This window comes from Kastovskya adunca (assembly GCF_059505785.1).
Map to the genome: position 1 here is coordinate 115,343 of NZ_JCACLG010000041.1, position 115,343 is coordinate 230,685.

87 protein-coding genes and 2 pseudogenes (2 of these 89 running past the window's edge) are annotated in these 115,343 nt (G+C 48.2%); 45 read left to right on the forward strand and 44 right to left on the reverse strand.

The features are described 5' to 3' along the window. Together AC5JR3_RS15865 and AC5JR3_RS15870 are read right to left on the reverse strand one after the other, a co-directional pair. Window positions 1-15 carry the start of an FGGY-family carbohydrate kinase gene (locus AC5JR3_RS15865; protein WP_495847510.1) on the reverse strand. It extends 1,275 nt beyond the left edge of the window, so 15 of the gene's 1,290 nt are visible here — the first part of the coding sequence; it begins with the start codon at window positions 13-15; its stop codon lies beyond the left edge, outside the window. A 248-nt stretch (window positions 16-263) separates the two neighbouring features. After that, window positions 264-1,220 carry a hypothetical protein gene (locus AC5JR3_RS15870; protein WP_495847511.1) on the reverse strand — a complete coding sequence of 319 codons (957 nt, stop codon included), beginning with the start codon at window positions 1,218-1,220 and terminating at the stop codon, window positions 264-266. Between the two features lie 251 nt (window positions 1,221-1,471). On the opposite strand from AC5JR3_RS15870, the gene AC5JR3_RS15875 reads away from it, so the two are divergent. The 4 genes from AC5JR3_RS15875 (at window position 1,472) to AC5JR3_RS15890 (ending at window position 5,575) form a co-directional block, all read left to right on the forward strand. After that, a complete protein-coding gene (locus tag AC5JR3_RS15875; protein ID WP_495847512.1) occupies window positions 1,472-2,365 on the forward strand; it encodes a glycosyltransferase family 2 protein in 894 nt (297 codons plus the stop codon). A 73-nt stretch (window positions 2,366-2,438) separates the two neighbouring features. Beyond that, window positions 2,439-3,590, forward strand: a complete 1,152-nt coding sequence (locus AC5JR3_RS15880) for a glycosyltransferase family 4 protein (RefSeq protein ID WP_495847513.1) — start codon at window positions 2,439-2,441, stop codon at window positions 3,588-3,590. 45 nt (window positions 3,591-3,635) lie between these two features. Then, the gene (locus tag AC5JR3_RS15885; RefSeq protein ID WP_495847514.1) at window positions 3,636-4,715 is read left to right on the forward strand and encodes an NAD-dependent epimerase/dehydratase family protein; all 1,080 of its coding nucleotides are present in this window, start codon (window positions 3,636-3,638) and stop codon (window positions 4,713-4,715) included. Further along, window positions 4,712-5,575, forward strand: coding sequence for a WecB/TagA/CpsF family glycosyltransferase (locus AC5JR3_RS15890; RefSeq protein ID WP_495847515.1), 864 nt, complete (start codon window positions 4,712-4,714; stop codon window positions 5,573-5,575). The genes AC5JR3_RS15885 and AC5JR3_RS15890 overlap by 4 nt, the downstream gene beginning before the upstream one ends. Before the next feature lie 119 nt (window positions 5,576-5,694). Here the strand turns inward: AC5JR3_RS15890 and wecB are convergent, their stop codons facing one another. After that, window positions 5,695-6,825: a non-hydrolyzing UDP-N-acetylglucosamine 2-epimerase gene (gene wecB / locus AC5JR3_RS15895; protein WP_495847516.1), complete on the reverse strand. Its 1,131-nt coding sequence runs from the start codon at window positions 6,823-6,825 to the stop codon at window positions 5,695-5,697. Between the two features lie 183 nt (window positions 6,826-7,008). After that, window positions 7,009-7,383: a hypothetical protein gene (locus AC5JR3_RS15900; protein ID WP_495847517.1), complete on the reverse strand. Its 375-nt coding sequence runs from the start codon at window positions 7,381-7,383 to the stop codon at window positions 7,009-7,011. A gap of 554 nt (window positions 7,384-7,937) precedes the next feature. Between AC5JR3_RS15900 and AC5JR3_RS15905 the strand changes: the two genes are divergently transcribed. Beyond that, window positions 7,938-9,263, forward strand: a complete 1,326-nt coding sequence (locus AC5JR3_RS15905) for a type IV pilus twitching motility protein PilT (RefSeq protein ID WP_495847518.1) — start codon at window positions 7,938-7,940, stop codon at window positions 9,261-9,263. A gap of 217 nt (window positions 9,264-9,480) precedes the next feature. Beyond that, on the forward strand, window positions 9,481-10,353 hold the full coding sequence (locus AC5JR3_RS15910) for a circadian clock KaiB family protein (RefSeq protein ID WP_495847519.1): 873 nt from the start codon (window positions 9,481-9,483) through the stop codon (window positions 10,351-10,353). A gap of 61 nt (window positions 10,354-10,414) precedes the next feature. Here the strand turns inward: AC5JR3_RS15910 and AC5JR3_RS15915 are convergent, their stop codons facing one another. Both AC5JR3_RS15915 and AC5JR3_RS15920 read right to left on the reverse strand, forming a co-directional pair. Further along, complete coding sequence (locus AC5JR3_RS15915) at window positions 10,415-11,944, reverse strand: thioredoxin-like domain-containing protein (RefSeq protein ID WP_495847520.1); 1,530 nt, start codon at window positions 11,942-11,944, stop codon at window positions 10,415-10,417. A 301-nt stretch (window positions 11,945-12,245) separates the two neighbouring features. Continuing rightward, on the reverse strand, window positions 12,246-14,189 hold the full coding sequence (locus AC5JR3_RS15920; protein ID WP_495847521.1) for a hypothetical protein: 1,944 nt from the start codon (window positions 14,187-14,189) through the stop codon (window positions 12,246-12,248). A 441-nt stretch (window positions 14,190-14,630) separates the two neighbouring features. Between AC5JR3_RS15920 and psaA the strand changes: the two genes are divergently transcribed. Then, window positions 14,631-16,886, forward strand: coding sequence for a photosystem I core protein PsaA (gene psaA, locus AC5JR3_RS15925; RefSeq protein ID WP_495847522.1), 2,256 nt, complete (start codon window positions 14,631-14,633; stop codon window positions 16,884-16,886). A gap of 175 nt (window positions 16,887-17,061) precedes the next feature. After that, window positions 17,062-19,275, forward strand: a complete 2,214-nt coding sequence (gene psaB / locus AC5JR3_RS15930) for a photosystem I core protein PsaB (RefSeq protein WP_495847523.1) — start codon at window positions 17,062-17,064, stop codon at window positions 19,273-19,275. Between the two features lie 272 nt (window positions 19,276-19,547). Here the strand turns inward: psaB and AC5JR3_RS15935 are convergent, their stop codons facing one another. Further along, complete coding sequence (locus tag AC5JR3_RS15935; RefSeq protein WP_495847524.1) at window positions 19,548-20,108, reverse strand: hypothetical protein; 561 nt, start codon at window positions 20,106-20,108, stop codon at window positions 19,548-19,550. Window positions 20,109-20,331: 223 nt separating this feature from the next. Here AC5JR3_RS15935 and AC5JR3_RS15940 point away from each other — a divergent pair, with 223 nt between their 5' ends. Beyond that, window positions 20,332-20,733 carry a fasciclin domain-containing protein gene (locus AC5JR3_RS15940; RefSeq protein WP_495847525.1) on the forward strand — a complete coding sequence of 134 codons (402 nt, stop codon included), beginning with the start codon at window positions 20,332-20,334 and terminating at the stop codon, window positions 20,731-20,733. Window positions 20,734-20,811: 78 nt separating this feature from the next. Here AC5JR3_RS15940 and AC5JR3_RS15945 read toward each other — a convergent pair whose 3' ends face one another. Both AC5JR3_RS15945 and AC5JR3_RS15950 read right to left on the reverse strand, forming a co-directional pair. Then, complete coding sequence (locus AC5JR3_RS15945; protein WP_495847526.1) at window positions 20,812-23,013, reverse strand: pentapeptide repeat-containing protein; 2,202 nt, start codon at window positions 23,011-23,013, stop codon at window positions 20,812-20,814. Window positions 23,014-23,153: 140 nt separating this feature from the next. Next, on the reverse strand, window positions 23,154-23,501 hold the full coding sequence (locus tag AC5JR3_RS15950; protein ID WP_495847527.1) for a hypothetical protein: 348 nt from the start codon (window positions 23,499-23,501) through the stop codon (window positions 23,154-23,156). A 218-nt stretch (window positions 23,502-23,719) separates the two neighbouring features. Between AC5JR3_RS15950 and AC5JR3_RS15955 the strand changes: the two genes are divergently transcribed. Both AC5JR3_RS15955 and AC5JR3_RS15960 read left to right on the forward strand, forming a co-directional pair. Continuing rightward, window positions 23,720-24,907 carry an RNA-guided endonuclease InsQ/TnpB family protein gene (locus AC5JR3_RS15955; RefSeq protein WP_495847528.1) on the forward strand — a complete coding sequence of 396 codons (1,188 nt, stop codon included), beginning with the start codon at window positions 23,720-23,722 and terminating at the stop codon, window positions 24,905-24,907. 147 nt (window positions 24,908-25,054) lie between these two features. Then, window positions 25,055-25,486 (forward strand): hypothetical protein, encoded by a 432-nt coding sequence (locus tag AC5JR3_RS15960; protein WP_495847529.1) that lies wholly within the window; start codon window positions 25,055-25,057, stop codon window positions 25,484-25,486. A 169-nt stretch (window positions 25,487-25,655) separates the two neighbouring features. Here AC5JR3_RS15960 and AC5JR3_RS15965 read toward each other — a convergent pair whose 3' ends face one another. From AC5JR3_RS15965 to AC5JR3_RS15980, 4 genes are all read right to left on the reverse strand, one after another. Continuing rightward, complete coding sequence (locus AC5JR3_RS15965; RefSeq protein WP_495847530.1) at window positions 25,656-26,525, reverse strand: adenylate/guanylate cyclase domain-containing protein; 870 nt, start codon at window positions 26,523-26,525, stop codon at window positions 25,656-25,658. Between the two features lie 7 nt (window positions 26,526-26,532). After that, window positions 26,533-26,874 (reverse strand): slr1659 superfamily regulator, encoded by a 342-nt coding sequence (locus AC5JR3_RS15970; RefSeq protein ID WP_495847531.1) that lies wholly within the window; start codon window positions 26,872-26,874, stop codon window positions 26,533-26,535. A 111-nt stretch (window positions 26,875-26,985) separates the two neighbouring features. Beyond that, a complete protein-coding gene (locus AC5JR3_RS15975) occupies window positions 26,986-27,591 on the reverse strand; it encodes a slr1658 family protein (RefSeq protein WP_495847532.1) in 606 nt (201 codons plus the stop codon). 120 nt (window positions 27,592-27,711) lie between these two features. Further along, window positions 27,712-28,572 carry a diguanylate cyclase gene (locus AC5JR3_RS15980; RefSeq protein WP_495847533.1) on the reverse strand — a complete coding sequence of 287 codons (861 nt, stop codon included), beginning with the start codon at window positions 28,570-28,572 and terminating at the stop codon, window positions 27,712-27,714. A gap of 359 nt (window positions 28,573-28,931) precedes the next feature. Between AC5JR3_RS15980 and AC5JR3_RS15985 the strand changes: the two genes are divergently transcribed. The 5 genes from AC5JR3_RS15985 to AC5JR3_RS16005 all read left to right on the forward strand — a co-directional run bounded on the left by AC5JR3_RS15985 (window position 28,932) and on the right by AC5JR3_RS16005 (window position 34,706). After that, a complete protein-coding gene (locus tag AC5JR3_RS15985) occupies window positions 28,932-30,410 on the forward strand; it encodes an FAD-dependent oxidoreductase (protein ID WP_495847534.1) in 1,479 nt (492 codons plus the stop codon). 95 nt (window positions 30,411-30,505) lie between these two features. Then, complete coding sequence (locus AC5JR3_RS15990; RefSeq protein ID WP_495847535.1) at window positions 30,506-31,093, forward strand: OsmC family protein; 588 nt, start codon at window positions 30,506-30,508, stop codon at window positions 31,091-31,093. Window positions 31,094-31,458: 365 nt separating this feature from the next. After that, window positions 31,459-32,673, forward strand: a complete 1,215-nt coding sequence (locus tag AC5JR3_RS15995) for an FIST signal transduction protein (RefSeq protein WP_495847536.1) — start codon at window positions 31,459-31,461, stop codon at window positions 32,671-32,673. A 6-nt stretch (window positions 32,674-32,679) separates the two neighbouring features. Further along, on the forward strand, window positions 32,680-34,224 hold the full coding sequence (locus AC5JR3_RS16000) for a PP2C family protein-serine/threonine phosphatase (protein WP_495847537.1): 1,545 nt from the start codon (window positions 32,680-32,682) through the stop codon (window positions 34,222-34,224). Window positions 34,225-34,580: 356 nt separating this feature from the next. Beyond that, window positions 34,581-34,706, forward strand: coding sequence for a hypothetical protein (locus tag AC5JR3_RS16005; protein ID WP_495847538.1), 126 nt, complete (start codon window positions 34,581-34,583; stop codon window positions 34,704-34,706). A gap of 33 nt (window positions 34,707-34,739) precedes the next feature. On the opposite strand, the gene AC5JR3_RS16010 is transcribed toward AC5JR3_RS16005, so the two are convergent. Continuing rightward, window positions 34,740-35,609 (reverse strand): WD40 repeat domain-containing protein, encoded by an 870-nt coding sequence (locus AC5JR3_RS16010; protein ID WP_495847539.1) that lies wholly within the window; start codon window positions 35,607-35,609, stop codon window positions 34,740-34,742. A gap of 90 nt (window positions 35,610-35,699) precedes the next feature. Here AC5JR3_RS16010 and folK point away from each other — a divergent pair, with 90 nt between their 5' ends. The 4 genes and pseudogenes from folK to AC5JR3_RS16030 all read left to right on the forward strand — a co-directional run bounded on the left by folK (window position 35,700) and on the right by AC5JR3_RS16030 (window position 38,969). After that, window positions 35,700-36,212 carry a 2-amino-4-hydroxy-6-hydroxymethyldihydropteridine diphosphokinase gene (gene folK / locus AC5JR3_RS16015; protein ID WP_495847540.1) on the forward strand — a complete coding sequence of 171 codons (513 nt, stop codon included), beginning with the start codon at window positions 35,700-35,702 and terminating at the stop codon, window positions 36,210-36,212. Between the two features lie 6 nt (window positions 36,213-36,218). Then, on the forward strand, window positions 36,219-36,776 hold the full coding sequence (locus AC5JR3_RS16020; RefSeq protein WP_495847541.1) for an NUDIX hydrolase: 558 nt from the start codon (window positions 36,219-36,221) through the stop codon (window positions 36,774-36,776). Window positions 36,777-37,169: 393 nt separating this feature from the next. Then, a pseudogene (locus AC5JR3_RS16025) lies at window positions 37,170-37,439 on the forward strand (response regulator transcription factor); the annotation flags it as partial. Window positions 37,440-37,535: 96 nt separating this feature from the next. Then, window positions 37,536-38,969 (forward strand): FAD-binding domain-containing protein, encoded by a 1,434-nt coding sequence (locus AC5JR3_RS16030; RefSeq protein WP_495847542.1) that lies wholly within the window; start codon window positions 37,536-37,538, stop codon window positions 38,967-38,969. A gap of 60 nt (window positions 38,970-39,029) precedes the next feature. Here the strand turns inward: AC5JR3_RS16030 and AC5JR3_RS16035 are convergent, their stop codons facing one another. Continuing rightward, a complete protein-coding gene (locus tag AC5JR3_RS16035) occupies window positions 39,030-39,983 on the reverse strand; it encodes an NAD-dependent epimerase/dehydratase family protein (protein ID WP_495847543.1) in 954 nt (317 codons plus the stop codon). Window positions 39,984-40,439: 456 nt separating this feature from the next. Here AC5JR3_RS16035 and purD point away from each other — a divergent pair, with 456 nt between their 5' ends. Next, entirely contained in the window at window positions 40,440-41,720 is a 1,281-nt protein-coding gene (purD, locus tag AC5JR3_RS16040) for a phosphoribosylamine--glycine ligase (protein ID WP_495847606.1), read from the forward strand. Between the two features lie 233 nt (window positions 41,721-41,953). On the opposite strand, the gene AC5JR3_RS16045 is transcribed toward purD, so the two are convergent. After that, on the reverse strand, window positions 41,954-43,438 hold the full coding sequence (locus AC5JR3_RS16045) for a TldD/PmbA family protein (protein WP_495847607.1): 1,485 nt from the start codon (window positions 43,436-43,438) through the stop codon (window positions 41,954-41,956). 195 nt (window positions 43,439-43,633) lie between these two features. On the opposite strand from AC5JR3_RS16045, the gene AC5JR3_RS16050 reads away from it, so the two are divergent. The 3 genes from AC5JR3_RS16050 (at window position 43,634) to AC5JR3_RS16060 (ending at window position 47,577) form a co-directional block, all read left to right on the forward strand. Then, entirely contained in the window at window positions 43,634-44,899 is a 1,266-nt protein-coding gene (locus AC5JR3_RS16050) for a GTP cyclohydrolase II (protein ID WP_495847544.1), read from the forward strand. A gap of 9 nt (window positions 44,900-44,908) precedes the next feature. Further along, window positions 44,909-46,189 carry a URC4/urg3 family protein gene (locus AC5JR3_RS16055; RefSeq protein ID WP_495847545.1) on the forward strand — a complete coding sequence of 427 codons (1,281 nt, stop codon included), beginning with the start codon at window positions 44,909-44,911 and terminating at the stop codon, window positions 46,187-46,189. Between the two features lie 137 nt (window positions 46,190-46,326). After that, window positions 46,327-47,577: a hypothetical protein gene (locus tag AC5JR3_RS16060; RefSeq protein WP_495847546.1), complete on the forward strand. Its 1,251-nt coding sequence runs from the start codon at window positions 46,327-46,329 to the stop codon at window positions 47,575-47,577. A gap of 103 nt (window positions 47,578-47,680) precedes the next feature. On the opposite strand, the gene AC5JR3_RS16065 is transcribed toward AC5JR3_RS16060, so the two are convergent. The 7 genes from AC5JR3_RS16065 to AC5JR3_RS16095 all read right to left on the reverse strand — a co-directional run bounded on the left by AC5JR3_RS16065 (window position 47,681) and on the right by AC5JR3_RS16095 (window position 68,981). Further along, window positions 47,681-50,104: a right-handed parallel beta-helix repeat-containing protein gene (locus AC5JR3_RS16065; RefSeq protein ID WP_495847547.1), complete on the reverse strand. Its 2,424-nt coding sequence runs from the start codon at window positions 50,102-50,104 to the stop codon at window positions 47,681-47,683. A gap of 118 nt (window positions 50,105-50,222) precedes the next feature. Next, window positions 50,223-58,115, reverse strand: a complete 7,893-nt coding sequence (locus AC5JR3_RS16070) for a Calx-beta domain-containing protein (RefSeq protein ID WP_495847548.1) — start codon at window positions 58,113-58,115, stop codon at window positions 50,223-50,225. A 531-nt stretch (window positions 58,116-58,646) separates the two neighbouring features. Further along, on the reverse strand, window positions 58,647-64,031 hold the full coding sequence (locus AC5JR3_RS16075) for a DUF4347 domain-containing protein (protein WP_495847549.1): 5,385 nt from the start codon (window positions 64,029-64,031) through the stop codon (window positions 58,647-58,649). Window positions 64,032-64,611: 580 nt separating this feature from the next. Further along, window positions 64,612-65,619 carry a sodium:calcium antiporter gene (locus tag AC5JR3_RS16080; protein ID WP_495847550.1) on the reverse strand — a complete coding sequence of 336 codons (1,008 nt, stop codon included), beginning with the start codon at window positions 65,617-65,619 and terminating at the stop codon, window positions 64,612-64,614. Between the two features lie 98 nt (window positions 65,620-65,717). Next, entirely contained in the window at window positions 65,718-66,500 is a 783-nt protein-coding gene (locus tag AC5JR3_RS16085) for an energy-coupling factor transporter transmembrane component T family protein (RefSeq protein WP_495847551.1), read from the reverse strand. 9 nt (window positions 66,501-66,509) lie between these two features. Beyond that, complete coding sequence (locus tag AC5JR3_RS16090; RefSeq protein ID WP_495847552.1) at window positions 66,510-68,312, reverse strand: ABC transporter ATP-binding protein; 1,803 nt, start codon at window positions 68,310-68,312, stop codon at window positions 66,510-66,512. A gap of 75 nt (window positions 68,313-68,387) precedes the next feature. Further along, the gene (locus AC5JR3_RS16095; protein WP_495847553.1) at window positions 68,388-68,981 is read right to left on the reverse strand and encodes a DUF8171 family membrane protein; all 594 of its coding nucleotides are present in this window, start codon (window positions 68,979-68,981) and stop codon (window positions 68,388-68,390) included. Window positions 68,982-69,506: 525 nt separating this feature from the next. Between AC5JR3_RS16095 and AC5JR3_RS16100 the strand changes: the two genes are divergently transcribed. Together AC5JR3_RS16100 and AC5JR3_RS16105 are read left to right on the forward strand one after the other, a co-directional pair. After that, window positions 69,507-69,683, forward strand: a complete 177-nt coding sequence (locus AC5JR3_RS16100) for a hypothetical protein (RefSeq protein WP_495847554.1) — start codon at window positions 69,507-69,509, stop codon at window positions 69,681-69,683. 356 nt (window positions 69,684-70,039) lie between these two features. Continuing rightward, window positions 70,040-70,543, forward strand: a complete 504-nt coding sequence (locus tag AC5JR3_RS16105) for a hypothetical protein (protein WP_495847555.1) — start codon at window positions 70,040-70,042, stop codon at window positions 70,541-70,543. Window positions 70,544-70,829: 286 nt separating this feature from the next. Here the strand turns inward: AC5JR3_RS16105 and petL are convergent, their stop codons facing one another. Next, window positions 70,830-70,925, reverse strand: coding sequence for a cytochrome b6-f complex subunit PetL (gene petL, locus AC5JR3_RS16110; protein ID WP_495847556.1), 96 nt, complete (start codon window positions 70,923-70,925; stop codon window positions 70,830-70,832). Between the two features lie 90 nt (window positions 70,926-71,015). Here petL and aroB point away from each other — a divergent pair, with 90 nt between their 5' ends. Continuing rightward, complete coding sequence (gene aroB / locus AC5JR3_RS16115) at window positions 71,016-72,116, forward strand: 3-dehydroquinate synthase (RefSeq protein ID WP_495847557.1); 1,101 nt, start codon at window positions 71,016-71,018, stop codon at window positions 72,114-72,116. A 609-nt stretch (window positions 72,117-72,725) separates the two neighbouring features. Continuing rightward, window positions 72,726-75,518 carry a preprotein translocase subunit SecA gene (gene secA, locus AC5JR3_RS16120; RefSeq protein WP_495847558.1) on the forward strand — a complete coding sequence of 931 codons (2,793 nt, stop codon included), beginning with the start codon at window positions 72,726-72,728 and terminating at the stop codon, window positions 75,516-75,518. A gap of 198 nt (window positions 75,519-75,716) precedes the next feature. Here secA and AC5JR3_RS16125 read toward each other — a convergent pair whose 3' ends face one another. Both AC5JR3_RS16125 and AC5JR3_RS16130 read right to left on the reverse strand, forming a co-directional pair. Then, the gene (locus AC5JR3_RS16125; RefSeq protein WP_495847559.1) at window positions 75,717-76,517 is read right to left on the reverse strand and encodes a glutathione S-transferase; all 801 of its coding nucleotides are present in this window, start codon (window positions 76,515-76,517) and stop codon (window positions 75,717-75,719) included. Between the two features lie 362 nt (window positions 76,518-76,879). Beyond that, on the reverse strand, window positions 76,880-77,149 hold the full coding sequence (locus AC5JR3_RS16130; RefSeq protein ID WP_495847560.1) for a GlsB/YeaQ/YmgE family stress response membrane protein: 270 nt from the start codon (window positions 77,147-77,149) through the stop codon (window positions 76,880-76,882). A 299-nt stretch (window positions 77,150-77,448) separates the two neighbouring features. Between AC5JR3_RS16130 and AC5JR3_RS16135 the strand changes: the two genes are divergently transcribed. Next, window positions 77,449-78,621: a glycosyltransferase family 2 protein gene (locus AC5JR3_RS16135; RefSeq protein ID WP_495847561.1), complete on the forward strand. Its 1,173-nt coding sequence runs from the start codon at window positions 77,449-77,451 to the stop codon at window positions 78,619-78,621. Between the two features lie 194 nt (window positions 78,622-78,815). Here AC5JR3_RS16135 and rpaB read toward each other — a convergent pair whose 3' ends face one another. Then, complete coding sequence (rpaB, locus tag AC5JR3_RS16140) at window positions 78,816-79,553, reverse strand: response regulator transcription factor RpaB (RefSeq protein WP_495847562.1); 738 nt, start codon at window positions 79,551-79,553, stop codon at window positions 78,816-78,818. A gap of 486 nt (window positions 79,554-80,039) precedes the next feature. On the opposite strand from rpaB, the gene AC5JR3_RS16145 reads away from it, so the two are divergent. Continuing rightward, entirely contained in the window at window positions 80,040-80,300 is a 261-nt protein-coding gene (locus tag AC5JR3_RS16145; protein WP_495847563.1) for a hypothetical protein, read from the forward strand. A 261-nt stretch (window positions 80,301-80,561) separates the two neighbouring features. On the opposite strand, the gene AC5JR3_RS16150 is transcribed toward AC5JR3_RS16145, so the two are convergent. Further along, window positions 80,562-80,786, reverse strand: a complete 225-nt coding sequence (locus AC5JR3_RS16150; RefSeq protein ID WP_495847564.1) for a DUF3134 domain-containing protein — start codon at window positions 80,784-80,786, stop codon at window positions 80,562-80,564. A 233-nt stretch (window positions 80,787-81,019) separates the two neighbouring features. Between AC5JR3_RS16150 and AC5JR3_RS16155 the strand changes: the two genes are divergently transcribed. From AC5JR3_RS16155 to AC5JR3_RS16165, 3 genes are all read left to right on the forward strand, one after another. Continuing rightward, on the forward strand, window positions 81,020-81,604 hold the full coding sequence (locus tag AC5JR3_RS16155; RefSeq protein ID WP_495847608.1) for a PAP/fibrillin family protein: 585 nt from the start codon (window positions 81,020-81,022) through the stop codon (window positions 81,602-81,604). Window positions 81,605-81,620: 16 nt separating this feature from the next. After that, window positions 81,621-82,421, forward strand: coding sequence for a PD-(D/E)XK nuclease family protein (locus tag AC5JR3_RS16160; RefSeq protein WP_495847565.1), 801 nt, complete (start codon window positions 81,621-81,623; stop codon window positions 82,419-82,421). Window positions 82,422-82,668: 247 nt separating this feature from the next. Further along, window positions 82,669-83,340 carry an HAD family hydrolase gene (locus tag AC5JR3_RS16165; protein WP_495847566.1) on the forward strand — a complete coding sequence of 224 codons (672 nt, stop codon included), beginning with the start codon at window positions 82,669-82,671 and terminating at the stop codon, window positions 83,338-83,340. Here AC5JR3_RS16165 and AC5JR3_RS16170 read toward each other — a convergent pair. After that, window positions 83,320-84,951: a hypothetical protein gene (locus AC5JR3_RS16170; RefSeq protein ID WP_495847567.1), complete on the reverse strand. Its 1,632-nt coding sequence runs from the start codon at window positions 84,949-84,951 to the stop codon at window positions 83,320-83,322. The genes AC5JR3_RS16165 and AC5JR3_RS16170 overlap by 21 nt on opposite strands. A gap of 82 nt (window positions 84,952-85,033) precedes the next feature. Further along, window positions 85,034-85,462, reverse strand: a complete 429-nt coding sequence (locus tag AC5JR3_RS16175; RefSeq protein ID WP_495847568.1) for a hypothetical protein — start codon at window positions 85,460-85,462, stop codon at window positions 85,034-85,036. A gap of 307 nt (window positions 85,463-85,769) precedes the next feature. On the opposite strand from AC5JR3_RS16175, the gene AC5JR3_RS16180 reads away from it, so the two are divergent. Further along, window positions 85,770-86,441 carry a HEAT repeat domain-containing protein gene (locus tag AC5JR3_RS16180; RefSeq protein ID WP_495847569.1) on the forward strand — a complete coding sequence of 224 codons (672 nt, stop codon included), beginning with the start codon at window positions 85,770-85,772 and terminating at the stop codon, window positions 86,439-86,441. 603 nt (window positions 86,442-87,044) lie between these two features. Then, the gene (locus AC5JR3_RS16185; RefSeq protein WP_495847570.1) at window positions 87,045-87,605 is read left to right on the forward strand and encodes a phycobiliprotein lyase; all 561 of its coding nucleotides are present in this window, start codon (window positions 87,045-87,047) and stop codon (window positions 87,603-87,605) included. A 199-nt stretch (window positions 87,606-87,804) separates the two neighbouring features. On the opposite strand, the gene AC5JR3_RS16190 is transcribed toward AC5JR3_RS16185, so the two are convergent. Next, window positions 87,805-88,500: a hypothetical protein gene (locus AC5JR3_RS16190; RefSeq protein WP_495847571.1), complete on the reverse strand. Its 696-nt coding sequence runs from the start codon at window positions 88,498-88,500 to the stop codon at window positions 87,805-87,807. A 7-nt stretch (window positions 88,501-88,507) separates the two neighbouring features. Then, on the reverse strand, window positions 88,508-90,586 hold the full coding sequence (locus AC5JR3_RS16195; protein ID WP_495847572.1) for an S-layer homology domain-containing protein: 2,079 nt from the start codon (window positions 90,584-90,586) through the stop codon (window positions 88,508-88,510). 308 nt (window positions 90,587-90,894) lie between these two features. Between AC5JR3_RS16195 and AC5JR3_RS16200 the strand changes: the two genes are divergently transcribed. The 5 genes from AC5JR3_RS16200 (at window position 90,895) to AC5JR3_RS16220 (ending at window position 96,338) form a co-directional block, all read left to right on the forward strand. Then, window positions 90,895-91,923 carry an ABC transporter ATP-binding protein gene (locus tag AC5JR3_RS16200; RefSeq protein WP_495847573.1) on the forward strand — a complete coding sequence of 343 codons (1,029 nt, stop codon included), beginning with the start codon at window positions 90,895-90,897 and terminating at the stop codon, window positions 91,921-91,923. Beyond that, on the forward strand, window positions 91,923-92,723 hold the full coding sequence (locus AC5JR3_RS16205; protein WP_495847574.1) for an ABC transporter permease: 801 nt from the start codon (window positions 91,923-91,925) through the stop codon (window positions 92,721-92,723). Before AC5JR3_RS16200 ends, AC5JR3_RS16205 begins: the two co-directional genes overlap by 1 nt. Window positions 92,724-92,815: 92 nt before the next feature. Beyond that, window positions 92,816-94,426 carry a GldG family protein gene (locus tag AC5JR3_RS16210; protein ID WP_495847575.1) on the forward strand — a complete coding sequence of 537 codons (1,611 nt, stop codon included), beginning with the start codon at window positions 92,816-92,818 and terminating at the stop codon, window positions 94,424-94,426. A gap of 37 nt (window positions 94,427-94,463) precedes the next feature. Further along, complete coding sequence (locus AC5JR3_RS16215; RefSeq protein WP_495847576.1) at window positions 94,464-95,369, forward strand: DUF4340 domain-containing protein; 906 nt, start codon at window positions 94,464-94,466, stop codon at window positions 95,367-95,369. Window positions 95,370-95,519: 150 nt separating this feature from the next. Then, window positions 95,520-96,338, forward strand: coding sequence for an SPFH domain-containing protein (locus tag AC5JR3_RS16220; RefSeq protein WP_495847577.1), 819 nt, complete (start codon window positions 95,520-95,522; stop codon window positions 96,336-96,338). Window positions 96,339-96,398: 60 nt separating this feature from the next. On the opposite strand, the gene folP is transcribed toward AC5JR3_RS16220, so the two are convergent. After that, window positions 96,399-97,229: a dihydropteroate synthase gene (gene folP, locus AC5JR3_RS16225; protein WP_495847578.1), complete on the reverse strand. Its 831-nt coding sequence runs from the start codon at window positions 97,227-97,229 to the stop codon at window positions 96,399-96,401. A gap of 177 nt (window positions 97,230-97,406) precedes the next feature. Further along, window positions 97,407-98,132, reverse strand: a complete 726-nt coding sequence (tpiA, locus tag AC5JR3_RS16230) for a triose-phosphate isomerase (RefSeq protein WP_495847579.1) — start codon at window positions 98,130-98,132, stop codon at window positions 97,407-97,409. Between the two features lie 216 nt (window positions 98,133-98,348). Between tpiA and AC5JR3_RS16235 the strand changes: the two genes are divergently transcribed. Next, window positions 98,349-101,123, forward strand: a complete 2,775-nt coding sequence (locus tag AC5JR3_RS16235) for a WD40 repeat domain-containing protein (protein WP_495847580.1) — start codon at window positions 98,349-98,351, stop codon at window positions 101,121-101,123. Window positions 101,124-101,168: 45 nt separating this feature from the next. Here the strand turns inward: AC5JR3_RS16235 and AC5JR3_RS16240 are convergent, their stop codons facing one another. From AC5JR3_RS16240 to AC5JR3_RS16250, 3 genes are all read right to left on the reverse strand, one after another. Continuing rightward, entirely contained in the window at window positions 101,169-102,377 is a 1,209-nt protein-coding gene (locus tag AC5JR3_RS16240; RefSeq protein WP_495847581.1) for an LL-diaminopimelate aminotransferase, read from the reverse strand. A 114-nt stretch (window positions 102,378-102,491) separates the two neighbouring features. After that, entirely contained in the window at window positions 102,492-102,818 is a 327-nt protein-coding gene (locus AC5JR3_RS16245) for a thioredoxin family protein (protein WP_495847582.1), read from the reverse strand. Window positions 102,819-102,887: 69 nt separating this feature from the next. Continuing rightward, complete coding sequence (locus tag AC5JR3_RS16250) at window positions 102,888-103,046, reverse strand: ribbon-helix-helix protein, CopG family (RefSeq protein WP_495847583.1); 159 nt, start codon at window positions 103,044-103,046, stop codon at window positions 102,888-102,890. A gap of 41 nt (window positions 103,047-103,087) precedes the next feature. Here AC5JR3_RS16250 and AC5JR3_RS16255 point away from each other — a divergent pair. Then, window positions 103,088-103,765, forward strand: a pseudogene (locus AC5JR3_RS16255) (RNA-guided endonuclease InsQ/TnpB family protein); the annotation flags it as partial. Window positions 103,766-103,857: 92 nt separating this feature from the next. Here the strand turns inward: AC5JR3_RS16255 and AC5JR3_RS16260 are convergent. Then, entirely contained in the window at window positions 103,858-104,628 is a 771-nt protein-coding gene (locus AC5JR3_RS16260; protein WP_495847584.1) for a PspA/IM30 family protein, read from the reverse strand. Between the two features lie 36 nt (window positions 104,629-104,664). Between AC5JR3_RS16260 and AC5JR3_RS16265 the strand changes: the two genes are divergently transcribed. Then, window positions 104,665-104,787, forward strand: coding sequence for a hypothetical protein (locus tag AC5JR3_RS16265; RefSeq protein ID WP_495847585.1), 123 nt, complete (start codon window positions 104,665-104,667; stop codon window positions 104,785-104,787). A gap of 75 nt (window positions 104,788-104,862) precedes the next feature. On the opposite strand, the gene AC5JR3_RS16270 is transcribed toward AC5JR3_RS16265, so the two are convergent. After that, on the reverse strand, window positions 104,863-105,624 hold the full coding sequence (locus tag AC5JR3_RS16270) for a PspA/IM30 family protein (protein ID WP_495847586.1): 762 nt from the start codon (window positions 105,622-105,624) through the stop codon (window positions 104,863-104,865). 340 nt (window positions 105,625-105,964) lie between these two features. Here AC5JR3_RS16270 and AC5JR3_RS16275 point away from each other — a divergent pair, with 340 nt between their 5' ends. Then, window positions 105,965-108,448 carry a CHAT domain-containing protein gene (locus tag AC5JR3_RS16275; RefSeq protein WP_495847587.1) on the forward strand — a complete coding sequence of 828 codons (2,484 nt, stop codon included), beginning with the start codon at window positions 105,965-105,967 and terminating at the stop codon, window positions 108,446-108,448. A gap of 92 nt (window positions 108,449-108,540) precedes the next feature. Here AC5JR3_RS16275 and AC5JR3_RS16280 read toward each other — a convergent pair whose 3' ends face one another. Continuing rightward, a complete protein-coding gene (locus tag AC5JR3_RS16280) occupies window positions 108,541-109,335 on the reverse strand; it encodes a hypothetical protein (RefSeq protein ID WP_495847588.1) in 795 nt (264 codons plus the stop codon). Between the two features lie 89 nt (window positions 109,336-109,424). Here AC5JR3_RS16280 and speA point away from each other — a divergent pair, with 89 nt between their 5' ends. Further along, window positions 109,425-111,422, forward strand: coding sequence for a biosynthetic arginine decarboxylase (speA, locus tag AC5JR3_RS16285; RefSeq protein WP_495847589.1), 1,998 nt, complete (start codon window positions 109,425-109,427; stop codon window positions 111,420-111,422). Between the two features lie 247 nt (window positions 111,423-111,669). Here the strand turns inward: speA and AC5JR3_RS16290 are convergent, their stop codons facing one another. The 4 genes from AC5JR3_RS16290 to AC5JR3_RS16305 form a co-directional block, all read right to left on the reverse strand. Then, window positions 111,670-112,833, reverse strand: a complete 1,164-nt coding sequence (locus AC5JR3_RS16290) for a nucleotidyltransferase family protein (RefSeq protein WP_495847590.1) — start codon at window positions 112,831-112,833, stop codon at window positions 111,670-111,672. 233 nt (window positions 112,834-113,066) lie between these two features. Continuing rightward, complete coding sequence (locus AC5JR3_RS16295) at window positions 113,067-113,885, reverse strand: segregation/condensation protein A (RefSeq protein ID WP_495847591.1); 819 nt, start codon at window positions 113,883-113,885, stop codon at window positions 113,067-113,069. Then, window positions 113,882-114,259 (reverse strand): LapA family protein, encoded by a 378-nt coding sequence (locus AC5JR3_RS16300; protein ID WP_495847592.1) that lies wholly within the window; start codon window positions 114,257-114,259, stop codon window positions 113,882-113,884. The genes AC5JR3_RS16295 and AC5JR3_RS16300 overlap by 4 nt, the downstream gene beginning before the upstream one ends. 258 nt (window positions 114,260-114,517) lie before the next feature. Beyond that, window positions 114,518-115,343, reverse strand: partial view of an AI-2E family transporter gene (locus AC5JR3_RS16305; protein WP_495847593.1) — the 3' portion only. 290 nt of this gene lie beyond the right edge of the window; the window shows 826 of its 1,116 coding nt (coding positions 291-1,116); its start codon lies off the right edge, out of view; its stop codon occupies window positions 114,518-114,520.

The following is a 115,343-nucleotide window of genomic DNA, read 5'->3' on the forward strand; positions in this document are numbered from 1 at the left end:
GAGGTAAAGGGACATAGGAATGCTTTAACTGTTTTTATAGTGAAATAGTAGCCACTCCCTTGGGAAATTTAACAATGGAACAGCCGCCAAACAGCTAGCCGTCAAGCGGTGGGAGTCGAATATTGACCCAAACGAGCTGGCTTAAGGTGTGTCAGTGAGCAATGAGCCTAATGCGCTCTTCTGCGTAAATGCGATCGCGTCGGTTATTCTTAGCACTAATCCGCTATTTATGAGCTACAAAAGGACGAAAATCACCTGACGTTTTAGCTTTTAACCGACTTCTTCATCTTTCCTAGCAGCTTACGGCGAATCTTATTCTTATAAACATTCAGCAAACTATAGGAATCCTCTAACGCCAACACCGTATCTGCCGTTATACCTGTATAGCCGCGATCGCTCTGCAAAAACTGCCGCCGACAAAAATTCATTGGTTTAGCGTAGGCTTTGGTCGTTAATAGCCTTGGTTTTGGCCCGCACCAGTGAATAACTGTGGCTTCTTCTCCCTGAACAATAGGGCCAGATTCCTTGACTGGGAAACGCTTTTCTAAATCGTTCCACTCAAAATCTGGAACAATTAGTTGCATATCTTCATGACCCAAACGAATTTTGCCTGCGTCTAAAGCACGAAAGAGCATAAAGTTCAAAAATCCCATTTCTCCATATTTAAAGATGCCTGGATTTTTTTCTGTGAAATCCAGAATCTCTATATATTCCTCTAAACTAAAAATTCCTCGCGTTGCAAAAAATGTCCCCGTGCAGAAATACTTATCCCGATGCGATCGCCAATTAAAATCAGGAAAGTGTTTTTCAATTCCAGCAATATCAAAGAAAAATTCTGTTACAGCTTCATCTGAGTAGCTATAACAAGGTTGATCGATAACTACATTAAAGTCCTTGAAATTGGCAAACCTCAGGATATTACCCCAGACATTGGTATCGGCATCAAGCACTAAAAAGTGTTTCCATGGGCTTTCCCAAAAGGCAATCATTTTGGTTTTGCCCCAGCCAAAACTACGTTCTCTGAGAATTTTACTCTCGACATTGTTATGGTTGATGACGCGAACTCCGTAGGCTTTTTTTAATCCCTCAGTAGAAAAAGTCCCATCGACAATCAAGCAAATGGGCACGTCTCCGAGAAAATACCGAATACTGGCACAGCAGCCTTTCGCAAATAAGTAATCCTGATAACAACACGCAACAATGATGCCAAAATCTTCCATAATTACTTGCCACTTGGGCCCAAAGAGGTAAAAGTTGGGAATTTTTAGTCTATGCAGACTAGAGTAACTTAAGCTAATATACCTAGAGATAGATATAAGAACTGTAGTTTATTGTTTCCAAGGGTCGTAGCTATTGTTCAATTTCTTTGAGGAGAATGAGACAGACTACTTCTAATAAGGTGGTTTAAGCTTGTTATAACTGATAATTAATTCACTGTTGGTGTGGTAGTAAAAGGTGGACCTTTGGACGCATGAACCGCGATCGCATAGCAGCATTATTAACCTGTCATAACCGCAGGCAAAATACACTAGATAGTTTAACCGCACTTTTCAATCAGGAACTGAATGACGAGGCGACGCTGGATGTTTACCTAGTAGATGATGGCAGCACTGATGGGACAGCCGAAGCGGTGCATCAGGCTTATCCCCAAGTCAAGATTCTTCCAGGAGATGGCAGCCTTTTTTGGAATGGAGGGATGAGGCAAGCATTTGCGGCGGCGATGCAGCAGGACTACGGTTACTACCTCTGGCTCAATGACGACACAATCCTTTATCCCAAAGCCGTTAGCAATCTTTTCACAGCTCTCCATAAGGTAGCAGAACAAGGAGAAGAACGAGCAATTATCGCTGGGTCTACCCGTGACGCTAGCACAGGTCAATTAACCTATGGCGGCGTAGTCCAGCGCAGTTGGTGGCGACCAACCAAGTTTGACTTGGTAGAACCGGGCGAACAACCCAAACGCTGCGACACCATTAACGGCAACTTTGTCTTAATTCCCCGTAACGTTGTACAAGTTGTTGGCAATCTCGATCCTGTTTTCACCCACTACGCAGGGGATTGGGACTATGGTCTACGTGCCAAGAAACAAGGTTGTAGCGTCTGGATTGCGCCGGGATATGTCGGCACCTGCTCCCAGAATTATCAACCGGGTAAAGAAACATCAGCACACATAAATCCTAGTGAAGGGTTTAAAAAAATTACTCAACCCAAAGGTTTCGCCATCAAAGACCAAACGCTTCACCCTTTGGGAGAATGGAAAGTTTTTGCCCAAAGACATGGTGGTTTTTTATGGCCAATTTATTGGTTAATTCCCTATCGGAGATTGCTGCGAATTTCCCTCTTTGGGCAACTACAAAGAGAATAAAGTAATCAGAAAATTACTATTATTGATCGGCTGCAAATGATTTGTGATGTAGAGGGGACTGAAGGTAAACACAATGGATGAAGAGCTTCGTGTAGCTTGGTTGGTTCCCTCTGTAGAATTAGGAGCATACTGGCAACCTGTTCTAGCAGAATTTACTAAAGTCTTTAAAAATACAATCTTTTATACGGGTTTAGTTTGGCCAGGGTTTGATCTCCAAGTCCCCGGTGCAGATGTAATCAAACTCGTTGGGGAAATGAAATCCCTAGAAATCACAAAGACGGAAGGATATAGTCGTCGAGTGATGCTGGTATCTCCTGGCATCATCAATAAGTTGTTGCAGTTTAAGCCGCAGATTGTTTTGGCTCAGGCTTACTCACTCTGGACGTTGCTGGCAGTATTGTTGAAACCGTGGGGCAAGTGGCGGTTGATTATCATTTATGACGGTAGTTCCCCAAATTCTGATTTCCGCGATTCATCCTTGCGTTCAGCGTTTCGACGCTTTATGTCGAGCCATGCAGAGGCGTTTGTTGCTAACAGTTACGCGGCAAAAGATTATCTGATTGGAGCGGTAGGAGCAAAGCCAGAAACGGTCTTTACGAGAACGTACTTAGTGCCGGATGCTAAAGCTTTGCAACAAAGCTATGAAGAAAGCGCGATCGCCAGTTTAGAATTACAACGCCCGATATTTCTATATGTAGGGCGAATAACTCCTCGAAAAGGCCTGCAACCGCTGCTAGAAGCTTGTTCGCTTCTACAAGCTCAAGGATATCGCAACTACACCCTCCTCGTGATCGGAACAGGAGAACAACGCCAGGAGCTTGAAGCTTTCATCAGGGATCGCGAGCTAGAAAACCAAGTTCAGTGGTTAGGCTGGGTCGAGTACGGACGTTTGGGTGCTTATTTTCAACAGGCAGACGTTTTCGTCTTTCCCACATTTGAGGATATTTGGGGCATGGTAGCGCTAGAAGCGATGGTTTTTGGCAAGCCTGTGCTGTGTTCTCAATGGGCAGGAGCGGCGGAAATGATTGTTGAAGGCGAAAATGGTTATATTTTTGACCCCTATGATGCTGATAAGTTAGCAACTGTTATGCGTCGTTTTCTAGACAATCCTGATTTAATCACCTCAATGGGTGATAAGTCACAGCAGCTAGTTTCCCAAACAAATCCCGCCTCTGCAGCTCAAGCTTTTGTCGAAGTAATTTCGTTTACTTTGAACAAAAAATAAGTTCTCTTGGATTTTTTTTCAACCCATCACTTTTTCGGAGGAAATGTGAGCACTGTCATCATCACTGGTTCAGCAGGTCTAATTGGTTCTGAAGCCACAACTTTTTTTGCTCAACAAGGCTTTGATGTCGTTGGCATTGACAATGACATGCGTCGGGTGTTTTTTGGCGAAGAGGCTTCTACAGCCTGGAACCGACAACGCCTTGAGCAGACGGTCGGCTCGAATTACGTGCATGTGGAGGCAGATATTCGAGATGTTGATGCCATCACTAAAGTTTTTGATCGGTATCGTACAGATATTGCCTTAATTATTCATACAGCCGCTCAACCCTCTCACGATTGGGCAGCCCGAGATCCGGTGATGGATTTTACGGTGAATGCTAACGGGACATTGAATTTATTAGAAGCCACACGTCGTTATGCTCCCGAAGCGGCGTTTATTTTTACCTCTACAAACAAAGTGTATGGCGATACACCTAATCGCTTACCCCTGGTGGAATTAGAATCTCGCTGGGAAATTGAGCCAACTCATACCTACAACCCTGGTATTCGTGAAGATTTGAGCATTGACCAAACACTGCACAGTTTGTTTGGTGCTTCTAAGGTAGCCGCTGATGTCCTGGTGCAAGAATATGGGCGTTATTTTGGGTTGCGTACTGCCTGCTTTCGAGGTGGCTGTCTGACCGGGCCCAACCACTCTGGAACCAAATTACATGGATTTCTGGCTTATCTAATTAAGTGTGCGGTCATAGGCACGCCTTACACGGTGTATGGCTATAAAGGAAAGCAAGTTCGGGATAATATCCATAGCCAAGACTTAATTCATGCTTTTTATGAATTTTTTAAAGCTCCAAGAGTTGGAGAAGTCTATAACATGGGCGGTGGTCGCTACAGCAACTGCTCAATGCTAGAAGCGATCGCTATCTGCCAAGAGATAATTGGCAAAGAAATGCATTGGACTTATTCTGAACAAAATCGCATTGGAGACCATATCTGGTGGGTTAGTGATAATGGCAAATTTGCCAACCACTATCCCAATTGGAAGTTGGAATATAACGTGGCAGAGATTTTACAAGAAATCTACAACTTCAACCATGAGCGCTGGCAAAAAGAGGCACTTTCATGATTAATTCAGGTAAGCAATGTATGGCTGGCGTTCGGTCTCGGCAATCAGAAATACTAATCGATGCTGGAAAGCATAACGTGATCGGGATTCAGGTTGATGCCCTTGATTATCAATCAGCCGTCAACAAAATCATTACTGCGGCTCATCAGCACCAAGCGATGTCTGTTTCTGCGTTAGCCGTTCATGGAGTGATGACAGGCGTTCTTGATAAAACTCATCGCTATCGTCTCAATCACTTCGATTTAGTTTGCCCAGACGGACAACCTGTACGCTGGGCACTAAATTTACTGTATAAGACGCGGCTGAGGGATCGTGTCTGTGGCCCTGCCTTGATGCTGCAAGTGTGCGAGCGAGCCGCTCAAGAGGGATTGCCCATTTACTTGTACGGTAGTCGGACGGAGGTATTAGAGGCGCTGTGTAAAAATTTGCGATCTCTCTTTCCGCAATTAATTATTGCTGGCTCTCAACCATCACGCTTTCGACAAGTTACGGAATCAGAAAAAGAGGAAATTGCCTCAGTTATTCGTAACAGTGGGGCAGCGATTACCTTTGTTGGTTTAGGTTGTCCCCGGCAAGAAGTGTGGGCTTACGAATATCGTGACACACTATCCATGCCCGCGATCGCGGTTGGTGCGGCGTTTGATTTCCATGCAGGTAACGTACCCCGTGCTCCTGAATTTATGGCGCGAAGTGGTACCGAATGGATTTACCGCCTGCTACATGAGCCTAAACGCCTATGGAGACGATATATTCTCCTCAATCCGCTCTACATTTTGCTATTCATCTTGCAATGGTTACGATTGACCAACTTTGATCCAACCAAAGCCACTCCTCCTAACCAGGACATGCGTTATGGCTAAGATCCCAGGTTGTGGACACAAATCCTCCTTAAAAACTAAAATCCTTTGACTAAACTCGCCTCTAGGGCGAATCTCTAACAGTCAATTGTTTTTAGTGCTAAAGAGAAAACTATTAGCCCTTAGCTAGTTTGTGTGTCAAGCCCAAAATGATTCTGCACAATTTCTAAGATTCGCTCGGCAGACCGACCATCTCCAAAGGGATTAATCGCGTTTGCCATCGCTTTATAAGCGCCTGTGTCGCTCAGTAACTGACTAGCGGCGGCTGTAATTTCCGTGGGACTCGTTCCTACTAATTTTGCCGTTCCCGCGTCAACGGCTTCGGGTCGTTCGGTCGTTTCCCGCAGGACTAATACGGGCTTTCCTAAACTCGGTGCTTCTTCCTGCAATCCCCCGGAATCGCTCAGCAATAGGTAACAACGCTGAATTGCTCCTACTAGTTCGGCATAATCTAACGGCTCAGTCAAAAAGACTCTGGGATGGTCGCCTAAAGCCGCTTGTAGAGGTTCGCGGACTGTGGGATTGCGATGTAAGGGGAGGAGTAAAGCTGTATCGGGAAATTTATCTAAGATTTGTAGAAAGCCTTGAGCGATACCTTGCAGAGGTTCACCCCAGTTCTCGCGTCGATGCACGGTGGCGAGGATGACGCGATACTGCTCCCAATCCAATCCGGGGATATTACACGGAGGCTGACGTTCTGCCACAGTTAACAAAGCGTCAATCACAGTATTGCCAGTCAGGTGAATTTTGCCAACGACTCCTGAGCGCTTGAGATTTTCGACAGCTAAGGTGGTCGGTGCAAAGTGTAGCTGTGCGAGTTGGGAAATCAGACGGCGATTTGCTTCTTCTGGATAGGGATTGTATAACTCGTCGGTGCGTAAACCTGCTTCTACATGACCAACTGGAATTTGCTGGTAAAACGCGGCTAGGGTAGCGGCAAAGGCTGTGGTTGTGTCTCCCTGAACGATCACTAAGCGAGGCTGAATTTGCTTAAATACTGTTTCTAATCCTTGCAAACTACGACAGGTGATGTCGGTCAAGGTTTGCTTTTGCTGCATGATTTCTAAATCCCGATCGGCAGTCAAGGCAAAGATCTGCATGACTTGCTCAACCATCTCCCGATGCTGACCCGTTAGTATGACTTGGGTGTCGAAAAGGGGCGATCGCTGAAATTTTTGAATAACGGGTGCCAACTTAATCGCTTCGGGACGGGTTCCCAAGATAATGCACGCTGATAGCGGCGATCGCGTCATAAAGATTTATTCGGAGTGTAGTTAATTAAATACTCCATCAACTTTACCAATCCTCTGCTCATTGTTGTGAAAAGTTGGGCATAAAAAAACCCGGTTTTTACCGGGTGACAGAACTGTTGTATTCAAAACTTAATAATGGAATTCAAGCATAAGCAACAGTTGTTCGTAAGCCCCAAGCAATTTTTACTTGAGGAGATTGCAGGTGAGGGGGCAAGCTGCATAAACGGAAGTATACAGAGCATTTTGCTCACCATGCAGCCAATTTAACCAGCGCACTTCTTCAGGATTTACACCTTTGAGAGCTAGCACTGCTGCACCCATTAAAACGGCGAAAACATTAGCGCCAATCAAGCTACCAGCCACCAGCAAAACGGCACTCACTGGTAATACAGATTGCAAGGCGATCGCCAGCAGTGAGCCAACGGTAACCATTAATACAATCAGAGGAAAACCTACAACTAGTAAGCAAACCGCTAGAGTAAAAGCCCAAATTAAAAAGCTTTTAACCATTGCTAAAGAGTAGGTTTTTGTAAAGTTTTCTTGTGAAGTAAATTGCATGATTTTTTCTCCTAGGGTCAAAATTTGATTTGATAAAGTACGAAAAAGACCGCTTGTTGATCCTTATGAATCAAGCTTAGTGAAAATCAGTATAGGTAAAGTCTTGATGAAGATGAGCTTAAATACAAGAAAATTTACAGTCACTTCCGGATATTTATGGTTGCTTAATTCTTACAAAAAGCTCAGTTTCCGTAAAAACCAATACAAACAATCTTTCAAAAGGTATAAGTATTGCCTCATGTCCTTTCTCTGCCTTTGAGAAGCATCAACTGGAGCAAGACTTCAATGGACACAGGAACTATATGAAGCAATTATACGAGCCGACTTAACACTTCTTAAGAATTTGCATAGATATTCTCATAATTGTATTGATACATTAATATCCGACAAATTCAGGGCATAAGTTGATTTTTAGCGACTTTTACCCGTTTAACTATAATTGGCAGGCAGTTTAGTATTGTTGTGAATGAATGATAGTGAGGTCTATTTCTAGGGAACACTGTAAAGAAGAGTATCCAAAATCTCCTCCACTAGTACTAAGTTGCACTTGAAATATGACAGATTTAACACGTCCGCCCATTGCACCACCACCACCTCAAGCTCAGATTCCGCCTCCCCCTCCCCCTCCTAAAGGTACTGCGGCTCGAGATGTGGCGACTTCAGCGACACAACGAGCTCCTTCACAAACGCTACAACAAGCGCCAGCAGGCATTAACCGTAATAGTGCGGCTCCCCCTCCCCCTCCTCCCCCAAAAGCGGGAGCTGCCGCCGCAACCATGGTGAGTCGGGTACCCAATCGTGGCCCGGTTCCCTCCCCTGGACAACCAACTTTGGCGAGCTTAGTCACCGAAGCACATAAAAAAGGATTCTCAGATATTCACGTTGGTGTGGGTGAAATCCCGCGTTTCCGCAACCGAGGTGAAATGGAACTCACGGATTATCCTCTGACGGATGAGGCGACCTTCATGAGTTGGTTGCGGGAAGTCTTAACTGATGAAGAAATTCGTCGCTTTCAGGATAATTTAGAGTTTGATGGTGCCACTCAGTACGACTTTGCGCGGGTCAGGATTAATGTTTTCGATTCTCTGACGGGTTCAGCCATGGTGATGCGACTGATCCCGCTGAAAATCTTGACGCTTGAAGACCTGAGATTACCTGCCGTATTAAGAGATATTTGCCATTACCATAAGGGTCTGATTTTGGTGACAGGGCCAACGGGTTCTGGTAAGTCCACCACGATGGCGGCAATGGTTGACTACATCAATAAGGAGATGCCAAAGCACATTATTACCATCGAAGACCCGATTGAATTTGTTCACAAAAGCCGCAAGTCTCTCATTAAACAGCGGGAAGTAGGAATTCATACCCTGCAATTTGATAAAGCTTTAAAGGCGTCATTGCGGGAAGACCCTGATTTGATTCTGGTCGGGGAAATGCGGGATAAGGAAACAGTTAATACAGCGCTCAAAGCAGCTCAGACAGGTCACTTGGTGATGGGAACCTTGCACACCAACAGCGCGGTGAAGACGATTGAGCGGATTCTCAATCTATATAATGCTGACGAACAGCACGCGATGCGGATTGCGATCGCTGAATCTTTAGTTGCCGTCATCGCCCAAGGATTGTGTCGCACCACTGACGGCAAACGAGCGGCTTTCCACGACATCTTAGTTAATACAGAGACAGTCAAGGATTATATCCGGCAGGGTAAAAACGATGAGATCGTAGAACTCATGTCTGAGGGTGACTTTGATGGCATGATTACGATGAATAAAGCCCTACTGCAGTTGTATCAGGAAGGACGCATTACGGAAGAAACAGCTCTGGAAATGTCGCCCACCCCTAACGAGATGGCTCAATTCCTCCGGGGTCGCCTGTAGTAAGACGTAAATATTACGTAAATATTAAAAATAAAAGGTAAAAGAAAGAACTGTAATGCTTTCTTTTACCTTTTGTTTAATCTCATTTAATTTTTCAACGCCGAAGGATGCTAGCTAGGCGATCGCCTCCGTTGATACCAAGCTCCCTGGCTGCACTAGGCTACTATGATTGAACGCAAATCACGATGATTAACGGCTGTTCACTGCCAGTTTGCTCTTGAACTCCCACCCATCTCACTTTCCCCATCTGTTTAAAGGTATCGCCCTATTTACACCAGGGGGAGATCTAATTTACTGCATCGATCCCAGTAAAAAAAAGCGTTGGCACCTACAGCTATGCGCTACTTTACAAGAATTACTAGGACTACCAGAACCCCCTCATTTTTTAGTACCGGGATACACCGCCACCTTTGATCAGTGGCTCGACCCCCAAACTCAGCAGTTACATTGGTCAGCGGAAATTTCTCTACTGGTAAAGCGGCATCAGGAATTGCTAAATGCCGTGTTCGGAATTAGTCATCTCACCTGGCAGGTTACTCCTTGGCAGGAAAAGTTTTGCAATCCTATTGTGTTAGAAACCTACCGGAGTCAGTTTCCCCAACTCTGGGAAAACCATGATCTGATTGTGCGTCATGAGTACAACGGGCGCTTTTCTCGCTCAGAGACAAGACGCTCGTCACTTCCCTGGCAGAATCTTTCTGGAGAAAATCAAGTGGCGATCGCTGACGATGCTGCCTCAACGACCTCATACAATCAGCTAGAAAGCATTACCCCCCTTTCTCCAGCACCAGTAACCAGAGCTTATGTATTACGTTTATTTGTTTCTGGTCATAATGCCGCAACAGAAGATAGCCTCAAAAAATTACATCAGCTTCTAGAACAATCTTTAACTCATCCCTACACCTTGAAAGTAATCGATATCTTTAAGCATCCAGAGCAGGCAGAGGCAAATCAAATCTCAGCGACCCCCACATTGCTGAGAGTTTCGCCCCTACCAGTCCGGCGGCTTGTTGGTGAGTTCAATGATGCCGAGAAAGTCATCCGCATCCTGAATACACTAGAATCATCAGTTAATTTGCCAGAGCTTTAGCTAGAGAGAAGTCAATCTATCTCCTCCTCTGCCAAAACAGATCAATTAAATGGCTAGTAAATCAAGCAGGCGTCGCGGTAGGTAAGCAAACATCCGGAGCGCATAACCCCGGAAATTCTAAGGTTGTAACATTTAGAGTGCCTAACTCAATGCGACGGATGGCGTGATTATTGGTATCTGCGACAAAAACCTGGGCAGCGATCGCACTCATCCCTGAAGGTTCAAAAAAGCGTGTTGCTGTACCTTGACCATTTTGAAGTCCTGCTGTCCCGTCACCCAGCACCGTCTGGCAATTACCTGTATGGGGGTCAACTCGTTTGATTTTATGGTTATAAGTATCTGCAACCCAAAGATAGTTTTGCGTATATTCAACCCCCAGACAGTGCTGCAAGCGGACATCCGAGCCATCGCCATCCACATCGCCAAAGCCGAATAGTCCGCCACTGCCGCACACTGTACGTACAGGAAGATCATTCACTAGACCGACAGCCCGAATTGAGCTGACTTCACTATCAGCAATATACAACTCTCTTCCGTCCGTCGCGATGCCACTCGGTTGAGCAAAAACAGCTTCTTCGAGTGATCCGTCTACGCAGGCTTCGCTACCTGTACCCGCATAGGTTTGGATAATGCCTGTTTCGAGCTGCATTTCCCAAATTTGGTGCGCTCCTGCCATGGCAATCAGCAAGCGGTCTCCAAGTTTTTCTAAATCCCAAGGAGAATTCAAACGGATCTCCAAAGCTGCACCCCCATGGGGACGGATAGAATGACTCTGTTCCCCAGTGCCAGCGATCGTTTTAACACATTGGTTTTTCAGATCAATTTGGCGTAGAGCGTGGTTTTCTGTATCCGCAACATAAAGCAGATCATTTTCTACATCCAACGTCATACCTTGAGGCGAGGAAAACCGAGCATCTGTATACGCACCATCCGTTAATCCTGCTTTTCCTGTACCAATAATGTGTAATACCTCACCCGTCAGCGTGCTAACAACAATTCGGTGATGACCGCTATCAGCAACAAAGAGGCGATTTTTTGATTCATCTGCCAGGACTTTACCCGGAAATGCCAGTGGAGTGGCTAAAGGTTGCCGCTGTTTTTCTAAAGTAAGGCTGAGTTTGCCAAAATTCGTCGTACCTTTTGCTTGATGTTCGCTGAGCATTTCCCCAACGAGCTGGTCAAGAGTCTCCTGGTTCCCTTCACCGGAGAGGTGACCAATTACATAACCTTCCGGATCAATCACCATTAAGGTCGGCCAAGCCCGTACAGCATACTGCTGCCAAACCTGAAAATTGCTGTCAACCAGGACAGGATGCTCAATGTCATAGCGTAGAATCGCCTGACGGATGTTTTCTGTTTCTTTTTCGTTATCAAATTTGGCGGAGTGGATGCCAATAACCGTTAGGCTATCTTGATATTTTTGTTCCAGGTATTTCAATTCTGGAAGGACATGCAAGCAGTTGATACAGCAGTACGTCCAGAAGTCGAGGATAACCACTCGTCCTTTGAGATTTTTTAACAATATTGGGTGGTCTGTATTGAGCCAGGGTTTATCTTGAGGTAGTTCTGGCGCTCGAACACGAGAGGGCATTGAGTCTCCTTAGTAGTTTGCGTGAGGCGAAGCTTACCTTTGGCATCGCCAATCAAGTTACACTTCTTTACCTTAGCGAAACTCAACACACCGCCTTGGTGCTACAGCAAAGTTCTGAGTCCTGAGTCAAACAGCACACTTGGTTTGGGGAATCAGGAGTGTCCTAATCTATATGGCAAGTGCTATAGAACAATTTTTTTTATGAGGTAAGCAATAGAAAACGCCCTAAAAAATTAGTGGGATGGGCATCTCGCCTATCCCACCAATAAACCTAATTAGAAAACGCTAAACATCATCTGTGTTACGGGGCTACTTCTTCCTCTGTCGATTCCGTTGCCTCTGACTCTATTGGCGTGGAATTTTTGCGGTAACGTGCCGGGATATTAGGCTGCTCAGGTGCTTGAATAATTGGCAGCTTCTGAACAGGAGCTGAGGAAGGAAGCAACAGTTCTTTTATATCCAGTTTCGGTGCAGGTGACAGATCAGGACTGATTGATTCTGTGGCATCCGTTGGCGTTGTCACTGTCTCATTTTCCTGAGGTGCTGTTTCAATCTCAGGTTCTGAAATCACTGGAGTGTCTGTTTCTGCTGGCTCTACCTGTTCCGGTAAAGGAGTTTCCATAATCTCCGGTAGAGTTGGCTGTTGCTCTAGGCTAGGGGCAGCAGGCGGACGGCGGAAGCGATTGAAGAAGCCATCAGATTGGGGGGTTTTGGGTGATATCGGTTCACTCGGTATCGCTTCCTCGGTGGGATTTGGTTCTACTGGAGCGATTGATGGCTCTATCTGCTCCGGTAGAGGAGTTTCCATAATCTCCGGTAGAGTTGGCTGTTGCTCTAGGCTAGGGGCAACAGATGGACGGCGGAAGCGATTGAAGAAGCCATCAGATTGGGGTTTTTCCGGCGAGGCGGGAGTAGGTTCTATCTCCGGTGTTATTTGTTCTTCTGGAGACGTCGGTAGCTCGCTGGGGATGACTGAATTTTCCGGTTCTGGTGTCTCTTCGAGTTGAGGTGTAGGCTCAGGTACAACTGTGAACTCTGGTGAAGGCGCTTCCAGTACTTCGGGCAGTTCCGGTTCTGGGCTGGGTTCAACAGCCGGACGACGGAAGCGATTAAATAAACCACCCGATGGTTTTTTATCGACTTTTTGAGGTTCAGTCTGTGGGGTTTCTTCTAACGGTGTTGTGGGTTCAGTAAGGGGCGGTATTTCTTCTTCCGTAGGGATAGGTATCGGCGTCGGGGATGGCTCAACGGTCGGTACAGTTGGTATTACCTTACCCTGATAGTTCGGCTCTACAATCCCACGAGCGTCTGCTGTGGAGAGTTCGCCGCGTAATAGCCGTGCCAAGGGATCTTTTCCTTTCGGCTTGTAGTCAACCAACCGCACAGTATTGTTGAAGGTGTTATTGACGGGATTTCCCTGGTCGTCAAGAAACTCGATCTGCACCCAGTTTTCTCCTGACTTGAAGCCTTTGAGATAAACGGGTTGCCAGCTATCGAGGACAAAGCTTTCTCCATTGACGGTGACACGGATTCGCCAATCTGCCAGCTCATCCTCTGAGCTTGTCTGAGCAACTAGGTGGAGGGGTGCATTGGTGAGGTAAAAGTCCAGCAGAATTGGCTCTGCTCCATAGCTACCTGTAGGACTGTTGTAGGTGAGCAGAGGCAAGTTTAGATCTGGGCTGTTATTGGCAGTTTTTGTGAAGATGTGAAAAGTTGTTTGGGCGAAGGCTCCATCGTTTTTAAAGCTTTCGTACCAGGGACGAACCGCAAAAACCTGTAGGGTATGAGTGCCTGGTGCTAAGTCTTTAAGGACTAGAGGCTGTTCTAAGTCATACACGGCGGTGTAAGGTTGGTTGTCCAAAAGGACTTCTAAATGAGGGCCCAGTTCTAAGTTTGGATCTTGAAAAATGGGTAAGTCCTGCACTTGAAGCTGTACAGGTACGGTTGTGTCTTGGAGAACAGCATCAGGACTGGGGCTGATAATCGTGACTTGAGGCTGGTATGCATCCAGGCTCTGGCTTAACTCTTGAATCGCCAAAGGTGGCGAGACTTCTGAGAGTTGCCCCGCTCCCTTGAGCAGTGACGTTCTATCGCTGTCAGATCCTGGGAGTGTTTCGATGCGATCGCCACATCCTGAAATCCCCCAAACTAAGACAGTTACCATTAGGAACGAAATTAGTGCCTTCACAGGCTTCCACTGGCGATTCCTGCTCAACACGCGCCTTCCTCCCGCTTTCGGCTGCATTCCATCTCAATTGAAGTCGTCCATAGGCACTATAGCGGAATACGGTTCCTCCGCACCTCTCAAGACAGTTGAATTTGTTTTGCTAGGAAGTGAGTGAAGTTCTTTAGCATATTTTTTCTGAATTAGGACTATCAGTTTGCAATTATTGAGGAGTGTAAAGTTTTTTATTATTCCTTGACTTTCTTCCTTTGTTCATGAACGAAAGACTCAAAAATATAATTGATTTATCCAAATTTGAATTATTGTTAACTCCCCCCAAAGACTGGCTGGAGCAAGTCCTATTATCAACAGAGAGCAGGTAAAACCCTTTGACAGATTCAAAGCAGTTATCCTTCCCTCTTCCGACGAGGAAATACGTCATTCCCATAGTCGATTTCCTCCTTCATAACATCAAGCTCCATTGGGGTATTTTTCGTTCCTTGTCTAGAGAGGAGAATCCTCATGACAATTAGCCCTCCAGAGCGAGAGGCAAAAGTCAAGGTTGTAGTCGATAAAGACCCGGTGCCAACTTCTTTTGAGAAGTGGGCTAAACCCGGTCATTTTGACCGCACCCTTGCTAGAGGTCCCAAAACCACAACCTGGATTTGGAACCTTCACGCCCTCAGCAATGATTTCGATAGTCACACCAGTGACCTAGAAGACGTATCACGTAAGATTTTCAGTGCTCACTTTGGGCACCTAGCGGTCATCTTCGTTTGGTTAAGCGGCATGTACTTCCATGGCGCGCGCTTTTCCAACTATGAAGCCTGGTTAAGCGATCCCATCAATATCAAACCCAGTGCCCAAGTGGTTTGGCCAATTGTTGGTCAAGGCATCTTGAATGGTGATGTAGGTGGCGGTTTCCACGGCATTCAAATTACGTCTGGTTTCTTCCAGATCTGGCGCGCTGCTGGTATTACCAACTCGTTCCAGCTTTACTGCACAGCGATCGGTGGTCTGGTTATGGCTGCTCTGATGCTGTTTGCCGGCTGGTTCCACTACCACAAGCGGGCTCCCAAACTGGAATGGTTCCAGAACGTCGAGTCGATGCTAAACCATCACTTGGCTGGATTATTGGGTCTTGGCTGTCTGTCTTGGGCGGCTCATCAGATCCACGTTGCTCTACCGATCAACAAGTTGTTGGACGCCGGAGTAGCACCACAAGATATTCCCCTGCCCCAAGAATTCATTCTGAACCGTGGCTTGATGGCGGAGCTGTATCCCAGTTTTGCCCAAGGACTAAAACCCTTCTATACCCTCAACTGGGGTATTTATGCTGACTTCTTGACCTTCAAGGGCGGCTTAAATCCGGTCACCGGCGGCTTATGGTTGTCAGACACAGCGCACCACCACTTGGCACTCGCTGTGCTGTTCATCATCGCTGGACATATGTACCGGACGAACTGGGGTATTGGTCACAGCATGAAGGAAATTCTAGAGAATCACAAAGGACCTTTCACGGGTAAAGGTCATGCGGGTCTCTACGAAACCTTGACCACTTCTTGGCATGCTCAGTTGGCAATTAACCTTGCCATGCTTGGGTCTCTCACCATCATAGTGGCCCAGCACATGTACTCGATGCCTCCTTATCCGTACCTGGCTACCGATTATCCAACGCAGTTGTCGATCTTTACCCACCACATGTGGATTGGAGCGTTCCTCATCGTTGGTGCCGGGGCTCATGGCGCAATCTATATGGTGCGTGATTACGATCCCGCCATGCACCAAGACAACCTCTTGGATCGGGTAATTCGTCATCGCGACGCGATTATTTCCCACCTCAACTACGTCTGCATTTTCCTGGGCTTCCACAGCTTCGGTTTGTATATCCATAACGACACAATGCGAGCATTGGGTCGTCCCCAGGATATGTTCTCCGATACGGCAATTCAGCTGCAGCCAGTATTTGCTCAGTGGGTACAAAACTTGCACACCCTTGCTCCGGGTGCTACTGCTCCCAATGCTTTAGAGCCGGCTAGCTACGTCTTCGGTGGCGGTGTCGTCGCTGTCGGTGGCAAAGTAGCAATGATGCCGATGGTACTGGGAACGGCAGACTTTATGGTTCACCATATCCATGCCTTTACCATCCATGTAACAGTACTTATTCTCCTAAAGGGTGTACTGTACGCTCGTAGCTCTCGTCTGATTCCAGACAAAGCTAACTTAGGATTCCGCTTCCCCTGCGACGGTCCTGGTCGAGGTGGCACCTGCCAAGTATCTGGTTGGGATCACGTCTTCCTAGGTCTGTTCTGGATGTTCAACTGTATTGCAGTTGCGGTTTACCACTTCAGCTGGAAGATGCAGTCAGATATTTGGGGAACTGTTTCACCAGATGGAACAGTGACTCATCTCACCGGTGGTAACTTCGCCACCAGTGCGCTAACGATCAACGGTTGGTTGCGCGATTTCCAATGGGCACAAGCTTCTCAAGTCATCACTTCCTACGGTTCAGCCCTCTCAGCCTACGGCTTGCTGTTCCTAGGTGCTCACTTTGTTTGGGCATTTAGCTTGATGTTCCTGTTTAGCGGTCGCGGCTACTGGCAAGAACTCATTGAGTCAATTGTTTGGGCTCACAATAAGCTAAGAGTTGCCCCCTCGATTCAGCCTCGTGCTTTGAGCATTATTCAAGGTCGGGCTGTTGGGGTTGCTCACTTCCTCTTGGGAGGAATCGTCACGATATGGGCGTTCTTCCTAGCGCGAATTATCTCTGTTGGGTAACTAGCAAAGATTCAGCGCTCAGTTCAATCAAATGAAGCACGATCAATCTGATGTGTTTCACCTGTCGAGACCTAGAAAACCTGGAACTTCGGTTCCAGGGGTCTCCAAAAGGCAGAAAATGAGCAGCACTATTGCATAAGTCTCATGTGTCAGCGAGGAGGATTTCCTAAGACATATGGCAACAAAATTTCCCAAATTTAGCCAAGACCTCGCTCAGGACCCGACAACACGTCGGCTCTGGTACGGGATTGCTACGGCTCATGACTTTGAAAGCCACGATGGCATGACAGAAGAAAATCTTTATCAAAAGATTTTTGCCTCTCACTTCGGCCACGTCGCGATCATTTTCCTCTGGACTTCTAGCCTCCTGTTCCACGTCGCCTGGCAAGGTAACTTTGAACCGTGGATTAAAGATCCCTTAAATGTCCGTCCCATCGCTCACGCGATTTGGGACCCCCACTTTGGTCAACCGGCAGTTGATGCCTTTACCCAAGGTGGCGCAAGCTATCCCGTGAATATCGCTTACTCTGGTGTTTACCACTGGTGGTACACCATCGGGATGCGGACTAACAATGACCTGTACAGCGGCGCAGTTTTCCTGATCCTGCTGGCTGGTGTCTTCCTGTTCGCAGGTTGGTTGCACCTGCAGCCTAAGTTCCGTCCCAGCTTGTCTTGGTTCAAGAGTGCTGAACCTCGCCTAAACCACCACCTGGCCGGTTTATTTGGTGTCAGCTCTTTAGCTTGGGCAGGTCACCTGATTCACGTAGCTATCCCTGAATCTCGCGGACAACATGTGGGTTGGGATAACTTCTTGACCACATTGCCTCACCCGGCTGGATTGGGTGCGTTCTTCACAGGTAACTGGGGAGTTTACGCCGAAAATCCTGATACGGCAAGTCATGTGTTTGGCACGGCTGAAGGTTCAGGAACAGCGATTTTGACGTTCTTGGGTGGTTTCCATCCCCAGACTCAGTCGCTGTGGCTAACCGATATGGCGCACCACCACTTGGCGATCGCGGTGATCTTCATCATTGCGGGTCACCAGTATCGAACCAACTTCGGCATTGGTCACAGCATCAAAGAAATGCTGAACGCCAAGAACTTCTTTGGCACCAAGACTGAAGGTCAGTTCAACTTGCCTCACCAGGGGCTGTACGACACCTATAACAACTCTCTGCACTTCCAGTTGTCTATACACCTGGCAGCGCTCGGTGTTGCTACTTCCCTTGTGGCACAGCACATGTACGCCATGCCGCCTTACGCCTTCATGGCGAAGAACTTTACGACCCAAGCGGCACTGTACACCCACCACCAGTACATTGCGGGTTTCCTGATGCTCGGTGCGTTTGCTCACGCCGGGATGTTCTGGGTTCGGGATTACGATCCTGAGCAAAACAAAGGTAACGTTCTCGACCGTGTGCTCCAGCACAAAGAGGCGATTATCTCTCACCTATCTTGGGTGTCTCTCTTCCTAGGCTTCCATACCCTAGGTCTATACGTCCACAACGACGTAATGCAAGCTTTTGCAACCCCTGAGAAGCAAATCTTGATTGAGCCGGTCTTCGCTCAGTTCATTCAGGCTTCTCACGGTAAAGTTCTCTATGGCTTCGACACCTTGCTGTCTAATGCTGACAGCGTTGCGACCAATGCTGGTGCCGCTTGGCTACCCGGCTGGTTGGATGCGATTAACAATGGTACGAACTCTCTGTTCCTAACGATCGGTCCTGGTGATTTCTTGGTTCACCACGCGATCGCCCTCGGTCTGCATACCACCACCTTGATTCTTGTTAAAGGTGCGTTGGATGCCCGTGGTTCTAAGCTGATGCCTGATAAGAAGGACTTCGGCTATTCCTTCCCCTGCGACGGCCCTGGTCGTGGCGGCACCTGCGAAATTTCGGCCTGGGATGCTTTCTATCTCGCCGCCTTCTGGATGCTGAACACCATTGGTTGGACAACCTTCTACTGGCATTGGAAGCATCTGGGCGTTTGGCAAGGTAACGTGGCTCAGTTCAATGAGTCTTCTACCTACCTCATGGGCTGGCTGCGTGATTACCTCTGGCTCTATTCCTCCCAGTTGATCAACGGTTACAACCCCTACGGCATGAACAACCTGTCCGTCTGGGCTTGGATGTTCCTCTTCGGACACCTAGTCTGGGCAACTGGCTTCATGTTCCTGATTAGCTGGCGTGGTTACTGGCAAGAGTTGATCGAAACTCTTGTTTGGGCACACGAGCGCACTCCCCTGGCGAACCTAGTTCGCTGGAAGGACAAGCCCGTTGCGATGTCCATTGTCCAAGGTCGTGTGGTTGGTCTAGCTCACTTCACGGTTGGCTATATCCTTACCTATGCGGCGTTCCTGATTGCCTCGACTGCAGGTAAGTTCGGTTGAAGTAACTAAAACTAGAACTATCAGGTAAATAATAAAAATTCCCCTGCCTTCGGGTGGGGGATTTTTTTAGTAAAAAAATCAGCAGCTCCACAGTCAACTGAGCTAGAAAGCAACAGGCGATCGCTGATTGTCAACGATGCCAAATTTGTATGGAGTTTCCAGCTGCAACAAAAAAAAACCGCCAGACCTGCGGTGTTAAAAGGGCAGGGACATTGCCATACCCTTACGAAAGATCATCGCTGTAGTAGCAGCTTGATTGCTAAATTGGGTTTCTAAAATCTCAAACCAACACCGCCTTGTACAGAAACCGCTGTCCCTCCGCCATTACGGTAGGCATCAAAGGCAATAATTGCATTGCCAAAAATTACCGTCTGACTATTAGGAATGATGTAATCCACACCAGGTTGTATAGCAAGGCTAGTCTTATCCCCAACCGGAGATGGCTCATCGCCATTAGCAAAAACGACTCCGGCTCCTAGGTAGGCATCAGTTTGCCAGTTAAGGGGAAAATCATAAGAAACCGTCGGGACAACAGCAATCCCATCTGTACCGACAAGAGCTTGAGCGCGAATGGAAATAGGAGACTCTAGCAATTTGTAGCGAACGGCGATCACTCCACCGATTTGACGACCTTCTCCGGTGGCATCCTCCGCCACTCCCAGAGTTCCTCCAACCCCCACATAACTCCCGTAGGCAGCCTGAGCCGATGCGGGCTGAGCCGGTAGGGTAAACGGTAAAAGGCACGCTGTAAGGAACAGTAATTTTTCGGTTCTGCCTGTTTCTTGCCAGACAATAGCGCCCACTCTTAACACCAATTCCTTAAGACGCTGCATTTCCCAACTCCTCATTATTTAAGAAGCAAAAGGCTTCGTTTTCGCTGATTTTAGCCTAAGTATTCCCCACTACCGATAAATCTATTCGGTAGCACCATCTCTGGAGCGCGATCGCCCCTATCCCAACAAAAGTTATCTCAGTTATTAGTGAAACAAATTTGGAAAAAATGAAAATTCGTTTACGCTTTTTAAAGCATCTTTTTCTACCGATGAGGTGAAACTAATGGCAGATATTGTCGATATTGCCGCAAGTGCAGATTCTTTTAAAACCCTGGTAACGGCTGTACAAGCGGCTGGGCTGGTAGATACGCTGAAAAGTCCTGGGCCCTTTACAGTTTTTGCCCCCAATGACGACGCCTTTGCCAAGCTACCACCGGGAACAATTCAAACCCTGTTACAAAATATCCCTCAACTAACAAGGATTCTCACCTATCATGTCGTCTCTGGCAAGCTCATGAAGGCAGATTTAGAAAATGTTGACTCTGTTATATCAGTGGAAGGTTCGCCCATCAAGATTGATTGCTCCGACGGCTTTGAGGTGAAGAATGCGACGGTTTTAGCCGCAGATATTGAGGCGGATAACGGTGTGATTCATGTGATCGACACCGTAATTCTGATGGGATAAAGGTTTAAATTTTTCCTCTCAATCTGCACGCTGGGTGATTTTCAAGCAGACGCGATCGCCAAAAACTCTCCTCACCGCCTAATTACACTGAGGGTGCTGCCCGCCCTGATCGCAAATATAGTCAATTTGCTTGCTGCTCAAATTTGTGGCTTTGCCAAAATCAACGCCTTGAACTTGAGCTCCTGAGGTGGTTTTGAGTTCCGCTTGGATAAATTGGTCAGACTTAATCGGTCTTGAGAGGGCAAAGGTAGCGTCCTGAAAATCTGCTCCCGCTAAATTTGCCCCCCGCAAATCGGCGGTACTCAAATCGGCTTGGCGAAAGGTGACATCTTGCAAATTTGCATTCTTCAGGTCTGCTCGTACTAACTTAGTGAAACTCAGGTCAGCCTCTTGCAAATTGGCATTGGCAAAATTTGCGCCCGTTAAATCGGCTCCTTGCCAATTAGATTGCCTCAAGTTGGCAAAGGGAAATTGCGTACCCACAGCATTCACCTGCCCCAGTCTGGCTCTTTGCAAATTTGACTGGGGTAACTTTGCCTCTCCCAAGTTTGCCCCGGTGAGGCTGGCATTTTCTAAAACCGTTCTTGATAAATCAGCACTAATCAGTTGGGCGCTGCTCAAATTAGCCCCAACCATACGGGTATCGGACAAATTTGCCCGGTTGAGCGTTGCTCGCATCAAGTTAGTTTGATTTAAAGCCACATTTTGGAGATTAGCGCCACTCAGGTCAGCTTGTTTCAAATCAGCCCCGCTGAGGTCACTCACCCAATCATCAAAAGTCCCAATGCGTCCATCATCACCAGCACCGTAGAACTTGCTCTCGCGCAAACTAGCGTTGCTTAAGATGGCGCTGCGGAAGTTGATTCCCGATAAATCCATCCGGTCTAAAACTAAGGCAAATTGAGCCGGGGCTGTGGTTACCTGAGCGAGGTTAGTACGGCTGAGGTCAGCGTTGTGGAGTTGACCGCTATAGACCGTGAGAATTTTGGCGATCGCTCGCTGGGATGCCTGCTGTCGCACATTGGCTAACCGCTGTTCCGTCGTCATTCCGCTTTGCCGCAGACTTTCTTTCTCGCTTTGCAGTGACTGGTTCAGGCGTTGCAAGTAAGGTAAGGCTTGAGATCCGGTACTGACCAAAGCTTGCTGAATAGCATCAATCAGGCTCTCGTTCTTTTCCTGGGCTAGCAAATCCACCAGCAACGGCACCGCGCGCGGGTCATCCTGTCTTGCCAAGGCGAGAATCGCTCCCCGGCGGTCTTCTGTAGCATTGCTCGTCGAGGAGCTAAGTTGCTTCACCAGCGTCAGAAAGACTTCGTTATTTTGCTGCTTAAACTCCCGCCGATTTGCCTGACTTTGAATGTAAATCTGCGTACCCACAAACGTTCCCAATACCGATGCCATTCCCGCTACTGCCATAATCAGCAGGGTCATTCCCGGATTGTGCCGCATCCAGAGCCAGAGACTCAGGGATTTGCGTTCCGGCTGAGTCGTGAGAATAATGGTGGTAACTCTGTCTTGACCATGACCGTTGGATTCTTCCCAATTGCTTTGCACTTCTAAGCGAACAGGTTCGTCATAGTGCAGAAATTGACCATTGTGAAAGCCTTCGGGATAGGGTGGGGCAATCTGCGAAATTCCCAAAACATAAGTACCTGCCAAACGGTCGTGCAGGGTACGGAGTCGGGGCAAAAGGATGGCGCTGATACTTTCGGCTAACAGCGTTAATCCCACCAGTCCTAGCAAAATGCCCAGATCGGGAAATGCTCCCGTGTAGCGCCAAATTAAGTAAGCCGTGGAGAGGGGAATCCCCCAACGACCGATGCCTTCCCGAACCAATGTTCTGGCAATTCCTGGTGCTTCACCTGTGCCAGTAACGACTTGCACACCAAACCAGACTTTCGGTGAGGTTTGCCCCCTTTTTGCTAAAAGATACAGTTGCCAGGTAGCGACAGCAACTGGGGAAAGTAAAGCAATGCTCCAGCAAAGATTAGTCAGAGGCGGAACTTGCCGGGTTAGTTGTCCCCGTGGGTAAGCGAGAGTTTTGGCGATCGCCTCTTCTGTGGACGCCAGCAAGGGATTTAAGGGGACTAGTTCTGCCGTTGAGTAATCTTTGGCATACAACCCAATGCTATAGGGAACAAGGGCGCTAGCGGTAACTAGTGAGACTTCCACCAAAACAGCAGCGCAACGTCGAGTAACCAGAGGAAGAGCGAGGTGTAGCCTTAGGGGCAACACAGTCGCCGTTCGGTTTTTGCCTGTTTTCACAGAAGGGCTAGCCATGCTCAAATCTCTCTTGAAAGATAGTCCGGAGTCCGAAGGCGGAAGTGGCTCGTCGATGATGCTAAGTCAGGCGAGACATTAATGATGGCGGCTTAGGGCGCAAAACCCACGGCGTCTTATACACCACAAGCGGCTAGTGCTTATCTAGGCGGCTGGGGAGCAATGACAAACTTGTATACCAAGTACAGTATGACTCCCAACACGCCCAGACTGAGCAGGGCAGCAACAAGCTGTAAAACGCTCCTTAACAAGGAAAAAGCGAGCGTTACCGCAATGATTGCCACCGCTACTTTAGCAAGGGTCGGTAGACTATTGAACCAGTTGACGACTTGATTTACCAACAATCGCAACGATGATTCATCATTCCTATGACGTTCGAGGGGTTGCCCCGGTTCAGTTTCTACCGATGACAGCCGCTTGTCGTTGTTTAGTTCCGCTTCGATTTCTTGGAGTCGGCGCTCCGTGTTTTGATTATCTTGAGGATTCATGGCTTGAATTTTATGTATATAGATCGGGCGCGATCGCTCTTTTTAAACAATAGAGCCGCTACATAATAGGTTGGTGTGATTGTAGCGAACAAGATTCCTGAGAATGAACATATTACTGGAAAAAATTGCTCAACTGCCCACTGCTTTATCGAAAATTTTGGGTTTAAGACCCCGTGCTTCCAGCACGGCTTTACAGAGAACGCAGTACAATGTAAGTCATGACGCCAAAAGCCTACCGATATCGTTTTTACCCAACCGAGGAACAAGAACAACTCTTGCGCCGCACGTTGGGCTGCGTGAGGTTGGTCTATAACAAAGCACTGCACACTCGCACAGAAGCTTGGTACGAACATCAAACGCGAATTGACTACAAGCAGACTTCTGGAAGGTTGACCGAATGGAAGAAACAAGAAGATCTGCAATTTCTTAATGAAGTAAGTAGCGTGCCGTTGCAGCAAGGCTTGAGAAACCTGCAAAAAGCGTTTGCCAACTTTTGGGCAGGTCGCAGCAAATATCCCAATTTCAAAAAGAAGCGAAGTGGCGGCAGCGCTGAATTCACCCGTGCAGCGTTCAAGTGGAAAGACGGACAACTGTGGTTGGCAAAGTGCAATGAATCTCTGCCAATTCGCTGGAGTAGAACTCTCAGAGCCGGTTGCGAACCGTCTACGGTGACGGTGCGACTGGATGCATCGGGACGCTGGTTCGTCTCGTTGTTGGTTGACGAAGCAATTGAATTCTTGCCTCAAATTGATAAGGCGATAGGAATTGACGCGGGAATCACCTCACTGATTTGCACCAGCGACGGCGAGAAGATTGCTAACCCCAAGCACTTTAAACGTCTTCGATACAAGTTGAGAAGAGCTACAAAAGCTTTGTCTGGTAAAGTCAAAGGCTCTAATAATCGAGAGAAGGCGAGGCGCGAAGTAGCTCGGATTCACGCCAAAATTGCCGACGCTCGAACAGATTTCCTTCACAAGCTGACCACTCGATTGGTACGCGAAAACCAAACGATTGCTGTCGAGGATTTAGCTGTGAAGACTATGCTGAAGAACCGTAAATTGGCTCAAGCGATTGCTGACGCTTCTTGGGCTGAGTTAGTTCGACAGTTGGAATACAAGTGCCAGTGGTACGGTCGGACACTGGTGAAGATTGACCGTTGGTTTCCCAGTTCTAAGCGCTGTGGGCATTGCGGTCACGTTGTCGATAAATTGCCGCTTGATGTTCGGGAGTGGGACTGCCCAGAATGTGGGACACACCACGACCGAGATATCAACGCCGCACAAAATATTCTCGCCGCAGGACTTGCGGTGAACGTCTGTGGATCGAGTGTAAGACCTGATAGGCATGAGCCTAAAGGGCGACTGAGCAAAACCCGTAAGGGAAAGAAGCAGAAACCTAAGTCGTGAGCCTTAGGAATCACCGTGCGTTCACGCCGGTGAGGAGGTCAAAAGTGACAGTTGGGAAATAGGTACATTGACTGACACAATCCGTCTGTAGTTTAGGACACTAGTAGTGTAAGAGGACTTAACGACACAAAGGTCAGGGGATGACAAATGAAAACCTTTAAATCTTGGATGGTTATTCCCACCGCCTTAGCAATGCTCTTGACTAGTGCAGGTGTAACCCGCAGTGAAACCCTACAAATTACACCTGGGTTTGAACCCGATCCCCTAGTGGTTAATGGCACCTCAGGTGGAACGCGAACCACTAAAAGTTGCGGTCAAGTTGGGACAACCCCCAACCATGTTCTGCAATTGAACTCGGATGTTAATTACTTACGCCTCAGATTGCAAAGCAGCGGGCAACCCACGCTTTTGATTGAAGAGTCAAACGGTAAAAGCTCCTGTGTACCAGCAGACAGCTTCTCCGCAGGTGTGATTGAATCACCTGGATATTGGCAAAAAGGCAGTTACTCCATCTATATTGGCGATCTCGCTGGAGGTCAGCACGACTATACCCTCTCAATCAGCAGAAGCCGTAACTGATAGTAGGGGCACGGGCTTCCCATGCCCTTACAGTCGAATATTAGGTTTACTCAAGAATAAACGTAGGGTGTGAAATGCCCGCGATAAAGCTTGAAATTTAGATGCAAAGCTGTTTCTGGGTAACGCCCGCCTTACAACTAGGTTGGGTTTATTTAAGCACACCTTCTGATTAGACAACATTCAGCCTGCTTTCTAGCCAGTAGGTGGTCATCAGACCTTTACCTTTAATATCAATCGTCCCTCGCTTTTTGAACTGATATTGCAGCTTCAAGCGATTGTAGACTGTCTCTGTGACCTGAATGGCTCCAGCTTCTCCTTGGGACTCCATGCGATTAGCGATGTTAACCGTATCGCCCCAGAGATCGTAGCTAAACTTGCGAGTGCCAATCACCCCCGCCACAACAGAGCCAGTGTGAATGCCAATGCGGAGTTCGATCGGTTGGCGATCGGGGGTGTGGAAGCGTTTGATTTCTTGCAATATATCTAGCCCCATGTTGGCGATCGCTTCGACACCATCAGGCTTGGGTTGGGGTAAGCCGCCCACTACCATGTAAGCATCCCCAATAGTTTTAATCTTCTCCAACCCATACCAATCTGCCAGTTCATCAAAGGCAGAAAAGATATTGTTGAGAAGCTCAACCAGTTCAGTCGGTGAAGTATGGGTAGAGAGGGCGGTGAAGTTGACAATGTCAGCAAATAGCACGGTCACTTCCGTAAAACTATCAGCAATGGTATTTTGTCGCCGCTTCAGTCGCTCGGCAATCGGTTGGGGCAGGATGTTGAGGAGTAATCGCTCAGCCATCAGCCGCTGCCGTCGCAACTCTTCCTCCGTAGCCTTCCGTTCAGCAATTTCTGCGTGCAGTCGCTGGTTCAACTCGTGCAATTGCCCTTGGATCAAATCCCCATGCTCAGTTGTGGTTTGCAGGGCAATTTCCAGATCGCTATTGGCTTGTTGCAACTGTTGAATCTCTTGACGGAGACATTCCATCTCGACCAGGAGTTTAGCTTCTCGACTTTCGGTTGACACTGTCTCTGTCATGTCTCAATTATGAGAACTCTAATTTCAGGCTTGGCATCAAGCGTTGCAAGTTCTTCAAGGACTTTGTTTGCCAAAGAATTTTGTCTGAGCCTTGCAGCACCATTTGCACATTGCCCCGCTGGCGCACCTTAACCACGAACATCGACAGCATACTGATACCGGAACTGTTCAGAAATTCTAGTTCGCAAAAATCCAGGCGGCAACTGGAAGACTGCTCAACGGTACTCAGCAGCAACTCCATAATCGGTTGGTATCCATCCATTCCATTCAAACGCAAAAAGCCCTGAAAGAAAATGGTTGAAGAGTCTGGTTCGCGCCAAACACGGTAATCGTCAGTCTTAATCTCCACCGCTCAAACACCTCGTGTCATCAATTCCTTATAAGTATTTCCGCCCTAATGGGGCAAGGGGGCAAACATTACCAAGCCGTAAAGTCAGCGTGCGGTAGTTGACTCCATTACCTAGAGATCTAAATGCACCATTACAGTCACCCGAATCAACTCTGGGTTGTGCGGGATGAGCTGGAATTTCCAACCAAATCGAGCTGAGTAGTCATTCATCATCGTCAAAAGACCCATGTTGGAACTGCCTGTCCCCAAGGTTGTCCCCAAAGCTGTTAGTTCTAGCTGGCGGGTATACAACTCCTCCAAGTCGGAATTGAGCAGTTCCTGAATGAAGTCTTGATATTTCTCGATAGCGAGCTGATTGGCGTAGTTAGTCACCTGAAAAATGATTTCTCGCTCATAAAGGTGCAAGGTGATACTAATGGGCCGGTTAGCGGAGGGATCGCTGTATTTAACGGCATTCTCTAATAGTTCATTGGCAATGTAGCTTACTGTTGCTTTGACAGTATCCTTCCGGCTAATCTTACTATCCGGGAGCTCATCACCAGGAAAGAAGGCGGCGAAGTAGTCTCCTAAAAAGTCGGCAGATAGCCCATAGTTGCCCCACCGACGCTTGCGAGCAGCAGCCGAATTGGGAGAAAAATTGAGCGCCAGATATTCTTCACTAGCTGGGACTTCATCAAGAAATGCGCCAAACGTCTGAACGGTGGTGGCTTGGGTCATAGGTGCCTTGAGTCCGACAAAGTTGAACTATAAAGTTAAAGTGCCCAGTATTTGGCGCAATTTAACAGTGCTGCCTGTTAGTAGTATTCACTACTAGTATTATTTACTACTGGCTGCGGCTCATTCAGTAATGATTTGATGAACAATGCGATTTCTACCCTGTTGCTTGGCGAGATAAAGGCAGCGATCGGCTTCTGCAATTAGACTATTTGGCGATCGCTCCTCCCTAGGAATCGCCCAAGCCACCCCCATACTCACGCTTACGCAGGGATTTATCCTAGAGCCGAGGTGAGGAATCTGAAGTTTGGCGATCGCTGATTGTATTTGCTCTGCTAATTCTAGGGCTTCTGCCTCTTCTGTCTGGGGTAAAATAACCGCAAACTCTTCCCCACCGTAGCGTGCCACCAGCGCTTGGGGACGATTGACGGCGGCACGAAGCACCCTAGCAACCTGTTGCAGGCAATTATCCCCTGCCGGATGCCCGTAAGTATCATTGTATTGCTTGAAGTAGTCAATATCACACAAAATGACAGCCAACGCGGCTTGCTCCCGTACCATTTGTTGCCACTGATAATTCAGATGTTCGTCAAATCCGCGCCGATTGGCAATCTGGGTTAAGCTATCGGAGCTAGCCAGCAAAGTGCTTTCATTAAATTTCTGGTGCCATTGCGTATCTACCGCGTCACCATGCTCCCGGATCGTCTGAAGGATAATGGCGAGGTCATCTCGTTCTCTAGATATGATATCCAGCAGGGCTTTTAGCATGGCTTCGGCTCGCTGGCGTTCCACGACTTCTGCTTGCAGCTTGACGTTCGTTTCGTAGAGTTGAGCTTCAATCAAGTCACCATGTTCGGCTGTGGTGGATAGTGCCACCTGCAAGTCATGCCCATCCCGCTTCAGGCGTTCAATTTCTGCGTGGAGTTGAGCAATCTCTGCTAAAAGCTGGCTTTCTTGATTCTCTAGCCCAATACCCTCTGTCATAGATTTAGCGAGATCTAAAACTGTTATGCTCCCCAAGGAATAACACCCACGCCCTCGACAGGATGAGTATAGAGTGCCTTTTTTTACTTTAGCCGAATGGGTGGGGAAAACTTGTAAGCTGTCACACATCTAATTTTCTGATGGGGTGATGTTAGCGATTCGGGGCTTAGCCCGGAGATAGCGATGGGGAGATAGTTTGAGAGGTTTTTAAAGAATATTGTGAAGGTAATTTGTGGAACAAGCTTAGAAAGAGACTGCCTCTGAATTTGCGTCAACCTTGATGGTGATTTTTCTGCCAGCGAGTACCACTAAGAAACAAACCCGATTAATTATTGCCAAATTAATATTTGTCCCTATGTGTGTCAACTTCTCGCTCAATTGGGCATACTAAACCGGAACAATCCACTCGTTATCCTCAAGGTTCTCAAGCGCACCGCAGAAGCCCTCTGGAAAACGATGCCGTCTCGTCCGTTATACCGATGAAAGTTGCAATTATTGGTTCTGGAGTTTCTGGACTCCTGGTTGCCTATCACCTGAGTCAGGCGGGGAAAGATGTAACCATCTTTGAAAAAAGCGATCGCATTGGTGGCTGCGCCCAAACTGTACAGGTGCGGATTAACCAAGACACCGTCCGCTGGGTTGACTTGGGGGTAAACGACTTCAACGCCGCTGCTTACAAACACATTGTCAAGATGCTTGACGCCCTCGGCGTGCCTTATAAGGATCTGGAAGATTCCACCGCCTTCAGCACATTAGATGGTTCCTACGCCTACACGATTGACCCTTTAAGTAATACGATGTCAAAATCGCTCAACGAAGAATATGAGCGATTTAAGCGAGAAGCCCCTCAAGATGTCTTGAACCCGCTGTACCAAAACTACTCAGTCGCTCGCTATTTGGAAGGCAAGGGGTATAGCCAAGATTTTGGTCGTTATAACCTATATCCCCGCATCAATGGCATGTATTTTGTGCATGACACCACTCCTGAAACCATGTCGTTTCGGGGAATTATGCACTACTACTCAATGCAAGAAGGATTCGGGGGCACGCCGGAACGCAAGTATTTTGTTGGCGGTAGCAGCCGATGGATTGAGGCATTAGCTCAAAAGGTGCAGTTCCTGGGCACAAAAATTTACACGAATGTCTCAGCAAAGGTTTTTGCGGATTCTCATGGCGTTACGATTCATACCCCCGATGGCGACGAACACTACGATGCCGTGGTGATGGCGTGTCATGCAACAACGGCTCTGCGTGTCATCCAACAGGGGATTACTCAGGATATGGTCAAAGTTTTGGGGGCATTTCACTATTGCAATAGTGTAGCGATCGCCCATACCTACACCCCCCTATTGCCTCCGGATGTGAACTCATGGCGCACGTATAATATCCTGATTCACGATCGCTTTGCCCAATTGCGTCCTTACACCATTTCCTACGTCTGTAATCGCCACCAAAATGATGCTGCCGAACCAGCTTACAACTACTTTGAAACGCCTAAGTTTTTCGTCACGCTGAATCCATCAATCGCGATTCCCGATCGATATGTTTTGCACACAACAGATGGGAAGCCAGCGATCGCCCATTTCCCCCACAACGTCGTCAGTTTGGCTACGATTGCTGCCCAGGCAAAGTTGCCCGAAGTGCAGGGGCAAAACAGCATTTACTTCACTGGTGGCTGGACAAAAGGAGCAGGTTTGCACGAAGAGTGTTGGCACTCCGCTCAGAATATAGCTAACCTGATTCTGGGAATCAATGTCGAGGATGAACATTCCTACAACACAGCAGCCGATGCATCTCAATATGCGCCTAAATACCTGCGTGATGTTGTGTGCCAGTAAAAATTTGGGAGTCTACCTGAAGCAGAGGTAAGTTGCAAGTTGACTCAATTTACCCACCGACAATCTACACACCGACAATAACAAGGAAAACAACAATGGCAACAATTCGCAATGGCGTAAACCTCGACAATATTCAGCAATTAGTTGAAGCCGTTAAAGAAGATGCTGAAGTGGCGAAGGTCAAATTCGTCGCCAATTCTACCTGGAAGCAGGGGACGAAAACGGAAGTGACGATCGCCGATTGGTATTCCGGTGGACAAAATGCAGCGCGTGAAGGTCGTGAATTTAAAATTGCGATCGATGAACCCGCCCAATTAGGCGGCGCAGACGAAGCACCTAATCCGGCTGAAGTGCTGGCTGCGGGTCTTTGTGGTTGCATTACAGCCGGAATTGCCACGAATGCCGCGCTGTTTGGCACGGATGTCGAACAAATTGAAGTGACGGTGGAAGTAGATTTTGATATTCGGGGTCTTCTTGGTTTAGAGAGAGACGTTCCTAGCCAAGCACTTAATATCAATTATTCGGTCAATCTCAAAGGCCCGGGAGATAGCGAAAAACTGATTAAGTCTAAGGAAGTCATTGACGGCAAATCTCCGGTTAAAAACACGCTGGCAAATCCTGTTTCGGTCACAACCAGCGTCAACATTCTTGAAGATCAATTAGACGCTGTTGTTGCGGGTTAATTAATTTAAACCATTCCGTGTCACAAGAGCGAAAGTGCGCTTCAGCAAAGCTTTAACCCTCACTTCTAGGGCTTGTTTTCACTTCTTCCTCGTCAGATTCACATCCCCCTTTTTAAGGGAACTCCGGTTCCCCCCTTCTTTAAGGGGGGCTAGGGGGGATCTCCGAGGTGAGAAAACACACCTAGCCCCTTTCTCTACTTGGGAGAAGGGGTTAAGAAATGAGGGCGATCGCCAGAAGCTTTATAAAAGCATTTTTACCTTAAGTTGAAGCCAATAGCCTTGTACTTGCCTAATAGGGTTTGGGGCAGCCATAAGCGTTGCCCCTACAACACCTGCAGTTAGAGTTGTCGCGCTAGTAAGATTTAATGGCAACCAAAGTCGGGATTGGACATAGCGAAAAAACAGACTCCTATGAAGCGGGATTAGAAGCAACCCGCATGGCACTGACTGAAGCGGGCAGTCAGGATGTTCAGTTAGCCATGATTTTCTCGACCTCTCGCTATGACCCGAAGCTGATTCAAGCAGCAGTGCGATCGCTTCTCGGTGTCACTCCTCGCATCGTTGGCGGCTATGCTGTCGGCATCATTACCCGCGATTTGCTTGCCTATGATGGCTACCAGCTGGGAATTGCTGTTTTTGCATCCGACTCCGTAGCGATTGATTTATTCATTGAATCCGGCTTAACAGAGGATGAATATAAGGTTGGAGTTGCCTTGGGGAATCAAATCAAAGGCAAAAGCTACTCTAGCGATCCCAATGTTTTGTTGCTCTATGACTCTGTGAATCGGCTGGGAAAAGGATTGCGGCTTAACATGGCGACTCCTCTGCTAGAAGGGATGCAAGCGGCACTCAATCCTCTACCAAACCTGGCTGGTGCTGGATTGGTTGGGGATATGCAGTGCCGAGAATCGTTTCAATGGTTTGACGATCGCATCGCTCAACATTCAGCGATCGCTTTAGTATTGTCGGGCAAAATCCAGATGGACACGGCGATCATGCATGGTTGTCGTCCTGCCAGTAGTTACTACACGATTACCAAGACTGATGGGCCTGTTGTGCTGGAAATTGAGGGTAGACCCGCCCTTGATGTGATTGCCGACCTGCTGGGGCCAGAATCGGGGAAAACCTGGAGAGATTACAGTTTCTTCGTGACGCTAGGCGTGAACAAAGGGGAAAAGTGGGGCTATTTTAACGAAGATGAATATGCCAACCGCCTCTGTATGCGGGTGGATAAAGACCGGAAGGGGTTGGTGATGTTTGAACCTGACCTGAAGCCCGGATCGGAAATCCAGTTAATGTACCGCAGTATGGATTTTAAGTATATTGCTCGCAAAGCTGAAGCTTTGTTAGAACGGATCGAAGCCCAAGGAAGACGACCTATTTTTGCTTTTTATATTGATTGTGCAGGTCGGGCTGCGGCTTATTCCGGGTTGGATGAGGAAGAGGCTACCGAAGTGCAAAAAGCGATCGCTTCGAGAATGCCACTTCTAGGAATCTATGCAGGCGTGGAAATTGGCAAAGTTAGGCAGGATGTTCAGGCGCTGGACTGGACTGGCGTGTTGTGTGTGTTTAGCGAGTAAAGTTCTATGGTTGACGTCAGCAGAGCAACGGAAATCCAGACATCCAGCAAATTACCGCCAGCAGAACTTGAGCTGGCAATGAACTATTACAAGCGGCAAGTTGATGAGTTAGCGGGATTAAATGTCAAGGCAGACTCGATCCTCTCTGTAATGAAACATCAACTGCGCCAACAGAAGCAGGGATTCTCTCTACTATCGGTATTGCAGCAGTCCATCGGCACTCAGATGGAGCAATCGGAGATCTTTACTCGCACCATCAAGGCAATCAATACTACGCTCAACATGGATGGCACCATTGTCTTTACAGCAGGGACAGATGGTCTATTTCAACCCAGTTATTGGCTGGGAGTTGATGGGACTTCAAGCCAAGGGTTTGAATCACTCAAAATTGATTTTCAACCGCATTTAACGGCGGCAAGCGATTATTTATTGGTGAATCGCCAGACGGAAAAAACCGAGTTTATTGCCTCTGTCAAAGAAACGCTTAATATTCCTTATTTTGTTTGTCTACCGATTATTGTGAATGATGTGGCGATCGCCGTTCTGCTATCAGGCAGGCTGAAGGAAGTTCGACCGTTTTATCCGCCTTTGGATGAGGGAGATATTAATACATTTCAGGCGATCGCTGGATTTATTTCCGCATCCTTAACTAATTCTGAGCTTTACACCCAACGCAGACAGGCGGAGGAAGCCCTAAGACAACTGAATGAGGAGCTAGAAAACAGAGTACAGGAGCGCACGACTCAGTTAGCCCAGGCAAATCAGGAGATTACTGCCCTCAACGACCGCCTCAAAGCCGAAAACCTGCGGATGAGTGCTGAACTAGAAATCACTCGCCAACTCCAGCAAATGATTCTACCCAAGGAGCAAGAACTCGATCAAATTCCTAAACTTGACATTGCTGGGTTTATGGAACCTGCCGATGAAGTGGGTGGAGACTACTACGATGTGCTGCAATACGATGGGCGGGTCAAAATTGGGATTGGCGATGTCACGGGGCACGGGCTAGAGAGTGGTGTAGTCATGCTGATGGCGCAGACGGCAGTGAGAACCTTGACCATTCATGGTGAAACAGATCCGCAGCGTTTTTTAAATACGATCAACCGTGTCATTCACGATAACGCCAGACGGATGAACTCTTACAAAAATATGACTCTCGCCCTGTTAGACTACCAACCCGGTTGCATCAGCCTAAGCGGACAGCATGAGGAAATGCTGGTGGTGCGGTCTGGTGGCGAGGTGGAATGTATTAGTACTGATGAGCTAGGCTTTCCCATTGGAATTGTAGACAACATTGCTGATTTTGTAGCACAAACCCAGATTCAGTTAAATCCTGGTGATGGTGTAGTGCTATACACCGATGGCATCACCGAGGCAGAGGGACTCAACAAAAATCTCTACGGCTTAGAACGGTTAATTGAGATTGTTGGACAGAACTGGCAATACTCGGCTAGCGAAATTACTCAAGCGGTGGTGGGGGATGTGCGATCGCATGTGGGTGAGGGTACGATTTACGATGACATAACCTTAGTTGTGTTCAAAGAGAACTAGGGTTGTGTCATCCCCTCAGCTTATTTTCCGCAGCCGCGCCAAAATTCTTCTCCGTACAATTTGCCGACTGACATGTGTTGTAAAGTCCCTCCTCAGCTTTCCCCTAAAGTGATGTCGGGATGGTGCAGTTACCCCTGTAGGCGATTGTAAAGTCCCTCCCTAGTTTCCCCTTAAAGTGACCGCACTTTTGGACATCAGCATCCTCAGAAGCTAGTCTAGACAGAGGAAACTACGTAAGTTCCCTAAAAAAGTAGCTTTTTATACTAAAGGAGAGAACATTGGTTCTTAGAAATTCCAGTAATTCACCAGAAAATAGAACGTCCGCCGAGGAATCCGCTGCGAGTGAAGCTCGTGTTATGTTTTCCGACTTAAAGGAGACAAACGCCGACCCAGGATATGACGAACCTGAATGTAACTGGACGCCAACAGGTGAGTCAGATCAAGACTGCGGTGAAGGCTTAAATTGTCCCCCTTGTGGTTAAAGGTGGTTAAAGAGCGATCGTCCCAAATCGCTCCTATACCTGCCACACTTTGAGTACATCATTACGGCTACCACTGACCACCACTTGTCCGTCAGGGGCAAAGGCTACCGCTAAAACCGCTTCGACATGACCCGTGAAGGTGTGAATGGCTTCACCCGTATGCAAGTCCCACACCCTCACAGTTTTGTCATTACTGCCACTGACAATCAACGTCCCATCTCGGCTAATGTCAACAGAGGTGACGCTGTCGCTATGACCTGTAAGGGTGTACTTTTCTTGACCCGTTGTTAAGTCCCAGACCTTCACAGTCTTGTCGATACTGCTGCTCGCCAGGGTTTGCCCGTCGGGACTAATCGCCACAGCCGTGACACTGCTACCATGTCCAGTCAAAGTGGTTTGGTTGCCTACGTGGATTGTGCCATCGGCACAGCCACTCACTAAAGTCTGACCATCGGGGCTAAGCGCCAGCCCGTAAACCCAGTCTGAGTACTTGACTAGTGTGGTTTCTTGCCCCGCGTGCCAATCCCACATTTTAACTGTGTTATCTTTGCTACCACTAAAAAGCCTCTGACCATCCGCGCTAAAGGTAAGCGCATAGACAGCATCCCCATGACCTGTAAGGGTGCGGATTTCTTGTCCTTTGTGCAAATCCCAAATCTTTATCGTCTTATCTAGACTGCCACTGGCTATCGTCTGTCCATCAGGACTGATGGCAATACAATGCACCCAATCGTCATGTCCTGTCAAAATGAGTTGTTCCGTGGCGGTGGCAAAATTCCACACCAGAACCGTCCTGTCAGCACCACCACTGACGATAAATTGACCGTCCGAGCTAATTTTTACAGAGTAGACAGAAGCACGGGGGAAAGATAGCCAAAGACCGATAATTTTTTTTTCTTCCATAAAACCTATTCGCTGATTTGCTGATGCGTTGGTCTTGAATATTTCTGTTAATCTATCTAAGCGGCAAAATCCAAAGGAAGGGAATGCATAGTGGTTTCGCAGCCTGGAGAAGGTGGAACACTTGGATGGAAACAAAGCGCGATCGCTCTTGGCAGTAACCTCGGCGATTCACAAACAATTTTGGAATCTGCCCTGAGAATTCTCGATCAAACCTCTGATATCACTTTACAAAAACAATCGAGTTGGTATCAAACTGCCCCAATTGGGCCACCACAACCCGATTACATCAATGGCTGTGCCCGATTGCACACCCGGCTGAGTCCTCAAGAATTGCTAGAAACGTTGCTGGCAACAGAAGCCCACTTTGGTCGTGTCCGTTCTCAACGTTGGGGCGCGAGAACAATTGACCTCGATTTGTTGCTATTTAATGACATTATCCTTGATACAGCAAAATTACAGATTCCTCACCCTCGGATGAGAGAACGCGCCTTTGTGCTAGTTCCTTTAGCCGAAATCGCCCCCGATTGGATCGATCCTGTTTCCGGAAAGGCGATCGCGCAACTATTACAAACGGTAGACTGTTCTGGAGTTCGCCGATTGTAGTTTGACATGCCACAAGGTAAAGAACCCCCACAATTTCTGAAACAACGCCTGGTCTACCAGGGTCGCAAATTTAGCTTTGAAGTCAACTCGCTGCGTCTACCCAACAATTCCGTTGGAGACTGGGAGTGCATCCGGCACCCCGGTGGCGCACTCGCCGTACCCGTGACACCCGAAGGCAAACTCGTCCTACTGCGGCAATATCGCTTTGCTGTACAGGGACGGCTGCTGGAATTCCCCGCTGGCACAGTAGAACCTCACGAAGCACCAGAAGAGACAATCCAACGAGAAATTGAAGAAGAAACAGGCTACCGTGCCCACAAATGGAAGAAATTAGGTGAATTTGCCCTCGCTCCCGGCTATTCCGATGAATTCATCTATGCCTTTCTCGCTCAAGATTTGGAAAAACTAGAGACACCCCCTAGCCTAGATGCGGACGAAGATTTAGAGACAGTTTTGATGACACCGCAGGAGTTAGAGGAAGCAATCTTAGCCGGTGAACCCGTGGATGCCAAAACCATTACCAGCTTCTTTTTGGCGCGTCCCTTTTTAGGAGCAGAAAACTGAGGGAGCGATCGCGACTGCTCAGTAATCTCTACAGCAAAGTCATCAGTAATACGGACAGCTTGTGCGGGAAAACCTGCTATTACAGCCGTGTAAAAACTGCTTTCTAGACCGTTGTTAATGCTGTTTTTGTAGGGTTAGCCTTGATTAACGAAAAAAAAATCCTACACCTTATACTTATCGAGATTCCAATAAAATAATATTCTTTCTGTCAATCGTAAAAATCCTTAATTTGTTACTAAAACTACCTCTGTCTCTTTACCAAGGATTTACCGAAATAATTCGTGAAGCGGAGATCTGAACGTCCCCTAATATCTCATCTTATTGTGTCTTAATAGCAACAGTCTCTGTCTTCTTATGAAGACAAACGGAGTTATCAATCGGATATGGGAATAGAACGGAGAAGAGGCAATAGAAACAATCAAGCGAGAAAAACCTAACCTTGTATTTTTGGATATGATGATGCCACGGATGAATGGCTTTGAAGTTTGCCATGCCGTCAAAAATAAATTAGGAATGCCGAATATTTACATCATCATCTTGACGGCTAAAGGTCAAGAATTTGACAAACAAAAAGGTAATGAAGCAGGTGCTGATTTGTATATGACTAAGCCTTTTGATCCTGATGAGATTGTGGAAAAAGCTATAAAATTTCTCAGTTTGTAATCCTAATAAAGAAAAATATTCTCAACTCATGCCCCTCATCTAGTATTTGTAGCGTCTAAGCTGGCAGAAGAAGCTCATTATTCCAAGCATGATTGCATGTCTGATCTGATTCTGTTCTGGCACCGCCGCGATTTGCGTATTTCAGATAACATGGGGCTGGCTGCTGCTAGGCAACAAAGCCAGAAAGTGGTGGGAGTCTTTTGTCTCGACCCCAATCTTCTAGAAGGGGACGACATTGCACCCGCTAGAGTGACTTATATGATCGGCTCTTTAGACGCGTTACAGCAGCGTTATGCAGCAGCGGGTAGCCAGCTATTGATTCTCCACGATCGCCCCAGCCAAGCGATTCCTGCTCTTGCTTCGGCACTGAATGCCCAAGCCGTCTTCTGGAACTGGGATGTCGAACCTTACGCCAAAGAACGCGACGAACAAGTAAAACTTACCTTGGAAGCTAAGGGTATTGCCGTCCAAAATAGCTGGGATCAGCTTTTGCACGCTCCTGGTGAGATTCTCACCAAATCCGCTGACGAACCCTACACCGTCTTTACCCCTTTCTGGAAACGTTGGAAAGACCTGCCCAAAGCTGAACCTGTCGAAACATTGAAAGATGCCGAAGGACTGACAAGGCTGGAAAAACAAACGGCTCAGGAAGCAGGGGCAATTGACCTACCCAGTGCGAAGGATTTGGGGTACGCCTGGGACAATGAACTGTTGATCCTACCCGGAGAAAAAGCAGCAGAGGAGGTTTTAGAAGAATTTTGCGATCGCGCGATTAACGATTACCAGGAACAGCGCAATTTTCCTGGTGTTGATGGCACCTCCAAACTCAGTGCTGCCAACAAATTCGGAACCATTGGTATCCGTACCGTTTGGGAGGCGTCAGTAAGAGCCTACAATCTCAGTCGCAGCGATGAAACTTGCAAAAACATTCAAGTTTGGCAGCAGGAACTGGCATGGCGAGAGTTTTACCAGCAGGCGATGTATTTCTTCCCCGACCTAGCAAATGGCCCCTATCGAGAGCCTTTCCAAGACTTTCCTTGGGAGAACGATCAAGAACTATTCCTCGCTTGGTGTGAAGGCAGAACGGGCTACCCAATCGTCGATGCTGCCATGCGTCAACTCAACACGATTGGCTGGATGCACAACCGTTGCCGGATGATTGTCGCGAGTTTCCTCACCAAAGACTTGCTAATTAACTGGCAACAGGGAGAAAAATACTTTATGCAGAAGCTCTACGACGGTGACCTTTCTGCTAATAATGGGGGCTGGCAGTGGAGTGCTTCTAGCGGTATGGACCCCAAGCCATTGCGAATTTTTAACCCTGCTAGCCAGGCGCAGAAATTCGATCCGGAGGGGGAATATATCCGGCAATGGCTACCAGAACTGAGTTCTGTGGAGACGGAATATTTGGTGACGGGAAAGATTCCTGAAGATGAACGCGACTACTGCGGCTATCCTGCGCCGATTGTCGATCACAAGCAGCAGCAGCGAGAGTTTAAGCGGCGTTATCAGCAAGTCAGGGGCGGTTGATTTTTTTAACGCCAAGGGACGCTAAGGAATTCTCGGCGTTCTGGGCTTTTAAAAAAAATCTTACGCGCTATACAACGACTGTATCCATTCCCACTCCTGGATCAACCCTTCTTTTAAGGACACTTGGGGTTGATAGCCAATCAATTTGTTGGCTTTGGAGACATCAGCCGCTGTGTGACGAGCGTCTCCCATTGATTGCTCAATGTAATTGCGCTGAATCGGATGCCCGACAATTTCTTCCATTGTGTTGAGAACATCCGCTAGCACGGCGCGGCTACCTCCGCCGATGTTGAAGATTTCGCCCACGGCGTCGGGTGCAGTTGCTGCGGCTAAGTTAGCGGCAACTGCATCACTGATAAAGGTAAAGTCTCGCGTTTGCTGTCCGTCACCATAAATGGGAATGGTTACACCCGCGATCGCGGCTTTAAAAAACTTGTGAAACGCCATATCCGGGCGTTGTCGGGGGCCATAAACGGTGAAGTAGCGCAACGCCGTAAAGGGAACACCAAAGTTTTGATGATAAAGCGTGCACAACCGTTCTGCGGCTAGCTTGGTAATTCCATAGGGAGAGACAGGTTGGGGGGGAATGCTTTCAGAGGTGGGAAGAGTTTCGGCATTCCCATACACCGAAGAGGTGGAAGCATACACTAACCGAGCCAGTTGTTTGGCATCCTTTGCCGCCTCCAGTAAGACCTGTGTGGCATTGATATTGCGCTCGGTATAAGCGCGGAAACCTCCTCCCCAACTGGCACGTACCCCCGCTTGTGCAGCTTGGTGATAGACGACTTCTACACCGTCTAAAAGTGCTTTCCAGTCGAGAGACTGAATATCCCCTTCAATCAACTCAAAGTTGGGATGAGCTTCAAAAATAGCAACATTCTTACGCTTCAAGGCAGGATCGTAGTAGTCGTTAAACTGATCGATACCAATTACCTTATGCCCTTGCTTCAACAGGGTTTCTGCCAAGTGAGAACCGATAAACCCCGCAGCACCAGTAACAATATTAATCGCCATAAGCTCAATTTTTTACAAGAAACTCAACAGGTCAGGTTTCCCGACAAAACAGGTGATGCACCTCTCTAGCGAGTGTCCCTGAGAATGTTTGGACAAGCTCGCGATCGCATTCAGGCGGCGAAGTCATACCATTTTTTCTTGAGGTGCTACCTATTCAATTAAGAAAACCAAGGGGATTCAACCCATGCCTCACTAAACTACATAGCCTCAAGAAAAAGACACAACTCAATTGCTCAACATCATGGCACATTCCCCGATCGGCTTTGCCCAACCGTTTTAGTCAATTGGCAATCCCGTGGCATAATGAAGGGCATTTGCTTAGCATTTTGAGGTGACGACTTGAGGGCAATGCATTCTACCTGAACCAGCAAAGGTAGAAATGGGTATTGAAAGGCTCATTACCAAAGAGCCGTGCGATCGCAACAATTCAGTCTTTATAAATGGCGTGAGGGTAACGTGAAGGTTTTGGTTATTGGTGGTGGGGGACGCGAACACGCCCTGGCTTGGAAACTATTGCAATCTCAAAATGTTCGGCAAGTAATTTGTATTCCTGGCAACGGTGGGACAGCCAAACTAGAGGGTTGCCAGAATCTTTCCTTACGAGTGGATGACTTTGAAGGTATTGGTCGTTTTGCCCTTGTCCACGGAATTTCTATGGCAGTTGTCGGGCCAGAACTGCCGCTAGCTTTGGGAATTACCGACTATCTGCGTCGCCAAAACGTGATGGTATTCGGCCCCACTCAAGTTGGTGCCCAGATCGAGTCGAGCAAGCATTGGGCAAAGATGTTGATGCAAGACGCGGGCATCCCCACCCCAGCTTGTGAGGTATTTACAGACGTTGACACAGCCCTTGACTACCTCCAGACTCAGGTCGCTCCAGTTGTGGTCAAAGCCGACGGTTTAGCAGCGGGAAAAGGTGTAACCGTTGCTAGCACAATTAGGGAGGCGCAAGCTGCTGTTGAGTCCCTGTTTAGAAATGGGATGCAGCCTGTGATCATTGAAGAGTGTGTTACGGGTCAAGAAGTGTCGGTTTTAGCCCTGACGGATGGCTTGACGGTGCGAGCCTTACTCCCCGCTCAAGACCATAAGCGAATTGGAGAAGGAGACACGGGGGAAAACACTGGGGGAATGGGAGTTTATGCCCCAGCCCCGATCGCCACCCCAGAATTGATGGCACGAATTGAGCAAGAGATTCTTCAGCCGACGGTGAATGCGCTGCGCCAACTAGGCATCGATTACCGGGGTGTCTTATATGCGGGATTGATGATCACACCGGAAGGAAATCCAACGGTTTTGGAATTTAACTGTCGCTTTGGCGATCCGGAAACTCAGGCAATTCTGCCGTTACTAGAGACGCCCTTAGAAGAGTTGTTGTTGGCTTGCGTGAAGCAGCGCTTGGCAAATCTTTCTCCGATCCGATGGAAACCGGGCGCATCGGTGTGCGTTGTCGTAGCGGCTGGCGGCTATCCAGGAACCTTCCGCCGAGGAGATGCGATTGAGGGCATTGAGCAAGCCGAAGAGCAAGGGGCGCACGTCTTTCATGCTGGCACTCAAATTAAGCAGCAAAAACTCGTCACCGATGGAGGTCGCGTACTCGGCGTGACGGCATTGGGAGAAAACTTTGATCAGGCGATCGCCAAAGCCTATCAAGCCACCCCATACATTCAGTTTGAGAATATGTACTATCGCCGAGATATCGGTCATCAAGTCGCCTCGGCGGGTACTTTACCTCAGTGAGTCCTAAGTCCTGAGTCCTGAGTCCTGAGTCCTGAGTCCTGAGTAGGGGAGAAAGTATGAAGGGTGAAGTATGAAGGGTGAAGGGTGAAGGGTGAAGGGTGAAGGGTGAAGGGTGAAGGGTGAAGGGTGAAGTATGAAATAGGCGATTGGAGTAATGGCTAATCGTTGTCAATTTTTCTCTCCCCTGCTCCCCTGCTCCCCTGCTCCCCCGCTCCCCTGCTCCCCTGCTCTCCTCACTCCGCTCCCCCAATCTGGATATCACGTACCCTTACTGGCACGCAGGCGTGGGTCATTTGGGCAATCTGGAGGGGTTCGCCTTTGCCGCAGATATTTGTGCCGCATTGTTCGCGTTCTGAGGCGGGCCCGATGGCGTCAACGCTGTTCCAGAAATCTGTGCTCATGGAGTGATAGGTTACGTCCTTGAGCATTCCCACGATTTTGCCGTTTTCGACTTTCCAGAAGGCATCGCCGCCAAACTGGAAGTTACGACGCTGTTGATCGATGGAGAAGCTGCCCACTCCGTCAATTAAAATGCCGTCTTCGGTATCGGCGATCATCTCTTCTAGGGTTGCCGTATGGCTTCCCCCGTCTGCTCCCGGTTCTAGTCCTAGGTTGGGGATGCGTACCATTGGCACGCTCGACCAGCTATCTGCAAAGGCGCAACCATTACTGCTGCTGCGACCGAGGCGATAGGCGGTTTCGCGATCGCACAAATAATCTACTAAAACTCCATCCTTGACAATATACCAGTCTTGTGCAGACACGCCTTCATCATCGTAGGCAAAGGTGCTGCGTCCTCCAGCTTGGGTGCGATCGCCTTTAAAATTTACCCACGGGGCAGCATATTGCAGCTTGCCCAATTTATCGGTCGTGGCAAAGCTGGTGCCTGCAAAGTTAGCCTCGTAGCCGTACACTCGATCCAGTTCGGTGGGATGTCCGACGGATTCGTGGATGGTGAGATAGAGATTAGTGGGTTTGAGAATTAGAGTGCTGCGGATGCCTTGAGGCCCTTTCGGGGCATGAACTTTGGCGATCGCCTCTTGAGCCACCCGTTCAACTTGAGCGAGCAAGTCAGTAGCATTAATATGCTCATAACCGATATTCAGCGGCGGACGTTCGTAGCTGCGGCTTTGGGCATCACCATTAGCGATCGCTGTACATCCAAAACCCGGATAACTGCGATAAATCGTCTGCTCAATCAAGGAACCTTCCGTAGAGGCGAAGGTTTTATCTTCTTGGGTAAACCGCAGGAACGAGAAGGCTTTTTTAATCCCGCGATCGCTGTAGCCTAAGAGTTGTTCGTTTAGCTGCAACAGCAATTGAGCCTTCTCGGTAATCGGTACAGTAAAAGGATCAATCTCAATCGGTGTAATGTATCGGTCTTGATACGCCGCAACGGGGGCTAACTGCACTTTCGTCTGTTGAGATAGGCGGCTACCCTGGGCAATCTCTACCGCTAAAGCAACGACTCGTTCAATCTCCGCCGACGTTTTCTGATAACTGGCGGCAAATCCCCAAGCTCCGTTGAGGAGTACCCTGACTCCAAACCCAGAACTGACATTATCTGACAATTGACTCAAAGAGCGATCGCGTGCCGTGAGATTTTGCGAACGGTAGGTACATAAACGGATATCTCCATACTCACAACCCGCACGTTTGATTAAGGCGATCGCCTGTTGAGCTAGATCAGTAGCAGTTAGCGCAGTAGCTTGTACCATCATGCTTTGGAGAAGGTCAGTAATCAACCCATTGTAGCGAGGGTTCCTGTAATACTTTCCCCTAACAGTTCAGTTGTTACAATCAATGCTTCTCTCTAAAACCGGAGCGAAAAATCCCCGCCCGGCGTGACTTTCCTACTCCACATCTCTACGGTCAAAAATCTCCTCAAAGCCACTCCCTATCTGTCCGCCCCTATGCAAAAGCCTAGACATACATCTGAGCATCGCCATCCTGTTTTAACCTCTCATCTCGGTCGTTCTGGTTCTCAAGCAATTCCGATTCATTGGGGAGAAGCTGACCCGATCAAACGTGGTGCAGTCGTTGGCACCTTGAGAAATCCTGCCCATCGCAACGTCATTGGCGCGCACTCTGGTGGCTATGCAGTTTATCGGGCGCTGGCGGTGGCGAGTGGAGCCTTACAGCCCAATCACCGCGCGGATTTGACTAATACAGCCCCGGTTGTCAATTTTGGCCCGCATCCGAGCTGGGCAGACCCCCATAAGATCGTTTCCTTCGATCCCTTTGGTGCCATCGTGGGAGACGCTTACTCGTCTTTGTATACCAAGGGATACGACATTCTCCCCACAATCGCGATTACAAAAGCCCATGTCAATATGCCAGAATTGCAAGACGCGGTGGCAAAAGGGCGCTTATCCGTAGATGGTCAAATCATCAAAAGCGGCGGCAGTTTAGTCGTCACTAAAGTGGCAATTGACCCCGTTTGGTATTTACCAGGTATTGCCCAACGTCTCAAGGTTGAAGAAAGCCATCTGCGCCGGATTCTCTGCCAACAAACCGGGGGAATGTTTCCGGAACTGATGACACGTTTTGATTTAAAAGTTTTCCTCCCTCCCATTGGCGGTATTAGCGTTTATCTAATTGGTGATATTTCCACAATTAGCGATCGCAACTACCCCCTAGCCGTGCGGGTACATGATGAGTGCAACGGTTCTGATGTCTTTGGTTCCGATATTTGCACTTGCCGTCCTTATTTAGCCCATGGCTTGGAAGTCTGCGCGCAAACGGCCCTTGCAGGCGGTGCAGGGGCGCTGATTTACTTTCGTAAAGAAGGTCGGGGATTAGGAGAAGTCACGAAGTTCCTGGTTTACAATGCCCGAAAACGTCAAGAAGGAGGCGATCGCGCGGCAGCCTATTTTACCCGCACGGAATGCGTTGCTGGCGTTCAAGATATGCGCGCCTACGAACTGATGCCGGATGTGTTGCATTGGCTAGGAATTACCCGTATCGATCGCTTTGTCTCCATGAGTGATATGAAGTACAACGCGATTATCAACTCTGGCATTGAGGTGATTGAGCGCGTACCGATTCCAGAAGAGTTGATTCCCCCGGATGCCCAAGTAGAAATTGCCGCCAAGCAAGCGGCGGGGTACTATACCAAAGGTGAAGTGCCGGATGAAGTTGCCCTCAAAGAGATTATAGGGCGGGGTTTGACAGAGTAGATATCAGTAATGAGCAGTTTTGAACAAGAAGCGATCGCTTATCTGCGTTCTCCAAAAGCTATACGCGATCGCTCTCAACAACTTTTTCATCTCGCTTGCGAAGACAAACTCCGCCACTTTCGTATCGATTTAACCCAACTCGACAAGTGTGCTGATTATGTCGTTCAGGTAACCCGCGACAACTACCCCGATTTAAACATCCCCTTTCACAGCCGCTGGCGTCACTTTGAAGTTGGCGTATCGCGTCTTGCAGAACTCAATCGCGACTTAGCCGCATTTCCCCCCCTAGAAAAAGCCCGAATTAAGTTTGATTTGGTAATTGTCAGTGTTTTACTCGATGCGGGTGCGGGTGCTGACTGGTACTACTACGAAGCAGAAACGGGACAAACCTTTCAGCGTTCCGAAGGATTAGCCGTTGCCAGTTTCCGCATGTTTAAGCAAGGGCTGTTCTCCAGCAACAAGTCTCAACCCTTACAAGCGGATGCAAAGAAATTGCAAAACTTGACTGCAACAACCCTAGCAGAAGCATTTCAGATAAATGAGGAAAATATGCTGCTAGGGCTAGAAGGGCGGTTGGAACTACTACAACGCTTAGGGAAAGTCCTGACTCAGCACCCGGAATTTTTTGGCACCAAAAATCCTCGCCCCGGTAACTTAGTTAACTACTTGCTAAATAACCCACACTCAGACTCTTCTACTCAAAACTTTCTACTCAGCACTCAAGACTCAGGACTCAGCACTCTCAAAGCAACTGATATACTACGTGCCACTTTAGAAGGATTTGGAGAAATTTGGCCAGGGCGAGAGGTGATTGCGACTACCAACTTAGGCGATGTCTGGCGACATCCAGCTTTACCCGGCGAGAATCCAGTCGATCAATATGTCCCCTTCCACAAACTTTCCCAGTGGCTAACCTACTCGCTCTTAGAACCTCTCCAGGAATTAGGAATAGAAATTACCGAGTTGGATGAGATGACAGGATTGCCAGAGTATCGTAACGGCGGCTTGTGTCTTGATATCGGGCTGTTACAGGCAAAACATTTGGCAATCTATCACCAGCGTCACTTACCTGGTTCAGAAGTCATTGTAGAGTGGCGATCGCTAACCGTTACTCTCCTAGACAAAATTGCTGACACCATTCGACAAAAATTAGGGATGAACCAAGCGGAATTACCCCTAGTGAAGATATTGCAAGGGGGAACCTGGAGTGCAGGACGACGCATCGCTGCTGAGTTAAGAACCGGAGGCGTACCTCCCATTGAGATCGAAAGTGATGGCACAGTATTTTGAGTAAAGTTCCTCTCATATTTCTCGCTCTAGTCGAAAGCTGAAAAGGTCGTTAGTTCAGGCTTTAGCTCAAATTACTATTTCAAATACAGCCTTTTTCCAGTAAATGGACTCGCTAGATTAGATAGGGGTAAGCTACTGTGCCAATCCCTTACAAAAATTTTGTTGAACTACGAAATGAAATGAAAAAATATTTACTAATATTAGTAATCTTTTTGCCGCTCCTAATTATCAGCATAAGGATTACTAATGCCCGCACCTTCGCACCTCTATCTGCATACCGTACCCTAGAATCAATTGCGGGAGCAGGCTTGTACAAAACCAAACTTCCTGAAGGTAATGAAGCCTATCTGCAAGTCATTGATTTACGGAAAATGCAAATCGATCAAATCATTGGCGAAATGGATGAATTAGGATTTTCTGAGGGTAAATATTATGGTGGATTTGATAGCTACTACAGCCCTCATTTTCAAATGAGCCTATTTTCTAATGTATGGGATGAATACAATCTGCTCTATGGCAAACAAGTATTCTCCATGATAAATTGCGCTTTTTTTGAAGAATATAAATCCAGTACGCAATTAGCATTTCCAGTCAAACTGAATGGTCAGGTTATTACAGCAGGAAGCAGCCCTTATGGCCCTGTTAATCAGCCAGCAGATAATTACTACAAAAATATACAACTAAAAGCTTTGGTTTGGGATGATAGCAGTGCCTATATTACTGATTACGATCCTGAATTGGGTTCTCCACTGAACCAGGCAAATGTCCGCAATGCGATCGTGAGCTATCGCTATAGCGACCACCCTGCTAAAGTAATTGGTAAAAATCAGGAAAATAAATATCATGTCATAGGAACATTAAACAAAGACGACGTTCCTGGCGATGAATTGCTCTTAATAATAACTGTCAATAAAGCTACTTTAGATAAAGCGGCTCAATTACTCCGAAAGCTGGGGGTAAGAGGGGATATTCTCACCGTAGACGGCGGTAGTTCTACATTCGTTACTAATCCCAGTACTGGTAGCTTACTCGTGCCGCAACCTGTCAATATAAAAGATAATCCTAACGCCAGTCATTTGCCCCATTACTTGGGATTTCGTCAAAAAGGAGACTCCCAAAAAACTCCCAAAATTGTTATCAACCAACCTCAGAATACTATCCCCATAAAACCAAAGTTTCCTTACCTCATTCTGTGGAGAGATAACCTAGCTGGTGATGTAAAAATTGAATTGTATCAAGGGTCAAAACGGGTTAAAGCGATCGCGTCTCGAACAGCCAGTGATGGTGTTTTTGAATGGACGCCAGACATGTCGATAGTACAGAACTCTGTTATCCGAGTGACGAGTTTAGAGCATAAAAAGGTTTCTGGGAGTCTGCGGTTAAATTAGTTCTCCCTATAGTCAAAGCCGATTCAAAATTCGGCGATCGCCTTTATAGAACGCGGTAGGATTAAATCAACCGCAAAAACACCAAAAGAAAACCAGGAATCTCTCAAAAACCACAAGTTCCAGGCGGGACGGTGGTTCCTGACCAAAAAGTGGTATCGCTAGTAGTAATAGTATTGGTCGGTAAAGTATTCTCTTCTACTTGTATCACGCCTCCGAAACTATCATCTAAGTAAAGACTGCCGATTGTGTTACTCAGGGGTTGCAGGCAAATATTACCAAAATCACTCGTTAGAGCTTCTGCATCATTGAAGCTACTACCTGTTATGGCATTTAATTGAACTTTAGCAAAGGTTCTAGCTGAATCAAAGGTGTTAACAGAGATTCCTGAAAAAGTATTATCAGCAATAGAATTTGACTCAATTACAACTCGCAGTTCAGCACTACCATTTGTATTTATATTAATACCGTTGAATCCATTTCTGGAAATTTCCGAATTATTGGAAATATTGACCGTTCCTTTGGATTCATCGGAAAGTACAAGATTTATGCCATTGTCCAAATTATCGGCAATTGTATTGTCACTGATATCAAAGGTTCCTTCAGCGCTGTTGGAAATTAAAACGTCAACGCCACTAAGTTGATTGTTACTAATTACATTACGAGTAATGTTAAAAGTTCCTTTACTGTCATCCGATAAAGTAAATTCAATTCCTGTAAGTTGATTGTCAGTAATCTGATTGTCAGCGATAGTAAATGTTCCTTGGGCATTAGCTTCTGATGCAACACTAATTCCCCTGGCTTGGTTGCTAGTAATTTGATTACTGGAAAAATTAAACGTTCCAGAAGCACTGTCAAACGCTTGAATTTCTACGCCGTCTGCGATACCAACTGTCCCTTGATTATCGGCGATGATGTTATTGGAAAGGGTAAAGTTGCCAGAGGCAGTGTTACGCAGTTCCAAATTAACGCCATCTCCATCATTTGCTGACCCACCATTGCCAGCGATTTGAGTATTGGTAAGTGTTAGCTCAACTTGACCGGAATTGTTGTTGAGGGTGAAGCCTTCTAAGGCGGAATTAGTAATAGAGTTATTAGCGATCGCCACTTCACCTGTAACTTCAGTTAAGGAGATTCCCTCAGCCGTAGAGTTAGCGATCGCATTATCCCGAATTTCAATATTGCTGATATTGCTTCCCGCGATACCAGCACCTGTAGTGGAAGCGATCGCAAATCCAGAAAGCGTTGTATCATTCCCCATTGTCACCGTTCCCGTTACCGCAGGTCGGGCAGTTGTATTAGACAATGGCAGTTCAATATTACCGAGTTCCACCGTATCGATCTTCTGCACAGCACCCGTTGATAATACCTGCACACCATCGGGAATTGTGAAGGCGGGAATTCCAGGATTTGTGCCTAATTGCACGTAAACAATCTCGCTGGCTTGTGCAACAGTCAATGCCTCAGCAACCGTTCCCGTAGGACTTTCAAACGTACCGTTTCCGGTTCCTATCCCCAAATTAACGTGCCGAAACGTCCAAGGTTGTCCCGTTGTCGGGTTCGTGACAAAAACTGTATCTTGCCTGTTGAAAGATTCTGACTCAATTTGCTCATCCACAACAATAGTCGCTTGCCGAGTAACAGATTCTCCCAAACGTGCCAAGACGGAATCTTCTCGGCGTATCCCTCGCGGACGCGTACCAGGGAAATTCGCCCCCACACTCAACACCAAATTAGTCCCAAACGTGTCATCGCTAGAAAGCGCAAGCCCCAGACGTAAAGTATCTGTAGGACGTGCTTCCAAACGCGTCCGCCAGCCCAAAATATCAGAACTCCCCGCCGCATCGTAGTAATAAAGTCCTGCATAGCCACGCAAATTACCTGTTTCACCAAGGGAGGCGATTTTTACCCCCGCTTCCAGATCAACTCCCGTCATCGCGGCTTCAAAGCGGCGGTTTATTTGCCCTTGTTGCGTTCTAGTCTGTGCTAAAAAATTTCCTTGGAAGAAAGGGTCGGATAATGCAAGGGTAGAAGAGACTGTCTCTGCGGCTAATTGGCGAGTATCCCCAACAGGGATGTAAGCATTCCCACGAAACTCCCAAACGTCCCCCAAGGTTTCTAATCCCAAACCCAGTTGATCAAAACTGCTGCTTCCCGTCTCGCGGGTGTCGTAGGAGATATAGCCGCCATAGATGCGGTTAGCGTTTGCACTGTAAAAGCGATGTCCCAGAATAATATTGCTGCTGAGGCGAGAGTTCTCCGTTGACAGCAACAGTCGCCCTTCCAAAAATGTGAGGTTACTACCGGGAGTTTGGAATAGGGGGAAAAAGCCTTCAATACTGCCAAAAGAACTTTCATAACCCACCCCTGCACCCGTGGTGAATTCTGCACCAATACGGGGGGAAATTCTCAAAGACGATGCATCGGGTATCTGGGTGGTGTTGGGAGGTTGAGCATTGGCGATCGCGCTAAAGGTTCCCAACAGCAGTAAGGTTGTGTAGAGGCATTGTATTGACTGTCTTACAGGCATTTTTTTGACACCAAAATTAAGGATTATTTGAGAATGGGGAATCCACTTTTATAGCCCCTTTTTCCTGTCCTGTTGTAGAGACGTTGCATGCAACGTCTCTACAGGGTTACTAACCCTCCTAAACACTCGTGAAAGTACCCGCCGCATTCGCAATCAAAGTAGAGGCATTCACCCCAGTCAAAATGGCAAGGGTTTGACCGTTGGTCGTATCCGTAATCCAGGTGTGGCTGCTTCTTTGAGTAATCGACAACTGCCCCAAGCTCAACCCTGCCGTTAAACCGATATAATCCTCACCCACCTTGAAGTCTCGGATCGTATCCGTCCCTTCACCGCGTGCGAAGACAAAGGTGTCGCGACCTTCACCGCCTGTGAGGATGTCATTTCCCAAACCGCCCCCAAGCCTGTCATTACCCGCGTCGCCCCAGATTTGGTCATCTCCTACTTCGCCGTAGAGATTATCGTTGCCAGCACCGCCGTAGATGCGGTCATTACCTGTACCGCCATAAATCAGGTCATCGCCGCCAGTAAGAGAATTTTGACTATCGCCGAAGAGGATGTCGTTACCGTCGCCGCCGTAGAGTTGGTCATTGCCGAGTCCTCCGGAAATCGTGTCATGACCGCCAAAACCGTAGAGGCGATCGCCTCCAGCCGTTCCTACCAAAGTGTCGGTAAGATTAGTGCCGTTGATGATATTCAAGCTGTCGTTGTCAATGTTGGTAACAGCAACATCATCGGCATTAAGTCCGTTGTAGTTAAGGTCAGCACTAACAGCAGCAGCGGTGATGATTTTGTAAGCAATATTGCCATCCACCTCGGCATCATCTACCCCGGTTACAGTTACCGTCTGCGCTTGGTTCCAGTTAGCCGCAGTAAAGGTGAGTGAGGGAGTCGAAACCTTGCCTTCTGTGGTGTCAGAACTGCTTAACCCAACAGTGACGTTAGCAGTGGGTTGACTCGCGAGGACAACACTAAAGCTAGCTGTGCCACCAGCTTCTGTCGTGTTACCGCTGATGGCTGAAACCCTAATTCCTACAGTGTCATCATTGCTAATGATGCCCGTGGCAGTGCGGGTGCCGAGGTTGGCATTGGTTGCACTGTTTAGAGTAACGGTGAAGGTTTCGTTACTCTCAAACCTATTGTCTCCGTTGACGAGAACGGTAATTGTTTTGCTAGTTTCTCCAGCCGCGAACGTAAGAGTAGCATCGTTGTCAATATAGTCTTTGTCTGCTGTCGTTGCTGTGCTGTCGTTAGTACTGTAGTTGATAGTGATGGGAAGGATACTGGCTTGTGAAAGGCTGACAGTGTAGGTATAGGCAGTAGTGCCGCTGTTGGCTTCTTTTTGAGCGATCGTGGCTGGACTGAGGGAAACAGTAGGAAGTGGGTCATCATTGAGGATCGTACCGATAGCCTGGCTTTTAGCGATCGCGGCATTACTGGCATCACTCAGATAAACGAAGAATTTTTCATCACTTTCATTAACAGCATCGCCAACTATAGGTACTGAAATCGTCTTGGTCGTTTCACCAGGGACAAACGTAAGAGTGCCAGTAACTGCCGTGTAATCAGTTGGGTTGATGGCGGTATCGTTGGCGGTGGCGTAGTTTACCGTGACGGGTAAACCAGAAGCAGCGGATAAAGTAACCGTAAAGGTTGCAGTCTTACTATCACCAGTCCCTTCAGTGACAGTGACATCTCCACCAATAGAAAGACTGGGTAAAGTCTCGTTATCAGCAATGGTGACAGTCGCAAAATTGTTACTGCCAATGGTGTAGTTGCCAGGGGTGAGATTAAGCTTGAGGGTTTCTGCCCCTTCGTAAATCACGTCATCCGTCGGCGTTAGCGTCATATCTACAGACTCACTGCCATCAGGAATCGTAATTTTGAGGTTTGTACCGCTGCTAGTGAGGGTGTTGTTGCCAGTAAGGGTATAGTCGCTGGCACTGGCAGTACTAGCACCATCAATGGTCATGTAGACAATTAACTCGCCCAGCGTCCCATTGCGGCTGATGCGGAACGTGCCAGAATTTGCAATGGTTTCTGAGGCATCCGTATCTAGGGCGGTGATATTAACTGTTAGGGTATCGTTGTCAATGATGGTGCCGCTACCCTGACTATCAGCAATGGTGGCATTGCTGGGATTGGAGAGGTTGACAAAAAAGCCTTCATTGGCTTCATTGATCAAATCATCCGCGATCGCCACATTGATAGTTTGACTAGTAACGCCAGGAGCAAAGGTTAAGGTGCCGCTAGTGTTGGTATAGTCACTGCCAGCTTTAGCTGTGCCATCAGCCGTGGCGTAGCTAACGGTGATTGTTTGGCTGCTAGGGTTGGAAAGGGAAGCGGTGAAGACAGCATTAGTCGTGCCAGCGTCGCTTTCATTGAAGGAGACATCGCTAATACTAATGGTTGGTTGATTGTCATCATTGGCGATCGCTACCGTTGCTGTACCTGTAGTAATCGTAGAGTTGGCGGGAGGTGTCGTCAGATTAGGATTTGAGAGAGTGACGGTAATACTCTCATCCGGTTCATAGACTTTGTCACCTAAAACATCGACAGTAACTGTCTTGGTTGTCTCACCAGCAGCAAAGTTTAGGGTGCCGGAAGGGATAGTACCGCCACCAGTCACTTGAATATTGTTGTAGTCGATGCCGTTTGTCGCCGTTCCGCCGATGGCATAGTCTACGGTACTGGCTACACCAGTGCCGCCGCTACGGGTGACAGTGAAGGTAACGCTTTGAGTACCGCTATTGCCTTCAGTTAAAGTTGGGGTGGTGGTGTTAACGGCGTATTGAATTGGGTCATTGGCGACAATTGATACCGTAGCGTTGTTATTAGCCGTATTGATCGTGTAATCCTTACCTGCCGCCAAATTAAGGCGCAAGGTTTCGTCCCCCTCTGGCAGGGTATCGTCAACTGGGGTGAGGGTGACATCGACATAACTTTGCCCGTCGGGAATGACTACCGATAGACCACCGCTACTGAGGGTATAGTCACTGCTACTGGCGGTGCTGCGACCATCAATAGCAAGATTGACTGTGAGATTGCCTACTGTGCTACTGCGACTAATGCGGTAGGTGCCTGTATCCGTGATGGGTATTGTTTCTGCGGCAGTTGCATCTATTGCCGTAATACTGACAAGAGTCGTGACGGCTACCGCCTTGGAGAACTCTGAGGTATTGTTACTAGAATCGGTCGCCGTAGTACTAATAAAGTGACCCACAGGAACTGCCGTAGCGAAGTTAACCGAGAAGTTAGTATTGCCATTAGCATCAGTGGTTACACTAGTGAATCCGAGGAAAGTTTGACCTTCCCCATAGCCGGAGGAATCTAAGGTCGTGTTGGAGAAGAATTCCAGCCTGAAGGTGGTATTGGGAGTGCTATTGAAGGTGCCTGCAACAACTGTGTTGGTACCAATGGCAGTGACGGAGGTCAGTACCGGGAAGTTTTGGAGGTTGTTTGTCCCTGTATCACTGTCCCCAAAATCATTGGCGGTTACTTCATAAGTGTCTAGATCAATTCCTAAGCCAGTATTGGAGAAGATGGAATTACCTAAGATTGCATTACCAGTGCCCCTGGAGTAAGCAGCTATACCCCTGCTACTATAGGCAATCGTATTGCCAGCACCAGCGGCAGTCCCGCCAATAGTGTTATTACTTGCATCAGAGGAAATGGATAGACCATGTGTGGAATTTCCTAATGAACTGATGCCATCAACTTGCGTACCAATGTAGTTGCCGAGGATCTGGTTTCCTGTAGCCGTATTGCCACCAATGCTGATACCGTGGTTGTTGCCGGAAATAACGTTACGCGCCTCTGGTGCTGTCCCGCCAATTATGTTGTTGGGTGAAAAGCCGATATACACACCATTATGGGTGTTGCCTAGGTCAGCGGTTCCTGTAACATCAGTACCGATGTAGTTGCCTAGTATCCGATTCCCTGTGGTATTGCTGAAGACGATATCAACGCCGATATTGTTACCTGAAATAACATTACGCGAGCCTAGTGCTGTACCTCCAATTATGTTGTAAGACGCACCATAGACGATGCTCACCCCGGTGGCAGCGTTGCCCAGAATGGCGTTGCCAGCAGCATTGGTGCCGATGAAGTTGCCAAGGATCTGGTTTCCAGTGGCACCAGTGCCATTGATGCGGACACCATCGTAGTCGCCCCCTGAAATCACGTTACGCGACCCTGGTGCTGTCCCCCCGATAGTATTGTTGGAGGAATTGTCGATGTACACACCCATGAAGTAGTTGCCCCAGTCCAGAGTACCCGTGACATCGGTGCCGATGTAGTTGCCCTCAATGCGGTTGTTGCCCTTGGTTTGCAGTATAATACCGTTGTGGCTGAAACGATTGATTACCAGTCCCTTCACGATGCTGTTCCCAGCAGTGATGGTTAGACCGCTTACGCTTGACCCGGCACTGCTGCCATTAAGCTCAATAATGGGGGTGCCGGAGAATCCCGGCTGAGTGGTGCCGTCGATGACTACCGCGTCGGTGATGGTAGGTAGGGCGGAAAGAGGTGTGATAGTCTGGACACCACTGCCAATCTTGAAGCTGATGGTGTCGGTTCCAGTGAAAGCGTTGGCATTGATGATGGCTTGCCGCAGGGAACCTTCGCCGCTGTTGTTGGTATTGATAACTACGGTGTCATTTTGTTGGATAGTGACACTGGCGCTGTTTTGGGAAGAGGCGATCGCATATGCCCCATCCGCTACTAAATTAAGCTTTAAGGTTTCATCCGCCTCAGCGTGGATGTCGTTAATTGGGATGAGATTAATATCGACAAAACTTTGCCCAGCTTGAAGCGTGATGCTAGCTACTCCATTCAAGAAAGTAATGGGGTTGCCGTTGCTATCTTTCAAGATATAGTCAGCACTGCTGGCACTGCTGCTACCATCAATGGCAAGTTTTACGGTTAAAGTTCCCGTAGCATCCATGCGAGTAAGGCGATAAGTGCCGAGATTACCAACAACTTCCGTGGCGGTGTTATCTGTGGCAGTAATGCTGACTGTGGCAGAGGAGGATTCAAAGGCACCGATGTCTATTCTGCCGCCGGAAATGCGGTCAAACCCCGTGCCGCGTTGATCGGTAGTTAAATCGCCGCTGTAAGTGGGAGTGCCTGCATTGAGGGCGGGGCTGCCAGCGAGTAGGGCGTGAGTAAAGGTAGTACCGCCATTATTTTGTAAAGTTCCTAGTCCGGGGTTGGAGTTGACAATATCTGTACCCGTGCCAATCGTACTTGTATTACCTGTGGTGTCTCCGATTAGGTTGTTGGCATTGCCTGTAACATTACCGGAAACATCAGCGTGTTTGGTTCCGGCTGACTTGTCAATGTTCCCTGCAATGATGGTGTTTTTGACATTAATAGTGCCATAGCCATTGGTGAAAACACCACCGCCGTTACCAGTATTATCAGCATCAGCATCAGCCGTATTGTTAGTAATGGTGCTATTCAGGATTTCAGAGAAACCGCTGTTGTGAAGGATGCCGCCGCCGTTATTATTCGACAGATTGCCGCTGATCGTGCTGTTGACGATCGTACTGCCGCCACCATTGTGCCAAAAGCCACCACCGCCACCGTAGCTGTTGTTATTTGCTCGATTGCCGCTGATCGTGCTATTGCTGACGGTAGCGCTGCCACTGTTAGCGATACCGCCACCGAACTCATCAGCTCGATTGCTAATAATGGTGCTATTGGTGACGGTAAGAATGCTAGTGGCACTGCCACCAATGCCGCCACCAGTAACAATCGCATAATTGCCAGCGATAATGCTATTGGTGACGGTAATATTTCCTTCGTTGCGAATGCCTCCACCGACGTGAGCCGTATTGCTGGCGATTGTACTATTGGTGACAGTACTGGTGCCTGTATTCCAAATACCGCCCCCCGTAGCACCATTAGTCGTCGTGTTGCCACTAATGGTGCTATTTTGCACGGTAAGGGTGCCGTAGTTACCAATACCGCCGCCGCCAGTGATAGCACTCGATGCTGTGTTACCGCTGATGATGCTATTCTGCACGGTGAGAGTGCCCTTGTTCAGGATGCCACCGCCTTCAATCGTGGCACCATTAGCAATAGTCAACCCATCAATCTTGACCGTCTTCCCGCTATCAATAGTGAAGATGCCGTAGTTGCCTCCTATATTCCGGCGGACTGTTAAGTTGTTGGCACCCGTGCTGTTGATAATATTGACGCTATCGCTTAGGTTTGGCAGCACAGACGCTAAGTTAATGACTGCCCCATTTGCCAAATTGCTGAAGGTGATATCCTGAGTGCCAGCAAAGGCGTTGGAGTTGAGAATCGCTTGCCGCAAACTACCTTCGCCACTGTCGTTGGAGTTGATGACAGCAGTATCGTTGGCGAGGATAGTGACGGCGGCGGTGTTTTGAGTAGCAGAGAATAAGTACGCCGTATCCGCTGCTAAATTGAGCGTTAAGCTTTCATCCGCCTCAGCGTGGATGTCGTCAACTGGGGTGAGATTAATATCGACAAAACTTTGCCCAGCTTGCAGCGTGACGGTGGCAACCCCATTAGAAAAAGTAATGGTGTTGCCGTTGCTATCTTTCAAGATATAGTCGGCACTGCTGGCACTGCTGCTAGCATCAAGGGCAAGTTTTACGGTTAAAGTTCCCGTAGCATCCGTGCGAGAAATACGGTAAATCCCTAAATCGGTGGCAGGATTTGTTTCTTTGGCAGTGGCATCGAAGGCGGTGATACTGACAGTCGCTGCGGTGTTTATCCCAGTAACATTCAAGGTGACGGTAGCAGGGGCAGAGTTGGCTGTACCATCGCTAGCTTGGTAGGTGAATGTGTCGATGCCAACAAAATCGGATTTGGGCGTATATATGAAGGAGCCGTTGGAGTTGAACGTCAAGATGCCATTGCTAGGTGCTGTCACCAGCGAGGCATTCAGCGCTGCATTTTCTGGATCGGTGTCGTTAGTGAGAACGCCAGGAAGTTCACCATTGGGAGTGGCACGGTATCGAATTCTGCCACGAAGACTTTCGCTATAAGGGTCGCCGTCACCGTTTTCCCGGAATATGGAATCAAAACTGATAATCTCGGAGCCAGTGCCGTAGACGATTTGGTTAACACTAAACTCCCCAGTGAGTTGGTTATAACCCCGATGCTGACCTGATACATTTAGACCCGGCACAGTGGGCGCTTGGAATGGCCACCGGGTAGCACCTGTGTATGTACCTGGAGTCAGCAGTGCATCGCCCGGAGCAGCAAATTCAAGGTTCCACCCACCGGAAAAGTTGGGACTGTTAAACCTGATGTTGACACCGTTGTCGAAGTTGCGCGAAGCGGTGAAGGTGCCGTTAGCTAGGGTATAGCTGTAGTACTTCCCTTGTCCAATGTAGTTGCCTATGTCACTGTCAAGTACCAGCGACGTGACTGCCACAGCGGTTATGAGCGAGCTATTTGCAGCCACAGTGTAGGTGTCGCTGGCTGCTATGGGTGTGCCCAAAACTGAGGAATAGGCTTTTGTTGCCTTTGCCTGAAAAGCTAATTTTGCCTCAATTTCCCCTGTATTTACCTCTAAATCCCAGTCGCCGCCGAAAATCACGCTGCCTGTCAAGTTATTAGAAGCCGCGACATCAGCTGCTGTCAGTTGGCTCAACTTTTGTACAAAGGCTGCACCGTGCTCGCTAGATGCCACGTTACAACCATAGAGGAGAATATCGGCATCGGGAGTTAAAGCACTTGCCCACTGCTGCAATTGGTTGCTGTAAGCTGGCAGGTTGCCTGCATTCAGTTGAGTTGAACCCAATTGCAAACTGCCGGATGTACCGTGGGAGACAACGTGAACGCTGCTGATACCAGTGCGTCCTGCCAATGCTTCGGTAATTTGCGCTACTCCATCCCGCATTGAGTCGAGGATAACTACTTCTGTTCCCGGTTTGACCCCTGCTACAAGACTTTGGTAATCCTCAACCCTAGAGTCGATGAAAACGATCTCTTTATTTAATGCTTCCTTAGTGCGAGAAGTTGTTCTGGTCAAAGAGTCTCCACTGTTGGTGTTGTGAAAAAAACTGCTTGCATTTTGGTTAAGGGAGGAATTATTCCAAAGGTCTTTCACGATTAAATTTCCTTCAAACACTGAAGTTGGACATGAAAACCGAGGTGCGATGCCAGAACATCACCACACCACTTGCTATAGGATTGATAAGAATTACTGAATGTGAATTAATGGCTGCCAGCTTGGAGATATCAGGTTGCCAATCGCTGGTTTACTGACTTCAGCGGCTGCTTTTATAGAATTCCCCAAAATCTCTAATAACGAACATTTTTCGCTTTTCAGCTTTGATGCTTAGGCAGTTGAAAAACAGACTGCTTGGCTGCGATCGCAGTACCGAGTGCAGCCCTATTTCCCCTGTAGCCCTCAATCCCTCTCAACTTTAAATAATTTATTATCTACTACTTTTGAGGGGTGACAAAGAATTGTCTAGCTATTAATGCAATATTTACAGCAGCTTCACATTCGCTTTAAAGACATCAACGTCAAGAGAGTGCATCTAGTCACGGCTCTAGCCTAGATTGCCACGAAAGTAGAAGCCGCATTATTGATGAGAATGGCAGCATTAACCCCATTCAAGATTGCCAAAGTTTGGTTGTTGGTCGTATCCGTAATCCAGGTGTGGCTGCTTCTTTGAGTAATCGACAACTGCCCCAAGCTCAACCCTGCCGTTAAACCGATATAATCCTCACCCACCTTGAAGTCTCGGATCGTATCCGTCCCTTCACCGCGTGCGAAGACAAAGGTGTCGCGACCTTCACCGCCTGTGAGGATGTCATTTCCCAAACCGCCCCCAAGCCTGTCATTACCCGCGTCGCCCCAGATTTGGTCATCTCCTACTTCGCCGTAGAGATTATCGTTGCCAGCACCGCCGTAGATGCGGTCATTACCTGTACCGCCATAAATCAGGTCATCGCCGCCAGTAAGAGAATTTTGACTATCGCCGAAGAGGATGTCGTTACCGTCGCCGCCATAAATTTGGTCATTGCCGAGTCCTCCAGAAATCGTGTCATGACCGCCGAATCCATTAATGCGATCGCGTTGAGCCGTACCGATTAGAGTTTCAGAAAGATTAGTGCCGTTGATGATATTAAAAACTTCTGTATCGTTATTAAGGTTGGTAACAGCAACATCATCGGCATTAAGTCCGTTGTAGTTAAGGTCAGCACTGACAGCAGCAGCGGTGATGATTTTGTAAGCAATATTGCCATCCACCTCGGCATCATCTACCCCGGTTACAGTTACCGTCTGCGCTTGGTTCCAGTTAGCCGCAGTAAAGGTGAGTGAGGGAGTCGAAACCTTGCCTTCTGTGGTGTCAGAACTGCTTAAGCCAAGAGTGACATTGGCGGTGGGTTGGCTATTGAGTTTGACACTAAATGTTGCAGTCCCTCCCGCTTCGGTGGTGTTACTGCTGATGGGGGAAATCGTAAAGCCAGCCGTATCATCATCTAGGATGGTGCCAACTGCTTGAGGATCGGCAATGTTGGCGTTGACGGCGTTGGAGAGGTTAACCAAAAAGGTTTCATTCGCCTCATCCACATTGTCACCGACGATGGGAACGGTAATGATTTGGCTGGTGACACCGGGGGCAAAAGTTAAAGTGCCAGCGTTGTTGGTATAGTCGTCCAAAGCGATCGCGCTACCGTTAGCAGTGGCATAATTGACTGCGATCGCTTGAGCGCTAGCATTAGAAAGACTAACGGTAAAGTTAGCTGATTTAGTGCCGCTATTGCCTTCGGTGACGGTGACATCGTTGATGCTGATAGTAGGTTGATTGTCATCGTTGACAACCGTTACCTGTGCGATAGCTGTAGCGATCGTAGAACTTGCTGGGGCATCTGTCAGATTAGGATTACTGAGAGTGACAGAAATATTTTTATCAAGTTCAAATGTTGTGTCACCCAAGACATCCAATGCAATCGTCTTTGTCGTCTCACCAGCAGCAAAATTAACAGTGCCAGAAACGGCAGTTCCCCCACCACTCACCAGAATATTGTTATAGTCGGTGCCAGAAGTAGCAGTCCCACCAATTGCATAATCAACGGTACTGGCTACGCCAATTCCGCCGCTGCGTGTGACAGTAAAGGTAACGGTTTGCTTACCAGTGTCACCTTCCTTTAAAGTTGGGGAAGCAGTGGTAATCGCGTATTGAATCGTGTCGTTGGATGCGATCGCTACCGTAGCATTATTCTTAGCAGTATCAATGGTGTAACCCGCACCCGTCACCAAGTTTAGCCGCAGCGTTTCCGCTAACTCTGGCAGAGTATCATCAACAGCAGTAAGAGTGACATTGACAAAACTCTCCCCATCCGGAATCACTACCGACAAACCACCGCTAGTGAGTATATAGTCATCCTCACTAGCACTGCTGCTACCATCCACAGCAAGATATACGGTCAAATCACCCGTTGTACCAGTCCGAGTAATTTGGTAAGTTCCAGTATTTGCGCCTGATTCTGCTGCATCAGCATCTGTCGCCTGGATGCTAACTGTCGGCGTTCTGGGGTTGACGGTAATTTGAAAGGTTTGCACTACTGAGGTATCGACACCACCGTTAGCAATGCCGCCGTTGTCCTTGACTTGGACTTCAATTGTCGCTGTAGTAGCTGTATCAATTGTTGCAGTAGTATAAGTAAGATTGCCTGTCAGCGGGTCAATTGTCGGTGGAGTGGTAAAAATACCAGGGTTGCTAGTGACGTTAACTATGTAACTATCGACACTTTGAGTTAATTCGCTTGCACCAGGATTGAAATTGCCTGCCCATTCAGTTACAGTTTGTAATCCAGAGCCTGCGATCGCATTTTGATTTCTCCCAGGTGTGAAACTGGGGGCATCGTTAACTGAGTTAATAACAATACTTGCTGTTTCAGTAGCAATACTGAAGGGAGACGCGCCGCCACTAGTCCCAGGATTTACATTAGTTGTACCGCTGGCGAGTCCGTCAGAGGCATCCCAAGCGCGGAAGGTAATGCCTGGGGTGATGCCGTTAAAGTCGGGACTGGGGACAAAACGAATGCGATCGCTTGTTGTAGCCTTTAGTACGGTAGCAGCCACAGCGGACACCACAAAGTTATTCCAGCTACTTTCGCCATTATTAGAATACTGCCAAGTGCCGTTGGTATTATCTACCCCAATTACAGCAATTCCTTCTACTGCACCTGCATCAGCATCACTGATGGGGTTGCCGCCAGCACCGCTAGCAATAATCTCAGAAACCAGAGTCCCATTGTTGCTGGCAAGGGCAACGTCTTCGTTAATTGCTGTTAGTGCCGGACTCCCGGTATTATTTAACACCGGAGCATCGTTGGCTGGGGTGACGGTAATCGGTATCGTCTTGATATTGTTAGTAACCGCACCATCGTTAGCTGTAATCTTGAGAGTGTCGCTACCATTAAAGTCTTGCTTGCCCCGGTATAGCAGTCCGTTAGTGGCGGCTAAGTTAGCGTTAATCTGGCTTTGGCTGCCTGTCAGGGTGACAGTTCCTGTGCCGTTACCATTGACTGTTAACCCAGAAGAGTTGACTGTCAAAGCACCATTGTTGACTTCTAGAGTGACGGTGATGGGACTGTTGCCAGCATCCACGTCAAATACGCTAACTCCTGTGATGGATAAATTCGTATCTTCAGCAACTGTTTGGGGGGCAAAGCTGCTGTTAGTTGTAACTGAAACCGCTGATAAATTTACTTTGGCGCTGGCAGAGGTAGTGTCATCGCCAAGAAAAATCAGGTTTGGGGTTTCGTAGGGATCGAGAAATCCAGTAGCGGTTGTATAGTCTCGCAGCTTACCGCTAAGGATGGTAGTGCCGCCTGTTGAGAGGGTATAAATATCGCCAAGAACTGTCAGCTGGTAGGGAATTAAACCTGTAGTGGTGTTGAAAGTAGCGCCTTCAGCATGGGTGAACAGCAGTTGGTTGTTGTTTGCTGAGGGATTTGTACTAGGGTTTGCCTGAGTTGTGCCATCTTCCTGCGCCCAGATTTCGTTATCCCAGAATCCTAATTCGATGCCTTTTTTGTCGCTGCTGAGAACTATGATGCTGAAACCAGCTCTATCAGCAATGCCATCGCCGTTTTTATCAGCGGTGCCGCTTGTCTTATGATCTTCTGAGAGGACTTGGGCGGTGAAGCTGACGGTGTAACCAGCAGCGCGGTCTAGGTTCGGCACGCTGTTAGCAAAGTAGCCAGCATACGTGTCTGGGTTGGCAGTGGTATCAAGGGTAGTCGCGCCACCGGAGGCACTTTGCGTTGCACCAGTGTTGAAGTAGCTAAATCCTTGAGTTCCAGGTGTCGTATTCAGCGAGCCATCGTATTTAATTACCGAAGCACCGATAATCGGGGCATCGTTGATAGCTGTAACGTTGATGGTTTCAGTAACAGCGGTGCTGGTGCCACCATCGCCATCGGTAACGACAAAGCGAACGGTGCGAGGAGTGGTGCTGGGGTTATCTGAGGCGTTCTGATAAGTGATGTTTTGCAGCAGTGCAGTAGCGGCGGTGGGTGTGGCGTTGGTGTTGAAGGTGACGACTAGGGGAGTGGTGCCAGTCCCACCTGTGAAGGTGCCGATTTGCACTCCGCCGTATTTGACTATTGCGCCATCCAGCCCAATTTGACCAACATCGTTACCTTGGTTGCGAATCGCTAAACGGTCAGATGCCGTGCCACCTGCGGTAAAATCTACTATCAGCTTCCCAGTGTCAAAGTTGAGGGAGTCGGTATCTGTGACAGTGGCGGTGCTATTAATGACGGTAGCAGCTGCATTTTCGGTGTAAGACACAGGTGCAACTGGGAGAGCAATTGCTGGAGCAATGTTGGTGTTGGCGATCGTGTGGCTTCCTAAACCATTGAAGGTGTCTTGGGCGAACCCATCCCATTGAGCGCTGGGATCAAATGGATCGAAAGGATTTGGATCTCCAGTTGTTACGTTACTCTTACGGCGCAGGGTGTTATTTTGGGTACTGGTAAGCCCACTACCCCACTCTGTGCCAGGGTCGTTGCCAATTTGACCAATCGAGTCAATGATGGTTGCACCCTTACGCAGCACAACCGCATCGTCCCCGTTGTACCAGCCATTAAAATTGTTGGTTTGATCGGCTTGACCCAGAATGCTAGGGGCAGCATTAGCTTGTGCTAAAACAAATACATCCTTATCTGCTACTATGCCGCTCAAGTTGATAGTTTGAGTCGGGCTAGTGCTACCGTTTGCATAAAAGTCTACGGCGTAACCTGCTGCGGTTAAGTTAATTGCCGCCCCAATGCCGTTATAAAATTCCAGAGCTTTGTTGTTGCTACTACCTTCAACATACTCTGAGATGAACAGATCGCTTGGCAGGACAGAAGTATAAGTTGCGATCGCTGATGCCCTAAACACCAGAGGTGCTTCAATCTTCCCTGTAGCTACTTCTAAATCCCAGTTACCACCTAAAGCTGCACTACCCGTCACGTCATTAGAAGCAGCAACATCAGCACCCGTCAGCTGACTAAGTTGTTGGACGAAAGCTGCCCCTGTTACTCCACCTACGACGTTGCAACCATACAGGAGAATATCTGCATCGGGTGTTAAAGCATTTGCCCATTGCTGCAAAGAGTTGGTGTATGCTTCGAGGTTGTTTGAGTTGACTTGGGTTGACCCCAATTGCAAATTTGCTTCGCCGCCGTGGGAGACTATATGAATGCTGGCGATGTCGCTGCGTCCCGCCAGTACTTCAGTAATTTGCGCTATTCCATCCTGTGCCGAGTTGAGAATAACTACCTCTGTTCCCGCTTTGACACCCGCCGCCAAACTTTCTTTATCCGCAACTGTGGCATCGATAAAAATAATCTCTTTGTTGGCGACGGTGGAAGTAACTTTGGTCATAGAATTGCTGGAGTCTTGACTGAGGTTGGCGTTCTGATCGAGGTCTTGCACGGTGAGGATTCCTTGTAGTTACTAGAAGCCATCAGAATTCGGGCGAGAATCCCTTCACATCGCGCCGCCAAATCACTTGCCAAAGTATTGATAAAAATTAGTAATTTTGGTAATGCACCCGCCACGAGTTGGTTAGGAGTAGGACGCAGATTGCATCGTTTAGGTGGCAAGGTAAGTGAGGGCGGATATTACTGTATTTTTCTTTACCCGCTTACATCAGGGGTTCCGCTCAGGCAGTGGTGTCTGCGATCGCGTAGAACTGTAAAGTCAGTATTTTTTAAGTATCCATCCCTCTCAATATAGATTTGTTTTTATTAATATAATCTATCTCTAGGGAGGTGCAGTACACCAAATAACGTGAATTAGAGAAACTTCTACAAAGCTTACAGTAGCCTTAATATTCATACCCAAATACTTAAACCCCTCTCCTCAAAGAAGAAGGGCTAATGTTTTTCCCCTTACCAATTCCGGGAAGGAGTTAGGAGTTACATACTAAATCATCCTCTGAGAAGGTTGCTGCCAGAATCGCCGAAAATTTGAGCGTTTCCTGACTCGCCATAGAGGAAATCATTTTGGCGTTTTATAAAACGAGGCTGGTGATTCCAACAGTTTCTAACACCATCCATCCAATAAATGCTGCATATAGTCCCAGCAGCAGCCAGCATTCCCCTTTACTCAGCGCTAAGTTTGTACGCAGCATAGCGAACAGGATAATCGTTGCCAGGGTGAGGACACCCATCATCGGTGCCGCCCTAGCAAAATTAATCGTCGAGGCACCAGCAATCAGGACGCCAGCCGGAATAGCAATCAGCAGGTCAAAAATATTGCTGCCCAGTACGTTGGCGAGGCTAATGATTCCCTTACCTTTACGGGCTGCTCTGATACTTACGAAGGCATCCGGTAAGCTAGTACCTGCTGCAATTACAGTAATACCCCATAAAAAACTCGGTGTGTTAAAGATATTTCCCAGCCCCAGCGCCGCTCGCACCAGTCCCTCCACCGCCGCTACAATCAGCACAAGACTGACCAGCAGGCGCAGCCATTCTTTACCTACCTTGATATCTTTAGGCGGAGGCTCATCGTTTTCCTGTTCTGCCATGTCTTGCTGCTGGAGGAACAGGTACACTCCATAGAGCGCGACAGGAATCAGGGCAATCGGTCGGGTCATTGTACCCTCCCACTGGCTACCTTCCACGGGGTTATAAATCAGCGAGAAGGCAAACGCTAACAACAACACAGTCACACTGGTAATGTAAAATTGGGCATCTTTGTAGACCAAGATGCGATCGGCAGCTAAGCGATCGCCCACTAGCCCAGAAATTCCGGGAATTACCAAAATATTGAAGATAGCTGAACCGACGATCGCCGATACACCCAGCTCAAACTCTCCATGAATTAGCGTAGCAATGACGGTGCTGGAGAGTTCCGGAAAGCTAGACCCAACGGCTTCAATCACAGCTCCTTGGACAATAGGAGGTAGTTGATAGTAAGATGCCAAACGCTCAGCAGACTTTTCCAGCATGAAGCTGCCTTGCCAAATTACAGCCGTTGATACCACAACCAGGCCGATGTATAAAAGTAGTTGCATCGCTTCCACTGCATAATCTAAACAAAGGAAAAAGGCAAAACAATTTTTTCCTTTTTGCTGTGCCTTTTTCCCTTAAATCCTCGCTCCTACAGGGCGATTTAGAGAGGAATCAGTGAAGAAAGCGAAAAAGGAAGCCAGCCGAACTTAGCGCCCAAAGCCAGGGCAAACAGAGCAAGAGCAAAAAGGAGCAATGCCCAATCCCCGAAATCGAACCCTCCCAGATTGGGTCGTTTGGTTTGGTAGCCTCGCATCGCCAGTGATGACATCAGTGTGGGGCCGCGCCTGAGAACCGCGAACAGAACCGGGAACGAGATTCTCAGGGAATTCCAAAGGAAGCGAAAGGGGCGCTTCAAGCTCAAATCGACGCCCTTGATCTTCATCGCATCAGCAATCCGGAATGCCTCGCCCAAGGTGACATACAAAAGTCGATACGACAATCCCACCGCAAAGGCAACCACTGGCGGGAAGTAAAGCCCTCGCATCCCATCGGTTAAGCTTTCGGCATCGATAGTCGATAACAAGCTAACACTGATAATAATCGCGGCTGTCCATGCCAAGATGAGGCGAAACTCGGCGGAGGCGGTTTCCACTAATGCGCCGAAGTTCCCCGCCAACAGTTCGCCACCAGCTGGGATGATGATCAGTGCCAGGAAGGTTGGGATGTGAATCGCCCAAAACATTAGCACCCATTTCCACGGAGTGTGAGCTGCCACAGCTAGGATTAGTCCCAAAATCGTCACCACCAGCATCCATTCCCAAGTTGGTGCCAGGAATATGTAAAAGAACAGCAAAATTAACAAAAAAATCTTGACACGCGGATCGCGATCGTGGATGACTGTATCGCGATCGCGGTAAAGAGTAGGTACACGAGAAGAAGTCATTAATGCCTCCTAACGACTGGATGAAAGGTTTGAGACAAGTTCATCGCACGATAATGCCTTCGTGCCATAGCGTTGAGCCAGTTGAGTAGTGCGCGGTGGGTACATATGCAGTTCACCGAGACGCTCCCAGTTATCCTCCGCGAATACCTCATGTAACGAACCTTGCATCAAGGCTCGTCCCCGCTCCAGAATCGTCACCGTATCGGCAACCTCAGCAACGAAATCTACATCGTTACTGACCAACAGCACGGCTTTGCCCTCTTCGGCAAACTGCCTAATCGTCTGCCTAATTTTGTGGCGAGATGATGCACCAAGACCAATGATTGGTTCGTCCAACAGGAGTACTTTAGGGTCTAGGGTGAGAGCTTCTGCAATGGTGACGAGTTTACGCTGTCCGTATGGCAGCAGGGTCGGATCGCGATCAAGCAGATCGTCATCAATTCCCACTAGCTTGCAGGCGTGCGATACCCGGTTTTCGATATGGTCATCGTCGTAGCATTTCTGCTTTGAGAACCAACTCGTTCTCTGATACTGGCGCTGCTGGAGGGGGAAAGCAATCTCCTCCTTAACGGTTCTTTCACTGATCGCATCGTCCGGGTTCTGAAAGACGGTTGCGACCTTCAATGCGAGGTCGCCGACTTCTGTATCCTTCGTAATTTCGTCATCACAGACCAAGACTTTGCCCTTGCTTGACTGCAATAACCCATTGACAAGCTTGATTGTTGTCGTCTTGCCTGCACCGCTGGCACCCATAAGCGCATGCACTTCGCCTGCACAAATCGTGATATTCAGGTCGTCAAGCACCTTGGTTTCGTCAGAGTAGCCGTAGGTTACATCCTCAATCCGGACGAGTGGCTGACTGAAATTATTTTCAGCCTGTACTTCCTTGTCGTTGCTTTCCTCGACATATTCGCGGAGTCCTACTGCACGGGCGATGGGATGACTGAACCTGAACCTATTCCCCTGCTCGTCACCATTGACAGCCCGCTTAGCTTGCTCGGCAACCCGATCAAAATCTTCTGGCGTGAGTGGCGAACCGGGGATACCCAAGGCACGGGCTGCACGCAGACTTAGCGTCGGCTCGATATCGGCACGAGAGAGAAGGTCATAATTGCTTAAAATTTCATCTGTTTTGCCTTGGGCAACGATTTTACCGTCAACGAGAACTAAGATGCGATCGACAACCTGCCGTAAGAAATGAGGGTCTCTCTCCACGATGATCGCAGTTTTTTTGCCGTCAGCCTGAGCCTTGATGACATTCCTAATCTTCTCCTGCCCTTCGGGATCGAGTTTGTCCGTCACGGTATCGAAGATCAGGATCGGCGGGTCCATTGCTAGTGTCGCTGCGACTGCTACTCTCTGTTGTTGACCCTGAGCAAGATCCCAAAGCTGCTTACCCTCCATGTCTTCATGGAGTCCAACCTGCCTCAAGATCTCGCGTGCCCGCTCCTTCGCCTCCTGTTCGGAAAAGCCTCTGTTCTCAAGCGGTGTCATCACCTCATCGAGAACCTTTAACTGCACAAGTTGTGACCCGAAGTTCTCGAACACCATCCCGACTTTTCCGGTATTCTCCATGCCGGAGTCTTCAGTACGCTTCTGATAAGCTACGGTGAGTTCGCCAGAGGTTTCCCCACCTATAACACTAGGCGCAACTCCAGCAATTGCCATACAAAGCGTTGTCTTCCCGGCTCCAATCGGGCCAATCAGACCAACAACTTCGTTCGGCTCAATCTCGAAGGAAACACCATCAATGGCTTTCTCCTCGAGTCCTGGATAGGTAAATGAAAAGTTTTTTGCGTGTATTATCGACATTCGTGACTCCTTTGCAACAAAAACAGGTCAACCAATGCAAGGATTCTGGATTGACCTCATAAATAAATTCCTCGTTCAAGCCGAAGTTTGAGCCTGTTGTCGCCTACGCTTTCGATACCGCTCTATGCCTTTAGGAGCAAAGCCCAAGTAGCGCTCGATCCGACCATAGAGGCGTGGCACGATAAAGATTGTTGGAATAGCACCCCCGATTAAGCCGTCGGTGATAGTATTTCCGATCGCGGCCCACACTGCCACATAAAAGGTTTCAGAGTCGAAGATAATAAATGACGTAGCTTCGATCGCCGCGTGCAGGAACCCGGCTAACAAGCAGGCGATAAAAATACGAACCTTGTTGAGCGGGTGATTGCCAATGACATAGGCTGAGGCGAAAAAACCTACCACGTAGCCAACAGCCCCGATTGGATCGTCAACTTCATAGCCTTCGAGCATATCCCGGAGGAATTCTCCTAGCATTGCTCCAACTGAGACAGCGAAAGCGGCGCATCCTGTTGGTACGACGGCAATGAGCGACATAGGGAGGAAAAAGGGTTTAAAGTCAATATCGACGGGAATTTCAGGGATTGCCTCTGTCAGCGTTAGCAGGATGAAAAAGCTCACCGAGCTAAGCACGCCAACTATTATCAACTTGGCTTTATAAGCGTTATTCATTTTCAAATGTCCTGTTTACTTTCTATTGGTGCCATCACACAGCTTCCAAATCCCGAAGTGTGTTGCTTTGTTAGTTTCCAGGCTTTTATCTAGTGAACCGATTGTGCTTAAAAAAGCTCTCTGAGCAATAGCAAATCGGCTCCGACTTGATACAGAGCTAAGTTGAAGTTAATTTCAAAACTGAATTATTTTTTAAGAATCCGTTGAAGGGGTTTGTTTATTAAATAACTTTTAAAAAATGCGGTCACATCTACCAAATTGGTTAGTTATCAAGGATTTTGTTTATCTAAAGTTTATATTTTGGTTAAATTAAAAACTAAGTCGAGCTAATACAAGAAATTAAGAATTAAAACGGTTAATGATTGAGCCAAAGTCAATTTAAATTCAAATTTACCCACTAATTCTGTAATATAAGTAATTTCGGAAAGTCGAAAGTAATTAAGACGAAGTTAATAGATAGTTAATATTAAATAAATGATAGCAAGTTGCTCAAAATTGAGAGCAAAAAGATTGGTGATTGGAGGAATGAGGATTCTACACTTAGGTGAGGTTCAGATAGCAAAGTGCGATCGCACAAGCGGTGAGTTCCAAAAAAGCCGGACTAATCACTTGAGCATCTCCCTGTATCTCGGTTCTGTAACTTGGGGAGAGGCGGAGGCGATCGCTCTATTTCATCAGCTCAGTTCAAAATACCTTTATTGATTATTCATCAAATCTTGACATTAAACCTTAATAACTCCCCTAACAGACTCATCGTCCTCATGTAGGATGAAATAAGGCTTATCCCTAGACAGTCGAGAAATGACAGTGAGCTTCTTTGAGAGGATGCTCAGCTGCTCTTTTCCCAGATAAGTTAGCATCTCCATCGCAAAGATTTTGCGAAATGGTAGGCGGGTGTATTTTCCAACCGTAAACAGCGACTTACAGCATCCTGATCAGCAGGATTGCTTGAGAACAAAGCGCCATTGCATCTTTACCAAAACTTAGAATATTAAATTCTATTCATCGGAGATAGATAAATAAAACTTGAACATAACTGCCTGGTTATGTGATTTACTATGACAGAACAATCCCTTGTCCGTAGACCAATAACCCAATCCACTGACATCCTGGCTCAATTGCAGAGTGGTCAACTGCTTAGGGTTAGTGGTTGTCGTGGCAATGCTATCATTATTTGCCATCGTCACCATGCAGAGTTAGCAGGCCCTGGTGCTGCTGTTGGTGGTGTTTTTGACATCAATTGTAGTCGAGTTATTCCAGTCGGAAATATCTCGCTAGTTTATCCAGCATCCCAGAGTGAGCGGCAGAAAGCTTATGCTTTGCGTCAACGGTGGATGCTTTTAACTCTCCGTGCAATGGAGAGTTATGTGCCATTGCAGCGAGCAAGAAACTTTTTGTGCTTACTGCACAATTATTTTGACCCGCAAACAGTTGAGCAACTATCTGATGAGATTCTTGCTCAATTGGTGGGAGTGTTACCAAAAACCATCAGTATGGTACGTCAATCCTATAATTTTCAGCCAGAGAGTAGGCCAAAAGCCCCACAGCAGGCAAGGCTTTGACCAAGAAGGGAGTATGGAGTAGGGGGAATAAATAATCACTTTTTCCCCCTCCTGTGTTAGAGACTGTTTCTAAAGTAAGGTTAGCTGGCTAGGTTGCCTAACGATTGGATAGATCCCCCTTAAGAGATCCCCCCTAGCCCCCCTTAAAAAGGGGGGAAGCCAGAGGAAGCTTCGCTTTTGATATTACGGGGGGGAACAAAATCTCTTGAAGTCCCCCTTTTGAAGGGGGATTTAGGGGGATCTCCAGGGATTTACAATTCTTTAGAGACAGCCTCTTACATCAGCATTAAATCAACTTGACTGCCTTGAGTCCAAAAAACAGGGTCAAAGCGACACCTGTGGCACCACCAAGGATTACGAAGTAAGCAATTACTCCAGACATTTATGTTTCTCCACAAAAACTCATACGAGTCTATTGAAACATCTGGTGGGATAGAATACTGCCCACGGTTGTTGGAAAAGGGTTTTAGTAATGAAGTCTGTAATCCGTGTGGATGTACCAGAGCAGTCCTACGATATTGCGTTCGTGACAGGTGGCTTAGATGATTTGGGTGTTTGGATGAGTCGCCTGAAGCTAGGTAAGAAAGTTTTAGTGGTGTCTAATCCAGTCATTTTCAAACATTATGGGGAAAAAGCGATCGCCGCGTTAAATTTAGTGGGATATGAAGTAGAAAGCTGCATTCTCCCAGCAGGTGAGCGCTACAAAACCCTCAAAACTCTACAAAAAATCTACGATGTCGCCCTGCAACAGCGCTTAGAACGCTCCTCCACAATAGTTGCCTTGGGTGGGGGCGTAATTGGCGATATGGCTGGCTTTGCTGCTGCTACCTGGCTACGTGGGATTAACGTTGTACAGGTGCCGACATCGCTACTCGCCATGGTTGATTCCTCCGTTGGTGGCAAGACTGGCGTTAATCATCCCCAAGGGAAAAACTTGATTGGTGCGTTTTATCAACCACGATTTGTTTTAGTTGATCCCTCCGTTTTAAAAACCTTGCCACCACGGGAATTTCGTGCAGGGATGGCAGAGGTAATTAAGTACGGCATTATCTGGGATGCTGAGCTATTTGCCAAGCTGGAAGAGGCACAGCGTCTCGACCAACTACGTTATGTAAATGAGGAGTTGCTGGAAGCTATTCTCTCTTGCTCCTGCCAAGCGAAAGCCGATGTTGTTAGTAAGGATGAAAAAGAAACAGGGTTAAGAGCGATTCTGAACTACGGTCACACAATTGGTCATGCCGTGGAAAGTTTGACAGGCTACAAGTTAGTTAATCACGGGGAAGCGGTTGCAATTGGGATGGTTGCGGCGGGTCAAATTGCGGTGCAACTCCAGATGTGGAAGCCAGAGGACGCCCAACGTCAAGACGCCCTGATTCAGAAAGCGGCACTACCTACTCAGTTACCCAGTCAGATGGACATCGAAGCAATTCTCGATAGCCTCCAAACGGATAAAAAAGTCGAAGCGGGTAAGGTGCGATTTGTTCTTCCTACGCAGATTGGTGCGGTAACGATAACTGACCAAGTACCAGCAGATGTGATTCGGCAAGTGCTTCAGCAAATGCAGCCGTCATAAATTTGCAGAAGCTTGAGCAAGGGTAAACAGTTGGTTAGCCATTGACTCAAGCTGTAGAGTACGCCTGTAATATCTGCTCCACTACTTGCTCTGTAAACTGCTCTACTTAAATATCACCCAGGAATTAGGTTGCAACTGCCCGTTTTCCTGAAACTACTAAAATAACTACTACTTTAGAGGGATGCCGATTTGCCTACATAAATTATTAGGGGGCTTGATGATAATATTTAGTACAAGCGGCAGTATCCGTAAGTGTAGTGCGATCGCACTTTGCACTCAGTCATCTTTGACAGAACTCTAGCTAAAAGCTCCGGCATTGCTCCCAGAAATTAGGTAGAGGGCGAGCAAACCGGAAAAACCTTAGCCATCTAGCTGGAGATAACCGCCTCACTTCTGTCCAAATGCCCGTACCGCCTTAGCTAGAGCGAAAGTGATAGGATGAGTATAAAAATGTCCCCTTATAGAGATGGCATTTAATGGTTAACCGTTAAGAACTGGGAACTTTAAAATGTGTGAAATTTAAAGCATTTTAGTCCCTTCCTCTTAACCCTTAATCGTTTAATCTCTAGACTTAGACTAATCGCGCTCTAGAAATCTTCCCCTCCTGCTATGTTTAAAAACTTACTGGGCGACCCCAATACACGCAAGCTCAAAAAATTTCAACCAATAGTTACCGATGTCAACGTTTTGGAAGACGAAATCAAAGCGTTGAGTGATGAACAACTAAAAAGCAAAACAGTAGAATTTCAACAGCAGTTAGAAAAAGCTACATCAGATCGCGAACGGGAAGAGATACTTGAAGACCTCTTACCAGAAGCTTTTGCAGTTGTGCGGGAAGCAGGGTGGCGAGTCTTGGGAATGCGCCACTTTGACGTTCAACTTTTGGGTGGCATTGTCCTGCATAAAGGACAAATCGCCGAAATGAAAACCGGAGAAGGAAAAACCCTAGTTTCCACCCTCCCAGCTTACCTGAATGCCCTGTCAGGCAAAGGCGTTCACATCGTTACGGTGAACGACTACCTGGCACGCCGTGACGCTGAGTGGATGGGGCAGGTACACCGCTTCTTGGGCTTGAGTGTTGGGTTAATCCAGCAGGGTATGGGGCCGATGGAGCGGCAACGCAACTATGCCTGCGATATCACCTACGCCACCAATAGTGAGTTGGGCTTTGACTACCTGCGCGACAACATGGCAACCTCAATGGCGGATGTCGTGCAACGACCTTTTAACTACTGCGTAATTGACGAAGTAGACTCGGTACTCATTGACGAAGCCCGGACGCCGTTGATTATTTCCGGACAGGTAGAGCGACCGACACAAAAGTATCTTAAGGCAGCGGAAATTTCGCGATCGCTACAACCGGAAGAACACTACGAAGTCGATGAAAAAGCCCGCAACGTCCTGATGACTGATGAGGGCTTTGCCGAAGCCGAGAAACTTCTGGAAGTTCAGGATTTGTTTGATCCGAACGATCCTTGGGCGCACTACATCTTTAACGCCATCAAAGCCAAGGAGTTGTTTACCAACGATGTCAACTACATTGTTCGTAACGACGAAGTCGTAATCGTCGATGAATTCACCGGACGGGTATTGCCGGGACGCCGTTGGAGTGACGGCTTGCACCAAGCAATCGAAGCCAAAGAACGGGTTGACATTCAAAACGAAACCCAAACCCTAGCAACAATTACCTATCAAAACTTCTTTCTGCTGTATCCCAAGCTCGCCGGGATGACGGGTACTGCCAAGACGGAAGAATCCGAATTTGAAAAAATCTACAACCTGCAAGTCACCATTATCCCCACCAACCGACCCTCTGGACGTCGAGACGTACCCGATGTGGTTTACAAGAATGAACCGGGAAAGTGGCAGTCGGTTGCTAACGAATGCGCTGAAATTCACGAAACTGGACGCCCGATTCTGGTGGGAACGACAAGCGTAGAAAAATCAGAATACCTTTCTAGACTCTTAACAGAGCGCAATGTCCCCCACGAACTGCTGAACGCCCGACCAGAGAACGTTGAACGGGAATCAGAAATTGTCGCTCAGGCAGGTCGTAAAGGAGCGCTGACGATCGCCACTAACATGGCAGGACGCGGGACAGACATCATTTTGGGCGGTAACTCCGATTACATGGCACGCCTAAAGATGCGCGAGTACCTCATGCCTAGAATTGTGCAGCCGGAAGCGGAAGATGCCCTCACCCCCATGACCGTTCCTGGAGCCAGCAAGCGCTCTGGCGGTCAAGGTTTTGCCCCTGGCAAGAAAGCAAAAAGCTGGAAAGCCAGTCCACAAATTTTCCCCATCGATCTGAGCCGCGAGACTCAACAAAAGCTCAAGGATGCTGTCGATTTTGCAGTACAGGTCTACGGTGAGCGGAGTTTACCGGAGCTAGAAGCAGAAGATAAGATCGCCGTGGCGACGGAAAATGCCCCAACGGATGATCCCGTAATCCAAAGACTGCGGGAAGTCTACAAGACAATTCGGGAAGAATACGAAGTCTACACAGAGCGCGAACACGAAGAGGTGATACAACTCGGCGGTTTGCACGTTATGGGTACAGAACGTCATGAATCTCGCCGAATTGACAACCAATTGCGGGGACGCGCCGGACGCCAAGGCGACCCAGGTTCAACCAAGTTCTTCCTGAGTTTGGAAGATAACCTATTGCGGATTTTTGGTGGCGATCGCGTTGCCGGATTGATGGAAGCCTTCAAGGTTGAAGAAGACATGCCCATCGAATCGAAGATGCTGACTCGCTCCTTAGAAGGTGCCCAGAAAAAAGTCGAAACCTTCTACTACGACACTCGCAAACAGGTGTTTGAGTACGACGAGGTGATGAATAACCAAAGACGCGCCATCTATGCCGAACGCCGTCGCGTCTTAGAAGGGCTAGACCTCAAAGAACAAGTCATCCAGTATGCCGAAAGGACAATGGATGACATTGTTGATGCCTACGTCAACCCTGAGTTACCGCCGGAAGAGTGGAAGCTAGATAAATTGGTGGAGAAGGTCAAAGAGTTCGTCTACTTACTGCAAGACCTTGAACCCGATCATCTAGATGACATGACCGTGGCGGAAATCAAAATCTTCTTGCACGAAGAAATCCGCAAAGCCTATGACCTCAAAGAAGCCGAAGTCGATCGCATTCAACCTGGATTGATGCGCCAAGCGGAGCGGTTCTTTATCTTGCAGCAAATTGACACCCTCTGGCGCGAACATTTGCAGTCTATGGATGCACTACGTGAGTCCGTGGGCTTACGGGGTTACGGACAGAAAGACCCCTTGGTTGAGTACAAACAGGAAGGGTACGAAACTTTCTTGGAAATGATGATCGACATTCGCCGCAATGTCGTCTACTCCCTGTTCCAGTTCCAACCTCAAGGACAGCCGCAAGCCGTCTAGATAAGGTAAAACTTAGAAGGAAAAAGATCGAGAATGAAAACCTCTCGATCTTTTTCTTTTTATTGCAACGTCTCTACAGGATTGTGGTCAACAATCAATAGGGGGATGATAAGTCCGGATTTGGTATCAGTAGCTAATACAGAAGGGGCGCATCCAGTACGCCCCTTCTGCTAAAACGGTGGTGTAGGAAAATTACGACTATTCGATGTCGATTGAGGTGGGGGCTGAAGAACCTGTTGGTATTGTGGTGGTTGTAGTGGAGGGTTTGCGGAAGTCTAAGTAGAGGCGATCGCGCCAATCAAAAAATGTTTCGTAAACACTGCTATCCGCCAAGCCTGGAATCCCTTTGCCTTTTAGGGCTTCTGGCAAATCTAGATAGGGGCCAGAGGGAAACTTCAGCACCATACTCAAACCCGCTACAGCAAAGTCTGCCAGGGTTGGGTGGTCAGTCACCAGGTAAGGGTTATCTAACAGCAGCAAACTCAGGGCTTCTAAGTCTTGCTTCAACCCATCCATCGCTTCTTTAATCGCATCACTACCGTAGCCGACACCTGCACCAACCAGCTCAAATAGTTCTGAGGGAACGGCACCGACAAGGGTTTTGAGGAAGTCTGGTGTTGTGTTGGGCAAAATTGCTGTGCGGAAGCGTTGATTTTGGTTTAACGCCCCTACCAAAGCCTTTCTACCCTTCAAACCAATAGATTCATCCGCCCATTCTTCCATCAGCAGACAAAGCCCCCGTTGTTTAGGGTCAGAGGGGATAATTGGTCTGTCGGGATAGGTGCGTTCTAGGTACATAGCGATCGCTGTTGAGTCAGCAATGACAGTGTTCCCATCCTTCAACACAGGTACCCGTCGTTGACCAGACAGGCGAAACAGGTCTAACTGTCCGATACCCGGTGTCACCTCGATTTTACGGTACGCCAATCCCTTGTAATCAAGTATCAGCCGCACTTTCTCCGAGTAGTGCGACAGTTCAAATTGATACAATTCCAACATTTATAATCTCCTTACTGCTTTGGGAAAACACTGACAATTTAACGCTTTGGGCCTGTTTTCGCCTAAAAAGGCACTAAATTTGTAAAAAATCTACCCTAAGAATTAAACTCGTCATTACTTGCTATTAGACAGGTTTCTGTTGTTCAGCTAATATCCCAGCCAAGCTTTTTGTAATCTCAATAATTTAGTAGCTGTAATTTCAGACAAGTGAGAACTAAAATTTTTAGTTCTATTTCTAACTTGAATCAAGAAAAAATCACAATTTTTATTGAATAGAATAACTGTCCATAAATGAAAAACCCCCACCTTTGTTGTGGAGGTTTGTTGCCAAGTACTAACTTAGTGAGGCTAAAGTTTTTTACTTACGCAGCTCTGCGGGTGAACAAGCCCCAGAGGAAGATGAGAATCATTGCGCCAATAATAGCAAAAATGATACTGGGGATAGATAAGGTTGCTGCTGTTGCCCCGGCTGTTGTCCCAAATAACAATCCACCGAGGTAGCCACCTAATAAAGCACCCAAGATACCTAATCCCATCGTGGCTAGGATACCGCCACCTTGATGACCGGGATAAATGGCTTTAGCAATAGCACCAGCAATCAAACCTAAAACGATCCAAGCAAGAATACCCATAATTTTTTCTCCGTTTTTTTTGAAAAATTTATTTTTTGTTTCGTTGTATCTACGATATCAATCGCAGCAGAACAAACACTCTATCAGAGGGAAGAATCATAGGGTATAGACAAAAACATGAGTTTATTCGGAGGTTTTGGCGGCAGATGAGGGCAGGTTTTTCTTGTATTTTGGTAGTTTCTTAAGCCCCTAAGTTATTCTTAAAACTAAAGTTACAGCCTGATTAAGCACTACGTCTTTTGGAGGGTAGGGTAGGCAGTACCGTCATATTTTTGCTGAAGATGAAACTAAGCCTGTGCATGATTGTGAAGAACGAAGTCGCCACGTTGCCACAGACGTTGAACAGCGTCCAAGGCGTTGTAGATGAAGTTGTAGTCTTAGATACTGGTTCTACTGACAGTACTCCTGCTCGGGCTAAAGAATTGGGGGCTGTGGTTTATCACTTTGAGTGGTGTAATGACTTTGCTCTAGCTCGCAATCAAGCCTTGCAATATGTACAGGGCGATTGGGTGTTAGTTTTAGATGCGGATGAGGTGCTAACGCCAGAAATTGTGCCACAACTACGGCAAGCAACCCAGAGCGATCGCCACTTAGTTATCAATCTCATCCGCCAGGAAGTCGGAGCTTCCCAGTCTCCCTATTCTTTAGTGTCCCGTCTTTTTCGCCGTCACCCAGACCTTTACTTCTCCCGTCCCTATCACGCGATGGTAGATGACAGCGTACAAGTTCTATTACAGCGAGAACCTCACTGGCAAGTTGTTTCCCTCTCTCCCGTAGCCATCTTGCACTACGGCTACCAACCCAAAGCGATCGCCGCCCAAGACAAATACACGAGGGCGCGGCTAGCGATGGAAAAATTTTTGGCAAGCCATCCGGATGACCCCTATGTATGCAACAAATTAGGGGCACTCTATATCCAAACCGAGCAATTCCCAGAAGGCATCGCCCTGTTAGAACGAGGTCTATTATCCAATCAAGCCGATGCTCCTGTGTTGTTTGAGTTGCACTACCACTTAGGCAACGCTTACACGCGCCTGCGGGAATTGAACCAAGCAGTCACTCACTACCAAGCTGCCCTCCAGCAACCGCTCCTCCCTCAGCTCAAACTCGGTGCTTACAATAACTTGGGCAACTTGCTCCTTGGTGCTGGAGATTTGCCGACGGCAAAAATTGTCTATGAAACAACATTAAAAATTGACCCCAACTTTGCTGTCGGTCACTACAATCTCGGCATGACGTTGAAAGCATTAGGTGAGTTTGAATCAGCGATCGCTACCTACCAGCAAGCGATTCGACTCAACCCCGACTACGCTGAGGCGTATCAAAATCTCGGTGTGGTACTACTCAAACTTGGCAAAGTGCCGGAAAGTTTGGCGGCATTTACAAAAGCGATCGCTCTCCACGCCCCACACAACCCCACGGAAGCGCAACGCTTACGTCAGGGACTCCTGGATTTAGGATTTCAGGTGTGAGGCAAGGGGAGCAGGGGAGCGGGGGTGCAGGGGTGCAGGGGTGCAGAGGAACGGGGGAGCGGGGGTGCAGAGGAGCGGGGGAGAGGAAGAGAACCAATAACCCCTTTCATCCTTCATCCTTCATACTTCATCCTTCATCCTTCATCCTTTTTCCCCCACTCAGCACTCAGGACTCAGCACTCAGGACTCTCTTCCTAAGCTCCGACTACGTGAGGGACTTCAACAACTCGTTGGAAAAAGTAGCCCGTTCCCCGTGCAGTCATAACTAGTTCTGGTTGCTTGGGGTTTTCTTCGATTTTGGCTCGCAATCGAGAGACATGGACATCTACCAGGCGCAAGTCATCGCTACCTCTAGGAGCATAACCCCAGATCGTTTTCAAGATATCCTCACGAGTCACAGCCGCTCCTGAGTTGCTCACTAAAAGTTGCAGCAAATCAAATTCTATACCTGTTAGCCGCACTAACTCCTGACCTAAATACAGCCGTCGCTTGTTGGTATCAAGGCGGAGTCTGCCCAATTGTATGACACCTGAACCCGTAATTTTAGAGGGGTTGTTGGCTGTGACACGACGCAAAATGGAACTCATACGAGCTTCTAGCTCTTTTGGGGAGAAGGGTTTGACAATATAGTCATCGGCTCCTAGTTGCAATCCGGTGATCCGATCGGCGACATCTCCCAACGCTGTCAGCAGGATCACTGGCACATCCGATTCTTTGCGTATTTCTTGGCAGACGTAATAGCCATCGCGCTTTGGCATCATTACATCTAAGACAACTAGGTCTGGTGATTCTTTGTAGAAGACATCCAGTGTTTCTTCTCCATCAGCGGCAGTGACGACGTCGTAACCAGCCATAGAAAGGCGGGTTTTCAAAATTCGACGGACAGCCGCTTCATCATCTGCTACTAGGATTTTGGTGTTGTGATTTTCCACCCTTTTTAATACTCCTTATCAAACTCTCAAGTTAAATACGTTAATCAGCGTTGGTCTCTCAAGCGACTGGGCTGAGACGAATCTGAGACACTAACTGATGAAAACTGAGCGTGTTTTTGGTGCAAAAAAAGCAAAGTTTGAAGCAGCGATCGCGACTCATGAGCAAAGCGGTCTGCTCACTTGTACCAGCAATCGGTCACTTGCACAGCCGCTGTAATGCTTTTACCTACGGTGTTGTTATCAAAACGATAACACATATTATCGGGGGTTGTCTCAACGACAGCGCACGAGCGACTGCGGGGGTGACAAAGTTAGGCTTCAAGCCAGCTAGTTAAATTTTCAGTTACGTATATTAATTATCTGTTACAACTGGCTAGGCTTTAACAGGCTTTTAAATTAATTAATTTTCACAATTTCCTATAGCTTGACTGACGACTGCTATTATCTACACTTGATCAACTCTCAAGCGGTTATTGAAATGATGGCATGGCAAACCCATTCATTGGTGTCAGAGTTTCTCCTGAGCTAAATGAGGCGATCGCTGCTCGGATGAGAGAAACCGGGCAATCAAAATCAGATGTGGTTATAGCCGCACTACGAAGCTACCTAGGAATATCTTCGCCTCAGGAGCGACTAGACGCCATCGAACAGCGGTTGTTAGCCCTAGAAGAAATGGCTGGAGAAGCGCAAAGCTCAGAAATCAAGCAACACTCAGAGTGCCATCGGGCAAAAGGAACACAAAAGTAGTCTACTCGCTCGTTAATCGCCACAGGCAAGATAATGGTCGTTTCTCAGTCGGCATCAACCTTCCCCCGACTGGGAACAGGACGCCTTAAATTTCTTTTCCCATTCCCGGCGGCTCTCAGGTGATCAGATAAAAAAATAGCCTGCACAGGCAGGCTTGTTTTCTAGAGTCGCAGAATTCTTCAATAAATGAGGAATTATAGACGGGCTTGTCTTTCAAGTTTTCAGAGGGTTGTTCCTTCCTCCCTAACTGCCAGTCCCTAACTACACCTCGTCGAGGTCATCATCGTCATCTTCCTCGTAGGCACTATCCTCAACCCCCATCAACTCAGAAATTTCTTCTTCATCAATTAGACGGTCTTCAACAACTTCGCGGGCGATCAAGCGACCAGCAGCTTCTAGCCAGTCCAGAAGAGAATCTTCTTGCTTGGCAGGAATGACATCAGCTAGCTGCTCACGAGGTTCTTCGCGTAAAGAAGGATTGTACATAGGGCAAGATTCAATGGGTGATATAACAATTGATTGACTAGGATAAAGCTTTTAGAGTCTCCCAGGGAAAATTGCCAAATAAACGCTCGGAAGATTGTCAAAAAACTTATCAATCCTACGCTAACATCTCAGCCAAATTAATGAAGAAACCGGGAATGCCAATCGGGTGAAATATGGGAATAGACAACCTTGAAGACTTACGGACAACGAGATTAGCCCAGGTAAATGCAGAAATGATCAGTAAATCACAACTATTAGAGGCGATCGCCGGAACCAATCGGGGTTTATTAGCAACAGACGCCGACAAAGTGGCTATCCTTTCAGCCATTGCCCAGTTGGAAGACCACAACCCCACTCCTAGACCCCTTGAGGCAAGCGATCGCTTAGACGGAAACTGGCGTCTCCTCTACACCACCAGCAAGGGATTACTGAATCTTAACCGCGTTCCCCTGCTCCAGCTTGGGCAGATCTATCAATGCATCCGGACTTCTACCGCAAAAATTTACAACATTGCTGAATTCGGAGGACTGCCCTACTTAGAAGGCTTAGTCGCCGTAACAGCACAATTTGAACCGATTTCCCAACAGCGCGTTAAGGTGAAGTTCGACCGTTCAATTTCAGGTTTGCAGAGCTTAATCAGCTATCGCTCTCCCAAAGAATTTATTCATCAAATAGAAATCGGCAAAAAGTTTCCCGCGATTGACTTCAACATTGAAAGCGGCGATCAACAAGGTTGGCTAGATACCACCTATCTCGACGATCAACTCCGCATCGGTAGAGGCAACGAGGGCAGCGTATTCGTGCTAGCCAAGGTTTAAATTCGTTGTCAGTCCTATGTACTCAACTCCCACCCCACTCTGGCGATTATCCCAAGGACAGCTCAACTTACTGGCAACTTGCCCTCGGAAGTTTCAGCATATCTACTTTGAGCAGTTAGGTTCTCCCGTGTCTCCCGAGCAACTAGAGCGTCAAGGATTGGGAAGTCGCTTTCACTTGCTCATGCAGCAGCGGGAGTTAGGGCTACCTGTAGAACGGCTGGCTCAGGAAGATGCCCAGATGCATCGCTGGGTTACGGCATTAGTTGAGACGGCTCCAGAGATTTTGCAGCCGAATCCAGAGAGTTTCCGCGACTCAGAACATTTGCGAACTGTAGTCGTTCAGGATTACTTACTGACCGTTATCTACGACTTGTTGATTGCCGACACTACAAGCGCTCAAATCCTCGATTGGAAAACATACCTGCGACCCAAAGACCGCCGCTCGTTAGCAAAAGACTGGCAGACGCGCTTGTATCTCTACGTGTTGGCAGAAACAAGTGACTATCTGCCAGAACAACTGTCTATGAGTTACTGGTTTGTCCAGTCCCGCCCAGAACCACAGAGCGAAAAATTCACTTACAACAGTACCCAGCACGAACAAACTCGCCAAGATCTCAGGGCGCTTTTGACGCAGCTCACCTCATGGCGAGAACGCTACCAAACTCAGGGAATTGATTTCCCACAGGTTGCTCCAACTGTAGGTGATTGCCAGACCTGTAATTTTGTGGCGCGTTGTGACAGAACCGAAGAAAGCCTGTCAACTAATGAAGAGGACAGGCTACGGGATTTAGCTGATATTCAGGAAGTCTCTCTTTGAGATCGCTCAGTAGTCTGTGGAAGGCAGGTTGCTGCCAGGATAGGACATTGACCGATGAAACTGGAAGTCAGCTGAGAGCTGTACTCAGCTCACTCTTTACTCTTCACTTTGAGAGATTTGAGCTTAATGAAGCGAGTCTAATTTCTCGTCTTGTTGGAGGATGACTCTGAAGCAATCTGCGCTTATTGTCAAACAATTGCCCCTAAAAGGCGTTTAGCATCCTCGTTAGCAAAAGGAACAGTTCAAAATGGAATTACAAGGAGTCATCTTAGATGTTGATGGCACATTAGTTTTGAGTAATGATGCTCACGCTCAGGCTTGGGTGGAGGCATTTGCCGACTCAGGTTATGAGGTGCCGTTTGAGAAGGTGCGACCGCTGATTGGGATGGGTGGCGACAAAGTTCTCCCGAAGCTAGTACCAGAACTGAATGATGAAGAAGGGGACGGAAAAAAGATTTCCCAACGGCGGAAGGAATTGGTGATTAATCACTATGCTGCCAATCTAAAACCGACTAATGGTTCTCGGCAGTTGGTATTACAAATGCAACGTGCGGGATTGAAACTCATTGTTGCGAGTTCCGCCACGAGTGAAGAACTTTCCCTGCTGCTGAAAGCGGCACAAGTGGATGACTTACTCACTGAGACGACATCATCAAGCGATGCGGACAACTCCAAACCGGCACCAGACATTGTGGAAGTTGCATTAAAGAAATTAGACCTGCCACCAAGCGAGGTGGTGATGCTGGGAGATACACCCTACGATATCGAAGCAGCAGGAGGCTGTGGGGTGGGTGTGATTGCGGTACGTTCTGGTGGTTTTGATGACGAACAACTCAAAGGGGCGATCGGGATCTATGATGACCCGGCTGCCTTATTAGCTGACTACTTTCGGGAAACATTAGGGGAAGACGAAGCCTAGGATTACTGAGGTGGGATTGATGAAAGCGATCGCCTCTAGAGGATTTGGCTGCGGATTTTCCGGTCGTTCTTGGGGAACCACGGTTAACGACAACTCGACGTTGTCATCATCCACCCATCCAGAATAATGCTTCACGCGAGTAGACTGCTGGGTAAGATTTAGCAACTCCAAATCACCGCGCAGGGCGTAGGTTTCTGGGCGGTTATTCCCTTGTACTTCGTTAGAACCGATACCTGATGGCCCTATTCCCACTAAGTTAAGCGCCACTTCATCCAATCCGCGCTCAAAGCGTGCGCCATTCCAATGCCATTCACGACCTGACCAAAAAACGGCGGGTTTTCCCGGTTCCATCTCTGAGCGGATTGCTGCAAAATCTGAGGGGAAGGTTTGTATACCCTGGTCTTCCAAGGTCACGGTGAAACCTTCAGGATATCTCACCTCATAGCGACCTTCACGGGTTTCAAAATCCGCTGGCGAATACCAAAGTACTTCTACCGTATTTTGATTGCTCGTTGGTGATAAGGTCGTTGCGGGTTGTTTGCTCAACAGCGAACTGTAGAGGGGGATGCCTGCCTGAGGAATTGGCGTCAAGAGGGCAAAGCGATCGCATGACCAACTACTGGGATTCTCCGCCGCTTGCCACTTAACTTGACAAATCCCATTCCCTGTAGCTACCCAAATGGTGTCATTTTCTAAGTTCAATTTGTTAGGAATTGCCCCCACAATCGGGCTGTTGTTGACATTGTAATAATTGATGTCTCCTGACTGAAGATTAGCTCCATTAGGGCGATAGGAAACTAATCCCATTCCCGGTAAATAAGGATTCCCTTCCCCACTAATTTGCGTCCCCAGCCAAAATACAGGATTATCCGGTTCTCCTGCGATCGCTAAATCAGTGATTTGCTGCCGTCTAATTTCCTGGGGTTGAATGAGAGTGAATTGATTATCTTCCGGGTTATAGCTGACAATTGTGGCAATTCCACTGAACCCTTCACCTTGTTCAAACGCCACAGAAAAAAATAAGCGATCGCTATACTCAACCTCGGCTGTAATTCTCGGCACTCCCAAACCTGAGCCGAGATTTTCCTTCGTCAAATCTTCCAGGGTGTAAAGAGTTTGACGCTGGGGTTGCTCGCTATTGGGAGGGGTCAGTTCAAAAACAACTTCTGTGGCTTCTCGTATTTGTCCATCACTTGAAGGGTTCGGTTCGAGACGGACTCGATACTGATAAGTCTCTCCGCCCAATTCAATTGTTTTAAGAGGAGGATTGGTCAGTTGTTGTTGATATACACTTCCTTCTGGCGGCTTAAGATCGTTAGGTAAAGTTCCTTGTTGTACTGCCCAACTCTCATTGCCTCGACAGAAGACAAAATCGTGGTTGAGAGTTTGAAATGTTACTGTGTCCGCATTAGTAACAATATTACGAATCTGGTAATCAAAAGCTTCGTAAAGATTCTCACCCTTGGTATGTGTAATTGGCAAAGAAGTCGAATTTTGAGGGCAGTTTGCTGAATTACCAACGGCTTGAGTAGATTGATTCGGCGGTGAAGTACAAGCGTTCAGCAGACCGATTAAACCGAGAAGAGTTAGGGAACGTTTTCTGATAACCATGAAAAAGCTGTTCAGTCATTGTTGAGAGGGAGTCAGTTTTTATCTAGATAAAAATTCACTTCCCTACTCTATGACTACAAGCCTAATCAGCCAGTTCCAGACGAAAACGTTGCAACTCTTTCTGTAAAAATTTTCCCCATTCAGCCGCGAGGGGAATTTCTGTAAAGGGAACTTTAATTGAGGAATTAGATAAGAGAAACTCTAAGGCGATCGCGCGACCTCTTTTTGGAGGTAATTCTAAATCAGCAACTTTGCCATCTACCAAAAGATGGATAGACTTAACATCATTCAGCGAAAATGTTTCTGGCCCAATAACTCCCTTGCGAGTTGGTTTTCCCCAGGTTAATTCATCGCCCTTTTGACCGAGCATCGAGTAGATATCGTACTTCGCCCGTTCAAAGTTGCTTGCCCAGTTGCGGTAGGCTTCAACTTTTTGATACTCATTCCAACCCGCCCAGGCAAGCCAGATAAACACTACCAAGAGGGGCAACCAGAGCAAACCGCGTTCCATTTTGAATCTCTACTCTCCATCGATAATTGTACTAATAGATATCTTGCACGTTTGAGATGGGAATTGCATCGCGATAGAGATAGACTCTACTAAGGGGGCTACCCGTAAAGCTTGCCTTTTATAGCCCAAATTCTCTGGGTTAACGAGCTGCATCAGCTACTAATCTATCTAAGAGTAAAGAATGTTTGTAAACGGATTGACAACCTTAAGCCGATTGAAGTTGTCCTGCACCTTGAAAAATTTACTCCTTTGAATTCCTCAAATCTCCTCAAAAAGTTAAAATATATTAAGAAGTGTAGAGCAAATTATGAATCATCTTCCCTTAGAGGAAATTTCTGCCCAATTAGAAAGTGAAAATTTACGCGATCGCATGGTAGCCCTAGCCTCTTTGCGGGAAGTTCCGGCAGATGAAGCGGTGCCTTTAATCAAAAAAGTTTTAGAAGACAAAAATCTGCAACTGCGTTCGATGGCAGTTTTTGCCTTGGGGATTAAGAAAACCGCAGAGTCCTATCCCATATTAGTAAAGCTGCTAGAAACTGACCCCGATTACGGCATTCGTGCGGACGCCGCTGGTGCATTAGGGTATTTAGGCGATCAAAACGCCTTTGAGCCGTTAGTGCGAGCGTTCTATGAAGATACGCAATGGTTAGTGCGTTTTAGCGCCGCCGTGTCCCTAGGAAATCTTAAAGATCCGCGTGCTGAGGAGGTACTGAAGCACGCCCTTGATAGCGAAGAGGTGGTGCTTCAGCAAGCCGCAATTGCGGCATTAGGGGAAGTGAAAGCCACCAACGCCGTGGATGATATCTTGCGCTTTGCCCAATCTGACGACTGGTTAGTGCGTCAACGTCTAGCAGAAGCCTTAGGACACCTCCCTAGCGATAAAACCCTTCCTGCCTTAAAATTTTTGGAAAAAGACAACCATCCCCAAGTTTCTCAAGCCGCTAGTATCTCGATTCAGCGACTGGAAAAAGCCTCCTAGTCTTAACGTTTGTGGGTTAGTTTTCCCGTCAAAGCAACCCGCAAGTAGTGCATCGCTAGCTCAGAGGCGATCGCTTACCCAAAAAGATCAGATCTAAAGCCCCGCCCTTACTTCGACCCTGAGCTAGCCGAAGGGTAAAACAGGCTACTTCGACTAAGCTCAGCGTTCGACTGCCCTTCGGCAGGAGTTCGGCGAAGGCTCACTCGAGCCGCTCAGGAACCGCGCTCACGCCGAAGTCACAAGTCAGTAACCTTTAGGGCGGCTTTACCCAAGGTAATCAGACTTGAATTCTGAGGAGAGTTGAAAGTGATAAAGTTAGAAAAGCGGTAAAGCGCATAGATAAAAAGCGAATTAGGTCTAGCGGTCAGCTTCTGAACCGTCACCCAGGTAACAAAAACCCGTGTTTCTTGTACAAACGCGGAAGCGAGCAAAACGAGAATTTAATAAATCTCGCTTTCAACACCGTCGGGCAGTCGGTATAGGCTTTCTGAGGGTTAAGTCATTGGACTCCCGATCAAGAAAGAATCTCCTCCTATAAACGGCGGGGGATTGTCAAAATCGGGATGGCAGGTTGCAAATTATTAACGCCCAATTACTTCATTCATGAATATTAAAGAGTTTTTTGAGCAGAGTGCGGGAAAGTGGTTTTCCCAGCGTACCAGTCACCATCTCGCCTTCAAACAATCGGAAAGTGGCAAATCCAATCTCACTATTGAAATGCTGGAAGTTGACGACCCAAAAGTAATTCAACTTTGTGAACAATACGAAGTTGACCCCAAAGAGGCGCTATGTGGTGCACGAGTCAGCTGGGAAGGCACGATGGAATGGGATGAAGAAAAACACGAAGGCTCTACTGTCTTAGTCCCCGTTCCTGATGCCGATCACCATCAGAAGGGTCGCCTGCTCAGAGAAATGGGCTATGCCGAAAAAGCTCCCGTTGCAGGTCGCTACGTCATGGGAGATGACGACGCTCTCACCTTAATCACCGACTACGAGACAATGTACTCTGAGGAGCGTCTCTGGTTCGCTAGTCCTAACCTCCGGCTGCGTACCAGCATTCTGAAGCGCTTTGGCGGCTTTAGCATGGCGTCCTTGTCCTCCGAAATCCGCATGGGCGTTACACAAGCATCCACTCCAGCTACCGATACAGCAGCGAATGTTTAACGGGGAATGAGGAGCAGGGGAGCAGGGGGAGCAGAGGTGCAGGGGAGCAGGGGAGCAGGGGAGCAGGGGAGCAGGGGAGAGGAAGAAAACCAATAACCCCTTTCATCCTTCATACTTCACCCTTCATACTTCACCCTTCATACTTCACCCTTCATCCTTCACCCTTCATCCTTTCTCCCCGACTCAGGACTTAGAACTCTCACTTTTGTTTCTCAACCACGGCTTTGAGTTTGAGAGAAAAGCCAGAGTTATCGGGTGGTGGAGTGAATTGGTCAATGGGTTGTTTACTGCTGTCGTGACGCGACCAATCCGGCTCGTAGGCAGCTTTTTTCTCAGGGGCTGGTTCTGGTTCTGAGTGGCTATTGGGTGGGGGTGGTAGTACGATGTCGCTCAGTACGGCTGGCGGGTTCTTGGGGCGATCGCTTTCTGGTTTTGTCTCGGCGATCGCTTCTGAAACTAGAGCTTTAGGAGCAATTTCCTCTAGCTGGGGAGCGACTAGCACCTGTGGTGAGATATCTTCTGGAGTACCCTCAGGATCACTTTCGGTTAGCAAAGGCAAGAATTCTTCTAGGTCTATCTCAGCAAGGGGAGTATTTGAGGGAGTTGTGAAACTTTTGGGCAATTTTCGACAAATCAGCCGCTCAAATTCGTGATTGAAGCGGTAAATGGGCTGACCCCGTCGCTTCCAAACAGCCAAGATTTGCTCAACAGAAACAGCTTTGTACCGCCCTTGATACAAAGCTTCAATAATGCTCAGGCGCACCCAATCTGCCGGATAGTGCTTGAGCCAATAGTTTACTAATGCTTGGGCACTGTAACCTTTCCGGTCAAATCCGTAGTGACTGAGTAATGCCGTTGCATACGCAGCGACTGTAGTTTTAGTTGCCTCCCTCATCAGACCTTCAACGTACAAGACCAGAAACAATATAAGGTGAATTGAACGCCGTCAAGCGTCCGGCTTGAACTAATGCTTGATGCACCATCGCGGCTGCCTCGGCTCGTGTAGCTTCTCTTTTGAGTTGTAGTTCTAACGGATCGGGGTAGTTAACGATGATACTGGCTTGTGTTGCGGCGGTAATCGCACTCGCGGCGTAGTTGGGAATTGTCTGGCGGTCTTTGTAAATTGCCAAAACCTTTTCATCGGTTGGGGGTAGTGACAGCCCATTGACGAGAGACAAAATGAGTTCTAGGCGTCGCAAGGGCTTTTGGGGCTGGAATGTTTGGTCAGGAAACCCAGAGAGGAAACCACTACGATAGGCGTCTTGGATGGCGGCTAATGCCCAAAAGTTCGCCGGGATGTCGATGAACCCAATCACTGGACGTTTGGGGGTAGGATTGAAGGCTTTGACCAAGAGGGCAGCATATTGGGCACGATTAAGCATAGCATCCGGCTTGAAGCTGCCATCGACAAAGCCTGTGATCAAATTCAGGCTAGCTAAACGACGGATGAACTCGGCTGCCCAATGTTCTTGGATATCGATAAAGGAAGACGCTACGGTATTGGGATTGACCAGATAGGGAGACGCCAGAGTTCCTACTTTACCCATGACCACCAGTACCTGATAAATCAACGCCGCCACCTCAGCCCGGGTAATCGGTCGCATCGGCTCTAGGGCATCCGGTTGAGGATAATTGACAACCAATTGACGTTGAGTCGCTGTGGCGATCGCTTCTGTAGCATAACTAGGAATTTGGGCGCGATCGCGATAAACTCCCAAGACCTCAGGATTACCCCCTTTCAGTCCTAACCCCCCTACCAACGACACCAGCGCCTGCACCCGCGTTAAATTTTGCCCCGGTCGAAAAGTGCCATCGGGAAAGCCAGAAATAAAGCCCATATTCGCCGCTTTCTGAATCGCGGCGGCTGCCCAAAACCCCGCCTTGACATCGCTAAACACTCCCGTCCCCGTTCCCCGCTGACGTGGTAAATCAAACGTCTTGGCAATTACCGCCGCATACTCAGCACGGGTCATACTCGCCTCTGGCTTAAAGGTGCCATCGGGAAAGCCACTGAGCAACCTGCGCCCTACCACGGCTTGAATCCAAGCTTCCGCCCAATACCCCGCCACATCCCTAAACTGAGCCGGGCCCATAATGGGAGTATTTACCTCCGCCACGGGTAACACCACAGCACCGCTGATGCGTGCTGGATTGAGCTGATTGCCCACGGATATTAACTCGATAGACGAGCTATTTTGCAGATCCACCTTGCCGTTATCTCGCAGGATATTCCCCGCAGGATCTTGGATAGACCCCAAATCCGGTCGAGCGTCCCCTGTAATCACTAATCCCCCCGCCGGATTTTTCTCAATCAAATTACGGCGTAGGACAGGCATAGCATTCCGAGATAGGAAAATCCCGACACGATTGGCAATCAGTTGGTTATCTGAGAGCAACGGAGCCGCGCGATCGCTCACGGCAATCCCGTAGCCCGTTTCCTGGCAAAGATTGTGCCGCACCTCTCCTTTAGCATTTCGCACGAAAAAAATGCCACTAGAGGCGTTTTTCACAAAAACATTATCAAAAACTCGCGGCTTCCCCGTCCCCGTGACAAAGACCGCTTCCCGACCGCAATTGGTAAACGTATTATTCGCCAAAATAGGGGAAGTAGACTCAATCCAAACCCCCGTACCCTCTTTAACGGCATTGGTGACGGTAACACCTCGCAGTTGGGCATCTGATTGGAGCAGCAATGTCGTATTTTGTTGATTAAACGTGGGACTAGAATACTTACCACTCCCCGTAATCAGAATGCCCTTCCCAATACCAGCTTCATTGCCCCGCACAATTACCCCCGCCGGGACACTCAGCGGAAACACTTCGCCATTTTTGGCATCATAGGTTCCAGCCGCCAATTGAATTGTCATTCCGGCTGTTGCCTGCTCAAGGGCTCGCATTAGGGTTTTTAAGGGAGCCGCCGTATCCCCAACCGCACTGTCCTTGCCCACGACTGGGTTTACATAGAGAGTAAGTTGAACCATGTTAATCATTAAATTGCTAATCGCTAACCGCCAATCCTTTTTCTGATATCCTTGCAAAGTTAATTGGCACCTATCTTAATTTTTTTATCGAACACCAGAGATATTATTTGCCAATGAGGCTCCACGGGCTATACATCATAAAGAAGCGATAAACATTCCTTCCTCACCGATTCAGGAGTTCGGACGACATTTCCAGCCAAATACCAGACGCTACAGGCACAATGACCTAAAAATCTTCCCTTATTCAGTGATTTACTGACTCAGCACTGAGGCTTCACAGCAACGCACCACTGAACTAATGACTATCAATGATTGAAGTTGAGCATTTAAGCAAAATCTACGGTGCAACTCCTGCCATTCAGGATGTCACCTTTGACGTGGAACCGGGAGAAATCTTAGGTTTTCTAGGCCCAAACGGTGCTGGAAAAACGACGACAATGCGGGTTTTGGCAGGGTACTTGCCCGCCACTAGTGGCACCGCCCGCATTGCGGGTTATGATGTCCACGAATATTCTATGGCGGTACGGCAGCGGATTGGGTATTTACCCGAAACGCCCCCGTTGTACCCAGAAATGACCGTTGAAAGCTTTTTACATTTTGTGGCGCGGATTAAGGGGATTTCCAGCGGCGATCGCGCTAACAAAGTCACCTCGGCCATGGCACGCTGCAACTTATCAGAAAAGCGCCAAGTCCTGATTCGCAAGCTTTCTAAGGGCTTTCGGCAGCGAGTCGGCATTGCTCAGGCGATCGTCCATGACCCCCCCGCGATCATTCTAGATGAACCCACCGTCGGACTTGACCCTCGGCAAATTATTGATGTTCGTAACTTAATTAAAAGCCTGGCTGGAGAGCATACCGTTATCCTCTCTACCCATATCCTGCCGGAAGTGAGCATGACCTGCAACCGCGTGGCGATCATCAATCGCGGTAAAATCGTTGCCACTAATAGCCCAGAAAACCTGATGGCACAGTTTTTTAGTCGGGGGTCAGGCTATGAGTTGGAAGTAGATGGAGACGCTACGGAACTGCAAAAACTCTTACAAGTGCTGCCAGGAGTCTGCTTAGTCGAACTGGTTCCGTCGCCGGATTTGCCAGTCAGCCGCTCCCTGCTCCGCGTCATCTCGGCACCGGGATCGGAACCGGGACGGGATTTGGTCGCTGTCACTGTGGGCGCAGGTTTGGGATTGCATGAAATGCGCCGCACTCGCGCCACACTAGAAGATGTCTTTTTAGAATTGACAACGCAGGAAACAAATGTTGCACCGTTAGCCCAGGACGAACGGTCGTCGGCATCTCTAGAGAACGAGGATTTAGAACTACAGAGCGAGGAGGAGTAATGGGTGTAATTATCGGCAACATCTTGGCAATTTTCCGCAAGGAATTGCAGGGATACTTTGCTTCGCCCTTAGCCTATGTGGTGGCAGGGGTGTTTTGGTTACTGGCAGGTTTCTTTTTTGTGGCAATTTTGCTCAGCCCGGAAGGGATCATTCAGCAGGTTGCCACCAGCGATCAACTAGGAGTACCAACGCCACCAATTGATGTTGCCTATGAGTTTTTACGCTACTTTCTCAGCGTTATGGGGTCGCTAGCATTATTTGTGCTGCCAATTCTTTCGATGGGATTGTATGCCGAAGAACGCAAGCGCGGTACTTTGGAACTGCTGGCGACCTCACCCATTACAAACTGGGTCGTTGCGGTGGGGAAGCTGCTAGGAGTAATCGCCTTTTTTACCGTCATGGTACTGCCGTTGCTGGCTTATGAAGCGATCGCCTTGGGGGCGAGCAATCCTCCGATTCAACCGGCTGTCCCTTTACTCGGTCATTTAGGCTTAATTTTACTAGCGGCTTCTATTCTTTCTTTAGGAATGTTTATCTCTTCCCTCACCGAAAGCTCAATTTTGGCAGCCATCCTCACCTTTGCCCTAATTTTATTTCTCTGGGTAATCGATCTAGTTGCCAAAAGTGTTGGCGGTTCCTTCGGTGAAGCCTTGGGTCATCTTTCGCTCCTGAAGCACTACAACAACCTGATACAAGGCGTTATGGATACCAGCAGTCTAGTTTTATTTGCCAGTTACATTATTCTCGGCTTATTTCTCACCGCCCAGTCAATTGAAGCCCTACGGTTCCAGCGGTCTTGATGGGGACTGGCTAATGGCTAGTGGCAATCAACGATGATTCATTGAACGATGAACCACGAACCATCACCAATTAATGACTTGGTTAATCCAATATGAAGACGGTTAAAAAGAACGCTAGATACTTCAAATATCTCTTTTTGTTTGGCCCACTCTTGGTAATCGCGGGGGTGACGGCGGGAATTGTTTCTGGTGCTTGGTCAGGGGTGCCGTTGGCGATATTGATTGCTGGATTCGTCATTATGGGACTGTGGCTGCTGGTAATTTCCGGCACCAAGGGTTTTTGGGGACGGCGTTCCACGCAGGCAGGAACGAATGCGATGATCGCAACGCTGTCAATGTTGGTAATTTTGGGGCTGATTAATTTTCTCAGCGTCCGTTATGGAACGCGAGTAGATTTAACGGAAAATCAACTCCTTAGCCTTGCCCCCCAATCTCAGCAGGTCGTTAGGAATTTAGAGCAACCTGTGAAGGTGTGGGTGTTTGACCCCAACCCTGACTTAAGCGATCGAGAACTACTGGAAAATTACCGCCGCTACAGCCCTAATCTAGAGTTCCAGTTTGTTGACCCCCAAGTACAACTCTCCCTGGCGGAGAAGTTCAAGGTGCAGTCGCCGCGAGAAGTGTATTTGGAGTATGGGGCCGAGCGACAGCTGTTGCAATCGTTGAGTGATACAGAACGGCTTTCGGAAGTTCGGTTGACGAATGCGATTGAAAGATTAACTAGCGATCGCATTGATACTGCCTACTTTCTCCAGGGTCACGGCGAACGCCCCTTAGAACTGGTAGAAGGCGGACTCGCCCAGGCGATTAGCCGCGTAGAAGAGAAGAACTTTATCCCCCAACCCCTAAACTTGGCAGATCGAGCTGCTGTGCCAGAAGATGCTTCTCTGGTAATTGTTGCCGGGCCAAAACGCCCGTTGTTTGAAGGGGAAGTCAGGGCATTAAGAGACTATCTGGCGACGGGAGGAAGCTTGCTGCTGATGATCGATCCGGATACTAATCCGGAACTGGATAGTCTTTTGGAAGATTGGGGGGTGGAAATCGATAACCGGATTGTTATTGATGCGTCGGGACAGGGACGGGTAGTAGGTTTAGGCCCAGCCACTCCCTTAGTCACCAACTACGGCGATCATCCCATCACTCAAGACTTTGGCAATGGGATTTCCTTTTATCCTTTAGCACAACCTGTACTGACGACTCCTGTAGATGGAGTCAGGGAAACGCCCTTGCTGCTGACCAATGAGCAAAGCTGGGCAGAAAGTACTCCTGAAACGCAACCGTTGGAGTTTAATGAAGAAGAAGGCGATCGCATTGGCCCCCTCGTTTTGGGTGTGGCACTCAGCCGCCAAACCAACACCCTATCAGCCTCACCCTCACCTAGCCCCGAAGCCTCACCTTCACCAGACGCCACTAGCCAGACGGAGCAAAAATCCTCAGAATCTCGCCTGGTGGTCATCGGCAACTCTAACTTTGCTACCAACAACTTATTTGAGCAGCAGCTCAATGGTGATGTCTTTCTCAATTCCGTCAGTTGGCTGGGTCAGCGGGATGAGCAAGCGCTCTCCCTTCGCCCTAGAGAGCAAACCAACCGCCGCATTAACCTCTCCCCAGTACAAGGCAGCGCTCTGGCTTGGATATCTCTTTTACTCGTCCCTTTGCTCGGTTTTACAACCGCTGGGGTGATTTGGTGGCGACGCCGTTAGGATTCTGGATGCAATTAAACATTCTCAAGCGTTTCTGATGAAATTACAGCGAACAACTCTGGTTTTGTTAGTTTCAGCCGTATTTTTAGGCGGTTTTGTCTATTTTTATGAAACTCAAGAGGCAACTCAGCGGGAAGTAGCTCAAGCTAAAGAAGGAACCATCTTTTCTTTTAAAGAAGAGGATATTCAGGCGTTTACGCTTAAAACTGAAGCAGAAACTTTAGCCTTTGAACGTGTTAGCGACGGAGAATTTGGCTGGCGGATGAAGAAACCGAAGGATGCTCCCGCTTCCGGTGCCGCCGTATCTTACTTACTCAATTTGTTTGAAGGAAAAAGCGATCGCACTCTCACTGTCCCGGCAAAAAATAGGGCTGAGTATGGGCTGAAAAATCCCCAGGCAACAATAGAAGTCAAGCTAAAAAATCAGCAAACTCACAAATTCCTTTTGGGAAAGCCCAACTTCGACCAAAGTTCCTTGTATGCCTTAACCGATCCACCTAATCAGACATCCCAGCAACTAGAGGTGATGTTAGTTTCATCAAACTTCGAGAATGCCGTCAATCGTCCTTTGTCAGAATGGGAACGCAAAGACGATGTGATTGATGGGAAAACATCAGATAGTACCGAGAAGCCTGTGGCTGAAGGAAAACCATCCGATAGCACCGAGAAGCCAGCGGCTAAAACGGAGGATACTAGCAACAAACCTGCGGCTGAACCGAAACCATCCGATAGCACCGAAAAGCCAGCGGCTAAAACGGAGGATACCAGCAACAAACCTGCGGCTGAAGAAAAACCATCCGATAGCACCAAAAAGCCAGCGGCTAAAACGGAGGATACCAGCAACAAACCTGCGGCTGAAGAAAAACCATCCGATAGCACCAAAAAGCCAGCGGCTAAAACGGAGGATACTAGCAACAAACCTGCGGCTGAAAATCAAGAGTAGCTAGATCGAATGGACATTACCACATTAAATATAGGTAGAAGGGAAGAAAGACAATGCTGGTCTTCCCTTGCTATCGTAGAGAGATCTTTCAATAACTCTCAGGGCAACCTCCTATCAACTCCCTAATCTGCCAGCCAGAAGTAATAAATTATGGATTCTCTGCTTTCCATCCTTGCCCCGATGATTTTGGTTGTCATTGGTTACGGTGTGGGGGCGACAAAAATTGTTAATGAGGGTAATGAAGCCTTAGTGGAGCGTTTAGGTCAGTATCACAAACGCCTTGATCCAGGGCTTAACTTCATCATTCCAATTATTGACAGAATTGCGGTGGAAGAAAGCACGCGTGAGCAGGTTCTAGACACCCAATCGCAGCAGGCAATCACCAAAGACAACATTGCTGTACAAGTCGATGCTGTCGTCTTTTGGCGGATTATGGATTTACAGAAGGCATATTATGAGGTTGAGCAAGTCGAAGACGCGATTGAAAATTTAGTAATTACGACATTGCGATCGCGGATTGGAGAATTGCCCCTCGATCAAACCTACTCTTCCCGAGCAGATATTAATAAGCGCATTTTAGAGCAGCTTGACGACGCTACCGGGGGTTGGGGCGTGAAGGTTAACCGCGTGGAAGTGCAAGAAATCAAGCCTCCCAGAACGGTATTGGAGTCCCTAGAGAAGGAACGCGCTGCCGAAAGCCAAAAACAAGCCGCCATCTTTGAAGCCGAAGGTACCGTAAAGTCGATCCAGATGATTTCCCAAGCCCTGATGAGTCAGCCGAATAGCGAGCAAGTCTTGCGTTTCCTTGTTGCTCAACGCTACGTCGAAGCCAATCAGAAATTGGGTGAAAGTAATAACTCTAAAGTTGTTTTCATGGACCCAAAGGCATTGTCAGAAGCTCTGACAGACTTAATGTCTACTCCAGAAAATCCCACTATTTCACCACCACCTCCACCCCAACAGCCTTAGGATTGGTGATGGGGAGGCGATTCTTCTCAGCACGCTATCAAAACAACTCTCAAGTCACCATTAGTCACCTTTTGTGCGCCAGATAGCATCAGCTACTTGACAGATATCGCGCATTTCTGCTACGTCATGTACGCGAAGGAGATCTGCACCGAGGGCGATCGCGCTTGCACAAGCGGCTCCTGTACCCCAGAGGCGTTTTTTAGGGTCAGGTTGGTCTAAGATGCGACCGATAAAGCTTTTCCGGGAAACTCCTACGAGAATTGGCACCCCTAGAGGGCGAAAATCTGGCAACTTCCGCAAAATTTCCAGATTTTGCTCCATATTTTTGGCAAAACCAATACCAGGGTCAATAATGATGTGTGTTCGGTCAATTCCCGCCGCCACAGCCGCCCCAATTTGCCGCTCTAGAAACTCGTAAATCTCCCCAATTAAATCCTGATAATCCGTTAGCTTTTGCATCGTTGCTGGGGTGCCTCGGATATGCATCAAAATAATCGGTACACCTAGTTCAGCAACGACTGGCAACATCTGGGGGTCATAGGTGCCGCCAGAAATATCATTAACCGTATCCGCACCCGCTTCTACAGCCGCTCGTGCCACGGCGGAGCGGGTGGTATCCACAGAAATCGGCACGGAGGATTGCCCTCGCACAGCTTGCACTATGGGGATTACCCGCTCTAACTCTGCCTCTAGCGAAATTTGCTCGGCACCCGGACGCGTTGATTGTCCCCCGATGTCAATGATGTCCACACCCTCTGCTATGAGCCGCTGTGCTTGCGCTAAAGCAGCCGCCTGAGAGTTGAACTCTCCCCCATCACTAAAGCTATCTGGGGTGACATTCAGAACACCCATCAGGTAGGTACGTTGACCCCAGTTAAATAAGGTAGTCATTAGTAATCAATGGGAATAACTAATGGTTCATTGCCAGGATTTTCAGTCGGTCAACTTAAAAAACTAACTCCCCAGCCCCTTTCCTACTAGGGAAGAGGGGTCAGGGGAGAAGTTAGCATTTATTAACATTTAAGTAAGTTGACCGACTTACTAACCCGTCTTTGCTTCGCCAGCTCGCTATTGATAATTAACAATCCGTGCAAAGCTACCAGCTTCCAGGCTGGCACCTCCGACTAATGCTCCGTCAATTTCCGGTTGAGCCATGATTTCATCAATATTGTTTGGTTTCACCGAACCACCGTATTGAATCGGCACATCAGGGTTAGTCAGACAGCTGCGAATCAGACCGATCACCCGGTTGGCTTCTGTCGCTTCACAGGTGTCGCCAGTACCGATCGCCCAAATCGGTTCGTAGGCAATGACAAGATGCTGCTGATCAACACCGTCTAAGCCTTTTTCTAGCTGAGTGTTAATAATGGTTTCAATTTCGCCAGCCTCTCGCTGTTGCTTCGTTTCCCCAACGCAAAGAATCGGGATCAGACCATAATTCTGGGCGGCTTTCAAACGTAGGTTGACGGTTTCATCGGTTTCGCCAAAGTATTGACGCCGCTCGCTGTGACCGACGATCGCATAACGTACCCCAATCTCTTGCAACATCGGGCCAGAGATTTCCCCGGTGAAGGCTCCGTTAGCTTCCCAGTGGATATTTTGTGCCCCAAGTTGCACCAGGCTACCATGCAAGTTTTTTGAGAGGGTACCTAGCGATGTGAAGGGAGCACACAAGATAACTTCCCGCTCTGATGGGGTTTCTTCTAGCTCAGGCAAAAACCCTTGTAAAAACTCAGAGGCTTCCCCTTGAGTTTTGTACATTTTCCAGTTTCCAGCAATGACTATTTTCCGCACAGCTTAACGAGATCTTCTCCAAACCACAACGCACCCTTTAGTTTATAGCTTTAGGGAACGGTTTATCTCCTCAACCGCAGAAGACTAACTTGAGAAATGTTTTACTGACACAATCTGAGCATAATTTTACTCTTGGTAATTTTTGCTCGTGCCCTACAATCGTGATGATTGTGCCTTAGTCTGTAAACCAATAACACTCAAGCCTTGCAGTTGGTTATGCCAAATTTTCCTGAGCATCGTGGTGAACTACCAGAACGTCTGCATTGGTTAAATCTCGCCCACTATTCCCGGCTTGCCTACTGGGTTTATTTTCGTCCCCATTCCCTTCATTGCTATCTCTACCAGGCAAGTCCTGAGGTTTACCAGCTACGAGGCTACCGGAAGTTGTTGCAGTCTTGGAAGCTGCCTAGCTATCGAAATGTTTATCTCATGCTTCCTGTGGCGATCGCGTTATTTTCCCTATTTGTTGCCTTAGCGGTGGTGCTGTACGCCCTGGGAACGGTGCAGGGAAACACGGCTTGGGTGAATGCGCTGGCGGTAACACCGAATGGGCAAATTGCTGTTTCTGCGGCTGGCGATCGCGCGATTAAAGTGAAAGTGCCTTCGGCTGATAGTACGTTGAAGGTGTGGAACTTGCGCTGGGGTTCAGAACTGCACACCCTGCGGGGACATCGTTCGGGAGTCACGGCTGTGGCGGTAACGCCGGATGGCAAGCAGGCGGTTTCAGCATCACGCGATCGCACTCTCAAAGTTTGGGATATTCAAAAAGGTTCAGAGCTGCACGACCTCCGGGGACACCAAGACTGGGTGACCAGTATCGTGCTGACTCCCGATGGGAAACGGGGAGTTTCTACGGGTGCTGACCGAACGCTCAGGGTTTGGGATCTACAGACAGGAAAGGAACTGCAAACCCTTGAGGGTCATAACGATATCGTCTGGGCAGTTGCCTTGACTCCTGATGGACAACGTGCGGTTTCCGCCAGTGGCGATCGCACTTTGAAGGTTTGGGATGTACAGACAGGAAAAGAACTGTACACCTTAACAGGACATAACGCTTGGGTAACAGGAGTTGCCGTCACTCCCGATGGACAGCAAGCCATTTCTGCCTCCGTTGACCAAACCCTAAAAGTGTGGGACTTACAAACGGGCAGAGAACTTCAAACCCTTAGGGGTCATCAAGGCTGGGTCAAAGGTGTGGTGATTACCCCCGACGGACAAAGAATTGTCTCGGCGTCCGCCGATGGCACCTTGAAGATTTGGGACTTGCAAACTGGTAAAGCGTTGCACACCCTCACCGGACATCAGGGTTGGGTGACAAGTGTGGCTCTTTGGGGCGATGGGCAAAAAGTTGTCTCGGCTTCCACTGACCAAACCGTGAGGACTTGGGACGTACAGACGGGTAAAGCGTTGCACACTTTAACCGGACATCATGCTTGGGTAACAGCGATCGCCGTACTGCCCAACACCCCCCGCATCCTCAGCGCCTCTTTTGACCGCTATCCCAAACTGTGGAACCTAAATCGCGGTACAGAACTAACGATGAGTGGTGTAGTAACTCAATCAGTGGGATTAGATGTGGGCTTTACTACAGCTTGGGTTTTAGCCGCAATTTTTGCCGCCCTTAGTGTGGCATTAGTATTGGCGATCGCTATGATGCTGTTTGGCGTAGCAGGCAGCATTGTGGCTAGCTTGCTATTTACTTTTGTGGGTAGCTTGGTCTTTTGTTTTGCCTATCTGGTTGTAGACCGGATTGCCTCTGACCCCTTACTCAAGGGTGCCTACAATGCCGTGAATATCGGTACAGGTCTGATCGTCATTTTCGGAATTGTCTTGGGTATAGTGATCGGTGTCGCCTTTGGTTTAGTCAATCGCAAGACACTAGGAGTCTTTGCCAGTATCGTTTTCATTGGAGTGATTGGCATTGCCGTCGCTATTGTCGTTGCCAGTGTGGTAACGCCCTCAATTAGCTTTAAAGGTCGCTTGTTACCAGGAATTCGCGCCGGGATAGCCGTCAGCATCACCTTCAACTTGCTGGTGGCGCTGGGAGCGTTGCGGCTGCCGTTTTACCCGATTGAGTTCCTAATGGCGCTCTATGGGCGGTTTAACCGGGGATGGCATCCGGCGCTATGGGATGAGTTACTAGTCTTGCCTGTACCAGGAACAGGGAGGTTTTTGCGATCGCATCTGCGTGCCTCGGAACCGGAAGGACTGGCATCTGTCGCCGCCGTCGCTCGCAACCCGTTCCAGCGCGGTTATGCCCAACACGCCCTCTCTACCTATCTCCACTCCCAGCCTGACCCCCTACAGGCTCTCTATCGCCTGCTAAATCATCCCGCTCTCAACACCTACGCTGTCGCCCCTATTAGTCAGCCCGACTGGCAGCTATTGCCCACAACTCGGCAGCTATTTTTAGGCGAACTGGCGCATCGCTGGGTAGATTGCAGCAGCGACGGTACAAACCAACTTACCGAAGGCGTCGTTTGGAATGTCACCAAATTCAGTCGTAAACGCCAACAAACCCCCCTAACTCGATTGGCGGGAATGCTTTATGAGCTTTCCTACATAAAGGCACAAGATATTAATTTATCTAGTTACGAGAAAGTTTATGGCAGTCTCGCACCGTACCCCGGCAGTCAAGAAATTGACGCTTCTTTTGCTGCTTTGTCTGATTTCTTGACTTACAACGAGTTAGGTGATTTAAAAAAAGCGGCGATCGCTATTTCAAAACTCACGACTGATCAGACGGCGATTCGTCCGACAGTGCTAACAGCAAGCGATCGCTTAGGCAAAATTGCCGCCCTGGTGACTAGCCCACAGCCCAACTCAGTGGAACAATTAGCCACCTTTGCCCGCGCTACTCGTAGGCTTGACGTGCTAGATGATTACGTTGTTGAGCAAGTAGCTATGCCAGAGCAAAGCATTTTGCGGCGCATTGTCTACCAATGGCGGCAGTTGATTAGCAAAGCGGCAGGAGAGAGAGAAAGTATTTAAGGGTCTATGTCAGAGCTTGTAGAGACGGGATCAGCTCTCTTACTATTAGCTCCCCTTGAGAAATTCAGCTATGCGTTGCACGGCTGTCTCTAGTTTCTCTGGCTCATGTACCAAAGCAAAGCGGACATAACCTTCTCCAGCTTTGCCAAATCCGGCACCAGGGGAAGCCGCCACCCCCGTCTTTTCAACCAATTGAGTGCAAAAGTCAATTGAGTTTTCTGCCCAAGGTTCCGGTAACTTTGCCCAAATGTACATGGTGGCGGCGGGGGTGGGAACTTGCCAGCCAATGTTTTGCAAGGCATGGATAAAAGCGTCCCGGCGAGTGCGAAATGTTTTCACGGCGTCTTGAACGCCTCTTTGATCGCCCTGCAAGGCAGCGATCGCCCCCTGCAAAATTCCCCGATACTGGTTAAAATCAACAACCGCCTTTACCTGCCGCAAGGCTTGAATTAATTTGGCATTGCCGATGGCGTAGCCGATGCGGAAGCCCCCCATGTTGTAGGACTTGGAGAAGGTAAAAAATTCAATTGCCGTCTCTTTATTGGTATCGGCTTGGAAAATTGAAGGCGCAAGGGACTGGGAATTAATAATTTCTCCTGTACCGTCTTCTTGATCGACAAACACCAAGTCGGCATAAGGGAAGTCGTGGACTAACACCAGATTATGCTGACGGCAAAATTCCACCGCTTCCTGGAAAAAAGATAAAGGCGCGATCGCGGTTGTCGGATTATGGGGATAGCTCAACACCATCATCCGCGCCTGTGACCGCACTAACGGCGGAATATCAGCAAAAACTGGCAAAAAGTTGTTTTCCGCTAACAAGGGCATCGGGTAAATTTGCCCCCCTGCTAGATAAACGCCGCCGACATGGGAGGGATAGCCAGGGTCTTGCAGTAGAGCAATATCCCCAGGGTTCAGTACCGCTAGCGGTAAATGCGCCGTTCCTTCCTGGGAACCAATCAGCGACAATACCTCGGTTTCTGGGTCAACCAGGATACCAAACTTCTGGGTGTACCAATGGGCAACAGCTTGCCGGAAGTATTGGGTGCCATGAAAAAGCAAGTAACCGTGGGTACTGCGGTCTTGCAAGGCGTCACGCATGGCATCTAGGACATGCTCTGAGGTGGGCAAGTCCGACGATCCTAAGGACAAATCGATAATGTCTCGCCCGGATGCTCTGGCTTTGGCTTTTGCCCGATCCATATCGGCGAAGACGTTGGCTTGCAGAAGTTCTAAACGTTTGGCAAACTGCATACTAGTTATCAGTCATTGGTGCTATCTCCCCATCCCCTATTCACCCGGCGACAGGGGACTTTCCAGGATAGCAAGAGACAATGCTACAGGTAATTGCCTCTTGCTAATGGGTGGTTATCCTAGATGGCTTTCTAGCATACTTGCTATTTTTTGTTTGCCCACTGCGCCTTCCTGGGATTCTAGCAACTCTGTATTTTTATAGAGTCTGAAGGCGGGAACGCCTTCTACCTTACACGCTTGCACGGAATCAGGATTGGGATCGACTTCTATTTTGACTACTTTTAAGCGATCGCTATAGGCATCGGCAGCCCAATCTATTGATGGCGATACCAGTTTGCAAGGGCCACACCAAGATGCCCAGAAGTAAACCAGCACAGGCATTTCTGATTGTAAGACTTCGTTTTCAAACTCGGCATCGGTAATTGTAATAACGCTGCTCACGTAAATCTCCTGGAATGGTTGGAAGCCCTGCCTATGAAAGAGCAGGGAGGAAAGCCGACTCAAGCGACTTTAGTCGCCTAACTCTTGATTTTCTCTAATCATCCGCTTTATTGCTGCCGATAAACTACATCCCCACCCGGCTGCAATTTTTACAAGTTTTTCAAACTCGTAATCGTCTAAGTAGGCAGGGACAGGATGTTTTTTGGTAGGCATAACCAGTACTAACATAGTGTTATTACTATGTTAGTATGTATAAAGGAGGTAAAGCAATGTTTGGATGTCAACAAAATCTAATTTCAACGAATAAAGAAACTCAGGCAATTTTGAAATATCTTTGCTCTGAATTTGTAAAATTGACAAATTGCGGGATCTACTATTCACGCCAACTGTATTTCAAGACTGGCAGAATTCCCAATCGTGCAGAGTTGCATAAAGTTTTAGGAACAGAAAACCGGAATCTGCACTATCGAGCCTTCTACTCCGACAGGGCGCAGCAAATCTTGACGGGCGTGGCAGAATCCTTTAAGTCATTCTTGGGACTACTCAAAGGGATAAAGAAAGGAACGGTGACGCAGCGCCCCAAGCTTCCTGGCTACCGTAAAGGTGGAATGGCACTAGTAACGTTTACAGGACGCTCTGTAAAGCTTATAGATGGAATGTTGCGATTCCCTCTAGGAAGCAAGGTCAAGGCTTGGTTTGGGCTGGACTCTTTCTACCTGCCCATGCCATCTAACCTGGACTCCAATGTAATCAGAGAGTATCGAATTCTCCCTCGTAACGGCTGTTTCTATCTAGAACTTATCTACAAGACTGCTACTATTCAGGCAGATGTAGATCCTACTAAATGCCTGTCAATCGATCACGGAATAGATAACTGGATAACTTGCGTGAGCAATGCAGGTACTAGTTTTATTGTTGATGGCAGGCATCTGAAATCATTAAATCAAGGAGACGCTCCATCGGAACGCCTCCCCTTGTGCAAGATGAAGAAGTTGTGAGACTTGCCAGGGGCAATGATCTCACTAAACACTCAAATGACCTACATCTGGTTGAGTTGCGATCGCAGAGACTCTAGCTCATCATCCACAGCAGAATCAGAGGGCGTCTTCTTTGTTTCCTCAGAAGCAGGCAACGCTTGTTGGTTTACAGAACCGCCAGTGAGACTGGCTTTCATGGCTGCCAATTCATCATCAACATCGCTGCCCGATTCCAGCATGGCAAATTGCTGTTCTAGGTCATTCCCTGTCAGCTCATGAGCTGCCTGAGAACGTGCCTCCAGTTCCAGCACTTTGTCTTCCATCCGCTCAAAGGCACCCATGGCGCTGCTTGTGCCCAAACGCCCAATAGTGCTTTGCAGTTGCTCGTTGGCTTTGGCTGCTGCTGCTCGCGACTTGAGCATGTCTTTTTTCGTCTTGGCTTCGGAAATCTTGCTCTCCAAGGCGATCAAGTTGCGCTTGAGCGTATCTACTTGACCATTTTGCTGATCGAGCTGGGTTTTCAGTTGGGTAGCCGTATCCGTATTCGTCTTCCGGCGCACCAGCGCTTCCCGCGCCAAATCTTCATCCCCTTTTTGTAGGGCTAACTGTGCCCGTTGCTGCCAACTGTTCGCCTCCGATGTCGTTTTGTTGTACTGTTGCTCAGTACGTTTTTGAGTGGCAATCGCCCTGGCAACTGCCTGACGCAGTTGGATCAGGTCTTCTTGCATGTCAATAATGGCTTGCTCCAAAATCTTTTCTGGATCTTCTGCCTTACTGACCATGTCGTTCAGATTTGCCCGGACAACTCTGCCAAGACGATCAAATAATCCCATGACGCTTTCTATCCTCTCGGAGTGTACAAATTAGGTATGGCGCAGGTTCCTGCCCGTCAGCCTACTGATGTGAAGGTGCAAGTTACTGTACCTTCTCCCGTCTCCGGTCTTGAGCGTCAAGCGCGGAGTTACTCAAAACACCCATTGGGAAAACCTTAAAGACAGGATACTTCAGATCCAGTTTAAAAACTTTCAGAGGAAAAGTGCCAGCCTACGGTGAGTTTCTTTAAACTTTCAAATTTCCTCTTGAGTTGAACGGAGCTGATTAAGTTCCGCTTCTATCGCCGGATCAGAAGAATTTCTGGCTTCAGTGGCTGGCAGTTGTGCTTGATCACTACCCGTGATTCTATTGGTTTTCATCGCCGCCAATTCCGCCTCAATATCGTCGCTACCTTCTAAGGCAGCAAATTTCTTGTCTAGGTCATCTGTACCCAACTCTTGCATGGCTTCTGACTGAGCTTCGAGTTGTAGCACTCTGTCTTCCATGCGCTCAAAGGCACTCGATGCACTACCTGTCCCGACAGTCCCTAACATTTCGTTAATTTTTTGTGACGCTTGTGCTGAGCGTGCCCTCGCCACAAATAAATCTTTTCTGGTCTTCGCTTCCGAAATCTTGCTCTCCAGTGTCCGCATATCGTCCTTAAGCTTATTGACAATCCCGCTTTGCTGTGAAAGCTGGGTTTGCATCGCTTGGGCAGTTTGTAAATAGGTTTTTCGCCGCGTTAACGCTTCTCTAGCTAAATTGTCATCACTACTATTGAGAGCAATCTGGGCACGACGATACCATTCTTCTGCGGTTGCCTGGGCTTGAGCGCTTTGGCGTTCGGTGCGTTTTTGAGTAGCGATCGCCTGAGCCACAGCTTGCCGCATCTGAATCAAATCCTGCTGCATATCTTCTACAGCCTGCTCCAAAACTTTTTCTGGATCTTCTGCTTGCCCAACCAAGCTGTTGATATTACCGCGAATTACTCGCAGGATGCGGTCAATCAATGCCATGACGCCTTTCCCTTCTCACTACTGCGGCTGCTCTGTGGAGCCTTACAACATCATGGTATATCTAGCCGCAAAAAAAATCCCTGACTCAAACCGGTGAGTCAGGGATTATCAATCAGGGTGCATCTACCACTCCACTGTTCTAGGATTAAAGTCATAGATCCGGATAGTTCCCCAAAAATTAGTGACAATACAAGAAGAAACGACTTCATTTGGAGATTCCCCTAGTCTCCAAAGGCAAGCGTGGGAAACATTCTGTTAATTCAATTCATCTAAAGACCTAAGGGAGCACTATTTAGTCTCACGCGCTTTGAAATTGAGCAAACTTGACCTGACAATACCAGTGACACAGGAATTTCACATCTCTGTGACTCCCTTAGGGGATGACGACTATCTGGTGCGAATCGAACGAGTCGCCCCTGGAGTTGCTCTGGCAGAGGAGCAAATCCATTGGCCAGTGGAAAACTGGTTGCAGCAGGCGAGACAGCTCATGAATGACCCCCTCTTGGGTGTGTTGCAGGGAAATGCTCTGTTGCAGGAAGACAGTTTTGTCTTTCCGATGGCAGGAAAGTCTGCTAGTCCATCGGCAAATAATTTAGTAGCACTAGGTCAGCAACTGTATGAGGCGTTGTTTCAGGGCAGCTTGCGGGATAGCTGGATGATGGCGCAAGCGATCGCCCAAAATCAACGCTCTGTTCTCCGCCTCCGCCTAGGACTTAAAGGTAACCGCTTACCGAGGCTGCCTTGGGAAGTGCTTTATGCCGGAGATCGCCCCCTAGCGACGGGAACCGATATCGCCTTTTCTCGCTATCAGCTCAGTACAAAACTGATGAGTCCGTCACAGACTCTGGTATTTGAGCAGAACCAACCCTTAAAAATTTTGATGGTGATTGCTGGCCCCAGCGATCAAGAAATTCTGGAGTTAGCTCAAGAAGCCGCTCAGCTACAAGAAGAACTCAAGAGCCGCTCCCCTGAAGAACCGCCAGCGATTCAACTCACCATCCTCGAACAACCCGGACGTGAACAACTCACTCAAGCCCTAGAACAAGGTCGCTATCAAGTCTTCCACTACGCTGGTCACAGTAATCTGGGAGACTCTGGCGGAAATGTGTACTTAGTCAGCGGTCGCACTGGGCTGACTGAAACCTTAAATGGGGATGACCTAGCCGGATTGCTAGCCAATAATGGTGTCCAACTCGCTGTTTTTAACTCCTGTCGAGGTGCCTACACCGCTGCCTCCAGTGCCGACGATAATGGTAAAGAGCGAAATCTAGCAAAAGCCTTGGTAAAACGGGGAATTCCAGCCGTTTTAGCCATGGCAGAGCGAATTCCTGACGAAGTTGCCCTAACGCTAACGCGGCTACTCTACCGCAACCTCAATCAAGGCTACCCCATTGACCTAAGCTTGAGTCGGGCACGGCAGGGACTAATTTCAGCTTACGGCTCAAACCAGCTTTACTGGGCGCTGCCCGTGCTTTATCTGCATCAAGACTGGGACGGCTTCTTGAGCAATGTGGAAGCGGCGATGCAGGGCAGGGAAGCCCGTCTGAGCTTGGGCGCTCCGGCGCAGATGCTGCTGGCGGATGAGGTAGAAGATGCGCTGTTTACTACCCCACCCCTGTTGAACGATCTGTTGAGCGATCGCCATTTTCTGGATGAAGAAGAGGAGTTTGTTTTACCCACAGATGCAGATGCGACTGACTATAGCGAGGAAGCGCTAAATAGTTTTCTGGATGAGTTAGAGGCGGAAGACCTAGAGGGAGACGATCCCGCAGATTTTATTAAAGATTTGCTCGGTCAGCTCAACCAGGAATCAGAGCCACCGACGCTAGTTCCCTCCGAAGCCGTTAACTCAAACCTCACACATCGCCCGCCAAGTCCTGCTGTCCCAGCCCAGACCGCCGAGGTTCCCCTGCCAACGGTGCAAGTATCGCCGCCGACAAGTCCGGCAAAGGCTCAACAAAGCGATCGCCGCTCCCCTTTAGGTAGAGGGCGAAGTTGGCAGCAGCAATTTTTAAAAATTCCCCGGCGTGCCCTAATTCTCGGTGCTACTAGTGTTTTGGGCATTGCAGTTTTGGGGTGGTGGATTGCCCAAAATCAACGACCTAACCCCAGCGATCTCTTACCTTTGGATGCCTCAGCCCCCGTGGAACGGGTGAATCCCCTTAACTTCAGTAAAACGAATACTGCCACCCTCACAGCCACCGCTATTGAACAATTCAGTCGTGGAGACCTAGGTACTGGGCAACAGGCGGTAGAGGAATTACTTAACCGAGGGGCATTAGGCCCCGCAGAAGCTGCCCTAGCCGTCGTCCCACCACAGCAAATTGATCATCCAGAAATCAGCTTTTTGAAAGGGCGTCTCGCGTGGCAAGCGGTGCAAGCGGGTAGTAAAGACTATGCGGTGGGGGATGCTAGACGTTACTGGGAAACCGCTAATCAAAAGCAAGCAAATTCGTCTAAATACCTCAATGCCCTAGGTTTTGCTTACTACGTCGAGGGCAACTACGACCGCGCTAACCAAGCCTGGTTTGATGCGCTGTACTCCTTGGAGGAACAACAAGTTGCCGCCATCAAAACTGGCAAAACTCCCACAACAGAAACTTTGACGATCTACGCGGGATTAGCCTTGGGACTGCGGCAATTGGCACAAAAACAACCTACCGAGAAACAAGAGCATCTATTAGATGAATCTTTTAAGCTGCGTCAGAAAGTGCTCAGCGAAGACCCGATCAACTTTCAACCCGACGCTCTGAGTCAACGCTGGATTTGGCCAGAAACAGCCATTGCTGATTGGCGATCGCTTCTTGCTACTAGTGCTGAGTAGGGGGGCTGAGGCTAAGGATAGGGAGCAACAGCAGCCGGGATGATGGGAGAAGAACACAACATCTTATGTTCCTCATCCGTCTTTATCCTCGATTAACGATCCTGTAGCAAGGACGAGAGAGAGTGGCGTTTGCGGATATCCATCATCTCAGCCAGACTTTGATTTCCCCAATTCTGAGGCGGTTTTTCCTCTGGGGGTAAAACCGTCACATTGGTTTCTGGTTGGAATACCTGCGGCTGAGGTGTAACGACGGCAACTGGTATGGGAACGGGGTGTTTTTGTTTCTTCTTCTGAGCCGGAGAGCGCCGTTTTTTACGAACAACCGCGCCGGGCTTAGGTTTAGCACGTTTAATAGTTTTACGACCTTGGGTTGAGTAACGTAGTCCTTGAGTCACTAGCAGAGAACCAACAGCGCATCCCAAAGCCACAGTACCAAACAACCACAGCGGGAACTCTGCTTCTGGGGGAGGGGCTGGAGTCGCCACGATCGGGTCATTTTGAACCCTTAGGGTTTCTGTTGGCACGAGGACGGGAGACGGAGATGCGTTTTGTGCTGGGACGGGAGGCGTCGTAGGTTGGGGCTTTTGTGGTTCAACTGGGCCGGGATTGAGCAAAAAACCAAAGGAGGCGATCGCTCCCACCAAGGCAACGGTTGCCCAGATGCTACCCCAAAAAGCCAAGGGACGCGTTTGGAGCAGTTGGTGCAAGAACTTTAGGGAATACTCCTGTTCAGGAGGAAGATCCGATGGATTGAGCATCGACACCCTTAATCGAATAAATGTCAAAACGCGACGTTTCGCGGTCTCAGCCAGGTTAGCGACCGTGAGTACCGGAATTCTACCATGGGCAACTGATTGGTAGGTACTTAGAGAAATATTTGTCGCCAACTGACAAATATCCTCTGAAAAGCTCTAATTACTCACCAGAAATCGCTAGTATTTAATCTGACTTCATTGGCAAAAGGTGATACATCAGGATGGGAGTAAAGCTAACCCCTGCAACCAGTACAAGTGACGAATCACGACAAACTCATCGCTCCGAGACTCAACAGTTAATCGCTCCCTCAGATACAACCCCTGACTCCCCATCCTGGTCAATTGAGGAGAGTGAGAAATTGTATCGGATTCAGGGCTGGGGTGAGCCTTACTTTTCCATTAACGCGGCGGGTCATGTGACGGTGACACCAAAAGGAGATCGCGGCGGCTCTTTAGACTTATATGAATTGGTCGAAGCTTTGCGCCAGCGGAACTTGGGGCTGCCCTTACTGATTCGTTTTTCCGATATTTTGGCAGACCGAATTGAGCGGCTTCAGCATTGTTTTGCCCGCGCGATCGCTCGCTATAACTATCCCGGTAACTACCGGGGTGTGTTCCCCGTTAAGTGCAACCAGCATCGGCACTTAGTTGAGGAATTAGTGCGCTTTGGACAACCCCACCAACTGGGATTGGAAGCAGGGTCAAAGCCAGAATTAATGATTGCTCTGGCGACCTTAAAAACCCCAGACGCGCTGCTGATTTGTAATGGCTACAAAGACCGGGAATACATCGAAACAGCACTTCTAGCTCAGCGACTGGGACAAAATCCGATGATTGTCCTAGAGCAACTAGAAGAAGTGCCGCTCGTGATTGAAACTAGCCGCCAGTTGGGGATCGAACCCGTACTGGGCGTCCGAGCGAAACTCAGCAGCAAAGGAACAGGACGCTGGGGAAGCTCTACAGGCGATCGCGCCAAATTTGGGCTGACTATCCCCGAAATTATCGCTGGCGTCGAGCAGCTACGCGAAGCGGGAATGCTTCACTGCTTGCAGTTGCTGCACTTCCATATTGGTTCCCAAATTTGCGCGATTAATGTCATCAAAGACGCCATTCGGGAAGCTAGCCAGATTTATGTAGAGTTGAGCCTTCTGGGTGCCAACATGGGCTATCTCGATGTTGGTGGCGGATTGGGAATCGACTATGACGGCTCGAAGACCAACTTCCACGCCTCGAAGAACTACAACATGCAAAATTATGCCAACGACATTGTTGCCGAGGTCAAAGAAGCCTGTGAAGGGCGTAATATATCTGCTCCTACCATCATTAGTGAAAGTGGTCGGGCGATCGCCTCTCATCAATCCGTCCTGATCTTCAACGTTCTCAGCACCAGCGAGGTTTCCTCCCAAACACCTGTCCCAGTGCAGGAAAAAGAACACCTGATTATCCGCAACCTCTGGGAAACCTATCGCCAGATTAACAGCGAAAATTACCAGGAAGCTTATAACGACGCCATCCAGTTCAAAGAAGAATCCATCAGCCTGTTCAACTTCGGTTATCTGACCTTAACCGAGCGTTCCAGAGCAGAACAACTGTACTGGGCATGCTGCGACAAAATTCTCACCATTGCCAGAAACCAGGACTACGTCCCAGATGACCTAGAAGACCTGGAAAAGATCATGGCGTCTATCTACTACGTCAACCTGTCCGTTTTTCAGTCAGTCCCTGATTCCTGGGCAATTGAGCAATTGTTTCCCATCATGCCCATCCACCGCTTGGACGAAGAACCCACGCGACGGGGTATTCTGGCTGACCTCACCTGCGACAGCGACGGCAAAATTGACCAATTCATCGACCTGCGGGATGTCAAAGACATTTTGGAACTACATTCTTTGAAGCCCGAAGAACCCTATTACCTGGGGCTATTTCTCGGAGGTGCTTACCAGGAAGTGATGGGTAGTCTCCATAACTTGTTCGGGGATATTAACGCCGTTCACATTCAACTAACTCCCAAAGGCTATGAAATTGAGCATGTGGTTAAAGGCGATACTGTCACCGATGTTTTAAGCTACGTGCAATACGACGCTAAAGACTTGGTAGAAAGCATCCGCCGCCGGACTGAGCAGGCGCTAAAAGCCAACCGCATTACCCTCAAAGAGTCCCAGCGATTGCTGCAAAACTACGAGCGCAGTTTAAGTAGCTATACTTATCTGTCGTCCTAATCTTTGGTAGGGAAATGGGGAGCAGGGGAGAGAAGTGAGTCCTGAGTGCTGAGTGCTGAGTCCTGAGTGGGAAGAAAGGATGAAGTGTGAAGTATGAAGGATGAAGTGTGAAGTATGAAGGATGAAAGGGGTTATTGGTTCTCTTCCTCTCCCCTGCTCCCCTGCTCCTCTGTCCTCTGCTCCCCTGCTCCCCTGCTCCCCTGCTCCTCTGTCCTCTGCTCCCCTGCTCCCCTGCTCCCCTCATCCCCTAATGATCGCTTCCCAAGAGTTCCGCGATCGCTTGCCGCTCTAGAGGCTCTTGGGAGGGGAGAATCTGACGGGTATCGGTAATCAACCAGTCAAGCGCCGCCGCTTGGACATCAATCGTCGCCCCCGTCTTGTCCACGCAGTAGCGTCCAAATACCAACTTATCCACCAAGCGTACCCCCTGTCCTAGACGGGAGTACTCAAAAATCACACTGTTATCAACGGTTGCACCGCTACAGACCCAGCAATTCGGCCCAATCATTGTTGGCCCAATGATTTTTGCCCCATCTTCAATATGGGTCATTGCTCCGATGTACACAGGGCCCTGAATATCGACTTTGTCCCAGTTCACCGCTACATTCAAACCCGTGTAGATCCCTGGCGCGACGTTCCGTCCGGGAATAGAGACATTTTGGATTTCTCCCGTTAATACCCCGCGAACCGCACGCCAGTAGTCGGGAACTTTACCGATGTCTACCCACTGAAAGTCCATGGACACTCCATAAAAAGGAGCGTTCATTTCCACCAGTTTGGGAAACAAATCGCCACCGATATCAAACTCGACGCCGGAGGGAATGTAATCTAAAACCTCTGGCTCAAAAATATAAATCCCGGTGTTGATACAGGTGCTGAGAGCTTCTTCAACGGATGGTTTTTCCTGAAAAGCTTTGATCCGACCTGTCTCATCCGTAACAACGACGCCGTAGCTAGAAACTTGGTCTTTTGGCACCGTTTTCATCACGATGGTGGCAATTGATCCCTTTTCCTTGTGCCACTTCACCGCCTCTGTTAAATCCAGATCAATTAAAGCGTCACCGCACAACACGATAAAGGTATCGTCAAAAAAGGGATTGAAGTCGTGAATGCGGCGCATTCCCCCAGCCGAACCAACGGCTTTCCCGACTAGTTGTCCATCGACGATGTGACCTTCAAAGGAATAGGCAATTTCAACGCCAAAGCGCTGACCATCACGGAAATAGCTTTCGATCTCGTTTGCAAGGTGACTGACGTTGACCATCACTTGGTCAAAGCCATGCTGGCGAAGCAGTTCTAGTAGGAACTCCATCACTGGCTTTTGCAGGATGGGAATTAATGGTTTGGGAATGGTGTAGGTAATAGGACGAACGCGAGTTCCTTTACCAGCGGCCAAAATCATGGCTTTCATGAAAAATACTCCTCAACCCTACACAAATATTGTTTTGATCAACTGAGTCCGATTTTAACTAGTTAAAGCAAGGAGCGATGGATGTTCGCCATAACTGATGGCGAGAAACTGACCATTCCTTAGCTAAGAAAGCGCAGAGAAAAGAAATAATACGGCTATTTTAGAGGGTACTGCTAGAGAAGAGAAAGCGATCGCTCTTTGATAAGTATGAAGTCTGAATGAAGTTCTCTTCATCACCCCATCACGTTTATCTCTTCCGTCAGCAAACGAATGTTCAGGTCTTGATAGAACTCCTCTTGCGAGAGTTCGACCTTTGATTGTGCCGATAATAGCAGCAGCGCCCAGAAAACGGCAACGCGATCGCCATTAGGGGAATGTTCCGCATCATTGGAATCCCGCCGATGTGCCTCCTCCACAGCCGTGGGTGACATTGTCCACCACTCTAACAGTTGCTCTAAAGGTAGCCAACCTTCAGCCATACCCGACGCCACCCAGTGCTGGGTCAGAAATTGATCGAGCTGGGTGGCAATTTCGGTGAGATTTTCATCGTGAGCAAGTTGGGAGATTGCCTTCGCCGCTTGGCTGTGGGACTGAAGACGTGGACGACGAACGCGGCTAACAGCCGTCGGAGACTCTAACTCCGCTGCAATCTGCTGTAACTGCACAATCAACTCTTGCAACGTTACAGGTCGTCGTTTGGGCGGCGGGGCGGCAGGGCGACGGCGCAAATGGCGCTCCAGATGCCGGGGGAGTTGCTGTCCTCCCTCGGCGGTGAGTTCTTCTAAGTCGATCCCTTGGTCGTCTTCTGGCTCCTCAGAGTAAGCGAGGGTATCGGCTTTCAAAAGCACCAGCATCGATGCCCATAAAAATGCCTGACCCGACTGGGAAAGATTAGCATTGCGCTGCCCTGGTTCGCCGTCACCCAAGAGTGCCAACTCACTTAAACAGCGGTCAATGACCTCAATGACACGCACGTCCCAAGGGTCAATTTCGCCCCGTTGGGCAAGGTCAATTAAAAGCGCGATCGCTTCAGCCGCTGGTGTGGCATTCATTTGGTAATAAACGCCTCTGTTACGGATTCCACTTCTGCCTGAGTTTCTGCGGAGGGGAGAAGTTGCTGTTTTTCTTCTAGTTCAGCTTTGTACTGCTCGATATTTTGTTCGAGATCTTCAATGCGTTCATCCTTCGAGCGCAGTTTGCGGAGGTCTTGGCGAGACTCTATCTGCCGCTGCAACCGCGTCCAGACGCTGAAGAGCCACGCCAGCACTGCTCCAATTCCCATTGCCAAAATTAATTCAATGGATAAAGGTGCTTGTACCTGAACCCCATTGACAACTTGAATGGCGACTGGCTCCGTATTTTCTAAGCTGAAGAGAACCAGAGCTAAACAAACAGCGAAGATGATGACAAAGTTAATTTGTCGCATATTGACACTCCTTTAGTGAAATTCGGTTAATCAATAGTTAAAGGTGTGTAGTCAGGGCTAAAGCCCTCAAAATCTGGTCTAAGCCGTAACTACGAAATCAGTTTAAAAATTTTACAGGGCAACACAAAGTTTGATTTATTCTCACCTACTTATTTAGCGAGCCGTTCATGGTTTATCCGGTATCCTACCCTTGGCTACGCGAACGGAACAGAGCCGAATAGCCTTCACACTGCCCCTCATAGCGATCGCTATTTTCCCTTAATCTGGGATGCGTCGCTTAGGCGGGGGGCTAGGGGGAGGTGTGTTGAGGGAAATAACCTCAGTAGTGACGACAGGGGGCTGCCGCTGTCTGCGGATCGCCTCTAAGGTGCCTTTGATGGTGCCAGCGATCGGGACAGCAACGATCACACCCAGGAGTCCTGCCATTTGCGCTCCTATCAATAAGGTGATGAAAATCCACAAGGGGTTTAGCCCAATAAAATCACTCATCAGCTTTGGAGCCAACAGGTTGTCTTTAATCTGCTGTAGGAAAACTGCCGCGATCGCCACTTGCACCGCTAACCAAAAGTCTTGCAGCATTATTAACAGTGTCACTAAACCAATTCCCATGGCAGCCCCGATAATCGGGATCAACTGGGAAGCCCCAATTAGTAGAGCAAATAATAAAGCAAAGGGAGCTTTTAAAGCCAAGAAAACTGGAGTCAGCATGGCAAACATGAATAACCCCAGTAAAAGCTGGCTGATGAAAAATTTCTGGAAGTTCAGGCGTAGAGATTCGCTTAAGGGTAAACCAATGTGCGGCGGCAGAAGATTGACTATACCAAGCCACATCTGTTCCCCATACAGCAGCATATAGAAGGCAAGCACAACCACCAAAATCACATTCAACAGTCCCGTCAATGTGCCCAACGCCAAGCCCAAAGCTTGACTAGCTAGGGTTTCGGTGTAGGTTTCGATACGATTACTAAGTTGATTGGTAAATTCTTGGAGATCTAGGGGTAAACGTCTTGCCTTTCCCCAGGCGTACAAACGGTCTAGATTTTGGCTGCTGGTTTCTAGCAAGTTTGGGAGGTTGTCTAGTAGC

Coding starts and splice junctions, on each gene's coding strand:
- AC5JR3_RS15870 (WP_495847511.1), bottom strand. CDS start 1,220: ATGGAAGATTTTGGCATCATTGTTGCGTGTTGTTATCAGGATTACTTA.
- AC5JR3_RS15875 (WP_495847512.1), top strand. CDS start 1,472: ATGAACCGCGATCGCATAGCAGCATTATTAACCTGTCATAACCGCAGG.
- AC5JR3_RS15880 (WP_495847513.1), top strand. CDS start 2,439: ATGGATGAAGAGCTTCGTGTAGCTTGGTTGGTTCCCTCTGTAGAATTA.
- AC5JR3_RS15890 (WP_495847515.1), top strand. CDS start 4,712: ATGATTAATTCAGGTAAGCAATGTATGGCTGGCGTTCGGTCTCGGCAA.
- wecB (WP_495847516.1), bottom strand. CDS start 6,825: ATGACGCGATCGCCGCTATCAGCGTGCATTATCTTGGGAACCCGTCCC.
- AC5JR3_RS15900 (WP_495847517.1), bottom strand. CDS start 7,383: ATGCAATTTACTTCACAAGAAAACTTTACAAAAACCTACTCTTTAGCA.
- AC5JR3_RS15905 (WP_495847518.1), top strand. CDS start 7,938: ATGACAGATTTAACACGTCCGCCCATTGCACCACCACCACCTCAAGCT.
- AC5JR3_RS15915 (WP_495847520.1), bottom strand. CDS start 11,944: ATGCCCTCTCGTGTTCGAGCGCCAGAACTACCTCAAGATAAACCCTGG.
- AC5JR3_RS15920 (WP_495847521.1), bottom strand. CDS start 14,189: ATGCAGCCGAAAGCGGGAGGAAGGCGCGTGTTGAGCAGGAATCGCCAG.
- psaA (WP_495847522.1), top strand. CDS start 14,631: ATGACAATTAGCCCTCCAGAGCGAGAGGCAAAAGTCAAGGTTGTAGTC.
- psaB (WP_495847523.1), top strand. CDS start 17,062: ATGGCAACAAAATTTCCCAAATTTAGCCAAGACCTCGCTCAGGACCCG.
- AC5JR3_RS15935 (WP_495847524.1), bottom strand. CDS start 20,108: ATGCAGCGTCTTAAGGAATTGGTGTTAAGAGTGGGCGCTATTGTCTGG.
- AC5JR3_RS15940 (WP_495847525.1), top strand. CDS start 20,332: ATGGCAGATATTGTCGATATTGCCGCAAGTGCAGATTCTTTTAAAACC.
- AC5JR3_RS15945 (WP_495847526.1), bottom strand. CDS start 23,013: ATGGCTAGCCCTTCTGTGAAAACAGGCAAAAACCGAACGGCGACTGTG.
- AC5JR3_RS15950 (WP_495847527.1), bottom strand. CDS start 23,501: ATGAATCCTCAAGATAATCAAAACACGGAGCGCCGACTCCAAGAAATC.
- AC5JR3_RS15955 (WP_495847528.1), top strand. CDS start 23,720: ATGACGCCAAAAGCCTACCGATATCGTTTTTACCCAACCGAGGAACAA.
- AC5JR3_RS15960 (WP_495847529.1), top strand. CDS start 25,055: ATGAAAACCTTTAAATCTTGGATGGTTATTCCCACCGCCTTAGCAATG.
- AC5JR3_RS15965 (WP_495847530.1), bottom strand. CDS start 26,525: ATGACAGAGACAGTGTCAACCGAAAGTCGAGAAGCTAAACTCCTGGTC.
- AC5JR3_RS15975 (WP_495847532.1), bottom strand. CDS start 27,591: ATGACCCAAGCCACCACCGTTCAGACGTTTGGCGCATTTCTTGATGAA.
- AC5JR3_RS15980 (WP_495847533.1), bottom strand. CDS start 28,572: ATGACAGAGGGTATTGGGCTAGAGAATCAAGAAAGCCAGCTTTTAGCA.
- AC5JR3_RS15990 (WP_495847535.1), top strand. CDS start 30,506: ATGGCAACAATTCGCAATGGCGTAAACCTCGACAATATTCAGCAATTA.
- AC5JR3_RS15995 (WP_495847536.1), top strand. CDS start 31,459: ATGGCAACCAAAGTCGGGATTGGACATAGCGAAAAAACAGACTCCTAT.
- AC5JR3_RS16000 (WP_495847537.1), top strand. CDS start 32,680: ATGGTTGACGTCAGCAGAGCAACGGAAATCCAGACATCCAGCAAATTA.
- AC5JR3_RS16005 (WP_495847538.1), top strand. CDS start 34,581: ATGTTTTCCGACTTAAAGGAGACAAACGCCGACCCAGGATATGACGAA.
- AC5JR3_RS16010 (WP_495847539.1), bottom strand. CDS start 35,609: ATGGAAGAAAAAAAAATTATCGGTCTTTGGCTATCTTTCCCCCGTGCT.
- AC5JR3_RS16020 (WP_495847541.1), top strand. CDS start 36,219: ATGCCACAAGGTAAAGAACCCCCACAATTTCTGAAACAACGCCTGGTC.
- AC5JR3_RS16030 (WP_495847542.1), top strand. CDS start 37,536: ATGTCTGATCTGATTCTGTTCTGGCACCGCCGCGATTTGCGTATTTCA.
- AC5JR3_RS16035 (WP_495847543.1), bottom strand. CDS start 39,983: ATGGCGATTAATATTGTTACTGGTGCTGCGGGGTTTATCGGTTCTCAC.
- AC5JR3_RS16045 (WP_495847607.1), bottom strand. CDS start 43,438: ATGGTACAAGCTACTGCGCTAACTGCTACTGATCTAGCTCAACAGGCG.
- AC5JR3_RS16050 (WP_495847544.1), top strand. CDS start 43,634: ATGCAAAAGCCTAGACATACATCTGAGCATCGCCATCCTGTTTTAACC.
- AC5JR3_RS16055 (WP_495847545.1), top strand. CDS start 44,909: ATGAGCAGTTTTGAACAAGAAGCGATCGCTTATCTGCGTTCTCCAAAA.
- AC5JR3_RS16065 (WP_495847547.1), bottom strand. CDS start 50,104: ATGCCTGTAAGACAGTCAATACAATGCCTCTACACAACCTTACTGCTG.
- AC5JR3_RS16080 (WP_495847550.1), bottom strand. CDS start 65,619: ATGCAACTACTTTTATACATCGGCCTGGTTGTGGTATCAACGGCTGTA.
- AC5JR3_RS16085 (WP_495847551.1), bottom strand. CDS start 66,500: ATGACTTCTTCTCGTGTACCTACTCTTTACCGCGATCGCGATACAGTC.
- AC5JR3_RS16090 (WP_495847552.1), bottom strand. CDS start 68,312: ATGTCGATAATACACGCAAAAAACTTTTCATTTACCTATCCAGGACTC.
- AC5JR3_RS16095 (WP_495847553.1), bottom strand. CDS start 68,981: ATGAATAACGCTTATAAAGCCAAGTTGATAATAGTTGGCGTGCTTAGC.
- AC5JR3_RS16100 (WP_495847554.1), top strand. CDS start 69,507: ATGAGGATTCTACACTTAGGTGAGGTTCAGATAGCAAAGTGCGATCGC.
- AC5JR3_RS16105 (WP_495847555.1), top strand. CDS start 70,040: ATGACAGAACAATCCCTTGTCCGTAGACCAATAACCCAATCCACTGAC.
- petL (WP_495847556.1), bottom strand. CDS start 70,925: ATGTCTGGAGTAATTGCTTACTTCGTAATCCTTGGTGGTGCCACAGGT.
- aroB (WP_495847557.1), top strand. CDS start 71,016: ATGAAGTCTGTAATCCGTGTGGATGTACCAGAGCAGTCCTACGATATT.
- secA (WP_495847558.1), top strand. CDS start 72,726: ATGTTTAAAAACTTACTGGGCGACCCCAATACACGCAAGCTCAAAAAA.
- AC5JR3_RS16125 (WP_495847559.1), bottom strand. CDS start 76,517: ATGTTGGAATTGTATCAATTTGAACTGTCGCACTACTCGGAGAAAGTG.
- AC5JR3_RS16130 (WP_495847560.1), bottom strand. CDS start 77,149: ATGGGTATTCTTGCTTGGATCGTTTTAGGTTTGATTGCTGGTGCTATT.
- AC5JR3_RS16135 (WP_495847561.1), top strand. CDS start 77,449: ATGATTGTGAAGAACGAAGTCGCCACGTTGCCACAGACGTTGAACAGC.
- AC5JR3_RS16145 (WP_495847563.1), top strand. CDS start 80,040: ATGGCAAACCCATTCATTGGTGTCAGAGTTTCTCCTGAGCTAAATGAG.
- AC5JR3_RS16150 (WP_495847564.1), bottom strand. CDS start 80,786: ATGTACAATCCTTCTTTACGCGAAGAACCTCGTGAGCAGCTAGCTGAT.
- AC5JR3_RS16155 (WP_495847608.1), top strand. CDS start 81,020: ATGATCAGTAAATCACAACTATTAGAGGCGATCGCCGGAACCAATCGG.
- AC5JR3_RS16160 (WP_495847565.1), top strand. CDS start 81,621: ATGTACTCAACTCCCACCCCACTCTGGCGATTATCCCAAGGACAGCTC.
- AC5JR3_RS16165 (WP_495847566.1), top strand. CDS start 82,669: ATGGAATTACAAGGAGTCATCTTAGATGTTGATGGCACATTAGTTTTG.
- AC5JR3_RS16170 (WP_495847567.1), bottom strand. CDS start 84,951: ATGGTTATCAGAAAACGTTCCCTAACTCTTCTCGGTTTAATCGGTCTG.
- AC5JR3_RS16175 (WP_495847568.1), bottom strand. CDS start 85,462: ATGGAACGCGGTTTGCTCTGGTTGCCCCTCTTGGTAGTGTTTATCTGG.
- AC5JR3_RS16180 (WP_495847569.1), top strand. CDS start 85,770: ATGAATCATCTTCCCTTAGAGGAAATTTCTGCCCAATTAGAAAGTGAA.
- AC5JR3_RS16185 (WP_495847570.1), top strand. CDS start 87,045: ATGAATATTAAAGAGTTTTTTGAGCAGAGTGCGGGAAAGTGGTTTTCC.
- AC5JR3_RS16190 (WP_495847571.1), bottom strand. CDS start 88,500: ATGAGGGAGGCAACTAAAACTACAGTCGCTGCGTATGCAACGGCATTA.
- AC5JR3_RS16195 (WP_495847572.1), bottom strand. CDS start 90,586: ATGGTTCAACTTACTCTCTATGTAAACCCAGTCGTGGGCAAGGACAGT.
- AC5JR3_RS16200 (WP_495847573.1), top strand. CDS start 90,895: ATGATTGAAGTTGAGCATTTAAGCAAAATCTACGGTGCAACTCCTGCC.
- AC5JR3_RS16205 (WP_495847574.1), top strand. CDS start 91,923: ATGGGTGTAATTATCGGCAACATCTTGGCAATTTTCCGCAAGGAATTG.
- AC5JR3_RS16210 (WP_495847575.1), top strand. CDS start 92,816: ATGAAGACGGTTAAAAAGAACGCTAGATACTTCAAATATCTCTTTTTG.
- AC5JR3_RS16215 (WP_495847576.1), top strand. CDS start 94,464: ATGAAATTACAGCGAACAACTCTGGTTTTGTTAGTTTCAGCCGTATTT.
- AC5JR3_RS16220 (WP_495847577.1), top strand. CDS start 95,520: ATGGATTCTCTGCTTTCCATCCTTGCCCCGATGATTTTGGTTGTCATT.
- folP (WP_495847578.1), bottom strand. CDS start 97,229: ATGACTACCTTATTTAACTGGGGTCAACGTACCTACCTGATGGGTGTT.
- AC5JR3_RS16235 (WP_495847580.1), top strand. CDS start 98,349: ATGCCAAATTTTCCTGAGCATCGTGGTGAACTACCAGAACGTCTGCAT.
- AC5JR3_RS16240 (WP_495847581.1), bottom strand. CDS start 102,377: ATGCAGTTTGCCAAACGTTTAGAACTTCTGCAAGCCAACGTCTTCGCC.
- AC5JR3_RS16250 (WP_495847583.1), bottom strand. CDS start 103,046: ATGTTAGTACTGGTTATGCCTACCAAAAAACATCCTGTCCCTGCCTAC.
- AC5JR3_RS16260 (WP_495847584.1), bottom strand. CDS start 104,628: ATGGGATTATTTGATCGTCTTGGCAGAGTTGTCCGGGCAAATCTGAAC.
- AC5JR3_RS16265 (WP_495847585.1), top strand. CDS start 104,665: ATGGCGCAGGTTCCTGCCCGTCAGCCTACTGATGTGAAGGTGCAAGTT.
- AC5JR3_RS16270 (WP_495847586.1), bottom strand. CDS start 105,624: ATGGCATTGATTGACCGCATCCTGCGAGTAATTCGCGGTAATATCAAC.
- speA (WP_495847589.1), top strand. CDS start 109,425: ATGGGAGTAAAGCTAACCCCTGCAACCAGTACAAGTGACGAATCACGA.
- AC5JR3_RS16290 (WP_495847590.1), bottom strand. CDS start 112,833: ATGAAAGCCATGATTTTGGCCGCTGGTAAAGGAACTCGCGTTCGTCCT.
- AC5JR3_RS16295 (WP_495847591.1), bottom strand. CDS start 113,885: ATGAATGCCACACCAGCGGCTGAAGCGATCGCGCTTTTAATTGACCTT.
- AC5JR3_RS16300 (WP_495847592.1), bottom strand. CDS start 114,259: ATGCGACAAATTAACTTTGTCATCATCTTCGCTGTTTGTTTAGCTCTG.